This window comes from Buttiauxella gaviniae ATCC 51604, from assembly GCF_001654835.1.
Lineage (GTDB): Bacteria > Pseudomonadota > Gammaproteobacteria > Enterobacterales > Enterobacteriaceae > Buttiauxella > Buttiauxella gaviniae.
This window is the reverse complement of the sequence record NZ_LXEP01000029.1, coordinates 1-115,343: the sequence shown is the minus strand read 5'-3', so window position 1 is coordinate 115,343 and position 115,343 is coordinate 1. Positions and strand designations below refer to the sequence as shown.

Sequence of the window (115,343 nt, the reverse complement as noted above, 5' to 3'; positions counted from 1 at the left end):
GTCGCAAAAACCGCTTCATAAAAAGCTGTTGCTCGTTCCAGATCCTGTACCGGAATTTCAAACCAGTTGATGATGGTGTCCATGTGTTTGCTCCTCATTGATAGGGTTCATCGAAGAGTCTAACGAGCCCCTCCTGACAGCATACTGTCAGGAGACTTTTATCCAGGCGAAAAAAAACCGCAGCACAATGGCTGCGGTTTTAGCTTTCAGCGAAACCTTAAAGATTAAGGCAGAATCGACGGTTGATCCGCGCCTTCTTTCTCTACTTTCTGCTGCAACATGTGCTCACGCTTCATGCCCAGTTTCAACGCCAGTGCAGACGCCACGTAGATAGAAGAAACAGTACCGATAGAAACACCGATAAGCATGGTCAGTGAGAAGCCTTTCAGCATCGCCCCACCGAACAGATACAGCATCAGAATCACAACCAACGTAGTACCGGATGTAATCAACGTACGATGCAGAGTCTGCGTCAAAGAAACGTTGAAGATTTCGTAAGGCGTTCCGCGACGAATCTTACGGAAGTTTTCACGAATACGGTCAGATACTACGATACTGTCATTCAGTGAGTAGCCGATAACCGACATCAACGACGCGACGATGGTTAAGTCTATCTCAATATGGAATAGCGACAGTACGCCCAAAGTTATGATCACGTCGTGCATCAGTGCGATAACCACACCAGCCGCCAGACGCCACTCAAAGCGGAATCCAACATATACCAGGATGGAAAGCAGCGCGGCAAGCAGTGCCAGAGCACCGTTTTGAGCAAGATCAGCACCCACACTCGGGCCAACAAACTCAATACGCTTTATTCCGGCATTTTGACTGGTTGCTTCGTTAATTACGCTAACGACTTTGCTACCCAACACCTGCCCACCGGTTTCCCCTTTGGCAGGTGGCATACGTACCATAATGTCACGGCTGCTACCGAAGTTCTGCACCAGCGGATCAGCAAAGCCCGCTTTCTGCAACGCTTCACGCATTTGGTCTAAATCCGCTGGTTTTTCCAGCGAGATTTCGATAACCGTACCACCGGTGAAATCCAGACCCCAGTTAAAACCTTTCACGCCGATAATGGCGAGAGAAAGGATTAGCAGGAACCCGGAGATACCGAAAGCCCAGAAATCCCAGCGCATAAAGTCATGGACTCTACGGCCGTAATTCAATTGTTCAACAGTATATTCCTGTGCCACAACGCACTCCTCAGATAGACAGCTTGTTGATGCGTTTGCCGCCGTACAACAGGTTTACGATGGCACGGGTACCGACGATTGCGGTAAACATGGACGTCGCCACACCAATACCGGTTGTGATCGCAAAGCCTTTAATTGCCCCGGTGCCTACGGCATACAGGATGATGACCTTGATAAGCGTCGTGATATTGGCATCGAAAATAGAGCTGAACGCGCCCTGGTAGCCCTCGTGGATAGCCTGTTGTACCGAACGTCCGTTACTAAGTTCTTCCTTAATACGTTCGTTTATCAGTACGTTGGCATCGACGGCGACGGCAAGGGTTAACACGATCCCCGCAATCCCTGGCATGGTAAGCGTTGCCCCTGGCAGCAGGGACATAATCCCAACAATCATTACCAGGTTAACCAACAGTGCAGAGGTCGCAATCAGGCCAAATTTCTTATAGAAGAACAGCATAAAGAGGATTGAAACGGCCAGACCTGCCAGACACGCTTCCAGACCTTGCTTGATGTTTTCCATACCCAAAGTTGGGCCGATGGTACGCTCTTCAACAATCTGAATTGGCGCAATCAATGCACCCGCACGCAACAGCAGAGAAAGCTGGCGAGCTTCATTTGGATTGCTGATACCTGTGATACGGAAGCTGTTACCCAGACGCGACTGAATGTTCGCCACGTTAATAACTTCTTCTTGCTTCGCCAGAATCGCACGACCAGTAGCATCTTTCTTACCACTGTCTTTGTACTCCACAAAAAGAGTTGCCATCGGTTTTCCGATGTTGTCCTTAGTGAAGTTAGACATGATGTTACCGCCAGCGCTATCGAGTGAAATATTCACCTGGGCCTGGTTGTATTCATCGGTGCTGGAAGTGGAGTCGGTGATATGGTCACCGGTCAGAATCACACGTTTGTACAGGACAACCGGTTGACCTTCACGGGTATCTTTCACTTCGGAATCACCCGGTACACGGCCAGAAGCCGCAGCGGAAGCATCCACGTTAGTGTTGACCAAACGGAATTCAAGCGTTGCAGTCGCGCCAAGAATCTCTTTCGCACGCGCAGTATCTTGAATACCTGGCAGTTCAACAACAATACGATCCGCACCCTGACGCTGTACCAATGGTTCAGCAACACCCAATTGGTTTACACGGTTACGCAGAATATTGATGTTCTGTTGAACGGCATACTCACGCGCTTCACTCAGGCGAGCATCTGTCATTACAGCACGCATTGCGTTGCTGCCTTGAGCAGAAATCACCAGATCACGATGGCGTGGAGTTAAATAGGAGATAGCTTGATCACGCGTTTGGCTGTCACGGAAAACAACATTGACGCCATAGTTATCGGCTTTACGCACGTTTGTGTACGCAATGCTCTTATCGCGAAGATCGCTACGCAGGTTATCAATGGTTTGTTCCTGCAACTTGCTCAGCGCGGTATCCATGTCCACTTCCATCAGGAAGTGCACGCCACCACGTAGATCCAGACCGAGTTTCATCGGTTCTGCGGAAATAGCGGATAACCAGCGAGGAGTCGCCGCAGCTAAGTTAAGTGCCACAACGTATTTATCGCCAAGGACGCTCATCAGAGCCTCACGAGCACGAAGCTGCGTATCAGTGGTGTCAAAGCGTGCAAGAATCGCACCCTCTTCCAGGGCCACAGACTTAGCGGGGATTTTTTCTGCGTTTAAGGTGTTCTGGACCTGGATCAGCGTTTGCTCACTGGCGGCGACGCCGCGCGCGCCAGTGATCTGAACTGCCGGATCCTCACCATATAGGTTGGGAAGTGCGTATAGCAGACCGACGATAAACACGACGATCAGCATGATGTACTTCCACAAAGGATAGCGGTTTAGCACGGTAGTTCCCTTAGGGAAAAACGAATATTACAGCGCCTTCATAGTGCCTTTCGGCAGAACGGCAGCTACGAAATCACGCTTGATAACCACTTCAGTGGTGTCGTTCAACGCGATAGAGATATAGCCAGTTTCAGCTACTTTCACTACGCGACCAACCAGACCACCAGTAGTCAGTACTTCATCCCCTTTAGAGATGGAGTCCATCAGCTTTTTATGCTCTTTGGTACGTTTTTGCTGTGGGCGCAAGATCATGAAATAGAAGATCAGACCAAATACCACCAGCATAAGAATCAAAGAGTACGGGCTACCCTGCGCCGGAGCACCTGTTGCAGCAACCGCATCAGAAATGATAAAGCTCATTAAAAATCCCTCATTATTAAATTAATCAACATTCAAAGGTGGAACTGGTTTACCGATTCGCTCGTAAAAATCACTCACGAACTGCTCTAATTTACCCTCTTCAATGGCCTTGCGTAAACCTGCCATTAAACGCTGGTAATAGCGCAAGTTATGAATCGTATTGAGGCGTGCACCGAGTATTTCGTTGCAACGGTCAAGATGATACAAGTAGGCACGTGAATAATTGCGACACGTATAGCAATCACACTCAGAATCCAGCGTCGAAGTGTCATCTTTATGCTTCGCATTACGGATTTTCACCACGCCATCAGTAACGAAGAGATGACCATTACGTGCGTTACGGGTTGGCATCACGCAGTCGAACATATCAATACCGCGACGAACACCTTCAACCAAGTCTTCCGGTTTCCCTACGCCCATCAGGTAACGTGGCTTGTCAGCAGGGATTTGCGGGCAAACATGTTCCAGAATACGGTGCATGTCTTCCTTCGGTTCACCTACAGCCAGGCCGCCGACAGCGTAGCCATCAAAGCCAATCTCTACCAGACCTTTTACCGAGATATCTCGTAAATCTTCGTAAACACTGCCCTGAATAATACCGAACAGCGCATTTTTATTCTCAAGAGAATCAAAGCGATCGCGACTACGCTGTGCCCAACGCAGAGACATCTCCATTGAGCGCTTAGCGTAATCCCAGTCAGCTGGATACGGCGTACATTCATCGAAGATCATTACGATATCGGAACCGAGATCGTATTGAATTTCCATAGATTTTTCTGGATCGAGGAAAATTGCATCGCCGTTGATAGGGTTGCGGAAGTGAACACCAGCTTCGGTAATCTTACGGATGTCACCAAGGCTAAAGACCTGGAAACCGCCGGAGTCAGTCAGAATTGGGCCTTTCCACTGCATAAAGTCATGTAAGTCGCCGTGCAACTTCATGATTTCCTGGCCAGGACGCAACCACAGGTGGAAGGTGTTACCCAGAATAATTTGCGCGCCAGTGGCTTCAACTTCTTCCGGCGTCATCCCTTTTACGGTGCCGTAAGTGCCAACAGGCATGAACGCAGGCGTTTCTACAACGCCACGGTCGAACACCAGACGGCCACGACGAGCGCGTCCGTCGGTAGTATCTAATTCAAATTTCACATTTCCTCCAGCATCAGAGAAACAGTCTGATGGTTAAGACAAAACGCCGTCGGAATAACCGGCGGCGTAGAATTTAGTGATTACGCGCCTGGGCGCTCATCAATAGCCTGCGGATTGTACGTGATGAACATGGCATCCCCGTAACTAAAAAAGCGATATTCGGAACTTACGGCTTCTTTATAGGCGTTCATGGTGTTTTTATAACCAGCAAACGCAGAAACCAGCATGATCAGAGTCGATTCCGGCAGGTGGAAATTGGTCACCAGTGCATCAATCACTTTGTATTGATAACCTGGATAGATGAAAATTTGTGTGTCGCCGAAGAAAGGTTCGATAAGGTCATTTTTTGCTGCCTGAGCCGCGCTTTCTAACGAACGGACTGATGTCGTGCCAACCGCGATAACGCGATTACCACGTGCTTTACAGGCTAATACGGCATCAACGACATCTTGAGGCACTTCCGCATATTCGGAATGCATGATGTGGTCTTCGATGCTATCAACGCGCACTGGCTGGAATGTCCCGGCTCCTACGTGCAGCGTGACAAACGCCTGCTCAATACCCTTGCTGCGCAGCGCTTCCAGCAACGGCTCATCAAAGTGCAGACCCGCAGTCGGAGCCGCAACCGCACCTGGTTTCTGGCTATATACCGTCTGGTACAGCTCACGGTCAGATTCTTCATCCGGGCGGTCAATATACGGTGGCAATGGCATATGGCCGATACTGTTTAAAATATCCAGCACGCTGCGGTCGTCTTCAAACTGCACTTCGAACAGCGCATCGTGGCGCGCAACCATAGTGGCATGTACGCTTTCATCATCGCCCAACAACAACTCAGCGCCCGGTTTCGGTGCTTTAGAAGCACGGATATGCGCCAGAATACGTTTGTCATCAAGCATGCGCTCGACCAGCACTTCAATCTTACCGCCGCTCGCTTTACGGCCAAAAAGGCGCGCCGGGATTACGCGGGTATTGTTAAAGACCAGCAAATCTCCAGGGTTGAGCTTGTCGAGCAAATCGGTGAAAGTGCCATGCGTTAAATTACCCGTCGGCCCTTCCAGCGACAGCAAACGACACCCACTACGCTGTGCTTGTGGATAATGAGCAATCAAGGAATCAGGTAATTCAAAGGAAAAATCGGCAACGCGCATGGTTTAGAACTCAAGACTTAAAAAGTGGCGCTACAGTCTAGTGCCAGGGGACTTTCCCTGCAAGGAATAAGCCACCCTTACGCTATTTACGAATAAGGTTATTATGAATTTTCTCGCCCATTTACATCTCGCAAGCCTTGCTGACAGCTCACTCTTGGGTAATTTGCTGGCTGATTTCGTACGTGGCAACCCGGATGAAAGTTTTCCAGGCGATGTGGTGGCTGGCATCCGAATGCACCGCCGTGTGGATGTTCTGACCGATGGTTTACCGGAAGTGGCGATTGCACGTCAATGGTTCCGCCCTGAAACACGCCGAGTCGCACCAATTACGCTGGATGTCATGTGGGATCATTTCGTTTCACGCCATTGGCAAACGCTAAGCCCGGACATCTCGCTCCCAGAGTTTATCTCCGGCGCTCGCGCCAATATTGAACCGTTCTTATCGGATACCCCACCGCGCTTTATCAATCTTAACCAATATCTGTGGCAAGAGCGCTGGATGGAGCGTTATAGCGACATGGCATTTATTGCTAATGTTCTCAATGGCATGGCTAGCCGTAGACCAAAACTTGATGCTTTGCGAGCTTCCTGGCAAGATCTTGATGCTCACTATGATGCACTTGAAGATCTGTTCTGGCAGTTCTACCCACGCATGATGAATCTAGCCGAACAAAAGAATTTGTAAGCGATCCCAGCCTTGCGATTAAATTCTTGCCCTTTTATAAAAAAGGGCTATTTTGGATCGCTGCTGTGCGAATATTCATTTTTTGATAGGTAAATCCTATCTCATTAATTGGCGTAGCATGCTTGAGTTAGAGGGATTGCCGCCCCTATACTCCCCCCCGTTGCGTTAACACTCACTTTAACAAAATTAACAGGAGTACATATGGTCCTGGTTACTCGTCCAGCCCCTGACTTTACAGCTGCAGCCGTTCTCGGTAGTGGCGAAATCGTTGAGAACTTCAACTTCAAAGCACACACCAATGGTAAAACCACCGTTGTGTTCTTCTGGCCAATGGACTTCACTTTCGTTTGTCCGTCTGAACTGATTGCGTTCGACAAGCGTTACGAAGAATTCCAGAAACGTGGCGTAGAAGTCGTTGGTGTATCTTTTGACTCCGAATTCGTTCACAACGCATGGCGTAAAACCCCTGTTGAAAATGGCGGCATCGGCGAAGTGAAATACGCGATGGTTGCTGACATTAAGCGTGAAATTCAGAAAGCTTATGGCATCGAACATCCAGACGCAGGCGTTGCTCTGCGTGGTTCTTTCCTGATCGACAAAAACGGTATCGTGCGTCACCAGGTTGTTAACGACCTGCCGCTGGGCCGTAACGTTGATGAAATGCTGCGTATGGTTGATGCGCTGCAATTCCACGAAGAGCACGGCGAAGTGTGCCCGGCTCAGTGGGAAAAAGGTAAAGAAGGCATGAACGCGTCTCCAGACGGCGTTGCTAAATACCTGAGCGAAAACGTTTCTAGCCTGTAATCGCTAAACGTTTTTGACGATAAAGGCCGCGCAAGCGGCCTTTTTTATTGGCTTGAGTAGTTAAAACGCAAAGCAAGAACATCCCATCACACCCCAGAATGCCCCTTCATCCGCAATCGGGATTGCCGATTTACGCGCAGTGTCATGCTGGTGACCATGCACATTGCAACTACCACAACACTGATGCACCTGCGCCATCATACCCACTTTTGCGGCTTCTGGCGGTGCCGAGCGGTAATGTCCAGGAACAGTGGTAACGGGTGACCATTCAGGCACGACCGGGATTGGCGGCGGTGCTAGCGGCGTAAATGCACCTGCTGCGTAAACCACCTTGCCGTCAACGAATGTCAGCACAGACTCAATCCCTTTAATCTCATCCTCGGTTACTTTGAAGAAATCTTTCGAAAGCACAACTAAATCGGCCAGTTGCCCGGTTTTAATGCGCCCTTTTTTACCTTGTTCACTGGAAAACCACGCGCTGCCTGCCGTCCACAACTCAAGTGCCACATCGCGTGAAAGCCGGTTATTGTCGTCATACATTTGCATGCCGCCAACGGTACGCCCCGATACCAGCCAGTAAAGCGCCGTCCATGGGTTGTAGCTGGCAACTCTTGTCGCATCTGTGCCTAACCCAACAGGCAATTCAGCGGAGAGCATTTTCGCGACAGGTGGCGTCTGCTTAACCGCCTCTGCTCCGTAGCGTGCGGCATAATATTCCCCCTGAAACGCCATACGGTGCTGCACTGCAATCCCGCCGCCCAACGCTTTAACACGCTCGATATTTTTCTCAGTAATCGTTTCTGCATGGTCGAAAAACCAATGCAAACCATTAAATGGGATATCGCGATTCACTTTCTCGAATACATCCAACATGCGGCTGATGGACTCGTTATAGGTCGCGTGCAAACGGAATGGCCAACGATGCTCTACTAAATGGCGTACCACGCGTTCCAGCTCTTGCTCCATGCCTTCAGGCAAATCCGGGCGAGGCTGTAAAAAATCTTCAAAATCAGCGGCGGAAAAGACCAGCATTTCTCCGGCACCATTCGCACGATAAAAATCCGTCCCCTGCCCCGGTTTAAGCATATCGGTCCATTTTTCAAAATCTTCCAGTTCATGCTGCGGGCGCTGGGTAAACAGGTTGTAAGCGATACGCACTGTCATCTGCTTTTGAGCATGCAGCTGGTCGATTATCTGGTAATCCTCCGGGTAGTTCTGGAAACCACCACCAGCATCAATGGCGCTGGTTACACCTAAGCGGTTGAGCTCTCGCATAAACTGACGCGTCGAGTTCACCTGCATATCAAGTGGCAATTTCGGCCCTTTCGCGAGTGTTGAATAGAGGATCATTGCATTCGGTTTGGCGATTAGCATCCCGGTTGGATTACCATTGCGGTCACGCATAATTTCACCTCCCGGCGGGTTGGGCGTCTCTTTGGTGTAGCCCACCGCTCTAAGTGCCGCCTGGTTTAGCAGTGCACGGTCGTAAAGATGCAGCACAAAAACGGGCGTATCCGGTGCCGCTTCGTTGAGTTCTTCAAGCGTCGGCATGCGGCGCTCAGCAAACTGAAACTCCGTCCACCCTCCAACCACACGTACCCACTGCGGCGAAGGGGTGCGCAAAGCCTGCTCTTTTAGCATGCGCAAAGCATCCGCAAGCGAAGGGACACCTTCCCAACGCAGTTCCAGGTTGTAATTAAGCCCGCCACGAATAAGGTGCAAATGTGAGTCATTAAGGCCGGGTATTACCGTATGGCCTTTGAGATCAACTCGCTGTGTTTCCACACTCGCAAAGCTCATTACCCACGACTCATCTCCTACTGCGATAATTTTGCCATCTTTGATTGCCACCGCCTCGGCCAGCGGTGCTTCACTATCAAGGGTATGAAATTGACCGTTAGTGAGAATTAATGAAGCAGATTGCGACATAACCTGTTCTCCTCAGTGGAACGTTATTTTTTCAGCCAGCCTGCAAACAGGCGCGTCATGATTGGCATCCATAGCCACACCACCAACGCCACCACTAACGCGTCATTGATGAGATGTAACAAAAGCGAACCATGCAGCGAAGGGAAAACCATGGCAGTGATACGTGGCACCACATTAGTGCTTGGGAAAATGACGGCCAGCGTTATCAGGAATTGCTTCCACTGTGCCGGACGTTTGATCGTTGGTGTTTCCGGAGTGAACCAAAATGCGTTTTCGGTGCGCACTTCCAGATGATCGTCCTGGCTGAGGATCGGTTTGATCTCATCGACCAACGCTTCACGCTCAGCTGATTTCGTCCAGGTGGTGAGATTTTCCAGCGTATCGAAGCGGATAACGATGTTGTACACATCGTTTCCGGTCGTTGGGCGAATAACGTGCACCCCGAGATGCCCGGGATAGCGTGCCGCCGCAGGCATAATTTTCGCGAGCCAATCTTCGTATCGCGTAGCATGCCCCGGTTTCAGGGCGTGAGTAATAACCAACGTAACCGTATTGTTGTCAGCCATGAACTATTCCTTTGAATCAGGCTTTTCGCTCTGGCGCGCCATGAACCATGGTGTAGGCGTAATCAACCCCTATCCCGTACGCGCCGCTGTGCTCGCGCACCAGATCCATAACCGCGTCGTAAGTGTCACGCCGCGCCCAGTCACGTTGATACTCAAGCAGCACTTGCTGCCAGGTCACCGGAACCGCCCCTGCCTGAACCATGCGGTCAATCGAACGCTCATGCGCATCCACAGAGGTGCCGCCTGAGGTATCGGTCACTACATACACTTCAAAGCCTTCTCCCAGCGCCATTAATGTGGGGAATGTCAGGCAGACTTCCGTCCACAACGCAGAAATCACCAGCTTCTTTCGACCGGTGGCTTTCACCGCTGCAACAAAAGCAGCGTCTTCCCAGGAATTCATTGAGGATCGTTCGATTGGAGTTATTTCAGGATGAACAGCCAGCAGTTCGGGCCAGATGTAGCCACTAAAACTTTTAGTTTCCACTGAAGTAAAAATGGTAGGGACGTTAAAAATCTTGCCTGCTTTTGCGAGCGCTACCGTATTGTTTTTCAATGTTTGTCTGTCAATATTTGCGACACCAAAAGCCATCTGCGGTTGATGATCGATAAAAATCAGAGTTGAGTTAGTCGGGTCGAGAAGTTCATGTATAGACATAAAGTTTCCTTAAATTTCATCTAGATAATTATGGAGGATGCACGCAGTGCTTCCTCCCAATTGGCATGAGATCTGGAAATGTCTAACTTAAGCGGGTCTTAACTGTGGGGGGACGAAGAATAAGAATAGCACCGGTTTTCCCCTTCGCGTGGCAAAAGGGAAACCGGTTACAGAATTACAAGCAATGCCATACGGAAACCGAAACAGCAGGCAGCGCCAGTTGTTGGTTTTCAAACCTGGCTTCTCCTTCAAGCCGAGTCCAGGTTTTGTCGTTTAACAGGGGTTGCCTTGGCAGCGTAACCGCCACATTTTCTCCCCGGTTGATTGCCACCAGCACCCGCTCGCTTTGGTAAACGCGCACGAATACCACTACGTCGCCGTCAGCGTGAATGACCTGGCAACCTCCCTGGCGCAAAGCCCGGCTTTTATGTCGCAACTTTCCAAGGCGTTGGTAAAGCGCCAGCAGATCGAGATCCTGATGATCCGGGTTCCACGGGAATGGCTTACGACTGAACGGATCGTTATTACCATCCAGACCGACTTCATCGCCGTAGTAAACGCAAGGCACACCAGGCCAGCAATACAGCCACACTACCGCCAGCGGTAACCTGTCGACGTCATTACCCAGAATCGACTTGAAACGCGCAGTATCATGGCTATCAAGCTGGTTAAACATCCGCAATTGCTGCTGCTGAGAAAGCCCCGCACGATATTCATCCATCCAGGCCATACATGTTTGTGCGTCGATATGCTGCGGATCGTAGGAAATATCGGTGTTCGCAAGGAATCCCCACAGCGGGAATGTGAAGCCACGGTAGTTCATTGCCGCATCTTCAGTGTCATTCTGTAGCCACTGTCGCGCATCCCCAAAATGCTCGCCCAACACATAAGCATCGGGATTGGTCTCTTTTGCAGCTTTGGTAATGCCCGTGACATGCAGGAAGTTATTCCTCGCCCCACCAGCCTCACCGAGCATATGCACCACATCAAGCCGCCAGCCGTCGATGCCCCACGGCTCACGTAACCAATGGCGCACAATACTATCTTCCCCCTGGTAAACCTCATCGACCAACGAGGAAGACTGATAATCCAGTTTCGGCAAGCTGGAATAGCCAAGCCAGTCGAGCGCATGCCCCTCTTGGTTATAGCTGTAAAAATCACGCCATGGAGATTGTGGATTGTGGCTCGCCCCCTCTCCATGAGTTTGCTGCCTGTCAAACCACTGATGCGTATCACCACTGTGGTTAAACACGCCGTCCAGCATCAGGCGCATGCCGTATTTCTGAGTATTTTTACGCAGGCGCAAAAAGGCGTGATCGCCGCCGAACTGCACGTCTACGTGACGATAATCCTGAGTATCGTATTTATGTACGCTCGGCGCGGTGAAGATAGGATTGAGATACAGCGCGGTGACACCCAGCTTTTTCAGGTACGACAGGTTTTCGCTAATCCCATCCAGATCGCCGCCATAAAATGTCGATCCGCCGGCATCTCCACTGAGCGGTTCATCCCAATTGCGCAAAATGATGTCGCGTTTTGCCGCATGGTGATAATAAACCTGATCCTGCTCTGGCGTGCGTTGCTCACTACGCGCAAAACGATCGGGGAAAATTTGATAGAAGATCTGATCCTGTACCCATTGCGGGCCGTCATCCGGAAGATCGATCGCAAACTGCTCAAGTCTTGCAGGCGGAATTGATCTCAAACCTTGCGGTGTTAGCCAGCGCTGTTTATCCAACCACAGCAGCTTGAAGCTGTAGCGTCGGCGCGGCTGCCCTTCGGTTAGATCAATCACACCGCGCCATGCCACCACACCTTCTTCCGGAGCCACTTTTTGGCGCGTCATCTGTATTGAGGTTTCTTCATTATCCTTTTCGTAACGCAGAACTACACGTTGCGGTAAATCATCGCCAGAAACCCACAATGTGATGTACAACTTGTCTTTACGTGTTTGTATGAAAGGGGGCACCGGAAGGTGCCATGCATTCAACATAATCGTATCCCCAGAAAATTTATTGCCGCCACCTTGCCACAGCGTAGCTGGCTATCACTCATCGTTGCTATTTTTATTGGGGGATGAAAGCGGGGGATGAGAAATTGAGCCGTTTGCTTAATAAGTTAGCGCTACCTATAGTGAGAATATTCTCACCGTTCAGGAGACCGTTATGTCTATCGTCCGAAATATTACTCTGCTTCTTTGTGTGGTCTGGTCTGCCAATTCTCTGGCAAATTCGGCTTACGAATCTCTGCAGTTTGGCAAATATAAACAACAAATTATCAGCGACTTAAAGAAGGCTTGCCACCCGCAGAAGAAAACATCTGATGAGGTCTGGGCGAATAAAATCCTCTCTAATGAGGATAATAAAACCTATATCCGTGATGCGAGGATTGCTCTTGAGCGCAATAACGAGAAAAACTACTGGGATGCGATAAGCAAAGTGGAATGCCCGGAGATGTAAGCAGCAAGGTGGATTTCGCTTACGCTAGTCCACCTGACAACGGTGATTAAACTTCGTTGCTGCTTTCGCTTGCGGCGAGTATCTGGCGGCGTTTGAATAGCCAACCGATCAACAGCAAAACTATCCACACACAGCCAACATACAGCGAAATGCGGGTGTCCGGGTGCCAGCCGATAAGCGCGATAATAAACACCAGGAACACTAGCCCGACTGCTGTGGTCGCAACGCCACCCGGAACCTGGAATTTCAGCGCCTTTGTTTGTTCTGGTGAAAGTTTGCGACGGAAAGCGATCTGCGACAGCAAAATCATTATCCATACCCACACGGTGGCAAATGTTGCCAACGACGCAATCACCAGGAAGACGTTTTCCGGAATCAGATAGTTGAGCACTACCGCCAGTAGCAGCGCACAGCACATCACTAATACGGTGACCCACGGAATACCGTTACGTGAGGTTTTGGCGAACACTTTCGGCGCACTACCCTGCTCTGCCATACCATGCAGCATACGGCCTACACCAAATACGTCACTGTTAATGGCAGAAAGCGAGGCTGTGATAACAACAAAGTTCAGAATGCCTGCCGCAGCCGTTATCCCCATATGCTGGAACGTCAACACGAACGGGCTACCTTCCGTCCCTACCTGGTTCCACGGGTAAATCGACATGATGACAAACAGCGTGCCCACATAGAACACCAGAATACGTAAAGGAACAGAGTTGATCGCACGTGGAATCGACTGCTGCGGGTCTTTCGCTTCACCGGCAGTAATGCCAATGATTTCAATACCGCCGTAAGCAAACATCACCATCTGCAACGACATAATCATGCCTATCCAGCCATTGCTGAAGAAGCCGCCATTGCTCCATAAGTTATGAATACCTGTTGGCTTGCCGCCGTTACCAATACCCCATACGATGATGCCAATGCCGGCAGCAATCATGATAATGATGGTGGCAACCTTGAAGAATGAGAACCAGAACTCCAGCTCGCCGAACACCTTCACGCTCATCAGGTTAATGGCACAAATAATCAGCACCACACTCAATACCCAGACCCAATGGGGCACTGCGGGGAACCAGAGCCCCATATAGATACCGAAGGCGGTAACATCTGCAATCGCCACAATCAGGATCTCAAAACAGTAGGTCCAGCCAGTGATATATCCGGCTAATGGGCCAAGGTTGTCTTGCGCATAACGGGAGAATGAACTGGCTGAAGGGTTATGAACCGACATCTCGCCGAGTGCACGCATAATGATATATGCCGCCACCCCGCCAATGATGTAAGCCAGCAATACACTTGGGCCAGCCATTTTAATTGCGTCTGCCGAGCCATAAAACAGCCCGGTGCCAATTGCCGAACCCAACGCCATAAAGCGTATGTGCCGGGTACTCAAGCCGCGCTTGAGTTTATTAGCGTTTTCCATTGATTCCATACCTGCTTAACAATAAAAAAACCACGGAGCTAAGCCCCGTGGTTGAACATAATTTTAATTTTTAGTGGGCGGCGGATGCCACCTGTCGCCCTGCGGCGCGGTCCCAAATGATGGCAATAACCACCATGATGACCGTTGGTGCTAGCCATGCCAACCCTTGATCAGCAAGCGGCAAACGCGCCGTCCACGCTGGTAAAATATCACTGATTGCCGAAGCTTTAATCCCATCAAGGATACCGAACAAGGTACTGATGAGCATCGCCGGAGCGATAACGCGAGTTGAATTATGCCACCACGGACGGGTGAAACTCAGTACCACCAGCGCAATACACGGTGGATAAATTGCCGTCAGCACTGGAATCGAAATCTGAATCAAATGGCTCAGGCCGAGGTTAGAAACCACCATCGAGAACAGGCCAAGGATAAACACCAGCGAGCGGTAAGACAGCGGCAGATACTGGCTGAAGAACTCAGCACACGCACAAGTCAGGCCAATCGCCGTTACCATGCACGCGAGGAAAATCAGCGCGGCAAGGAAGAAGCTACCGGCACCACCGAAGGTATGAGCAACATACGCATGCAGAATTGCGGCACCGTTCGCGTTTTGATCGCTAACCAGCGATGCGCTGTCAGAACCCAGGCGGAACAGTGCTAAGTAAATAAGCGTTAAGCCGATACCTGCAATCAGGCCAGCCCAGATGGTATAGCGCGTCAGTAAGCGAGATTCAGTAACGCCACGTGAACGCGCTGCGTTAACAATGACAATCCCAAAGACCAAAGATGCCAGCGTATCCATGGTCAGATAACCATTGACGAAGCCGTTAGAAAACGCCGCATGTTGGTACGCTTCAGTCGCGGTGCTGATACCACCAGCAGGCCACAGAATCGCACCGACTGACAACGCTAACAGCGCGACAATTTTTACCGGAGCCAGCACATGACCAACGGTATCCAACAATTTGCCCGGATACAAAGAGATGGCCATAACAATGGCAAAATAAACCAGGCTGTAGATAAACAGAGCAAGTTCACTGCTGCCAACCAGCGGCGCAATCCCCACTTCGAAGGAGACAGTCGCTGTACGAGGTGTCGCAAACAGTGGTCCAACGGCCAGATAACAAACGGTGGCCAACAGCACACCGGCACGGCGGCCGATTGGCGAGCTCAGGCTATCAATACCACCACCAACACGAGCGATAGCGACAATAGTCAGAACGGGCAGGCCAACTGCGGTGACCAGGAAGCCAAGGGAGGCAATCCAGACATGCTCACCAGCCTGTAAACCCACCATTGGCGGGAAAATGATATTGCCTGCTCCGACAAACAGCGCAAAGGTCATAAAGCCCAGGGCGAGGATGTCTCGAGATTTCAAATGATGAGTCATAAAATTTATACAGCCTGTGGATGTGTGGTGTTGAAAGTTTTGAAAATATTCAAATTTTTATACGGGTTAACTCGGCATAAAAGCGGCAATTGGTAGTTACGACAGCGGAAAATCCTTTCCGGGATCGGTGGAGAAGAATAGTTGTTTGAATTACCACTCAAATCCAGTCGGTCTACCAATTACAGGGGCGCAATTAAAACGCTTATAGCGTTTGAAGGCAAGAAGGGATCCAAAAACCAGATTGATATCCTTAAATTAGCCAGAAAGCTAGAGGATAAGTTTATCCATCAGAAAATATCATGGTCGTTTGTGCGGTCAAATTATAACCGATCGAGGATTATTGATTTACATCTGAGCAAAAAAAACACAGGCCAGAAGACTGGCCTGTGGAAAGTTTTTTTGACACAGCCAGAGCAAGCTACTCTGGCTGAACCACTTTTTCGTTAACGATAAGACGCTCAGGCAGTACAAAGGAAAAGGTCGTTCCTTTACCCGGCTGGCTTTCAATATGAAGACGCGCATCATGATGGCTCAAGGCATGTTTCACTATCGCAAGCCCCAGCCCGCTGCCACCGGTTTGCCGTGAACGCGCTTTATCCACGCGGTAGAAACGCTCGGTCAGGCGTGGAATGTGTTCGGCTGAAATGCCCGGTCCCGTGTCCGCAACGCTAAAGCACGCCCCACCCGCAGCCCGTTTCCAGCTCACAGTAATATGTGTGCCATCTGGCGTATGGTTTACGGCGTTATAAACGAGGTTTGAAATCGCACTGCGCAATTGTTCTTCATTACCAAACACTTTTAAAGCCGGATCAATATCAAACTGTAACGTCTGTCTTTGCTGGCTGAGAGTTTGCGCTTCGCGCTCCACCACACGCAACATCAGTGGCACATCAATCTTTTCATTGAGCACCATCGCGGGTGCAGCTTCAATTTTTGACAACGTGAGAAGCTGCTTAACCAGCCCTTCCATACGCGAGGTTTGTTCGCGCATCGTGCCCAGCGCTTTCTCGCGCAGCGGGCCTTCAAGGGTTTGATCCTGCATCATCTCCAGATAACCTTGCAGCACCGTTAACGGTGTACGCAGTTCATGGCTGACGTTGGCAAAGAAGTTGCGACGCGCCCCTTCAAGCTGGTGCATCTGAGTCACATCACGCGCCACCAGCAGCCACTGTTCGTCGCTATAAGGCATTACGCGAAATTCCAGATGGCGGCCATTATTGAGTACCAGTGTCAGCGGGCGAGCAAAATCTTTCTGCGACAAATAGCGGGTAAATTCAGGGTAACGCAGCAAGTTAAGGATGTTCTGCCCGTTATCATCCGGCCAGCGCAGTCCCAATAATTGTTGAGCAAGTCCATTACACCAAAAAATCGTCCCTTCTTCGGTGGTCAGTACGACCGCATCGGGCAATGATTCTGCACCGCTACGAAAGCGCTTAATCAAATTGCCTAATTCTTTTCGGCGCTTTTTATTACGCAGTTGCATCTGATGCAGGCCGTACAACAGCGGGTCCCAACTCCCCCGCCCCGGCGGAGGCGTCATGCTGCGATCAACCCACAACCACCACGACAGACGCAGCAGATTCCAGAAATGCCAAACCAGCAGCCCAGTGACTGCCAGTAATAAAAACCAAGGTAAATGGCCAAAAATAAGGCCTAAAATGACGGCCGGTATACAACAGAGCACCAGCTCCAGTACCAGCCTTTTCCATGACAACCGTTCCAGCACGCGTCACTCTCCTGATAAGGAATTAAAAGCGGGTTGAGAACCGATAACCCGTACCGCGTACTGTTTGTACCATTCTGTCATGTCCACTATGTTCGAGCGCTTTGCGTAACCGACGAATATGTACGTCAACCGTTCGGTCTTCGACATAAACATTGGTGCCCCATACATGATTGAGCAATTGTTCACGGCTATACACCCGCTCCGGGTGTGTCATAAAGAAGTGCAGTAGCTTAAATTCTGTTGGCCCCATATCCAATGGGTTTTCCCCGGTCATCACGCGATGCGACGACGGGTCTAGAATCAGCCCCTGCATATCGATCACTTCTTCTACCGCCATCGGAGAGATACGGCGCATCACAGCTTTAATACGCGCCACCAATTCTTTCGGAGAAAACGGCTTAGTAATATAGTCATCGGCCCCGACTTCGAGACCTCGCACACGGTCTTCCTCTTCCCCACGCGCAGTCAGCATCATCACCGGTATATCACGCGTCATAGCTTCACGTTTCAGGTGCTTAATAAACTGAATACCGGAGCCGCCTGGCAGCATCCAGTCCAGCAGAATCAGATCGGGGAAAGGTTCGATAAGTAAGTTCACTGCACTGTCATAATCTTCCGCTTCAACTGGCTGAAAACCGTTTTGCTCAAGCACAAAACTGACCATCTCGCGGATTGGAGCTTCATCTTCTACGACCAGAATGCGTTTCGCCATGATTTGTCTTGTCCAGGGAATAATTATTGTTGTTTCAATGCGGTGCCATTATGCGTCAGATTTATGACAGATTTATGAAAAAAAATGACTGTTCAGCAACCCATCAATTTCATTTATGACACAGAGACATATGCCGTTTTCGCCTTGCCCCTGCATCTTCAAGGGCGACGTGTATATAATCGGGACTTCATTTTTAAGCCACCGGACAGGTCATGCGCATAATTCACACATCAGACTGGCATCTTGGTCAAAATTTTCATACCAAAAGTCGCGGTCCTGAGCACCAGGCTTTTCTTGAATGGCTGCTCAAAGCTGCCGTTGAAAATGATGTGGATGCCATAATCGTTGCGGGTGATATTTTTGATACCGGCTCACCGCCAAGCTATGCGCGAGAACTGTATAACCGCTTTGTGGTGCAACTCCAGGCGACGGGATGCTCGCTCGTGGTGCTGGCAGGAAACCATGATTCAGTGGCGACGCTCAACGAATCCCGCGAGCTTATGGCCTGCCTGAATACATATGTGATTGCCAGTGCCCGCCATGATGCAAGCCAGCAAGCTATCCGGCTCAATACCAAAAGCGGCCAGGCGGGTGCGATTCTCTGTCCAATCCCATTTTTGCGCCCACGCGATATTCAAAGCAGCCAGGCGGGGCTGTCCGGCCATGAAAAACAGCGTTCTTTAATGGAAGCCATTAGCGAACATTATCAGCAGTGTTATCGCGCAGCCTGCGATTTGCGCGCTGACGCGAAGCTGCCGATTATCGCCACCGGGCATTTAACGACCGTCGGCGTGACAAAAAGCGATGCAGTGCGTGACATCTATATTGGCACGCTTGATGCCTTCCCTGCGCAGCATTTCCCGAATGCCGATTACATAGCGCTTGGCCATATTCATCGTGCGCAATTAATTGGCGGCACCGAACATATCCGTTACAGCGGTTCACCTATTCCGCTAAGTTTTGACGAAACCGGCAAGACCAAGAGCGTTTATCTGGTTGAGTTTGCCGAGGGTAAACTTCATGAGGTCACCCCACTGACTATTCCTGTTAGCCAGCAGTTAGCGGTCATTAAAGGCTCGCTGTCTGAAATTGAACAGCAACTAGAACAGTGGCGCGATGCCCCCGTAGAACCCAAAGTGTGGCTGGATATCGAAATCGCCACCGATGAATACCTGCATGATATGCAACGCCATATCCAGCAAATAACCGAAACGCTGCCAGTAGAAGTGGTGTTGCTGCGCCGTAGCCGTGAGCAGCGCGAACGCGTAATCGCCCAGCAGCATAAAGAAACCCTGAGTGAACTCACCGTTGAGGAAGTTTTTGAACGCCGCCTGGTTCAGGAAGAGACCACGGAAGAGCGTGCACAGCGTTTGCGCACACTGTTTGCTCAAACTGTTGCCAGCCTGCATGACACGGAGGAACAGGCATGAAAATCCTTAGCCTGCGGTTAAAAAACCTCAACTCTCTGAAAGGGGAATGGAAAATTGATTTCACCAGCGAACCTTTTGCCAGCAACGGATTGTTTGCTATCACCGGGCCAACCGGTGCGGGGAAAACCACCTTGCTGGATGCGATTTGCCTCGCGCTTTACCACAAGACTCCGCGCCTCAATACCGTCTCGCAGTCGCAAAATGATCTGATGACACGCGATACAGCCGAATGTCTGGCAGAAGTGGAGTTTGAAGTAAAAGGTGTTGCCTACCGTGCTTTCTGGAGCCAGAACCGGGCGCGCAACGCGGTAAACGGCAATCTACAAGCCCCGCGTGTCGAGTTGGCAGAAGTGGAAAGCGGCAAGATTGTCGCCGATAAAGTGAAAGATAAGCTCGATATCACGGCAAAACTGACTGGGCTGGATTACGACCGTTTCACCCGCTCAATGATGTTGTCTCAGGGGCAGTTTGCCGCATTTTTAAATGCCGATGCCAATGACCGTGCCTCGCTGCTCGAAGAACTGACCGGCACTGAAATTTACGGTACCGTTTCTGCGGCAGTGTTCGAAAATCATAAAAATGTGCGCAGCCAACTTGAGAACCTGCAAGCCCAGGCTGCGGGTGTAGCGTTATTGAGCGAAGAGCAGCGCCAGCAGCTTGCTGAGAGTTTGCAGGCACTTACTACTGAAGAAAAAGTACAGCTTGCAGAACAACTTAAACTCCAGCAACACCAGCAGTGGCTCGGCCTGCTTTCACAGCTCACACAGAAGCATATACAGACCCAACAGGCCTTGAATGCTGCAACCCTCGCAATAACAGAGGCGGCACCGCAGTTAGAAAAACTCACCCGAGCGCAACCCGCAGAAAAACTGCGCCCGGACTGGAAACGGTTACAGGAATTACAAACCACTCTACAAGCCACGCGCATTAAAACTGAGGAAGTGAACACTCGCTTACTTCGGACAAAGGCACGCCGCCAGCAGACCCGGCTCGCAGCAGCAAGCCACGCTGCAAAACTGACTGAAGAGGATACTCAGCTTCAGGATTGGCTGAAAACCCACGGACATTTTCGCTTGTGGGGGGCAGAACTGGCAGGCTGGCGCATGGCTTTCAGCCAGCAACAGCGTGATGCCACTCAGCTACAAACTTTGCAACGAGATATCGATGCCAGCCAGAAAAAACTCGCTCTGCTGCCTGTCATTGAATTGTCTCTTAGCGCAGATGAAGTTAGTGCTCATTTACAGACGACGATTGCCGCGCGCCCTCAGCGCCAGAGGCTTGCAACGCTTCAACCGCAGCTCTCCTCATTACTCAAGCGCAAAGCTCTTCAGCAACAAGAGCTCGCCATTCTTGAGAAACAGATTACCGAGGGCGATGCGCAGCTGGTGCTTAAACGCCAGCAATATAAAGAACGCCGCCAGCATGAGAGTGATTTGGAGAAAGTTTGCGAATTGGAAAAACGCATTGTCAGTCTGGAAGCTGAACGCGCCCTTTTGCAACCTGAGCAACCTTGCCCACTGTGCGGCTCCACGCAACACCCGGCGGTCGCTGATTACCAGGCGATACAACCAGGTGAAAACCAGCAGCGCCTGGATAAATTAAAACTGGAAGTAGCAAGCCTTGCAGAAGCGGGCTTTGCGATGAAAGGCCAGCTTGATACACAGCGCAAACAACGTGAAAACCTGATTCATACCATCAAGACCCTGGATGAAGAAGAAAACGAGCTGCGCGCTCACTGGCAACAACTGTGCGCCAGCCTGCAATTGGTGCTGGCACCCGAAGATGATATTCAGCACTGGCTCGAAAGTGAGGAGCAGCGCGAACAACAGCTGCATCAGCTTAGCCAGCGCATTGTGCTGGAAGAACAGCTAACTCAGGCGAACGTCCAGCATCGTAAACTTGCCGATGAAATTGCAACCCAACGCGAAGCGCTGAACACAGCCCTGGAAAATGTTGGCCTGCAACATCCCGCTCACGGTGAAGAAAATAACTGGCTGGCGCAGCGACAGCAGGAATCGCAACTCTGGCAGCAACGCAGTGAACAGATACCGCGTTTGCAGCAACAACTGGCAAGCCTTGAGGGTGTGTTAAATGCCTTTATTGACGATGGCACCGTGCCAGCGTTGCTATCCGAAAGCGAACAAATCGCAGCATTACAAAACTGGCACCAGCTGCACAGCGATTGCATTGCCCTGGAAAGTCAATGGCAAACACTGCAACAGCAACTGCAGCAAGAGGAAACTCGTGTTGCTCAGGCAAACGCGCAACTCCTAAGTGCGCTTGCCGCAAGTCCCTTTACCGACGTGGAATCATTCCAGGCGGCGTTGCTGGATGAAAATGAACGCCAGATGCTTGAGCAGAAAAAACAGCAGCTTGAGCAACAACACCAGCAGCAAACCGTGCTCTGCCAGCAAGCTGAGAAAGCGCTAGCGGAGCATACTGCTGCTCGCCCGCAAGCACTGGCGGAAGATACACAGCTGAGCGAGCTGCAAGAACAGTTAGCCCATTGCAACCAGCAGTTGCGCGAGAACACCACTCAGCAAGGCCAGATTCAGCAGCAATTGCGCCACGATGCTGAAAACCGCCAGCGCCAACAAGGGCTGATGCAGGCCATTGTAGAGTGCCAGCAGCAAGTTGAAGACTGGGGTTATCTCAATGCGCTGATTGGCTCAAAAGAAGGCGACAAATTCCGTAAGTTTGCTCAGGGGCTGACGCTAGACAACCTGGTATGGCTTGCCAATAACCAGCTCAACCGACTACACGGGCGCTATTTGTTGCAACGCAAAGACAGCGAAGCGCTGGAATTACAAGTGGTGGATACCTGGCAGGCTGATGCGGTGCGTGACACGCGTACACTTTCTGGTGGCGAGAGCTTCCTGGTCAGCCTTGCGCTGGCACTGGCGCTCTCCGATCTGGTGAGCCATAAAACGCGTATCGACTCGCTATTCCTGGATGAAGGCTTTGGCACGCTGGACGCCGAAACGCTGGATACCGCGCTAGATGCGCTGGATACGCTTAATGCCAGTGGAAAAACCATTGGCGTCATCAGCCACGTCGAAGCGATGAAAGAGCGCATTCCAGTACAGATTAAGGTGAAGAAGATTAACGGGTTAGGCGTGAGTCGCCTGGCGAAGGAGTTTGCTGTCGGTTGATTTTTGCGGATGACGCTGCGCTTACCCGATCTCCGAGCGCAGCGTCATAGGCCCACTTTTATTTCTCTAATGGCCACAACCATGCAGCACCACGTACACCGCTGGAATCACCGTGCACCGCTTTACGAATCGGGGTTTCGCACTCGCCACCAAATACCCACGGTTTCACTAGCTGCGGCACCGTTTTGTACAAGCGTTCGTTATTGCTCATCCCACCGCCCAATACAATCACATCGGGATCAAGAATATTGACGATGTGCGCCAGTGATTTTGCGAGACGCATTTCATAACGTGCGATCGCCAGTTCAGCGACCGGATCTTGTTGATCGACTAAATGCATGATCTCATTGCCTTTGAGCTTTTTCCCGCTCAGGCGATGGTAATCGGTGCCAAAGCCGGTACCGGAAATAAAGGTTTCGATGCATCCTTGTTTGCCACAGTAGCAAGGCACTTCCTCGCGAAAACGCAGCTCGTCTTCGTCCATCCAGGGCAATGGGTTGTGCCCCCACTCGCCCGCAGTACCATTGCCACCAATCAAACTGCGGCCGTTAATGGCGATACCTGAGCCACAGCCGGTTCCGATGATCACCGCAAAGACAATCGCAGCCCCTGCCGCTGCACCATCTATGGCTTCGGAAACCGCCAGGCAGTTGGCATCGTTTGCCAAACGCACTTCACGGCTTAGCGCATTGCATAAGTCTTTGTCGAAAGGTTGGCCATTGAGCCAGGTTGAGTTGGCATTTTTTACCACTCGGGTATAGGGCGAGATTGAGCCTGGGATACCAACGCCGACCGTTCCCTTCTCACCAGTGGCCTCTTCAGCCAGGCGAACCAATTCAGCAATGGTGCCAATGGTTTGCTGATAATCATTTTTCGGTGTTGGCAGGCGATGACGGAAAAGTTGTTTACCATCATCCGCCAGTGCGATCACTTCTGTTTTTGTTCCACCTAAGTCGATACCAATGCGCACAGCGATGCCCTCATTTAATTAGTGTTATCAACAGAATAGAAGTGTGGCCCTGTAAAGGCAATGAAACACAGCGGCTGATTCGCTATCATGCCCGCTGCGTTTAACTGACAGTCCGGGAAATAATCATGCTGTGGTTCAAAAATTTAATGGTTTACCGTTTAAGCCGTGACATCACGCTTTCAGCGGATGAGATGGAAAAACAGTTGGCCGCGTTTACTTTCACCCCATGCGGTAGCCAGGATATGGCGAAGACCGGCTGGGTGTCGCCAATGGGTTCGCACAGCGATGCATTAACCCATGTAGCCAACGGGCAGATTGTGATTTGCGCCCGTAAAGAAGAAAAAATTCTCCCGGCTCCGGTGATTAAACAAGAACTGGAAGCTAAGATCAGCCGTCTTGAAGCCGAACAAGCTCGTAAGCTGAAAAAGACCGAGAAAGATTCTCTGAAAGATGAAGTGCTGCACTCTTTACTGCCACGTGCTTTCAGCCGTTTCAACCAAACCATGATGTGGATCGATACCGTCAACGGTTTGATCATGGTCGATTGTGCCAGTGCAAAAAAAGCTGAAGATACGCTGGCACTGCTGCGTAAAAGCCTCGGTTCGCTGCCTGTTGTGCCACTGGCGCTGGAAACCCCTATTGAGCTGACTCTGACTGAGTGGGTGCGTTCTGGCGACGTGCCTCCGGGCTTTGCGCTGATGGATGAAGCCGAGCTTAAAGCTATTCTTGAAGGCGGCGGCGTGATTCGCTGCAAGCAGCAGGATTTGGTTTGTGATGAGATTGCCGCCCATATCGAAGCCGACAAAGTGGTAACCAAACTGGCTCTCGACTGGCAAGAACGCATTCAGTTTTTGATTGCTGATGACGGTTCGATTAAGCGCCTGAAGTTTGCCGATACGCTGCGCGATCAAAATGAGGATATTGACCGTGAAGATTTCGGTGCTCGTTTTGATGCAGATTTTATTCTGATGACGGGTGAACTGGCGGCGTTGATTAAGAATCTGGTGGAAGCTCTGGGCGGAGAAGCTCAACGCTAATATTTTTCAGAAGATAATGTTTTACCCTAAATAATTCGAGTTGCAGGCAGGCGACACACCTGCAACTTGAAGTATGACGGGTAAATTATTTATCAGCTAAATAACGGCAAAGATACGACGTAGGTTCAGCGACTTGTAAATGGAATTCGCTGTGTCCTGGGACATGGAACACGGTGCCCGCTGCATAAGTTTTCCACTCGGTTTCACCCGGAAGTAAAACGTGTAATGCACCACTGATGACGGTCATTTCTTCTGGTTGAGCCGTGCCGAAAGTGTATTCACCTTCAACCATAACCCCAACACTCGCGCGGCCAGTGCTGCTGCTTGTAAAACCAATAGACTTCACTTTACCGGAAAAGTACTCATTACTTTGAAGCATGACCAGGCCCTTTTTAAAATAGTTGAAAAAACAATATAGAGGGGAACTTGAGAGCCTGTCACGCAAATTATTACCCGCCGTTAAGCGAGCAATTCTGACGCTAAACGCGCAATCAACACGTTCGATAACAATACCGGGACATCTAAGGATTTTTGCAACAAATCGCGATGTTTTTGATGGAATCCAAGGCAGTCCAGCACCAAAACATCTGCACCACTCTCTACCAGTTTCTTCCCTGCATCGATAAGATCTTGATCAGTTCCATGAACAGGGTTAGCCAGTTCATACAACGGCTCAATGGGTAGTAACTCCCATTTTTTGTTCTGATATTTCATCATTTCGGGAACGGGCAGAATGATACCGACCTGGTGCCCATCGACTATTGAAGCCACAAGCGGGGGGATAATTCGCTCAGGCTCCAGCAAAATACCTTTACGCACCGAGAGATTGGCTAAGCGGTGTGTGCTCATCAATAAAATGACATCGAAACCCTGGTTATCCAGCACCTCAATAACACTTTGCAACGCTCGTTCTACTTTCTGCTTCCCCACGTAAGCCAAAACGTTACCGGTTAACAGCGTCAGAAGTTGTTCTTCATCGGGTGACGGTGAAAATTCCTCCATCACTTCGTCATAAGAAAGATTACCTAACAGACTGAAAGTTTTAATTTGTTCTTCAGAAATATGGTCTGTGAGTAGCGGCAGTATTTCACTGACCGGAACGACACCGATGGTGAGAATTGCCAATGTTTGTTTCATGTTTCGTTCCGCCCTTGTCCCATATCAGTCCTTCGCTACTGCACTGGTATCTTTCCTGTGAATGATACTCTGCTGAAGGTCGCTCAATAATTAACCACAAAGCGTAGCAGCATATTTGCAGAGCATCTGCCGGAATATTCAACGAAACGTCAACGACATCTATACAACATCACGATAATGATTTGTTAACAACAAGATTGAACGAAAGGTGTGATTAATGACCAGGTCATTGAGTTAACTCGAAAAAGAGGGGGGTAATCATGGCGTCCATGCCGAGGTATTACGTTTTTTGCGGATCTTCATAACGCCGCTTCGCATCCAGCGCTTCTTTTTCTGTTTCGTGTTCACTAATCAGCGTATCAGGATGTGGATGGTCGGCACGGAGTTGATACCAGGTTACTGTTTGGTCTGTTGCACCTTTTTCAACTGCAACAACACGCGCTTCCCGAGGATATGGAGGATTGCTCGCCATCGCTCTTCCTTTGGTGATGAATGAGCGTTAAGTATAGCCAGGAATCAGCTGGCGCGAGCCGTACGCAGAGCCGTTAGTATTGCCTCGACAATTTCAGCCGGAGGGCGAGTCGCATCAACGACATGGTGTGCAGCCTGGTTGTATAACGCTTCCCGTGCGGCAAGAACTTCAACGATTTCATCGGTGATCGGCCGCCCTGTCAGGGTTGGGCGTTGGCCTTCTTCCGGGAAGGCTTCTAAACGTGAAGCCAGAATTTGCGCCGGTGCGCGCAGGTAGATAACCACGCCATGCTCGCGCATAAACTGCCGGTTACTTTCAGCAAGAACCATACCGCCACCAGTGGCGATAACCGTCCCTGGAGCCGTGACACTTTGCAGTGCGCCCGACTCGCGGCGGCGAAAACCTTCCCATCCTTCTTGCGCCACAATATCGGCAACACTCATATTGGTGCTTTCTAAAAGGTAGTGGTCGGTATCGACAAAGTTACAGCCCAATGCCTGCGCTAATGCAACACCGACGGTTGTTTTGCCACAACCTCGCGCGCCGACTAAATAAATGGGTTGAGTCATCGGTGGCTAATCCTTAGAAGTCCGCCAAAGGTTGTCATCATACCAGCAAGCTAGTACGTGGAATAGAATTACATCGGTATTAAGCGCTTTTTGAACGTCCAGCGGCAAGCAGCCATTTTTCCAGTTCATTGGCAAACATCTGGCGGTCGCGCTGATTAAGACTATCAGGCCCACCGGTTTGCACTCCACTGGCTCTTAATGTATCCATAAAATCGCGCATCGTCAGGCGCTCACGGATGGTAGCAGGTGTGTAAAGCTCACCGCGAGGATTTAACGCAATCGCCCCCTTTTCCAGCACATCCGCTGCGAGCGGTATATCAGCCGTGACCACTAAGTCACCTTTTTCACAGCGGCGCACAATTTCGTTGTCAGCCACATCAAAACCCGTCGCTACTTGCAGGGTTCGAATATAGCGTGAAGGTGGAGTTTTCAGCCCCTGATTGGCTACCAGAGTTACCACAATTTGCGCACGCTCAGCCGCACGAAACAGAACTTCTTTTATGACTTTTGGACACGCATCGGCATCCACCCAAATTTGCATGACGACTCCTGGTTGTCAGTGGGAATGGGACGATCTTGCCGTGCTTTTCCGTCAATCGCCAACTTTATCTTTGCTTGCTGTTTCGCCTGGACGTAGCGTGAGCGCCTGAAAGCACGGTAAGCTATGCTCATCACACAACTCAAAAGATGGAGTGAGACTTTGGATAAGAAAATTGGATTTATTGGTTGCGGCAACATGGGAAAAGCCATCCTGGGTGGCCTGATAGCCAGTGGACAGGTACTTCCAGGTAATATCTGGGTCTACACACCGTCGCCCGATAAAGTGGAAGCCTTGCGCGACCAGTACGGTATTAATGCGGCGCAAAGTGCACAGGAAGTGGCGCAGATCGCCGATATCGTTTTCGGCGCAGTTAAGCCCAATGTGATGCTAAAAGTTCTGGGTGAAGTTAATTCCAGCCTGAATAAAGATAGCGTGGTGATTTCAATTGCCGCAGGCGTTACGCTGGATTCGTTGGCTAAAGCATTAGGTCATGACCGCAAAATTATCCGCGCTATGCCTAACACGCCAGCATTAGTGAATGCAGGCATGACCTCAATTACGCCAAACGCTCTGGTTACTTCAGAAGATATTGCCGATGCTGTGAATATTTTCCGCAGCTTCGGGCTTGCCGAAGTCGTCTCTGAAAACATGATCCACCCAGTCGTTGGTGTCAGTGGTTCAGCACCGGCTTATGTCTTTATGTTTATCGAAGCAATGGCTGATGCCGCTGTGCTAGGTGGAATGCCGCGCAAGCAAGCGTATCAATTTGCAGCACAGGCAGTGATGGGTTCGGCCAAAATGGTTCTTGAAACAGGCCAGCATCCTGGTGAGTTGAAAGACATGGTGTGTTCACCGGGCGGTACAACGATTGAAGCGGTAAAAGTTCTGGAAGAGCAAGGGTTCAGAGCCGCAGTGATGGAAGCCGTAGTGAAATGTATGGCCAAATCCGAGCACTTAGGTAAATCATAATTTGTCTGCCCTCTCCTGTAATGGGAGAGGGTTTTAAGCCGCAATATCGGCGACCTCAGTGCGGCTACGTCCCAGATTTTTGGCTTTATATAACGCCACATCGGCCGCTTTTAACCATTCGCGATAATTAACCATACTTTTATCAAACTCCGCCACTCCGACGCTTATGCGCACCGAAATACGCGGTGCATGAGGTATGCGAAACTCTTCAAGATATTCCCGTACTCGTGCCATCGCCTGTATTGCGCTTTCTTGAGCCGTGCCGGACATAATTACGCCAAACTCGTCCCCACCAAAGCGCCCGATAACATCGGTAATACGCAGAGTCAGTTGCAGATGCTCGGTAAGCGCCAGAATAGCCTCATCCCCCACATCGTGCCCGTATGAGTCATTAATTGATTTAAAGTAATCAATATCAATGAGTAACAAAGTGGCACTACGCTGGTAACGCTGGCAGTTATCATACTCACCATGTAGCAGGTGCTCCCAATGGCGGCGGTTATATACACCCGTCATGCCATCACGAGTGCTCATGTGCATTAAACGCCGTTTATGTTCGGAGAGTTTGAGAGCAGTTCGGTAACTAACCAGGCCAAAGTAAGTCGGGTAAATCAGCAGGAGTGGCAGGCAAATCCATACTTGTGATGGCATGGTTTGCAGATTGAGCGGTATCTGAGACAAACCCAACGTCAGCAAGCAACTCAGTACAATTACCCCCAAGCCACCGAGGAACAATTTCAATCCGCCACAACCGACGTTGTTCATACACAACATTGCGAGAATTAGCGCTGATGGCAAAGCATTCAACCCCATCACCGCAATCCACACGCCACCCATCAAAGAATCGACCATTAAGTTACGGATTTCAGCTCGGGCGGGATCGGATGCACGATCTGCAGTTTGCCATGCGAAGTGGGGCCAGATAAAACTATAGGCGACCAGTAGCAACCACCACCACCCGGACACCGGTTGCATAACGAGCACCGAGGAAACACAGAAAAAACCGGTCGCTAATCCTATGATTCGAGGGATATAAAGTCGTCGGGCAAATCGTCGCGCCGAGCGATGCCGGTCTTCATCAAGGTACGTTGAGCTATCCATAAATCCCCCAGGAAGCCATCTTCCAGAACTGTATTCATCTTTCATGATAATTAGGAACATTCTGAAATATTTGCCGTAATTATAGAAAGTTTAATCCGGGGGGAAAGTATGATTTTATGAGTGAGTCAGCTAACCGACTCACCCATTTAGGCTATCAGGATTGTTTTTTCAGGCAATTACTCATAAATGTTTTTCGTGTATCGCCGGATAATGTTTTTTTGCCTGCTTCAGCATTACAGTCTTTCATTTTCTGCTGCTGCGGCGTCAGACTTTTATCTGCTGGCGCTGACTGACTATTTTTCAGGCAATTGCTCATATACGTTTTACGGACGTCCCCTTTTAGAGTTTGAGAGGTCGCTTGTTGGTTACACGACGTCATACGTTGCTGCTGCGGCGTCATCGCTTTATCTGCCGCCGCAGCCGACCCCATAACACCCGCCAGTAACACCATTATCAACACAGTTTTCATAGCACCATCCTTTTTATTGTGGTGAATTAATTTTGGTCTGTAGTTGGGAAAATGGCGAACCAGCAGGCCATGTATTGTTCAAGCGGAGCGATAAAGCGCCGCATTGGCACCAGGTTTCAGGGGGGGATTAAAATGTATCAGGTGAGGTAAGATAGCTGGATGCTGATTGACTTTAGTTATTCTAATTAATAATAAGAAAATAAATAATGTGAAACTCCCACAAGAGAAATCAAGAATAGATCAAATCAAATAGTTGGAGGAGTCAATAATCGCGATAAATATTGTTTAAGCAAAGTGGTGTCATCAGCAGTCACTGAATCATCAGGCTGAGTTTCATTTAAAGCATCTTCAATATTTGTGATTATTGCTAGTCGTTCGCTGCCCTCCATTCTTTCGAGCATGGCGAAAATCACTATTTCCAGGGCTTCTATCTGTGCAACAAACTCTTTTGACTCTTCTTCTTTTTCAGCGAGTTTAGCCAGTAACTCAGAAATAAGGTTTTTCATAGTTCTAACCGCCAGGGATTTGAAGCATGACGTTAGCATTATGATTTCAGATTTCCTAGAGGGTGCAGTGACTATTTTTATATGACTTGTTAAATATGTGCCGGAGCCCAAAAAATATCATCAGGCAACTATTCCGACACTTAAATGGATGACAACTACTATAACAATCTCATGACAGCCTATTTTTTAAGCAGGCATTAAATTAGCTTCCGGATAAATGGAATATATTATGACCCAAGCTGTTTTCTCTGGGCATCTTGTTGGTTTTTACGCCGCAACATTACCGCCAACTGCCAGACATTCAACAATACAACCAACGCGGTAGCAAGAAATACCCAACGGTAACCCGCCATCGCGGAAACACCGGCCCCCATAAGCGGACCAACAACGTTCCCAAGATACATAAAGGACTGATTATACCCAAAAATTCTCCCTGTAACTTGGTCACTGGAATACTTAACAAGCAAAGTTTGAACCGCGGGTAACATCGCGCCATCTGCAAAGCCAAGTAAAAAGCGCAATACAGCCAATTGCAGCGGTGATGTTACCCACGACATAGCAAAAAATAATATCACTGCAAAGATTAGCGTCGCCATTAATACTCTGGCGGTGCCGATTCTGTCTCCCAGCTTGCCTAATCTGGGGGCGGAAATAAGAGCTGATATCCCAGGAACTGCAGCAATAAAACCACTAATGAATGCAATATTATTGCTTTCAGGGGAAAGATGCTTGATGAAAAGGGCAAGTATTGGCCCGACGGAACCATTACAAAGTTGAATGACCATCGTGGTGACGAACAGACTTATCATTAATTTAGGATAAGGTAATGACGCAAACACGGCTTTACCCGATAGACGATCGGCCTTGCTAATATTGGGACGAGCGCCTTCTTTTATCAGAAATAACGTCACTAAAAAACTTACCATCAACAATGCAGCTGTGACGTAGAAGACCATCCGCAACCCAAGGGTATCAGCCATATATCCACCCAAAAGTGGACCAACAATAACACCACTGATTTGTGCAGTGGAAAGTGTACTTAATGCCCAGCCACTGCGTTCTCTTGGAACCTGGGAAGCCACCAGCGCCATCGCATTTGGAATATACCCAGAAGTTAACCCCATCACTGCGCGCAAAATAAAGAGTTGCCAAACATTAGTGGCAAATGCCTGTAGCAAAATAGCGACCGCCATACCCAGAGAAGCACGCAGCAGCATTAATTTTCGGCCTTTGCGGTCAGCAAGGCTTCCCCACATCGGAGACACAATGGCGGACACCAGAAACGTCACACTAAAGGTCAGACCCGACCACATAGATAACGCTTCGTGAGAAGTCACACCAAGTTGTTCTACATAAAGCGGTAAAAACGGCAGTATTTGGCTAATGGCAAGCCCGGTAAAAAAACAACCGAACCACACCGAGATAATGTTGACCTTCCAGGATTCCATACCGTGCACGCTTTATTAGTGGGATAAAAAGATCAGCTGAATAATGTGAAGTTTATCATACAAATTAATTTTATCGACAAAGCCCGTAGCCTCGCATTCCCATATGAAAATGATTGGCATGAGCAGCGTTATATTCGGGTCCCAACGTATTGCCAAAAAATGAACAACCGTTTTCGAATACCACATGAAGATATTCACGCCCCTTCCCTTTACCTCTCCAGTCTTTCAGGACACTAATTTGTTGCTGATTGGCAAAGCTAAAACCACTGATATCCAGCGCATCTGCTGTAGCATGCTCACTGCGCCGCGCACCTTCACGATTGTAGATATTTCGACAGGCAAAACTCCCCAGATGGTTAATGCGCGTAAGCTTGCTGCCCATTTCAGCTTGTGCCAGCGGAACGGCGCGTTGATGAATAAACATCGTGCTGCTTAGCGCAAGCGAGCAACTTGCCAGAAAGCTACTGCTAAGCCCTACGCTGCCAAAATCCACCACCCTAACTGCGCCAGTTAGTGGGCAATTACCTTGGGTATCCGCAGAATTGCGGAAATTTATCTGTCCACGCGCCTGCGCCTGCTGCAACAACGCAAGGCAAGCTTGCGGATCGTTTACCATCTGGCGCAATTTGTAGCGTGTAACCTGCGTTGGTGGATCATCAATTGATAGTGGCGTAAAGGGATTGTACTGCGCAGGCAGGCGCTGATAGAGCCAGAACCCCACTGCGGCCATCATGGCTATAACAATCACAATTTTCACTCCGTTCACCATCCTTTCACCTGATTTTGTTTACGGAATAATCATTATAGAAGCCGGTCGGTTTTAAGCGGCAGGAAGCACATGAATCCTCGTTATGAGCGTGGTATGTTGTCCGCCTTTGTACTGTTTAAGGATGGATTTTGGCATGGCAAAACTGCGGGTTGGTATCGTGTTTGGGGGCAAGTCAGCTGAGCACGAAGTATCATTACAGTCGGCGAAAAATATTGTCGACGCCATTGATAAATCAAAGTTTGAAGTCGTGTTATTGGGCATTGATAAACAAGGCCAGTGGCATATCAATGATGCGTCCAACTATCTGTTAAATGCAGAAAACCCGGCATTAATCGCTCTGAATCGCTCAGGGACAAATGTTGCCGTGGTGCCTGGTCAAACAGAAAACCAACTGATTGAATCCTCCTCCGCTGCGTTTTTAGCGCCTGTAGATGTCATTTTCCCGATTGTTCACGGAACGTTGGGCGAAGATGGCTCTTTGCAAGGTATGCTGCGCATGGCTAACCTACCATTCGTTGGCTCCGGTGTGTTGGGCTCAGCCGTAAGCATGGACAAAGATGTCACTAAGCGTCTGTTACGTGACGCCGGTATGAATGTTGCCCCATTTATTACCCTCACCCGTTCAAACCGAAACAAAACCAGCTTTGCCGAAGTCGAAGCAAAACTTGGCCTGCCATTGTTCATTAAACCTGCCAACCAGGGTTCCTCCGTGGGCGTCAGCAAAGTAAATAACGCTGAGCAATATGAAACGGCAGTCACGTTAGCCTTCGAGTTTGACCATAAAGTTGTGGTGGAAACCGGCATTAAAGGCCGTGAGATTGAATGTGCTGTATTGGGTAACGATGAGCCACAAGCGAGTACCTGTGGTGAAGTGGTGGTAAGCAGTGATTTCTACTCTTACGACACCAAGTACATTGATGATAAAGGCGCGCAAGTTGTTGTTCCTGCGTCAATCCCGGAAGATATTAACGACAAAATCCGTGAGATTGCAGTACGTGCTTATCAGGCACTGGAATGCAGCGGAATGGCGCGAGTTGACGTATTCCTGACAGCTGATAATGAAGTGATTATCAATGAGATCAACACACTGCCAGGTTTTACTAATATCAGTATGTATCCAAAACTGTGGCAGGCAAGCGGTTTAGATTATCAGACATTGATTACCCGTTTAATTGAACTGGCTCTTGAGCGCCACCTACAAGATTGCGCTCTGAAGAGTTCGATTACTGCCTAAGCCTTACTCTTTCGCCGTCTCCGTATCCTCGTGTTCCGGACGACGGCGAATAATAAACCCAGCCAGCCAGAAACAAATTACCCAAGTCACAAGCCCAACAGCATAATTTTGCCAGCCTTCGGTTTTAAACCCCAGCAAGCCAATCACACCATTCAAAATAAAGATCAAACCAATCGCTACAGCGTAATAGTGCCAGTCACGGCGCATTTTTAAAGAGAGTGTTTTCGCAGACATGGTGCAATCCGTCAGGGCAAAAAGAGGACTTATTGTGGCACAGGGCGTGACGATAAACCGCACGTTAATACGGGCTAAACAGAATATTGTTACGCAAATTTCACCTAAGTTACAAATATGTGATCTCAAACATATATTCACAAACCAGGAGCATTCCGCCCGTTAAATTACCAACAATCTGATATTGACAACCCATATGACCTGCCAAACTCAACGCAATTGAAGTAGCAGGCCCCAGCCTGAATCGTTTTACTGTTGCATGGGAGGTCGTGATGGCTGATATGAGTTTGTCGAAACAGGTTGTTCCTGTAATAACCACGATTTCAACAACGAAAGCAGAGGGATCTACCCAGAGTAATCTAGCTTATGCTGTGTTCATTTTGTTCTGCTTTTGGGTCGGTACGCAGATACTGGGTTTGATAGTTCACTCTCCTGGAGTGCTTGAACATCTCGCGCAGGGAAATGATGCGTCGCGTCCGCACATTGAAATGGGATTCGCAGTAAGCACTGTATTTGGTCTGGTGCCATTCCTCGCGGGATGTGCGGTAATCGGTTTGATTAGCCTTGTGCTAAAATTCTACCAACGCCACCATTTTTAAAAGTGTCTTATCCAATGCAGAGTCGAAAACTTCGTTCGTAGGGCGGGTAAGCAAAGCATTACCCGCTTAGCCGCCCTACCAGTCTGACTTACAATTTCATACACGCCGCACGCCGCTCATCAACCCGCTTTGCAAACCATGCTGTCGTCAAATTACGAGTAATTTTCGGACTCTCAAGCGTAATACCCGGCAACATTTCACGCGGCAATTTCTTGCCCGTTTTTTTCTCTGCTATCGCATAAACCTGCTGGTATAAGTCCGTTTTCTCAAAATCTATACTGTCACCTTTCTCCAGCGCACGATGAATCTGGCTTTCACTCATATCGAGTTTGCCTGCCAGTTTTCTTACAGCCAGCTCAGTGCTGCCTGCTTTATCGGTGTTGTACAGAATTAAATCTCCATCCAGCGCTAGTTTCACACCGGTAGCCTTACTGACCGCACTCTGGAATGCAGCATTACGACTGGCATACCATCCCGCATTGAAGTCGGCAAAACGATATAGCGGCTGAGTATAATTTGCCGGGTAATTCAGCAAATGATAGGTACCGAACCATAATCCACCACGCAGAGTGAACACTTCCTGGCGCACTGTGCCCTCCATCTTCCACGGGTAACCTGAAGTGTGCTGCTCAGCAAAAGCAATGCTGACTTGCATTGGCCCACCAGTGTGTACCGGGTTCAGATTGCCGAAAAGTGTCTGCCCCATTGGCACCATGTCGATAAAATCATCAAAGATCGCGCTCAGTTGTCCTTCTGTTTTCACATTATCCAGGCGCTCGCTGTAGCTCTTCCCATTTGGCGATTTAATTAATAACGCGGTGTGGACCAGAAAAACCGGGATATGCATTTTCTCAGCGCGACGGTCTATCTCCTTCCAGGCAATTTTGCTCAGATTTGGCACCGCCGGGTCAGCAACCAAATTGGATTCCTGCTGTGCCACTGCCAGTACCGAGCAAATATTCTCTTCGCTAGGTGCAATATTCTGGCTCTTGAACGTGACCGCTAAATCTTTCGCCCAACTGTTGCGGTCTTTCACGCTGGCAGGGATTTTTTGCTTCACTACACTTTCAACATCAACAGGTTTTTTGGTTTCCGAAACAGAGGGCGTGCTTTTAGTGGCACACCCCGCCAGGACAAAAATAGCACCGAGGCTGAGGGCAAAAAGCCCATGCTGTCTGCTTAAAGTGACTATGGTCATAACGTTCCGTTGTAATTGTTTTCTAAGGCAGGATGAAACAATAGCAGTTCTGCAATCTGCCGTTTATCAGAGATTGACTGATAAATACTGAGGGCCATCGGCTCGCTGACATAAAGTGCGATCTTCTTGACACAAACTTGACACTTGACTGCCTGGTCAGTAATTTCATATGTAATTACTGACCAGGCAAATATCATGAAAAACAATCCGGGTATTATCGATAACAAATTTCATCTCGGTTTGCTTATCCACCTTGCGAACCAGTTTAAAGACCAGCTTATCAGCCAATACTTCTCTGGTATGGATATTACCGCCGCACAATTTAAGGTGCTGATTAATATTTATAAAGGTGTCACAAGCCCGGTCGAAATCAGCAAAACTCTGGTGATGGATGCTGGCGCAATGAGCCGCATGGTTGATCGTATGGTCAAACGCGAACTGATCGTTCGCTCCCCAAATCCACAAGATAAGCGCCAGGTGATTCTGGCTCTGACCGACAAAGGCCTGATTATTTGCGACCATTTTCAAAACGAAGCGCTAACCTCAATTATCAGTGACCTCACCGCACGCCTGACGCAGGAAGAATCCCAACAGCTGGTAAAACTCATTACCAAAATGCTGCCGGATGAAATTACTGCGCCACATTGCTAACACCGTATAAAGGCCAAAAGATGGAAACCACCCCAGAAGTGCACGTTCAGCGCTCCAGTAAACGCAAACGTAACTTTATTATTCTTATCCTGATTCTCGTGCTGGCAGCCGCGGGCTGTCTGGCATGGTATTTCTTATATGCTCGTTATTACGAGTCTACCGATGACGCCTATGTAAACGGCAACCAGGTGGCGTTAACGCCACAGATTGGTGGCACAGTGACTCAAGTCACTGCTGACGAAGGAGACTTTGTCGAGAAAGGCCAGCCGCTCGTGTTGCTTGACCCAAGCGATACCAAAATTGCACTTCAGCAAGCAGAAGCAAACCTTGCCAATACCGTGCGCCAGGTTCGCGGTTTGTACAGCACGGCTGATAATTACCGCGCTCAGGTCGCAGCAAAACAGGTTGCTCTGCAAACTGCACAAAACGACTATGCGCGCCGCCAGAAAATTTTCTCAACCGGTGCAATTGCGGCTGAAGATCTCTCGCATTATCGCGATGCAGTATCTAGTGCACAAAGTGATTTGGCTGCCTCACAACAAGCGTTACGCACCAACCTTGCGATGGTTGATGACACGGTGATTGATAGCCACCCTGAAATCAAAACCGCAGTGGCGACACTGCGCCAGCGTTATCTTGATAATGCGCGTACCACTATTGTTGCCCCTGTCAGTGGCTATGTTGCGAAACGCGCGGTGCAGTTAGGAATGAGAGTGACCTCCGGTACAACATTACTTGCCATCGTGCCACTGAATGAGGTTTGGGTTGATGCCAACTTCAAAGAAAGCCAAATGAGCACCATGCGCCTTGGGCAAAAAGTAACGCTTAGCGCCGATCTCTACGGCGATGATGTTGAGTACCACGGAACCATTGAAAGTCTGGGAATCGGCACCGGCAGCGCGTTCTCTTTGTTGCCAGCCCAGAACGCCAGCGGTAACTGGATCAAAATCGTTCAGCGTTTACCTGTGCGCATCACGCTTGACCCGCACGATATGCAGAAGCACCCGTTGCGTGTTGGCTTATCGATGAATGCCCGTGTAGATATTCGCAACAATGAAGATGGCCATCTACTGCCACAACAAACCGTTAGCACGCCTCGCTTTACCACCGATGTTTATAGAGACTCGCTGGAAGCGGCAGATAAACTTGTGGCAAAAATCCTTCATGACAACAGCAATGCGGTAGCTTCAAGCGCCCATTAAGAGAGACGTTATGCAAGATAAAGCCGCATTTACGCCTCCCAACATGTGGCTGGCGGTGCTCGCGCTATCGCTGGCTACCTTTATGCAAGTGCTGGACTCCACCATTGCAAACGTGGCGCTGCCGACCATTGCAGGGAACCTTGGTGTAAGTGCCGATCAGGGCACATGGGTTATCACTTCGTTTGCAGTGTGTAACGCCATTGCCTTGCCCCTGACTGGCTGGTTCACACGGCGTTTCGGCCAACTTAAGCTATTTATTGGCTCAGTGGTGATGTTCACCCTCACCTCGTTCCTGTGCGGCTTTGCCCACAGCATGACCGAACTGATTTTCTTCCGCGCGCTGCAAGGTTTTTTCGCCGGGCCCATGTTCCCGATGTGCCAGACATTACTTCTGGTTATCTTCCCTTCGAGCAAACGCAGCATGGCGCTGGCGCTGCTGTCGATGGTGACGGTCGTTGCGCCAATCGTAGGGCCGATTACCGGTGGCTGGATAACGGATAACTACTCGTGGCCGTGGATCTTCTATATCAACGTACCGATCGGGATATTTGCTTCGATAGTCGTCTGGACGCAACTGCGTAGCCGTGAAGAAACCACGACTCATTCGCCCATCGACTATATCGGTATCGCTCTGCTCGTCCTCGGTGTTGGGCTATTGCAGGTAGTTCTGGACAAGGGAAACGATCTCGACTGGTTCGCCTCGTCGCACATTATTATCATGTCAACGATCTCAGCTATCTCGTTGGTGTCGTTTGTTATTTGGGAATTGGGTGAGCGCCATCCGATTGTTAACCTGCGTCTGTTCAAGGACCGCAACTTTGCCATCGGTACGATTTCGCTGACGCTGGGCTACGCCGCGTTCTTCGCCATCAACATCATTTTGCCCCAGTGGCTGCAAACGCAGATGGGCTATACGGCTATCTGGGCGGGTCTTGCTGCCGCGCCAATGGGGGTGTTGCCGTTAATGATGACACCGATTATCGGGCGCTACGCCAGCAAATTCGACTTGCGTATTCTGGCCTCGCTATCGTTCCTGACCATGGGGGCTTCGTGTCTTATCCGTGCGCAGTTCAATACCGATGTCGATTTCCGCACCATCGCAGAAGTGCAGCTGTTTATGGGGATTGGCGTAGCCTTCTTCTTTATGCCTATTACCACGATTGTGCTGTCGAACCTGAATGGCGCACAAGTGGCAGAAGGTTCCGGTCTGGCTACCTTCTTCCGCGTGCTGGGTGGTTCTTTTGCGTCATCACTCACGACGTGGATTTGGTCACGTCGTGAAGTGTTCCACCACGCCAATCTGACCGAGAGCGTGTCGATTTATAACCCTTCAGCGGTTGATTATCTGGATAAAATGGGTGGCGCGACGCAGCAGCATCTGGCGTTTGTAGATAAGACCATTGAGCAGCAAGCCTACATGATGTCGACCATCGACTACTTCTGGATTTTAGGTTGGGGGTTTATGGCGCTGATTGTAGTTATCTGGTTCGCACGGCCACCGTTTGTACGTTCGGGCGCACCAAGCGCGCCATCTGCGGGGCATTAAATCAATCTGGCGGGAATACCCGCCAGATTTCTCTTTTTAGACCGACTCACCTGCCGCTTCTACCGGAATATCCTGCAACGTGCGCTCAAAGCTGCGTAGACGTTTATAGATAGACATCAGCTCAACTAGCGTGGTCCACGAGCTAATCAAATACTGGAATGAACCACGAACCTGACCAAACACGTTGGTGATTTGCGTCATCAGGCCAAGCGTTATAGTCCCCGCCACAATCGATGGGAAGAGCAGAAACAAGCCGAACACATTATCAACCTGCAAGTAGAGAATACGGGCAATGTTGAAGTACATGTAGTGAAAATAGAGTCGGAAATAGTTTCTGCGCACGCCATCAAACAGCTCTTTTACTGTTGGTGGAGAAGCACGACTTGGGTCATCCTCGCCATAGACCAGCTCTTTACGATACGCCGCTTCAACACGCTGATTTTTGAACTCAAGCCCTGGCAGTTTAATCCCTACCACAGCCAGCAACCCTGTTCCCAGAAGTGACCAGATAATGGCAGCAATCACCAGACCGTAAGGAATATGCCCAACGATCGGTAAATCTGGAACGTGAGCTGACAGAGTGACTAACACTGGCAGGAAGGCAATTAAGGTCATAATCGCGTTAATAAAGCTGACCCCCATATCTTCGAGAGTGGAGGCAAAGCGCATGGTGTCTTCCTGCACACGCTGTGCGGCACCTTCGATATGGCGCAGCATCTGCCAGTTCTCCATGTAGTATTCGTTCATTGCGGTACGCCAGCGGAAGACATAGTGGCTGACGAAAAAGTTATTCATCACGCCAACAATCACCGCAATCAGTGCAATACCGAGAAATACGCCAACTTCATGATAGAACTGCTCAATAGTCACTTTATGGGGAGAGCTGAGCGCAGTCTGGATTAAATCGTAGAATGGGGCATACCACGCATTCACCGCCACCCCTACTTCCACCAGGAACCAGGTCACGAAAATAATCAGCGAGGAGCCGAGAATGGACCAATACTGCCAACGATGCGGGCTATAGATAAACCAGAATAGTGCAAACATACCCACGCAAAGAGCGTAATAGGCATAAAACACCAGATAGCCCATCGACCAGAAACGAGCAGCACTGATTGGCACTTCGCCACTTGCGCCAGTGATATGCTCAAGCCAGTTGCCTCCACCAGCCTGCCAGAAAATAACGGCGATCATTGCCCAGATAAAAGCCGATAGGAAAAAAGCTGTCGGGCGTGGGAAAAACGATTTAAACATTACAACACTCCTGAAAACACACTCTTATTGTTATAACTTTCCCGGAAAAATAAGGCTTACTGAATGTTGTATCAAGAGATGTAAGGGTTAGTGCAGCTCTACCACTGTTCGAGGATTTCTGCGGTAGATTTTACCCGCAGGGTATTTCCTGGAATCGTAAAGTTACGCCATACATCGTTGTAATGCTCGATCAACACTTCAGCAAGAGCCGCCGGACGATTTGCTGTGGTATGGGCATCAAAGGCAACAGTCATGGCATATCCGCGACTGGCACCGTTTTTAATAGTAGCGTCCACGCAATAATCAGTGGCACAACCACACACCACAAATTCGTTTATTTTGTGGCGTTGAAGCAGTTCATCAAGTTCCGTGCGATAAAAAGCGTCACAGGCTGTTTTGGTTACATACAGCGCATCAGTTGGCTGTATTAGCTCAGGTAACAAATCAAACGCCGCGCTCCCCTGCTCAAGACCAGGTTCTGTATGCTGGATAAAAATAACTTTTTCTGCGGCATCGATCAGTTGGTTAATACGAGTCGTGCAGGTTTCACGGTTAAAACGTGGGGCATCAAATACCCCATTTTGCATATCGATAACCATCAGTACACGTTTGGCAGGCATCATTAAGCTCTCAATGAACAAGGAAGTCATGAGCGTAGCATAAGCCTGGTTTTACTTTAAACCGTGTAAAGTTTGGGCTGACCGTCAGGCCGGGTTTTAAAGCGACGATGCAACCAAAGGTACTGTTCTGGCGCACGCATAATTTCATGCTCAATCTTACGGTTCATATACGCCGCTGCGGCTTGTTCATCATCGAGCGGGTAATCATCCATCTCTGGCCCAATAACCAACTGATAACCTGAACCATCAGATTTACGGTACAGAACAATTGTAAGAAGCACGGGCTTCGCCAGACGGGCAATAGTGTAAGTCCCGTTGGTGGTTGCTGCCTGCGGTACAGCGAAGAAGGGTGCAAATGAACTGCCTTTAGGGCCGTAATCCTGGTCAGGTGCAAACCACACCGCTTCACCGGACTTAAGCGCCTTCACCATGCCTTTTAAGTTGCGTCTGTCGATCATGGCTTTATTGGAACGGGAGCGACCGCGAGTTTGCACAAACTCCATCGCTTTATTGTTATGTGGGCGATACATCGCCATCATTGGTCGGCAAAGGCCCATGACGCGGCCACCTAATTCCAGCGACATGAAATGCACGCCAATGGCCAGAACGCCTTTCCCTTTATCACAAGCTGCGGTGATGTGTTCAAGGCCGCTAACATCAAACCATTTCCGAACCCGTGCATCAGACCAAAACCAGGCCATTCCTGTTTCAATCAACCCCATCCCCAACGAGGAGAAATTCTGCTTAACGAGTTCTTCAATTTGCACGTCGCTATAATGCGGGAAGCAAAGTTTGAGATTCTGGCGAGCAATAGAAACCCTGCGTTTAAGAAAACGCATTGATGCCCGACCAATTATGTCACCCATTTTCAGTAATACGGGATATGGCAGTTGCACCCAAAGCCACAAAATAGCCAGACCAAACCAGGTCAGCCAATAGCGGGGGTGAAGGAGATCTTTTCGGAAAAACGGTTTGCTAGACATTTTCTGCTTCTTTATGCGTAATTGGTGTGTATCGCATAAGGAGTTAAATCATTAGCGGTACAGCGAGGTGCCATCACTAAGACGCCATCTGGTAGTAATAGTTGCAGCACAATAATCAATATTCCGCTGATGATACTCATTTTCTGATCAACCTATGTATAGGAGTTGTCAGTTTTTTTGCGTATTTCCTACAATTGCATCAACACCAGGCGTTACACGCACATTTCAGCTCAAAAAACAGACAATAAAAGTCTGGTTTTGGTCTTTCTATGGTAAAACGCAACCAATCACTCAGCCATTTCTGATGAATAAATTTTAATCTTTTCACCTGTCGCAAACCGATATTTGTGCCAATACTTATTGGGATTTCCCTACATACTTCAGGAACCTGGCCCTATGAAAAAACTAACATTAGCCTTACTTTCAAGCACTCTTTTGTTCGCATCCGCAGGAGCATTTGCCGAAAACCCAGCTACCAGTACCTCAGGTATGCAGGCTGAGAAAGAACAACTCAATAACCCGGGGCATATTATTGATGACTGCCGTGCAGCTGGAAACGAATACAAAAAAGGCTGTGAATCAGGCCATGAGATGCGCAAAGAGCATAAAGGCAACGAAAAAATGCTGAAAAAAGGCGGCACAACAGACGACGTTATGCAAAAAGACGTACAAAAAACTAACTAATATCAGGTGCACCACGGCGACAAGCAATGGTGCATTACTGAGCGAAAAACTCGTTGAAATGGCGCGTTACGCTTTTTCTTATCACATTCCTCATTTTCCGCGTTTGCGCAGCGCCATAGAGTAGTATAAATACGATCAATATCGCTTCTCTTCGTTTATGGATTACCTGCGTTGAAAATTCTTCTCCCGCGTCTTGCGGCGCTCGTTATTGCTGCGCTGCCAATTTTGAGCTTTGCACAAACATCTCCCGATCCGGTTTTTGCCTCCGAGATTGCAGACCGTTATGCCAATCATATTTATTACGGCAGCGGAGCTACCGGTATGGCGATGGTAGTGATTGATGGTAATCAGCGCGTTTTCAGAAGCTTTGGTGAAACACGGCCCGGAAATAACGTCCGCCCACAGCTTGACTCTGTTATCCGCATTGCGTCGTTGACCAAGCTGATGACCAGTGAGATGTTGGTAAAAATGTTGGATCAGGGAAAAGTTCAGCTTAATGATCCATTAAGCAAATATGCCCCGCCAGGAGCCAGAGTCCCGACATACAATGGTAACCCCATCACTCTTGTTAATCTGGCTACGCATACAAGTGCCTTACCCCGTGAACAACCCGGCGGTGCGGCTCATCGAACTGTGTTTACCTGGCCGACACGCGATCAGCGCTGGAACTGGCTTGCCACTGCAAGTTTAAAGAGCTCTCCAGGCACCATCGCTGCTTATTCAAACCTTGCTTTTGACTTGCTGGCTGATGCGTTGTCTCGAGCAGCAGGAAAACCTTATCCCGCTCTGTTCGAAGAACAAATCACACGTCCACTGGGGATGAAAGACACCACGTTCACTCCTTCACCTGACCAGTGCAAACGCCTGATGGTCGCTGAAAAAGGGGCGAGCCCGTGTGATAACACACTTGCGGCAATTGGAAGCGGCGGTGTTTACTCCACGCCTGATGACATGATGCGCTGGATGCAGCAATTCCTGAGCTCTGATTTCCATCGCCGTAATACCCAAGCAGACAGAATGCAGACGCTTATATATCAACGTACCCAGCTGACTAAAGTGATCGGTATGGATGTCCCAGGAAAAGCAGATGCTTTAGGGCTTGGCTGGGTATATATGGCACCTAAAAATGGCAGACCAGGCATTGTGCAGAAAACCGGTGGTGGTGGCGGCTTTATCACTTACATGGCAATGGTCCCGGAAAGTAATGTCGGCGTGTTTGTCGTTGTTACTCGCTCGCCATTAACTCGCTTCGTGAATATGAGTAACGGTGTGAATGATTTAGTTTCAGAACTCAGTGGGTTTGCCCCACTGACTAGCCCTGCCTCTTAGGTAGTAAAGCAGGTCGGTTCACCGACCTGCTTTTTTTAATAGCTAGTCGGTAAGCGATTGACTTTTTTAAGCTTGCCTTTATCCATCTCAATATAATTACCTTTGCGTAGAGCAGATAAAATTTCCGCAATAACTGAGCGTGATATTTTAGTTCTTTTTTGTACAAACGTTATGACACCGGTACGCTCACGTAATTCAGGGCTCCATGAGTCCATAATGAGCAAGGTTGCTCGAATTTGAGAATACTTTGTTGCGCCAATGAAACGAGCATCACGGTTCTCAAGACTATGAAGAAGGAAGGTTGTCCAGTGACAAACCGGCTGCCAAAGTTTATTTTTTTCGATAATTTCAAAAGCATGTCTGATAGGAATAGTAAATCCCTGACAATCGGTTTGAGTAATTACCCGGTATTTAAACTGAGAGGGCTTCAATATATTCGCCAGGCCAATACATGTTGGTGCTGACACCAGATCCATTAATAGGTCATCCATTTCTCGATGCAGTACAATCGTCCCTTCACTAAAGAATAAAATAAGTTGCTCGTTATTTTCATTGAACATGCTTAACTCACTGTCTGCTGGCAAATTGAACTTCTTGCCCGCTTCCACCAACCTGCTGCGAATAGCTTCGAGCTGGGTTAATGGTTTCATATACATAATCGATATTCCTTTATCTTAAAGCCATAAGAAAATGCCTGTCTCTATTCGAGACAGGCATTTATTACTGTTAATTTATTCAGATTAGATATGGTTCAAATTATCCTTTGAACCATATCACTCATTATATTATTACCAGGTGTATTTAACGCCAACATTCGCTGACCAATCCTGATCCACATCGCCACCACCAAGGTAGTTAGTGTCAGCATAAGCTGCGAAGTTTTTAGTGAAGCTGAACTGAGTACCTAGCCCTACGCGTACCGCAGAACCTTCCACTCCATTGTCAATATCATCACCATTCACATCAGCGCTATTGCCGTTAGAATCGTCATAGACATACGCCAGTTTGAAGTAAGGCGTCAGAGCTTGATCACCGTAGTCGAAGGTGTATCCCGCATCCATACCCAACTCATAACGCATGCTGTCATATGACTGACTACCCACTTTCATATCATTGCTAAGCTGGTAGTTGTCGCCATCCTGGAACAGACCAGAAATAGAAGCATAAGGAGTCAGGTAACCTTCCTTGCTGAGTTGCATGTCGTAACCCAGTTTCATGCCAAAGCCCCAGGCATCGGAAGAAGCATCACCACTCACCGCAGCGCCATTGCTCATGGTTGCAGTCAGGTCATTGCTGTAATGGCTATAGCTCAGAGTTGAATCCAGGAAGATATTATTCTGGAAGCGAGCTGAAGAGTAAATGCGGGCAGACTGACTATCTTGATCAACTTGACCACTATTGTCACTGATATCGCCTTTTGCAAAGCCTGCTGCAGCACCGACAGTCCATTTAGCAGAGTTGCCGTCGATCTGCTTATCCAGACCAACCATGATGCCATTTACATCTTGATCGTAGGTCAGTGTGCCAGTATCGCCTGAGAAGCCACCGCCAATGTATGTGACCCATGCGCCACCAGTATCACCTTCGGTATGACGGCCATTTGCCAGGCGAGTTGCCAGCGCATCTTGCTCTAAGTTCCAGATATTGGTATTTGCAGAAGGAATACTTAACGCCATATTTGCGTAATCAGTCAAGCGCTCCTGCTTCAGAACAACAGTATTGCCTTTTTGCTCAGCTTCATAGGTGTAGGCACCCAAGTCGGCTTTATTAGCAGCAGAGAAGGTTGCAGTGCTGTTCTTGTCGTTAACATAGACCAGCTCATTACCTTTATAGTCAGCAACAGAACCGGTACCAGTGGCGTTGTCGATACGCACTTTATAGTTACCGGTAGCCGCTGCTACACCGTCGCCTGCATTATCAACTTCGTTTTGACCTGCTTCTGTCTGATTTGTGTCATAAGCATCGCCATTACCATTAATGGTCAGGTGACCATCAGAATTCATAGCGATAACACCGTAACCGTAGTTAGACTTAGAAGTATCGTTGGTGCGATCATTGCTCAAATCAGCATCAAGCACATAACGGTTACTGTGAATGTCGAACGTACCTGCATGGATATTGCCTGCAGTATCAGTTGTGCTGGTTACGTTCAATACATCAGTACGGAACGAACTAACATTAGACTGATCAGTTTTCACATCAAACAGACCATTGTTGGTCACAGTGATTGTGTTTGCATACAAAGCAGCGTCAGCCGCAGTCCAACCTGCAGACACATCACTAGCGAGAGATACTGTACTATTGTCGATAGTCAGAGAATCTGTTGCAACATGACCATCTTCACCAATACTCAGAGATGAACCACCAGTCAAAGCAATAGAGTCAGAAACGAGCGTTGAATCAACCACGTTTACCAAGGAACCACTGTTAATACTTAATGTATCAATCAAAGACGCTTTGGTAGTATCCCATTCTGAACCGCCATTCAGTGTTACGTTGAATAGACCGCTTTGATAAACGTCATTACCAACAACATGACTCTCATCATATGAAGTATCAGTATTATCGATACCGAAAGTTGATGATGGCCACAAGCTGTTAGCTGCAATATCGATTAATGTTGCAGTTGCATCGGTACCTGATGCGTAAGTGTCATAAACACCATCGCCATCAGTATCCACCTGATGTACGGACATTGCTGCGCCGACCCATTTGCTACCATTATTCAGGGTAACATCCATACGGTCGGTACCATCCCAGCCGTTAGTATCAACACTAGCATCTGTATCGCGATAAGAATCAGCACCATTTGGGAAGAAGTTCTCATCAAAGTTACTTGAGAAGAGAACATCACCCATCAGCGTGGAATTGCTGAGGTTAACTGTTGTCTGCATGGCATTGTCAGCGTACGGGCTGGCAATTGCAGAGATCGCAATATCATCAGGAGTAGCAGTGTTGCTATAATCACTTGCATTACCGGTATTACCAAACCAGCCAGATGTACCTTCATCTGTCCATGAACCTGAAGTCACGGTAGAATCGGTTACACTAATGGTGTTATTGAACACTTCACCGCTATTTACGCCAGTGCTAACAGTGTTGTCGTCAATATCTTCCCACTCATAACCCTGAGTCAGCGTAATACCCGCAACGTGTGAGTTATTTTTAATGTTCAGATCAACTTCCTGATCTAGAGAGATGGCTGTACCCATATTGTATACATCTACAACATGTGAATCTGCTGCATCATTATACGTACCGTTATAGGTATAGTGTTCGTAGTTGTCATCAATCGTTGAATTATCAACGGTCAGCGCCAAGCGATCGTAGACATAACCAGTAGTGCGGTCGTCAACACATTCGCTGGTCATACAATCGGAAGTTATCATACCGTGAATGGTACTATTTGCGATTGTTAAACTATTGTTATTGGTGTTAGTGGAAATACCATCATCAAGGTAATACGTGGAAATAACACCATTTACGGTAGATTTATTGATTACTGGGTAAATATCACCATTGTAAACACTGTCAGTACCATAGTTATTCCAGCCCGCATATCCCTTATAGTAAACACCATCAGCGAAAGTAGAATCATTATAGTGAACGAAAGTATTGTATGTCGTACCTGAGATATCATTACTTGCAGCATGAGCCTGAGAAGCAATTGCCAAAGTGCAGGCTAATGCAAGTTGTGATACAACGAGTTTCTTTTTCCAAGAGTGCATTTATCATCCCTCCTCAGGGACTAGATCTTATGTTGGTCCATCAATAGTCAATGCAGTAAGTAGTAAGCGGTAACCACTAATACATGTAACGTCATTAGTGGCGAAGATTATTATGTACCGATAGCAAATCGTTCAATTAATTTCTTTAGTAAGTATGAAAACAGACTTATGCCAAAAAGTATCATTTAGCACTCTAAAGAAAATGTTTCAAATATCAATAACATTCATAAAAAGAAAAACACATACAAATAATAAATAACAAATAAAGGTTCACTCAAGAATGAAATATAATTCAACACGTGAATAATAAAGAGAATATACATGCAATTAAGTAATAATTATATGTATATTCTCTTTTAATAAACCACATTAAAATTCAGAATTATGGTAAATAAAAAGGTAACACATATAAACTTATAGCTTCCATATATATGTATCACCTTTATATCAATTATTCACGAATGGTATCGTCGCCGAATCCGATCCATTTATAGGTGGTTAGTGCTTCAAGACCCATTGGACCACGGGCGTGAAGTTTTTGCGTACTTACAGCCACTTCAGCACCTAAACCAAACTGGGCGCCGTCGGTGAAACGCGTTGAAGCATTCACGTAAACAGCTGAAGAATCGACTTCATTCACAAAGCGATTCGCATGGCTTAACGTACGCGTCAGAATTGCATCTGAATGCTGTGTGCCATGCTGCCGAATGTGATCGATAGCGTCATCGATATCAGCAACAACTTTCACATTCAGATGGAGTGACAACCATTCATCGTCGTAATCTTCTGCTTTCACTAGCAGCACTTCTGCCGGGCCGTTTTGCAAAAGCAGCAACGATTTTTCATCCGCATGTAACGTAACGCCAGATTCTGCCATTTGCTTACTTAAAGCCGGAAGGAAGGTTTCGGCAATTTCCTGATGCACCAGCAAAGTTTCCACTGTGTTACAGGTACTTGGGCGTTGTGTTTTCGCGTTTACGATGATTTTCAACGCGGGAGAAAACTCCGCACTTTCATCGACAAAAATATGACAAACACCGATACCACCCGTTATCACCGGAATGGTGGATTGCTCACGGCAAAGTTTATGTAAACCAGCACCACCGCGCGGAATTAACATGTCTACGTAGCGATCCATACGCAGTAACTCGTTCACTAAGGCACGATCCGGGCTTTCAATTGCCTGAACTGCCGCCGCAGGTAAACCGCACTCCATGAGAGCTTGCTGAATAACTTTTACCGTCGCGGCGTTTGTACGCCATGTTTCTTTACCACCACGTAGAATCGCTGCATTACCTGTTTTTAGACATAATGAGGCTACATCAACCGTTACGTTAGGACGGGCCTCATAAATTACCCCTACGACACCTAATGGAACACGGCGACGTTCGAGACGCAGGCCACTATCCAGCAAGCCCCCATCAATCACCTGACCAACAGGATCGGCCAGATTGCAAACCTGGCGAACATCATCTGCGATGCTTTTCAGACGTGAAGGTGTTAGTTGTAGGCGATCGAGCATTGCTTCGCTCAAACCATTGGCTTTTGCTTCAGCTAAATCCTGCTCATTGGCCGTTAAAATACCTTCAGCCTGTTCTTCCAGATAATCTGCAATTCGTTCCAGCGCACGATTTTTTTCGCGACTGGAGAGCAGGGCCATCTGATAAGAAGCCGCTTTAGCGACTTTGCCCATTTGTTCCAGCATTGCCTGCTCCTTAATTAACAATCATATCATCACGATGAACCGCCACTGGGCCATATTCGTAGCCAAGGATTTCACCGATCTTTTGAGAGTGATGGCCCGCAATACGCCGTAAAGCATCGCTGTTATAGCGGCAAACCCCATGGGCAATATCACGCCCTTCGAGGCTACGAATGCGAATTACTTCTCCACGAGAGAAGTTGCCTGTTACATTTTTGATCCCCTTCGGCAGTAAAGAACTACCTCGTTCAAGAATCGCGGCCAGCGCGCCATCATCAACCGTAATTTCACCGGCTGGTGGTGCACCAAATATCCAGCGCTTACGATTTTCTAATGGGGACTGCTGCGCATGGAAACGTGTTCCGACAGGAGTCCCCGCCATCACATCACCAATAACGCCAGGTTTGCTTCCTGCTGCAATCACAACATCTATGCCAGCGCGGCAGGCAACATCCGCAGCTTGTAATTTAGTGCCCATACCGCCGGTCCCAAGCCCGGAAACACTATCACCGGCGATGGCGCGCAGCGCATCATCAATGCCATGGACTTCTTTAATTAATTCAGCGGCTGGATTATTACGTGGGTCAGCAGTAAATAACCCTTGTTGATCTGTCAGCAGGAGCAGCTTATCGGCCCCCGCAAGAATAGCGGCCAGCGCAGAAAGGTTATCGTTATCGCCGACTTTGATTTCTGCCGTCGCAACAGCATCGTTTTCATTGATTATAGGTACAATATTGTTGTCCAGCAGCGCTCGCAGGGTATCGCGTGCATTCAGGAAACGTTCGCGATCTTCCATATCGGCCCGCGTGAGCAGCATCTGCCCAACATGAATGCCATAGATAGAAAATAGCTGTTCCCAGAGTTGGATCAACCTGCTTTGCCCTACGGCGGCCAGTAATTGTTTCGACGCAATAGTTGCGGGGAGCTCGGGGTAGCCCAAATGCTCACGTCCTGCGGCAATCGCCCCAGACGTCACAATAACGATACGGTGCCCGGAGGCATGAAGTTGTGCACATTGGCGCACCAGCTCAACAATATGAGCCCGATTCAGGCGGCGTGAGCCACCGGTTAATACGCTCGTGCCTAGTTTTACCACCAGCGTCTGGCTGTCACTCATGATTCTCTGCCGTGTTAGCGAAATTGGAAATTTAAAATGCCAAATGACGTTGTAACAGGAGTCGTGGTGAATGCCAACTGCCCCAGCACGGAAAACGGTTAACTTCGCGTAAACGATCGATAATCCTAACGGCAAATTTTGACAATTTCATGACAAATATAAATTATTACGTTTATTTAAACTTTCTCTTACCATGTCATAAAACTTTCATCTCAAGGCGATAAAACTCTCTGCGTTTTTTAACGGGATATTTCCCGATTAAATTTTAGCGCGCATACATCATTGGGATGAGAAAATGAAAAAAAGCACACTGGCATTAATGGTATTGGGTTTTCTGGCGTCATCAACTTCTTCGCAGGCAGCGGAAATTTATAATAAAGATGGCAATAAACTCGACCTTTACGGAAAAGTAAAAGCAGAACACTATTTAAGTGATAATAATGCTGTAGATGGTGATCAATCTTATGTCCGTTTGGGGTTTAAAGGCCAGACTCAAATTAACGACCAACTAACTGGTTTCGGGCAGTGGGAATATCAAGTTGCCGCTAACAAAGCCGAAGGTGATGTTAATACAACCAAAACTCGCCTGGCATTTGCTGGTTTAAAAGCGGGTGATATTGGTTCATTTGATTATGGTCGTAACTACGGCGTGTTGTACAACATCGCTTCCTACACCGATATGATGCCAGAGTTTGGTGATGATTCTTACACCAAAACCGATAACTTTATGACTGGCCGTGCTAATGGTGTTGCGACCTACCGCAATAACACCTTCTTTGGTCTGGTTGATGGCCTGAAACTTTCCCTGCAATATCAAGGGAAAAACGAGAACGATGGCCGTGCAACCAGTAAACAAAACGGTGACGGTTTTGGTACTTCACTATCTTATGACATTGGTGATACTGGCCTGACAGTTGGTGCTGGTTACGCCAACTCCAACCGTACTTTGGCACAGAAAAACCAGGCTTACGGCAAGGGTGACAATGCCGAAGCCTGGACTACCGGCGTTAAATATGACGCGAATAAAGTGTATCTGGCTGCAATGTATGCCGAGACACGTAATATGACGCCAATTTCTGGTACAGCATCAATTAATGGAATAAATAGTAGCATTAACGGCTTTGCGAATAAAAACCAGGCATTCGAGGTTATTGCACAGTATCAATTTGACTTTGGTCTTCGCCCATCACTGGGTTATGTCCAGTCAAAAGCCAAGGATATTGAAGGGGTCGGCGATGCCGATCTGGTGAAATATATCGATGTCGCGGCTACTTATTACTTTAACAAAAACATGTCTACTTATGTTGATTACAAAATTAACCAACTCAGTGATGACAATGCATTAAATTTGAATAGTGATGATGTTGTTGCCATCGGTATTGTTTATCAATTCTAAATAGAAAAAGAAAACCCCCATCCATCATGGGTGGGGGTTTTTTATTTCAGGCCGAAAGCTTTACTGGTTTTTCTGCAAAGTTTTCTGCGGGCACCAAATCCAGACCCAGAGTGCTTAATAACTCGCGCAGACGCTCATGGAAACCACGCAGTGTTTGCTCAAGTCTTTCATCTACTTCTTTGTCTTTTGCTGCTGTTGCAGTCCACTTACCATCTTTGTCGAACAGACCAAAATGGTATGTATAGGTAAATTGCTTTTCCTGCGCTTCCAGTTCCATCCACCAGCCCCAGAATTCACGTTTTTCTGGTGCAGGCTTCACATTAACGCACACAGCCAGGCAATCGAAGAAGAAACGGTTATCTTCACATTGCTCTTCCCGGATATATGGGCCAAGCGAGGCGAATTTTTTAATCAATCTACTTTTCGGGTGTCCACTCGGTAACGTCATTGCGATCTCCTGTTGTGAAGCAACTGTTTTACCAAACCAATGAAATTTAGCAAATCATTAACGTAATCTCTGCTTGATCCATCCGGTAATTTCTTTCAGCGCTTTGTCAAAGTTGCGATACACCGGGTTAAACGGGATCGCTAGCAACTTACCATCCGCAGATGACGAAGTGATTAAACGAGAGTCTTCTTCCGGGCTGAACGGATCGTTTGCCCAATAACCAGATAACATTGGCGTTGGGCAATGGCGCCCTAGCAGTCCCTGAGTTTTTAATGAATAGCGATTCAACTCCACACGCAAGGCGCTATCTGATGCATCATTCATCCCAAGGCGACTCGCTAGTACATCAATATACATCTCCGGTACCTGTGCCTGACGTGATGCATCGCTCAGTAAGCTATGAACAACAGGCCCAAGGCATGCCACAGCTTTCAAACGTGGTGCTTCGATATAGCCTAAGCGCACTGCGACGTTCGCGCCGAAACGGAAACCAAACGCCGCTACACGAGTGTGATCGACCCACGGAATATTCGGCAACGCCTTCAGAACGTGCTGGTGTAAAAGACTGGAATCCTGAGTCAGTTTCCATTTTGAAGAGAAGCCAACCGATGGCATATCGATGGTCAACATCGCCATACCTTCAGGTGCAAAATATTTATCAAACAAGTTGTAATAATCGCTTTGCAAAGCGTCAAGGCCACCGCAAATTAACACAGTCGGGAATGGCCCCTGCCCTTCTTTTGGAAGGTGTAAGAATCCGGTTATTGTTCCGCCACCAGGAATTGGGAATTCAAGTTCGCGCAAGCCTCCAGAAAGACGTGGAGCAGCTTCTTCATACGCGCGATTTGCCAGAACTTGTGCCTGTTCTGCAAGTTGATCACCTTTCAGATGCGGGTAGGCTGCAATGCTATAAAGATTAGCGGCCTGTAACCAATACTTGCCGCTAAGCACCTTGTCTGTTTCCTGGTTAGCTCGCTGTTGCCATTGCATTGCTTGTTTTGACCATTCATAGATCCAGTTCCCACCACGATAGCCAATGACCGTATCAAATAACTCATCATTGGTACGTTCGGCCTGGCAAATGGCAATTCGCGACTGTACTTCGAGGATTTCAAGAGGATCGACACCGCGCCAAACCCAGAGCAGTCGGTTGATCATACGATACCACTGAGGGGCTGTTGCACCGTCCAGAGCAGACTGGATAACGGGGGCCGCTTGATGCTTAGCGCGCCGAACCAGAGTCGATGTTTCGGGGTGCTTAAATCTTGGTTTAAACAGGGTTTCGCTAAGATTGGCCTGTGACATCGTTTCTGCCTCCATACAAACGTCAGGAATGAGGCTATTGTACTCTGTCAGCACCCAAATAACACAAACGCCCGGCTATGCCGGGCGTAAATCAGTGCAAATTCTCAGGCTATTAACGACCAGCTAAAGGTGGCACGAACACCACGCCCATATCCCACGGCTGTTCAATCCAGGTATCTTGCGGGATATCGATAACGTAATCATCAACCAAAGGCTGGCCAGCAGGCTTGGCGAAGATAGTGACGAAATGCGCTTTTGGATACATTTCGCGGATAGCAACAGCGGTACCGCCAGTGTCAACCAGGTCATCGATAACGATGAAGCCTTCACCATCACCTTCAGCACGTTTCAGCACGGTCAGCTCACGCTGGTTGTCGTGGTCATAGCTGGAGATGCATACGGTATCAACATGACGAATCCCCAGTTCACGTGCTAGCAGTGCGCCAGGAACCAGGCCGCCACGGCTAACAGCAATAATGCCTTTCCACTGTTCAGCAGGAAGCAGACGGCTTGCCAACTTACGCGCGTGAATCTGCAACATGTCCCAGGTGACGATGTATTTTTCGCTCATGTGAAATTATCCCAGCCAGTTATTAACGGCTTAAAAATGTTCAAAGGGGTTTTGGTTGCGCGAGATTATAGAGATCTGACGCACTAAAAACCAGTACTGTAGGCCTGTCTCCCTCGTTTTTACGTGCTTTAGGTCGTCACAGCCTTAGTTATAGTGGTATTCTCAGGCCAGCGCACAATGCTTACTTGTGTTGTATTTCATTAAGATCAATCCTGCGCTCTGCGAACCAAAATTGTCAGCAGAGTCGATGTCAAGGAGACTTATCGTGTCTGAATTGTCTCAATTATCTCCGCAGCCGCTGTGGGATATTTTTGCCAAAATCTGTTCTATTCCGCACCCTTCTTATCATGAAGAACAACTCGCGGAACATATTCTGTCCTGGGCAAAAGAAAAAGGCCTGCATGTTGAGCGCGACCAGGTTGGTAATATCCTGATCCGCAAACCTGCAACAGCTGGTATGGAAAACCGTAAAGCGGTCGTCCTGCAAGCTCACCTTGATATGGTGCCGCAGAAAAATAACGACACTGTCCATGATTTCACCAAAGACCCGATTCAGCCGTATATCGATGGAGAGTGGGTTAAAGCGCGCGGCACTACGCTGGGTGCGGATAACGGTATCGGTATGGCGTCTGCATTGGCAGTGCTGGCTGATGATTCCGTGTCTCATGGCCCGTTAGAAGTCCTGCTGACCATGACCGAAGAAGCGGGTATGGATGGCGCTTTTGGCCTGCAAGCTGGCTGGTTACAAGCTGATATCCTGATCAACACCGATTCTGAAGAAGAAGGTGAGATCTATATGGGTTGTGCTGGCGGGATTGATTTTATCGCCACGCTGCCACTGCAACGTGAAGCGATTCCAGCAGGTTACGAAACCTACAAACTGACCATCAAAGGTCTGAAAGGTGGTCACTCTGGCGCTGAGATCCATTTAGGTCTGGGCAATGCAAACAAATTGCTGGCGCGTTTCCTGTTCGCTCACGCAGCAGAACTGGATGCTCGTCTGATTGATCTGAACGGCGGTACGCTGCGTAACGCAATCCCTCGTGAAGGTTCAGCTATCCTTGCTGTACCTGCCGATAAAGCTGCACAACTCAAGCAATTGGCAGCGCAGTTCTTGTCAATTCTGCAAAATGAGCTGGGTGCCGTTGAGAAAAACACCACCGTTCTGGTTGAAGCGACCAGCACAGACAAATCTGCGCTGACAGTAAAAAGCCGCGAAGCTTTCATTAACTTGCTCAACGCAATGCCGAACGGTGTTATCCGCAATTCCGACGCTGTAAAAGGCGTAGTGGAAACCTCACTGAACGTGGGTGTGGTTACAATGACTGACGAAAGCGCTGAGATCATCTGCCTGATTCGTTCGTTGATTGATAGCGGCAAAGATTATGTGGTTGGCATGCTTCACGCACTGGGTCAGCTTGCTGGCGCAAAAAGTGTTGCAAAAGGTAGCTACCCAGGCTGGCAGCCGGATGCAAAATCCCCGGTAATGGCTCTGGTTCGTGAAACTTACGAAAAGCTGTTCAACAAGACGCCAAACATCATGGTTATCCATGCTGGTCTGGAATGTGGTCTGTTCAAGAAGCCTTACCCTGAGATGGATATGGTTTCTATTGGGCCGACCATTACAGGTCCACACTCGCCTGATGAACAAGTTCATATTGCAAGCGTTGGCCAATACTGGATCCTGCTGACTGAGTTGCTAAAAGCAATTCCAGTTAAGTAAGCCAAATACGTGTAGATCAAAACCCTCTCATTGAGAGGGTTTTTTATAATCCCAGAACCAGTTGGCGCTCCAACTGCGGGTCCAGTAACGTGACATGAAGTCCCACCAGTCTTACGCCTCGCCCTCCCCTACGCTCTTCCCATGTTTTCTTCGCCGTTGCGATTAAATCGGCTTTATTTAATTGCGGCCAGACATGTTCCTGAGTGGTTTGCTGGAAATCATTAAACTTGAGTTTGACTCCCTGACGAGCAATCAATAAATCTGGTTTCACCTTTTTCAGACGTCGCTCAAGTTCAGCATAAAGCTGCTCAATAATATCCTCACACTCCTGCCAATCATGAATGTCTTCGGCCAATGTTTTCTCTACTCCAACAGATTTGCGCTGCCGTTCATTGTTTATCTCCCGCTCGTCAATGCCCTGGCTTCGCTCCCACAGTACCCGCCCAAATTTCCCAAAACGTTTGAGTAACGAGGCTAAATCAGTTTTCTGCACATCCGCACAGGTGCGTAACCCCAGACTTTCTAGCTTCCCGGCAGTGACCTTGCCAACACCTGGAATTTTACCGAGCGGTAAAGTTTGCAAAAATGCAGGAATTTGCTCAGGAGTTATCACATATTGCCCGTTCGGTTTGTTCAGATCTGAAGCGATTTTGGCAAGGAACTTTATCGGAGCTATCCCCGCGGAAGCAGTGAGATTCAGCTCGTCAGAAATCGTCTGACGAATTTCCTGCGCCATGAGCGTTGCAGAACCGTGGCAGTTCAGGCTATCGGTAACATCCAGATAAGCCTCATCAAGCGATAGCGGTTCAATAAGATTTGTGTAGCGGCTAAATATCTCACGAATATGATTTGATGCATCTTTGTACGCGTCAAAACGCCCGGGCAGAAGCGTCAGGTGTGGACATAATTTGAGAGCCATCGCAGTCGACATTGCGCTGTGCACACCAAATTTTCGTGCTGGGTAATTTGCGGTACTGATAACTCCACGTCGCTGCGCGCTGCCGCCAATAGCCAGCGGGATATCCCGCAAGTTAGGGTTATCGCGCATCTCCACGGCTGCAAAAAAGCAGTCCATATCGACATGAATGATTTTACGCATACTTTTTCACACCAGTAATTTCACTGGATAAGTATACAGTCAATTTATGAGAGGGGGAAAGTCTGTATCAAAGAAATCCTCCCGACAAAGCGGGAGGATTTAAGAGGCTTATATGATGCGGTTTTGCTGAATTTTTGCCAGTCGTTCGGCTTTCGCCATACGCTTTTTACGCGCATCGCAGGGTTCAGGACAGTTGCAAACCTTCTCCATACCGAGTGCTGCAATGCCGCCACAGCTACCCTGAAGCGCTTTGCGCTTCACGATAACTCCCAGTGACATACCAAATATCACCAGCAAAAATATAACGAAGGTGGCTAAAAATACCGTCAGCATAATAGCTCCCGTCAGCCGCCAAAGTCGTCGAGCATGATGTTGTCATCCTCTACGCCCAGGTCTTTGAGCATTTTAATCACCGCGGCGTTCATCATCGGCGGCCCACACATATAGAATTCACAATCTTCTGGGGCCGGGTGGCTGCGAAGATAGTTTTCCAGCAATACGTTATGGATGAAACCGGTGTAACCCGTCCAGTTATCTTCAGGCTGCGGATCAGAAAGCGCCACATTGAAGTTAAAGTTCGGGTTTTCTTGTGCCAGTTTTTCAAACTCTTCTTCGTAGAACATTTCACGCAACGAACGCGCACCGTACCAGAAGCTGATTTTGCGCGTGCTATGCAGGCGTTTAAGCTGATCAAAAATGTGCGAACGCATTGGCGCCATACCGGCACCACCGCCGATAAACACCATTTCTGCATCCGTATCTTTGGCAAAGAATTCACCAAACGGCCCAGAAATTGTCACTTTATCGCCTGCTTTCAGCGACCAGATATAGGAGGACATAATCCCAGGAGGTGCATCTGGCACATTTGGCGGCGGCATAGCGATACGCACGTTCAGCATGATAATGCCTTTCTCATCCGGGTAGTTCGCCATGGAATAGGCGCGAACACAGGGTTCTTTCACCACAGATTTGAAACGGAACAGGTTAAATTTATCCCAGTCACCACGGTATTCCTGCGGAACATCGAAGTCCTGGTAGTTAACTTCGTGAGGTGGGCTTTCAATCTGGATGTAACCACCCGCACGGAACGGCACCACGTCACCATCAGGAATACGTAACTTGAGTTCTTTGATGAACGTCGCTTTGTTATCGTTGGAGATAACTTCGCATTCCCATTTTTTAACACCGAAGATCTCTTCCGGCAGCTCAATTTTCATGTCCTGCTTAACGGCAACCTGACAGGCAAGACGGCAGCCCTCTTTCGCTTCACGTTTGGTGATATGCGAAAGTTCGGTAGGCAGAATATCCCCCCCACCTTCTTTAACGGTTACACGACATTGCCCGCAAGAACCACCACCACCGCAAGCCGAGGAGATGAATATCCCTTGGTTTGACAGTGTGTTGAGCAGTTTGTCACCCGCCGGAGCATGGAACTGCTTGTCTGCTTCGTTGTTAATCTCGATCAGCACATCGCCGGAGTTAACAAGCTTTGACTTGGCAAACAGAATCATCAGCGCCAGGGCCAAAACAATAAGCGTGAACATCACCACGCCAAGAATAATTTCCATACCTTTCCGCCCTTATAGCTGCACACCGGAGAATGACATGAAACCCAGTGCCATCAATCCAGTGGTGATAAAGGTGATTCCTAAGCCACGCAATCCTGCGGGCACATTGGCATATTTCATCTTCTCGCGAATACCAGCCATCGCGACGATAGCCAGCATCCAGCCCACACCGGAACCCACGCCATAAACGATGGATTCGCCGAAGCTGTAATCACGCTGCACCATAAACGATACGCCACCGAAAATGGCACAGTTAACGGTGATAAGCGGCAGGAAGATACCCAGCGCGTTATAGAGTGCCGGGAAGAAACGATCGAGGATCATTTCAAGGATTTGCACCAGCGCTGCAATCACACCAATGAAGGTAATGAAATTCAGGAAGCTGAGGTCAACACCTTCAACCAATGCACCGTCGCGAAGCACAAGGTTATAAACCAAGTTATTCGCCGGAACAGCAATCCCTAAAACAACGGTAACCGCCACACCCAAACCAAATGCCGTGGAAACCTTCTTGGAAACCGCCAGGAAGGTACACATGCCAAGGAAGAACGCGAGCGCCATGTTTTCAATAAACACGGCCCGCACAAACAGACTAATCATATGTTCCATAGTCAGTTAGTCCTTTTCCTGCTGCGCAGGCTTCAGCGTACGCAGGGCCCAAATCAACAGGCCGATAATGAAGAACGCACTTGGCGCCAGCAGGAACATCCCGTTTGGCTGATACCAGCCGCCGTTCTGAACCGTTTCAAGCACCGTGATACCAAACAGTTTGCCGCTACCTATCAGCTCACGTAGAAAACCAACCAGCAGCAGTATCACGCCATAACCCAGGCCGTTTCCGATACCATCCATGAAGCTTGCCAGCGGTGGCGACTTCATGGCGTAGGCTTCGGCACGCCCCATCACAATGCAGTTGGTGATGATCAGGCCGACGAATACAGATAACTGCTTGGAAATTTCGTAAGCATAAGCACGCAGAATCTGATCTACGACGATAACTAATGAAGCAATGATCGCCATCTGTACGATGATTCGCACACTGTTTGGGATCAGGTTACGGATCATCGAGATGAACATGCTGGAGAACGCTGTCACCACCGTTACCGCAATGGTCATTACGAATGCTGTTTCCAGCTTCGTTGTTACAGCCAGCGCCGAACAGACACCGAGTATTTGCAAGGCAATCGGGTTGTTATCCACAAGAGGACTAACCAGTACCCGTTTGACCTCTTTCATGTCTGAAATATCAGCCATTGTTGAGCGCTCCTTCACGTACTTGTTTCAGGAAGGGACCAAAACCGAGTTCACCCATCCAGAAATCAAAAGTGTGTTGTACACCGTTTGCTGTGAGCGTGGCACCGGATAAACCATCTACCCCGTACTCATCCCCCTGACGCGCACCGCCTTTCACAACACGAATTGCAGGCTTGCCATTATCATCAAGCAGTTTCTTACCAATCCACTGCGCACGCCAGTTCGGGTTTTCAACCTCACCGCCCAGGCCCGGGGTTTCACCCTGGTCGTAGTAAGTGATTCCTTTTACCGTACGGCCATCGGTTTGCAGAGAAACAAAGGCATACATCATCGACCACAGACCTTTGCCATACACAGGCAAGACAACTTCCTGGATTTTGTTTTGCTCATCCCGAACCAGGTAAATCTCAACAATATTGCTGCGATTTTTTATCCCGGCACGATCTTCGTCAGATGTGAGTGCCTTGCTCTGATTAGGGTCACGCAATGCTGCCGCCTGGTCGAATTTAGACGAGTCTTTATTCAGCAACTCACCACTTTTCAAATCCAACAAACGCGGTGTAATGCGTGATTCAAAGACTGCTTTAACATCTTCACCTGTCATTTTTGGTGTGGCTAAGCCAGCAACATCAAGTATGTTACGTTGCTTATCGAGGGCTTTTTGCTCTTGCTGACGAGCTTTAAGCCCAACAGCAGAACCCGCTACCACAACGGAGCAAACCAGGCAAAGCACCAGCACCACCAGCAGTGTTCTGCCAATGCTATCGTTACTTTTTACTTCAGCCACGCGACTTCCTCCGCTTGATATTGGCTTGCACCACCAGGTAATCGAACAACGGTGCAAAGAGGTTGGCGAACAGAATCGCCAGCATCATTCCTTCTGGATAGGCCGGGTTTACAACTCGAATTAATACACACATCACGCCGATGAGTGCCCCATACCACCATTTACCTTTGTTGGTAAACGAGGCCGAAACTGGGTCGGTCGCCATAAACATCATGCCAAAAGCAAAACCACCCAGTACCAGATGCCAATACCACGGCATGGCGAAAAGTGGGTTGGTTGCAGAACCGATGAAATTAAACAGCGTTGCTGTGGCAATCATACCGATCATAACACCCGCCACGATGCGCCATGAGGCGACACGACCAAACAGGATAATCGCCCCACCGATAAGGATCATCAGCGTTGAGACTTCACCAATCGAACCTGGAATGTTGCCAAGGAAGGCATCCATCCATGTCACAGGTTGGCCCGAAACAACATTGACTAATGCTTCACCGCCGCCATGGGACCACTGAGAAAGCGGCGTTGCGCCAGAGAAACCGTCAGCCGCTGTCCACACCAAATCACCAGAAATTTGCGCAGGATAAGCAAAGAACAGGAATGCACGGCCAGCCAGCGCGGGGTTGAGGAAGTTACGGCCTGTTCCACCGAAAATCTCTTTAGCGATAACCACACCGAAACTGATACCGAGCGCGGCTTGCCACAAAGGCATAGTGGGTGGCACCACCAGCGCAAACAGAATTGAAGTAACAAAGAAGCCTTCGTTAATTTCATGTTTGCGGATGATAGAGAACAGAACTTCCCAGAAACCACCTACCAAAAATACGGTGATGTAGATTGGCAGGAAGAAAACTGCCCCAAGCGTCATCATGCTGAGCCAACCAGCATCAGGCGTAAAGTTCACCCCCAGCCACTGCGCGATAACATAATGCCAGTCAGATGAAATCACCTGCTGGAGTTGTTCAGCACCGTACATTTTGTTCAGGGCTGGGATGGTTTGCAGCCCGACGTTGTACATGCCCCAGAACATCGCCGGGAACACCGCGAACCACACCAGGATCATCATGCGTTTCAGGTCGATAGCATCACGAACGTGGGAGGCGCCTGGCGTAACGATACCTGGCGTATAGAACAGTGTCGCCGTCGCTTCAAAGAGCGGGTAGTACTTCTCTAGCTTTCCGCCTTCCGTAAAATGCGGTTCTAGCTTTTCAAATAAATGCTTCAAGCCCATGACTTATCCTTCCTGCTCGATGCGGGTTAATACCTCGCGTAGCACCGGGCCATACTCATATTTCCCCGGGCAAACGTAGGTACAAAGCGCCAAATCTTCTTCATCCAGCTCCAGACACCCCAGCAATTGAGCGCTGTCAGTATCTCCTGCCAGTAAGTCGCGCAATAACATCGTGGCCAGAATATCCAGCGGCATGACACGTTCATAGTTGCCAATTGGCACCATTGCGCGTTCGCCACCATTGGTATCGGTTGAGAAGTTAAATAGTTTGCGCTTCAGGAAGTGGCCAACTGTGGTGCGTGTAATCGAATATTTATCGGCTCCCGGCATTACCCAGCCAAACAGTTCTTTTTCACGCCCTTCTTTCAGAACCGTGACCTGCAGGTGGAAACGACCAAGCCAGGCTCGAGGGCCTACTGCCATGGTTCCACTTAACACAGAACCGGATACGATGCGGTTTTCGCCTTCTTCCAGCTCACCGGCTGTGAGCACTTCCAGAGAGGCTCCCAGGCGAGTGCGAATCAGGCGTGGTTTTTTAACCTGTGGGCCGGCTAACGCAATAACGCGTTCGGTCCACAATTCACCTTCAATAAATAATTTGCCGATGGCAATCACATCCTGGTAGTTAAGATGCCATACCGTTTTTTGCAGGCTAACAGGTTCCAGGAAGTGAATGTGTGTGCCCACTAACCCGGCAGGGTGAGGACCGGCAAATTCATTAAACGTCACTTGTCCGGAAGCATGGCCGCCCAATTTACCGCCACCTGCCTGGCATACATGGACTTTTCCATCAGTCAGCCGTGACAACAGTGTTAAGCCCGCATCAAACATTTCGCGATGTGCGCGAATAATGGGTTGCGGATCGACTGCCAGCGGGTTGGTATCAATGGCGGTCACAAAAATGGCCGCCGGAATGCTCGCAGGTTGCGGTGCTTTACTGAATGGTCGCGTACGAAGTGCAGTCCATAGTCCAGAAGATAGCAGCTGTGCCTGAACAGTTTCACGCGGCAGTTTGCCAAGGTTTTCTGGTGCAAACCGTTCAAAAGCGACCTGTTCATCACCCTGAACCTCAATAACCAGAGATTGCAGTACGCGACGTTCACCACGATTAATCGCCTTTACAGTTCCACTCGCAGGAGCGGTAAAGAGCACGCCAGGGTTCTTTTTATCTTCGAAGAGAGGCTGGCCTTTCAATACCTTGTCACCTTCCTGCACAAGCATAGAAGGGCGCATGCCGACATACTCTTCACCGAGTAGGGCCACGAAAGGTATCGCAGGGCCGTCATGGATTTGCTGTTCCGGCAAACCGGCAATAGGCAAGTCCAGACCTTTTTTGATTTTTATCATAAGGTTATCACGTTTAAAATTGGCTTAAACATACCGACAAAAAACTGTAGCCGACAACGGATGGGTTGAATTAACGTTCAACCGATGCGACACATAAAGCGGTGAAAACAGGAAACGCATCCATTCACTATTGCGAGAGGGAGGTATAAGTCGCCCCGACAAGCGGGACAACTGACTTATGGATAGTTTCCGTTCATATCCGCAGGTCAACATTCGGTGGGGATTTTAGCATCATTAGAGGCTAGAAGGGGCACAAAACAACACACAGATATGCAGCTATGCGAGCTGTTACGCAAAAAGCGAATCCTTCCCCTTTTCAGAAGTATTGTATAAAGTCCAAATTAATAGCGTTACACCCCCTGCGTTGGGCTTGCGAAAATTCAGAACGATGCTAATGTGAGCGCTCCTGATACAGAGTATTCTGATTTTGGGTCTCTTTTTGCCGTCCTGGCATTTGGTATAAGTTTTTCAAGGAATAAAGCAGTATGCGTAAGATCGCACTCATTATTGCGATGCTTCTGATACCGTGCATGTCGTTTGCCAGCTTATTAAGCGGCAACACGTCCAACACGCCTGTCAGTAAAGAATTCAAGCAACAACTCATGGGCTCTCCTGTTTATATTCAAATATTTAAGGAAGAGCGCACGCTAGAGCTATATGTGAAGATGGGCGAGAAGTTCCAATTACTCGACAGCTATAGCATCTGTAATTATTCCGGTGGGCTAGGTCCTAAACAACGTCAGGGTGATTTTAAAAGTCCTGAAGGTTTTTATAACGTGAACCGTAGCCAGCTAAAACCTGATAGCCGCTTCTATAAAGCCATTAATATTGGCTTCCCGAACGAGTTTGATCGCCAGCATGGTTATCAGGGTCAATATCTGATGATCCACGGTGCTTGCGTCTCTATTGGCTGCTATGCCATGACCGACACCAACATTGATGAGATCTTCCAGTTTGTTACCGGGGCTTTAGTCTTTGGTCAACCAAGCGTGCAGGTGAGCATTTATCCGTTCCGCATGACAGATGCCAACATGGAACGCCACAAGTACTCTTATTACATCAACTTCTGGAAACAGCTGAAGCCGGGATATGACTACTTCACGGCGAATCACCAGCCGCCAGGCGTGTCGGTAATTAGCGGTAATTATGTGATAAGCAAACCGGTTGCGCCTACGACACAACCGCAGTTGGCATCAAACTACGCGCTCCCCGAGACAAAATAATTCCGACTCCCCTGGTGCAATCTTGTGCCAGGTTTCGTTACCTGTAAGAGGTTGAGTCGCGATCACAGTGACCACATCATTGAGTGTGGTCTCTTCCTGAAAATCGATTTCCACATCCTGATCCAACAGTTTTGCCACACCAAACGGTGCCCGTCGGGTTATCCAATATAAATTGGTGGAGCAGAACGCCATCACGTAGCGCCCATCAGACAGCAACATATTGAACACGCCCTTCTCACGCAATTGCACCGCAAGCTCTGTAATATAGCGAAACACCGCTTGCATATTGCCTGGCGTGCGTGGATAACGCTGCGTCAGCTTATGTAGCAGCCAGCAAAATGCTTGCTCGCTATCGGTTTCGCCAATCGGGCGGAACGGGCCGGTATCGAGTGAACGATGCCCTTTGAGCTGGCCATTGTGGGCATAGGTCCAGTTGCGGCCCCATAACTCGCGCGTAAAAGGGTGGGTATTTTCAAGCGCCACTTTGCCACGGTTAGCCTGACGAATGTGCGCGACCACTGAACAAGATTTGATAGGGTAATCCTGCACAAGCTTTGCGATAGGTGAGTTAAAACTCGGTTGCGGATCTTTGAACGTACGACATCCCTTACCTTCATAGAAAGTAATGCCCCAGCCGTCTTTATGCGGCCCCGTTCCTCCGCCACGCTGCACCAATCCGGTAAAGCTAAAGCAAATATCCGTAGGTACATTGGCGCTCATCCCGAGCAGTTCGCACATTTTAACCTCCCACCACTAAACTACCCTCACCCAGTCCCCCTCCCTGAGGGAGAGGGAACAGAGCTACTTAAGCTTTAACCATCTCTTTTTCAATCAACTGAATCAGGATATGAATCACTTTGATGTGTATTTCCTGAATGCGGTCAGCGTAGCCAAAGTGTGGAACACGAATTTCGACATCCGCTGTTCCATCCATTTTCCCGCCGTCTTTACCGGTCAGGGTAATGACTTTCATGCCTTTCGCACGTGCAGCTTCAATGGCTTTAATCACGTTACCGGAATTACCCGAAGTGGAGATCCCCAGCAGCACATCGCCTTCACGTCCTACCGCTTCAATGTAGCGAGAGAAGATGTACTCGTAGCCAAAATCGTTGCTCACACAAGAGATGTGGCTGACATCAGAAATCGCGATTGCCGGGTAGCCTGGGCGATTTTCACGGTAGCGACCTGTCAACTCTTCAGCAAAGTGCATGGCATCACAATGTGAGCCACCATTGCCGCATGACAGCACTTTGCCACCTGCTTTAAAGCTATCAGCTAGCAATACTGCAGCGCGCTGAATAGCATGAATGTTAGCGTCATCTTTCAGGAAGTTAGCCAGCGTTTCAGCCGCTTCATTCAATTCATTACGAATAAGATCCTGGTACATGAGGATGTCCTTCAGTATTTTTCGATTGATTAACCCCAGCAGTTTACCGGATAGCGCGAGAAGCGCCATATCCTCCTGCTTTTGCTGTTCCGTGCGGTAACAATGTGAGCTGAGTTGTAATTATTTTGTGAATATATTGCTAAAAAAAACCACATGAACTAAAACCAATACATCCAAGTGGTCAGACCTCCTACAAGCAAGGGAGTTTCCTTTATGTTGATTTTGAGTATTGTCGCAACCGTCGTTCTCCTCGGTGTGCTTTTCTATCACCAGGTCAATTTGTTGCTCAGTAGCGTAATTCTACTGGCGTGGACAGCCGCGCTTGGCTTTGCTGGTATCTGGTCTATCTGGGTACTGGTTCCACTCGCGATAATTCTGGTACCGTTCGTCTTAACCCCAATGCGTAAATCTCTGATTTCCGCTCCGGTTTTCCGTAGCTTCCGCAAAGTTATGCCGCCGATGTCGCGTACTGAGAAAGAAGCTATCGATGCCGGTACAACCTGGTGGGAAGGCGATCTGTTCCGTGGCAAGCCGGATTGGGAAAAGCTGCACAACTATCCGCAGCCTAAACTGACTGAAGAAGAACAAGCCTTTATCGACGGCCCGGTTGAGGAAGCGTGTCGCCTGGCAAATGACTTCCAAATCACACACGAAATGGCAGATTTACCGCCAGAGCTGTGGGCTTATTTAAAAGAACATCGTTTCTTCGCGATGATCATCAAGAAAGAGTACGGCGGTCTTGAGTTTTCGGCTTACGCACAATCTCGCGTACTGCAAAAACTGTCTGGGGTTTCCGGGATACTAGCGATTACAGTCGGCGTGCCTAACTCATTAGGCCCAGGCGAATTGCTGCAACATTACGGTACTGACGAGCAGAAAGATCACTACCTGCCACGCCTGGCTCGTGGGCAAGAGATCCCATGCTTTGCGCTGACCAGCCCGGAAGCTGGCTCAGATGCAGGTGCGATTCCTGATACCGGCGTTGTCTGCATGGGCGAATGGCAAGGTCAGCAAGTTCTCGGTATGCGTCTGACCTGGAACAAGCGCTACATTACGCTCGCACCAATTGCTACCGTTTTAGGCCTGGCATTTAAACTGTCTGACCCGGATCACTTGCTGGGCGAAGAAGAAGATCTCGGTATTACCTGTGCGCTAATCCCAACTCACACGCCGGGTGTGGAAATTGGTAAACGCCACTTCCCACTTAACGTGCCATTCCAGAACGGCCCGACTCGCGGTAAAGATATTTTCGTCCCGATTGATTACATCATCGGTGGCCCGAAAATGGCCGGCCAGGGCTGGCGCATGCTGGTGGAATGTCTGTCTGTTGGCCGTGGCATTACTCTGCCATCCAACTCCACAGGCGGTTTAAAATCTGTGGCGATGGCAACGGGTGCTTATGCCCATATCCGTCGTCAGTTCAGAATCTCTATCGGTAAAATGGAAGGCATTGAAGAACCACTGGCACGTATCGCGGGTAACGCATATGTGATGGATGCTGCCGCATCACTGGTGACCTACGGCATTATGCTTGGAGAGAAGCCTGCTGTTCTGTCAGCTATCGTGAAGTACCACTGCACCCACCGTGGCCAACGCGCGATTCTCGATGCAATGGATATTCTCGGCGGCAAAGGCATCATGTTGGGCAATTCCAACTTTGTGGCACGTGCCTATCAGGGTGCACCTATCGCGATTACCGTGGAAGGCGCAAACATCCTGACGCGTAGCATGATTATATTCGGCCAGGGTGCGATTCGTTGCCATCCGTATGTGCTTGAAGAGATGACTGCCGCGCAAAACAATGATGTTAACGCGTTCGATAAGCTGCTGTTTAAGCATATCGGCCACGTGGGTAGCAACAAAATGCGTAGCCTGTGGCTCGGTCTGACCAACGGCCTGACCAGCGCCACCCCGACCAAAGATTCCACCAAACGTTACTACCAGTATATGAACCGACTGAGCGCCAACCTGGCGTTGCTGTCAGACGTGTCCATGGCGGTATTGGGCGGCAGCCTTAAGCGTCGCGAGCGTATTTCTGCTCGTCTGGGCGATATTCTGAGCCAGTTGTACCTCGCTTCATCGGTGCTGAAACGCTATGACGACGAAGGTCGTAACGAAGCTGACCTGCCACTGGTTCACTGGGGCGTTCAGGATGCGTTGTATCAGGCAGAACAAGCGATTGACGATCTGCTGCGTAACTTCCCGAATGCGTTTGTGGCTGGCATGTTGCGTGTCGTTATCTTCCCGCTGGGTCGTCGTTACGATGCACCATCTGACAAGCTGGATCATAAACTGGCGAAGATCATGCAGATCCCATCGGCTACCCGCTCGCGCATTGGTCGTGGCCAGTATCTGACGCCAAGCGAGTTCAACCCGGCAGGTCTGCTGGAAGAAGCACTGATGGATGTCATGGCTGCTGAGCCAATCCACCTGCGCATCTGCAAAGAAACCGGGCGGAACCTGTCATTTACTCGTCTTGATGAACAAGCGAAACAGTGGCTGGCTGAAGGGAAGATCAACGCAGAAGAAGCGTCGATCCTCACTAAAGCTGAAGCAAGCCGCCTGCGCAGTATTAACGTCGATGAGTTTGAGCCAGAGGAGCTGGCGACCATGCCGGTTAAGGTGCCGGAAAAGCATCGTAAAATTGAAGCGGCATAAGCCCTCCACCTCTCTATACTAAACCCGCTTCGGCGGGTTTTTTATTCTTAACTCATGCTAAAGTGAATGAAACACTGCTTATCATGAGGCTTCCGATTGTGTCTGGTTTGAAAATTACCGTTCTGCAACAACCGCTGGTCTGGATGGACGGCGGGGCAAACTTGCGCCATTTCGATGTGCAGTTAGATACTATTCATGGTCGCGATCTGATTGTCTTGCCGGAAATGTTCACTACCGGTTTCGCGATGGAAGCCGCTATTCAATCGCTTGCTGAAGAGGAAGTGATTGACTGGATGCAGTTCAAAGCCCAGCAAACTCAGGCCATGATAGCCGGCAGTGCCGCGCTGCAAACCGATCGTGGGCCGGTGAACCGTTTCTTATTGGTACAGCCTGACGGCAAAGTCCATTTCTACGATAAACGCCATCTATTCCGCATGGCTGATGAGCACCACCATTACCAGGCGGGTAACGAGCGGGTCATCGTCGAGTGGCGTGGATGGCGCATTCTGCCGCAGGTTTGTTACGACTTGCGCTTCCCGGTGTTTTCTCGCAATCGCAATGATTATGACCTGGCGTTATACGTTGCTAACTGGCCTGCCCCGCGCTCCCTGCACTGGCAAAGTTTGCTTGTGGCCCGCGCCATTGAAAACCAGGCCTATGTCGCGGGTTGCAACCGCGTGGGCACCGACGGAAACGGCCATCATTACCGTGGTGACAGCAAGATCATTAACCCGCAGGGTGAAATTCTGGCGAATGGCGAAGCCCATCAAGCGATGCGCCTCGATGCCGATTTATCGTTGATTGCACTGCAAGAATACCGCGAGAAGTTCCCCGCATGGCAGGATGCCGATCCGTTTAGTCTTTAACTCCCTCGGTACGTCGACCACGACCACGGGGAAATCAAAAACGGCAGGTGATAATGCCCGCCGTTTTGCGGTATCACGAAGTCAATTTGCGCGGTAGGGTAAAGAGTTTCCCGCTGTGTCACGGCAAAGTACAAACCAATTTCCGCCGTCAGCCGATACTGCCCGCAAGCCAAATCCTCGCAGAACGCTTTTAGACGCCCATCCGCATCTGTAGCGCCCTGGGCTAACGCCTCCCAGCGGCCATCAATCAGCTGCTCAAGTCGAATCACCACATCAGCCGCCGGTTTCCCTAACGCGGTATCCAGAACATGAGTACTTAACTGGCTCATTGGGCAAAGACTCCTTCGAGACGTAGTAACGTGATTTGGCGTAATTGCTCCAGCGCTTCAACTTCTTCCTGCGCGGGGGAATTGTTCAGGCGGCGTTGGAGTTCAGCGAGAATATCTTCACCGCTGCGCCCTTTCGCACGAATAAGAAACACGCGTCCAAACCGCTCTTCATATTGAGCATTCCCCTGCGCCAGCGCGAGCGTTAACGCGCTGTTTTGGGTGTCTACAGCCGATTGCTCACCTTTAGATAAAGCCGCTTCTTTGCCGCTGCCCTGTGCTTTTTCACCAATCCGTGGATGTGCACAAAGTGCCTGTTCCAGTTCAGCACTTCCCCATTCATGAGTGAGCTGTGAAGCATAATGCTGCAATACATCGACGGTCGAATACGGACGAGCGGCAACGACATTTTCAGCCCATGCGGGTATCGCAACACAAGGGGCAACAAGGCTCAGAGCGTCCTGCACAGGCGCATCGTTAAATTCAGCTAAAACACTTTTCGACGCCAGCGCAACGACAGCCTGCGCATAGGCCTGCACGGCCTGCATAACATCGGCCTCAAGAACCAACTCCGCCGGATGGTGGCTAATGCCACGGTCGCAACGCACAAACAGCATGCCTACCGGCCACTGTTCGGCAATGGCAATTGCATCATGCCCCGCGCCACTTGGCAGTGACAAACTCAACCCCTGCACCGCAGTAATGGCGGATGTTAACTGGTGCTGCAAACGGGCGTCACAAGGTGTGGCAGGAATCGAATAATAGGTTTCAGCACTGAAGGTCATGCCACGCTCGGCTGAAATCTCATGCGCCTTGCTTAATAAGTTTTCCAGCAATGCTTCAAGACTTGAATCCACGGGGCTGCGAATATCCAGCGTGAGCTGAATTTCACCAGGAATGACATTCGCGGCACCCGGTAAACAGTGCAAGGTTCCCACGGTCGCCACGATATCCGGGGAATAAGCGCGGGTTGCGCCTTCGACATACACCATCCAGGCGGCAGCGGCGGCGAGTGCATCCTTACGAATGTTCATTGGCACCGTCCCCGCATGCCCCGCCTCACCCACAAAGCGGCATTTCAAACGGCGCGCGCCGTTGATGGCCGTCACCACACCCAGAGCAAGATCCTGCTGCTCCAGCACCGGGCCTTGTTCAATGTGCAGCTCAAGATAAGCACTGAAATCTTCCGGGTTGCGCCGGGCCGCATGAATACGCGCAGGGTCAAAGCCCGCATTCGCCAGGGCCTGAGCAACGCTAATTCCCGCAGCATCAACACATGCCAGCCAGTTGCCAGGCCAGCTTCCGGTTAGCCCCCGACTGCCTAATAATGTGATACCAAAGCGAGTGCCTTCTTCGTCGCCAAAACCGACGATTTCAATCGCTTGCTCTAATTGAAGCTGGTGTTCATGGAGAAAGGCGACAACTTCCAGTGCGGTTAATACGCCTAACATGCCATCGTAACGCCCGGCATTGCGCACCGTATCCAGATGTGACCCCAGCAAAATGGCCGGAGCGCCTTCCCTTTTCCCTTCATAGCGCCCGCAGATATTGCCCACCGCATCCTGCCAGGTGGTCATGCCAATTTGTTCCATCCAGCACGCCACCAGATGGTTAGCACGCAGATGCTCATGCGAAAGATAGACCCGGGTAAGTTGGCCTGGCGTTTCGCTAATTTGCGCCAGTTCATCCGCTCGCTGCATCACGCGCTTAGCGGCAATGCTGGCCTCGGCGGCATTCATCACAAGTTTTACCATCAGCTTTTTCCTTGTGAATAAACATCCCATGCTGCCTGCATTGCTGCACCTTGCGTCGTTTTGAAGCCCAGGCGGTTCAATACAGCTTCAAGTGCTGTCAGCGTTTGCAGCACGCAATCTTTACGCGCGTTGTAGCCCATGGTGCCGATGCGCCAGATTTTGCCTTGTAGCGGGCCAAATGAGGTGCCGATTTCGATATGGAAATCTTCCAGCAGCATTTTGCGCACTTCTTCACCGTGGACAACGGACGGGATCACCACGCCGAGTACATTATTCATTTTGTGTTGCAGGTTGCCGAACGTTTCCAGCCCCATGCCCTGAATCCCCGCCACCAGCGCACGGCCATGCAATTCATGGCGAGCGATCCCTACATCCAACCCTTCTTCCAGCATAATGCGTGCGCACTCACGGGCGGCAAACAACATGCTGGTGGCTTCAGTATGGTGGTTAAGGCGCTCTGGCCCCCAATAATCCATCACCATGCCGAGATCGAAATAATTCGAGTAGATCATTTCGTCGTCGCCATCCTGGTGCGCGGAAGTTCGGATCCCCTCCTCCACACATTTACGGCGGCGAATGACTTCTTCCATTTGCGCGCTGAGGGTTATCGGTGAGCTGCCAGACGGGCCGCCGAGGCATTTTTGCAGGCCTGCGGAAACAGCATCCAGCCCCCACGCATCCGTTTGCAACGCGTTGCCACCAAACGAGGCGGTCGCATCGGTATAAAACAGCACGCCATGGCGGCGACAAATGTCACCTAACTCAGCCAGTGGTTGCAGCATCGTGGTTGAAGTGTCGCCCTGAACGGTTAACAGCAAACGCGGTTTCACCGTTTTAATGGCATCTTCGATTTGGTCGGGCGTGAAAACCTCGCCCCACGGAACTTCAATGGTATGAACTTCAGCACGGCAACGACGTGCTATTTCACATAATAGGTGGCCGAAACGCCCAAACACCGGTACCAGAACTTTGTCACCCGGGCGAATGGCAGATAACAAAATAGCCTCAATGCCAGAACGGGAAGTCCCGTCGACCAGCATCGTCCAGCGGTTTTGCGTACGGAAAAGCTCACGATACAGCACCATCACTTCATTCATATAGCCAGTCATTACCGGGTCATACTGCCCAATCAACTGGCTCGCCATTGCCCGCAATACCCGTGGATCCGCGTTAATTGGCCCAGGCCCCATCAATAAACGGTGTGGCGGATTAATTTGCGTGAAGTGCTGAATATCGAACATGGAATTTCCTTTTATTCATTCATGAAACAAAAGATTCTTTAATAAACATGCTGCAACTAATGTGCCACTCATTTACCCCAATGGCAAAGCAAGGGATATGAATAATCTTCGGCTTCATTCTTCATTGGCAATCAGATAATACTGGCGCGGCCACAGCCCGGCAATGAACCACAATGGTTCCCACGACCTGTGCAGCCGCACCATTTCAGTGCGCTAGCGCTGTTCCAGCTCATCAAATTCGGCGTACAACTCCGCAATATGATGGATACGCTGGCGACCGGTGCTTAATGCTTCGTGCAGTACCGCGTTAGATAACAGATTGACCAGGCTCATTGCACTGCTGTAGCTGTCGAAGGCAGAAACACTGTCGAGTGGCGCGGCAAAATGCCAGCGGCAATACGGTGTCAGGCCAGAACCTTGCGCTTCACTCATCACCAGCAGCGGCACCTGGCGCTTATGCAGATTTGCCAGCAAAGGTTTGATGATGCGCGGCCGCCTGCGAAAAGCGATGGCAATAACACAATCGTGCTCGCTAATGTCCACCACCTCTTCAGCCAGCGTCTGGCCGGGCTGCGGCAGTAACCAGACATCGCTACGAATCTGTAACAGCTGTTGGCGCAAGTGCATCGCAACGGGCCATGAGTTTCTTAACCCGATGATAAAGACCCGTTTTGATGTATTAAGCGCCGTGACAACCTCGGCAAATTGTTGCGTATCCAGCAGGTTCACCCACTGTGTCAGGTTAGCCATTTCCTGCTTGTAATGCCGCGCCAGTAGCGTGTTACCTTGTACCGCATCACGGTTTTCCGTCAGCGGCATTCCGCTCTGGCGTAGCGTGCGCAGTTCTGCACGCATATCTTTATAACGATCATAGCCAAGGCGCTTAAACAGGCGGCTTACCGTGGCTTTTGATACACCCGAAAGGCGGGCAAGTTCTGCACTGTTGTAGCTAATCAGGTCATCAAAATGATCGACAATAAACGCAGCAACACGCTGTTCCTGAGGAGAAAGCTGCTCGTATGTCGCTCTTAGGCGTTCATCTAATTGTTTCATCATGACCTCTGTAACTTTTGTTTCACTCGAGCCTGGCACAGTGAAACTAACCGAGTCAACCTGGAACATCTCTTGCTTAGCTCTCTACCCAGGCTTCCATTCTGAGAGATAAAACGATGATGCAAAGCAATATGGCACCTTCCGGCATGGCGGTCACACCGCACCATTTAGCCAGTGAAACCGCATTATCCGTGTTGCGCCATGGTGGTGATGCCATCGAGGCGATGGTGGCAGCGGCGGCAACGATCGCCGTGGTTTATCCCCACATGAATGGCATTGGCGGTGATGGTTTCTGGTTGATTGTACCGCCAGAAGGCGAACCGATTGCGATTGATGCCAGTGGTGCTGCGGGCTCGCTCGCCTGTCTGGAGTTCTACGCAGGTGAAAGCGCTATCCCGCATCGTGGACCTAAATCCGCGTTAACGGTGCCTGGAACCCTCAGCGGTTGGGATGAGGCGTTAAAAATCGCAGCACAGCTTGGCGGCGGGCAACTGCCGCTCTCACGTTTACTGGCCGATGCGATTCGCTACGCGGCAGACGGTATTCCGGTCACGCAATCTCAGGCGCTGGCGACGCACAGTAAATATGATGAACTGGTCAATATTGCCGGGTTTGCCGAGACCTTTTTAGAACGCGGTGAAATTCCCCGAGCGGGTAGCCGCTTCACCCAGCCACGTCTTGCACAAACGCTGACGCGCCTGACCGCGGAAGGGCTTGATAGTTTTTATCGTGGGCCGTTAGCCGCGCTAATCGCCGAAGAGTTAGCGGATTTAGGCATGCCGATAAATTTGCAGGATCTCGCGGCACAGCGTGCTAAACGCCGTATTCCTCTGCATCTTAGCCACCAGCAGGGTGATATTTATAATATGACCCCGCCGACGCAGGGCCTGGTTTCGCTGGCGATTCTGGGGATAACCGACCATTTAGATATGGCGCAGGCCAACGAAACTCAAACCGTTCATCGCATCGTTGAGGCCACCAAAAAAGCATTCGTGCTGCGCGATAAATACATCACCGACCCACGCCATATCACCACATCAATTCAAAGCTTGCTGGAGCATGCACCGCTCACCGCTCTTGCCGCAGAAATTGATGACACCAAAGCGGCCAACTGGGGAACAGGCAAAGGCCCTGGCGACACCGTCTGGATGGGGGTAATTGATAGCACCGGGCTGGCGGTGTCGTTTATTCAAAGTATTTATCACGAGTTTGGCAGCGGCGTGGTGCTGCCTAAAAGCGGTGTACTGTGGCAAAACCGTGGGGCTGCGTTCAGCCTCAAGCCAGATAGCCTGTTAAGCCTGGCACCCGGTAAACAACCGTTCCATACACTGAACCCGGCAGCTGCACGGCTTGCCGATGGCAGAACCATGGTTTACGGCTCAATGGGTGGCGACGGGCAACCGCAAACGCAGGCGGCGATTTTTACGCGCCATGTGATTCAGGGCATGCCGTTACAAGAAGCGGTGTCCGCACCACGCTGGTTGCTGGGCAGAACATGGGGGCATGCCTCTGACAGCCTGAAATTAGAAGGCCGATTCAGCCCAGAAACTTTCGCCGCACTGCGTGAGCTGGGACATGAAGTCGAAGCGCTGCCAGATTTCAGCGAGGCAGTGGGTCACGCAGGTGCCATTGTGCGCCACACCAACGGCATGCTTGAAGGCGCATACGACCCACGCAGCAATGGCAGCGCCGCAGGATTCTAAGGAGAAAGATATGACATCACAAACCATCAACTGGCCCGCATACATTCAGATAATGGAGCAATTGCTTAACGTCCCGCTGGATGAAACTCGCCGTAAAGAACTGGAAGTGCAACTGACGCGCATGGCCGGGCTGGCTGAACCGCTGATGGATTTCCCGTTACCACAACGCCTGGAAGTCGCCGGGGTTTACAAACTATGAATCCACTTGCTATTCGCGACATTCAGCAAGGGTTAGCTGGTGGCGAATTTTCAGCTCAGGAACTGGCGCACCTGACGCTGGCCAAAATAGCGCAATCTAATCCTGAAATTAATGCGTTTACCGAAGTCACCTCAGCGCGTTTGTTGCAAGAAGCCGCAGCCATTGACCAAAAACGCTCACGTGGGGAAACGCTTCCGCCGTTGGCAGGCGTGCCCTATGCCGTAAAAAATCTCTTTGATATTAAAGATGTAACAACGCTTGCAGGTGCCGAGCTTTTTAGTACTCAGCCCGTGGCACACGATGACGCCTTCGCCATCAAACAACTTAGTGCCACCGGCGCGATGCTTTCAGGTGCACTGAATATGGATGCCTACGCATACGGGTTTACCACCGAAAACAGTCACTACGGGGCAACCCGAAACCCCCATGACCTGACGCGAATTGCAGGCGGTTCATCCGGCGGTTCAGCCGCAGCCGTCGCCGCTGGAATGGTCAACTTTAGCCTCGGCACTGATACCAATGGTTCGATTCGGGTTCCGGCTTCGCTATGTGGAGTCTTTGGCCTGAAACCTACTTTTGGCCGCCTTTCGCGTAGCGGCAGCCAGCCTTTTGTTGCCAGTCTCGATCATATCGGCCCTCTTGCACGCAGCGTGGATGATCTGGCGCGGGTTTATGATGCGCTCCAGGGAGTTGATCCTGCCGATCATTTCCAGGCAGCCCGCAACATTGAACCGGTCGCCGATAAGCTCAAGCAGACGGTGAGTTTACGCTGTGCGGTGTTGGGGGGATTTTTTGATAGCTGGTGTGATGATGACGCGAAAACGGCGGTCGCAACCGTCGCCCATCGGCTTGAAGCACTGGAATGTATTACCTTGCCAGAAGCGGAACTCGCCCGTTCGGCAGCATTTTTGCTTTCTGCTGCGGAAGGGGGAAACCATTATTTACCTGCTTTGCGCAAACATGCTGAACGCTTCGAACTCAATTCCCGCGAGCGCCTTTTAGCAGGCGCAATGACGCCATCAGCCTGGTACACTCAGGCGCAGCGCTTCCGGACATGGTTCCGCGATAATACCCTGCCGCTCTTCGAAAAGTATGATCTGCTTATCGCCCCGGCAACACCGCGTTGTGCCACACTGATTGGTCAGCAAACCATGCGTATCAACGGCGCTGATCTTCCTGTCAAAGCCAGTATGGGCATGCTGACGCAGCCTATTTCTTTCCTCGGTTTACCGGTAGTTACGGTGCCGTTAATGACTGGAAGCGGGCATCCCATTGGCGTGCAGCTGATTGCGCCGCCATGGCGGGAAGATATCTGCTTGCAAGCCGCCCATCTACTTGAAATACAGGGTATGCTGGTAGGGAAAACTCACCAGGTAAGGTAAATACTATGATGCGTGACAATATCGATCGCCCGGCAATCGTCAATGAGGTGAGTGCCGCATTTTACCGCTACGAACAGGCGTTGATCAGCAACGATGTTGCGGTCTTAGATGAATTGTTTTGGGCCGATCCCCGCACCGTTCGCTTTGGTGCGAGTGAAAACCTCTACGGTATTGATGAGATAAGAGCGTTCAGAAATGCCCGTTCGTCACAAGGGTTAGACCGGCTTTTGCAAAACACGACTATCACCACTTACGGCGATGATATGGCCGTTGCCAGCACTGAATTCACCCGTGAAGGAAGCGACAAAATTGGCCGTCAGATGCAAACCTGGGTCAAATTTCCGTATGGCTGGCGAATTGTCGCAGCACATGTCAGCGTGATGAGCTAGAGACTGTGGGCGGGAAACGAAACGTCACCCGCCGCCATATCATCTATTCACTATCTATTCACTAAACGGATGCGTCTTCGCCCAGTGCTCGGCAATTTCCTGACGACGGCAAATCCACACATCATCATGCTGCTGCACGTAATCGAGAAAACGCTGCAACGCTCTGAAACGACCCGGCCGCCCAAGTAAACGGCAGTGCATACCGATAGACATCATTTTCGGCGCCGTTTCCCCCTCTTCGTACAACACATCAAAACTGTCTTTCAGATAGGTGTAAAACTGCTCGGCGGTATTGAAACCTTGCGCAGTCGCAAAGCGCATATCGTTAGCATCCAGCGTGTAAGGCACCACCAGATGCGGTTTTATCGAGCCATCGCTACAGGTGACTTTGCTCCAGAATGGCAAGTCATCGCCGTAATAATCACTGTCATAAAGGAAGCTGCCATTTTCTGCCACCAGCCTGCGCGTGTTCGGACTATCGCGGCCGGTGTACCAACCGAGCGGTTTGCTGCCGAACAAATCTTCAAGGATTTCGATGGCCTGGTGCATATGCTGGCGCTCAGTTGCCTCATCCAGATTTTGATAGTGGATCCAGCGCCAGCCGTGGCTTACCACGTCGTAATCTGCCGCTTTTATCGCGTCAACAATTTCAGGGTTGCGCGCCAGCGCCATTGCTACGCCAAATACCGTCATGGTCAGGCCGCGTTTTTGGAACTCATTATGGATGCGCCAGAACCCGGCACGAGAACCGTATTCATAGAGCGAATCCATCGACATATGGCGATCGGGGAAACTTGCAGCACCTATGATATCGGAAAGGAATTGTTCCGAGCCACTGTCACCGTGCAGAACGTGGTTTTCACCGCCCTCTTCAAAATTGAGAACGAACTGCACAGCAACGCGGGCATTATTCGGCCACTGCGCATGGGGTGGCTTACCCGCATAACCTTTCATGTCACGCGGGTAGTTTTCAGTGAAGTGATAGTTTTTAGTTTTCGGTACTTCATTCATGGTTCGGTTCCTTATGAGCCGAGCCAGAATATCAACTCAGCATGTCAAAACAGCCGGATAACGGCTTTTTATTCGGATACGCAAGGTCGCCGTGTTTACTGGTTCCAAGCCCAAGCGCGATGAGGGACTCCACCATTTTCACCGCAGCAGTGACGCCATCAATCACGGGAATGCCGAGTTCAGCGGTCAGTTCCTGGGCTAGATTTGCCATCCCGCCACAACCGAGCACAATCGCTCCGCTGTTATCTTCTTTCATGGCTTGTATACAACGCTCGCGTACCTTCATCTGAGCAAGACCCGTGCCATCTTCCAGGGCCAGCACCGGTAAATCGATCGCATGCAGTGCGGCGCAGTGGTGCTCGAACCCATACTGGCGTAATAAATGACGCGCGATGATTACGGTGCGCGGTAACGTGGTGACGATAGAAAAGCGTGTCGCCACCAGAGTCGCGACGTGCATAGCGGCCTCTGCAATGCCAATCACCGGGCCGCTGGCGAGTTCACGCGCGGCCAGTAAACCGGGATCACCAAAACACGCGATGACATGGCCACTCACGCCCTGCTCTTTACCCAGTTTGATTTGCTCAAGCACACCTATAGCCGCGACCGCTTCATCAAAATGCCCTTCTATAGATTCCACACCCTGTGTTGGGCAAACCGCGATGATTTCGCTGGAAGGGGCAGCGACACTGCGTGCCGCTTGCGCAATGGTGTGCGTCATCGCCACGTTAGTATTGGGGTTGATAACCTGAATCAAATGTTTCGTCATGCTCATTCCTTTTAATTTACTCCCCGATGGTCAGCACCATTTCCGGGCATAAAAATGTTTTTTTGCACTATCAGTGCACAACTCATACACGATGCAATAGCGCGTAGAGCCTCAATATACGCCGATAGCGCTCTTAAACGCCTCTGTATTCTGCCTGCTTGCTGAAAAATAAAACCTGGCCCGGTTCATGCAACAAAGGTTTCATACAATCCGTCAGCATCTGTTTTTATTAGGGAGCAGATATCATGCCAAGCACTGAACACAACACGACTACGATGACCGATAGTGCCAACTCAGGGCACCCAAAGGGTTGCAGGCATCGGTTTGTTGCTGCAGTTTGTGAACCATATGCCCGTAACGTAAGGGGATTTTAGTAAATCGTTCTGAGGGTGAATAATCCTCTCCATTCCAGACTCGTCGCCCATTCACTCTGGCAAGACGGCAGATTTCCCCGACTTTCATTCCAACGAAAAGATGAGTGACCTTTTTATTTTCAGGCGACCAGGCATGGCCATTGAGTAAGATATCTGTCGCTTCTTTTTCTGGCCCCATATCGGTGTCATACAGCATTTCTTCGCTGTCTGAATACATCACGGCCCCTGTATTGATGGGCAATGACACGTCAGGAATGACTGAACCATCAGGCTTAATGGCATAGGTTGCTTTGATTGCCACCACCCAGATCTCTGCACCGTTGATATCCCTGTGCCACCCTCGCTCAGCAGCGTAAAGGGTCTCATTTTTGAGGCTCCACATGTTAACTATCCTTAGTTAATATCGACGCGTCCGCCTGATAGGCGATTAATGCCTTCCGAATCACTCAAAATATATTCACCCTTTAGCGTAATCTTTCCATTGGGATAAAGAGTGATACTCGACTTTCCACAGCGCAGCGTAATCTTCTTTTCAGATGAGAAAATAAGTTCATCAGTCGCATTCCCTTCCTCACTCTCAGCTTTCACAATCGGTTTGGTCATGGTGGTTAACATATCTATTTGTCCTTATTTATCAGCGAGCGTCGTGATGAGAACCAAAAAATGTGGGAATAAAGTCTTCATTTATTGATTCCCTGGTCAGGTGGCACAATCTTGATTTTGCCAGGGGATGTACTGCCAGGCATCCATGTTGTAGTACTTGCTGCAACCCTTGTTTAGTGGCTGGGTTGCCAGCGACATAAACCTTTGAAGCATCAAACTGATAAGAGTGGTTTTTCCACCAACACTCAAAAGCTGATTTTTCGGGCCAACTCAGTGCACCGTCTGGGTCATCGTCAGTACTCGTGATGCCTGTGAGAGGATGTTGACTCAGCCATCCTGCACTCTCTGGGCTTGCGCCTGTAATCATGACAATAGCCGTCGCGGCAAGACGTGCGTATTCCGGTTTATCCAGGAATTGCTTTAGTATTTCTATATTTGCGGCAATCCCGGAATACCCCAAAGCCGTCAGGTAAAGGCGCTGGTCGGCGACATTCTCTCCGGGGTTGATAATACGATCCGGTGATGCGGAGTCGGTGTGACAGAGATAAAGTCGCATTGCCTTATTGCGAACAATTTCATTATCACGGGCTAGCAGATCTAATAAATGCTTCTCGGGTGCTAAATCTCTGTAGGGCAGATGATGAGTGAGAATGGCAGTGATAACCCCCAGTCGAGTCTGCGGGTTATCAGTCGAAATCAAATTCGTAATAATTGAAAAGTAATCAGGATGTTGCTGTTGGTGGAGCATTTTAACCAACCCTGGGATGGCAGCAGGAGAAGCCATTAATCGACTGATTTCGTCATCTTTTAAATGCGAGATATGCGGTAGATCATTCCTGATATATGCCGCCATGACGCGGATCGTCGGGCTTGAAAATGCTGTTTCCCACAACATTGATTTGGCTGGGGCCCATGCGATGACAGACTCGGCGACTTGAATTAAATGTGGCATCGCTAATATGAGACTTAAACTGTTTTCCAATAATCGGGCGTCATCTGTGTGAAAAGCAAAGCTGCCCATGGCAAAAACGTCTCCCCGAGTTAGCAAAGAATTTGACCAGCCGTCAAAATAAATACGAGCATCCTTTCTGAGGTATTTCAAACCTTCGATATACGTCTGCAGACGTTTATCCCAGAGCAAAAGATCATTAGCGAAATGGTTCCAGGAATTAAGCAGGGTATGACGACGGCGAAAGTCCAAAGACAACATATCGGCATATTGTTCTGCTAGCTTGGGGGCGATTTCTGTTACAAGGTTCATTAATTAATATTCACCTTGTTCGACACCTGTTTAATATCTTGATCGGCATCGACTAATATTTTTACCCCTTTCAGCGTGATCGTTCCGTCCTTAGTCATTTTCAGCATACTTTCACCCACAGTAATGGTCAGATTATCTGTCACCGTGAGTGTGTAATCTTTACCGATGTTGATATCCTGCGATTTTCCAACCTTTTCATGATCATCGCCTGTGACTTCATTGTGCTGATTCTGGCCAATCTTTTTATGCCGATCTTTTGTGATATCCAGATGCTGATTGTTCTCGATAGTAGTTTTATCGTCGTTGGAAATCGTGTGCTTTTGATCGTTAGCGACTGTCACTTCACGGTCATTCGCCACCGACACTTTCTGGTCATGACCCGCTTCTTTGTTCTTGCCCACCGTGACGGTCTGCCCTTTACCCACGGTTTCCGTATGGTCCACTTTGACATTAGTGTCACGGTTATTGAGCACCACTGTCTTCATGTCCTTCTGGGCATGCATCGACAGCAATTCCTGTCCTGTCTGGTCCTCAAACATTAATTCGTTGTAGCCGTTGCCTTTATAGGTCTGCGAGCGGATTGCCATCTGGGTTTTGGTGCCCGGCAGGTCGCCCGGTGAGCGGTTGGCGGTGTGATAGGTGCGTCCGGTGATAATCGGCTGGTCCGGGTCGCCGTTCAGGAAATCGACAATCACTTCCTGGCCGACGCGCGGGATGGCGATGTTACCAAAACCGGTTCCCGCCCACGCCTGCGAGACGCGCACCCAGCACGAGCTTTCCTCGTTGGTTTTGTTGTAGCGGTCCCAGGCAAATTTCACCGTCACGCGCCCGTGTTCGTCGCAGTAGATTTCTTCCCCGGCAGGGCCGGTGACAATCCCGATTTGCGGGCCGTCCACCAGCGGTTTCGGCAACGGCGACGGGCGCCAGGTCTGGGTGGCCGGGATCACATGAAAGCGATTAGTGAGCGTGGTGCCCTGGCCTGAACTCCCGATATGCGCCTGCGGCTGGTTGCCGGTCATCTCGCACGACACCACCTGCCACGGGCTGTTTAAATCTTCACGCGGATGGTCGGTGAGAGTGAACCAGCGCCCCGGCTGGAGCTGTGGAGAGTTGCTGGTGCCGCTGGCAAAATCCACATCATTGCGCCAGCCCTCGACCTGATATTTGGCAAAATCGGCACCGTGTTGTTCGTCTTTAAAACGCCCCGGATAGTCGAAAACTTCATAGTCCGGGCGCTGATACGACAGGTCTGCGCCTTCTTCCTTGTACTGGGCCTGCCAGTTCGGCGCGGTGAAGGTGTAATCCTGGGTGGTGACTTTTGCCGGGCGGATTTGCGCGCTGCGGCGGAAAGTGTTGATGCATTCGGTGGACGATTCAGAGGCGGCATTCGGGTTATACGGAAATGCCCCGAGGCCGCGCAGGTTGGTGCGGTCATCGGTGAAGGTCAGTTTCTGGTCACTTTCATCGAGATATTCATCCTCGAAGAAAGAAATACCTTCTTCGGCGGCGAGGCGGGCGATGAAGTCGTAGTCCGATTCCATAAATTGCACGCAGAATTCACGCGGCGGATGCGGACGACGGAACAGGGCGTCATGGGTGCGGATACGCATCTCTTTCAGCAACTTGTCAAAAATGTAGCGAATATCGTAGTTCTGAAAACTGCGGCAGTTCTGCCGCTGCGAACTGCGCCAGAACTCCGGGCGTACCGTCATCGAGTAAAGCGTCTGGTGCTTGCCGCTGTCACCCTGTTCGCAGAAGGTGACCAGGCCGCGCACCCGGCGTTTAATCACCTCGCCCTGCCAGATGGTGAGAACCCCGTATTCATCGAGGAGTTTTTGAAAACCAATCGCCGGGTCGTTACAGGCGACGGTGATATCCAGACTGAACAGGGAGGAAAGGGACTGCTGAAGCTTAAAGTTCACCACCGCAAAGGTGTCCGCCGGAGTACGCCCGGCGATGAAGGTAAAGCGGGTGGCGTCTGAGGCCATAAAATACTCCTTCAGTAAGACGGAAAAATAACGTCCTGCATGCAGGACGTTATTACTTTTACCCCGGAATTAAGATTCCAGTGGAGCACGCCAGTCATCAGCACCAGAAGTACCAGCTGAGGTGTGTTCCCACTCAATTTTGCGATAAGCCAGAGAAACCTGGATTAATTGCGTGAACTCACGTTTGGTAGAGTCCTGGCAATGCGGCATATGGCAATTGATATCCACAATCGTTGAATCTGTCAGACGGGTAGTAAAGAAATGCTCCTGCTTGCCCTCTACAGAAGTACGGAACCATTTCAGTTCTGTTGTTGGCAACATTTCGCCAGACGCCAGTGCGTTATAAAGCAGGGGTACGGCTTTATTAAGCGCAACGGTGAAAATAAAAGGCTTATGAGCACGTTGCCCGGCAGGCTGACCTGATTGTGGGTCGGTAGGTACGGTAACGATATGCTGGAACTCTTGCACCAGCATTTCATTTTCATGCCCTTGAACATAAATGTTGCCGACTGATTCTGCGGTGAAAGCACCAGCAGTAATATTGCCCTGAGTCTGACCATTCATGGATATATAACATGGGGTTGGCATTGAAAAACTCCTGTAAGTAATAAACATCACTATTAATCAACGATGATTTCTTAACATTCATTTGGTTTGCCAACTACGTCATACACATCAGTAATATGAATGAACTAGAGTGATTTACATCATTTAAAATTTTAAACTGGCAAACAAAACAAAACGAAACCAGCGATAAAATAACACCAGCAAAAAGACGAAAGAACAAAAATACAGAGCAATGTCCGTATCCCTACCTTCATGAATTATAAAACTATGAGTACCCTCTCAAGTATACGAAAAAACAATACAGTGACGAATAAAGGAACGTTCTCTCATTACATTCCAGCTGCAAACATAAAATCACAACAAAAAAACATAATTAAAAGTCGTTTTCTGTACTTTTGTATCTGTACAAAATAGTGACTTATAGTGATAACGTAGCCGCCATTCAGTGTTAACCATTCTGAAATATCAGTCAAACAAACAACAAATTAGCCCTATCTATTTATTAACTAACGCCAGTCAACCAATGCCAGGCATGCCAATAAGTGCGTAACACAAGGGTAAGTAAATATGAGTAACAATAAAGACGGCAGCATCGCGCCTAAAGAGCGAATTAACATCCGTTATGTTCCCAAAGCTGATGGATTAAATTCAGAAGTTGAATTACCGTTAAATTTATTAGTCGTCGGCGATATGAAAGGCCGTGAAGAAGATTCACAGCTGGATGAACGCAATACAGTTTCTATCAATAAAAATAATTTTAACGCAGTAATGAGTGAGACAGGGATCAACCTGAACTTTAGCGTAGGCAACGCCCTAAGCAAGAAGAAAGGTGAAGAACTTCAGATCGAGCTTGACGTGAAATCACTCGAAGATTTCTCCCCGGATAATATCGCCAGACAAGTTCCTGAACTCAGAAAGTTGCTGGAGTTACGTGAGGCTTTGGTCGCGTTAAAAGGGCCAATGGGGAATGTTCCTGCTTTCCGTACCCAGTTACAGGCATTGCTGGATCAGGAAGAATCGCGTGCCCAACTCCTTAAAGAGCTAGATATCGTCAATAAGGCATAATTTTTAGAAGGATTTTGAACATGTCGTTACAGGAAGAACTTTCCGCGCCCTTAGCGGAAGCTGCTGCTAAATCAACATCACTTCTGGATGAGATTATGGCGCAAACCCGTATTCAGCCAGAGTCTGACGGTTATGATGTTGCACGCCAGGGTATTGCCGCTTTCGTAACCAGTATTCTGCAAACGGGTAATCACCAGGATCCTGTGAATAAGCTTGCAGTTGACCGCATGATTGCTGAACTGGATAGCAAAATAAGTAAGCAAATGAACAATATTTTGCATGCTGAGCCATTCCAGCAAGTTGAGTCATTCTGGCGTTCTATGAAGTTGCTGGTTGACCGGACAGATTTCAAAGAAAATATAAAAATCAATATCCTGCATGCGACTAAAGAAGAGCTGTTGGAAGATTTCGAATTCGCTCCTGAGATTGTTCAATCCGGATTTTATAAGCACGTTTATTCATCAGGTTATGGTCAGTTCGGCGGTGAACCCATTGCTTCCATTATAGGTAGTTACGCGTTTAACAATAACGCTCAAGATATGAAGCTACTGAACTATGTCAGCGCAGTTGGAGCTATGGCTCACGCCCCGTTCCTGACATCCGTGTCACCTGATTTCTTTGGTCTAAAATCCTTTACTGAACTGCCAACAATCAAAGATGTTTCCTCCATTTTTGAAGGCCCATCTTATACAAAATGGCGTGCCTTACGGGAATCTGAAGATGCCCGATATCTGGGACTAACAGCACCCCGTTTCTTGTTGAGACTGCCTTACTCTCCAATCGAAAACCCTGTTAAAAACTTTAATTTTCAAGAAGATGTCAGTCATCGCCATGAAGATTACTTATGGGGTAATACTGCCTTCTTGCTGGCAAGTAGTCTGACAGATAGTTTCGCTAAATACCGTTGGTGTCCAAATATCATTGGCCCTCAAAGTGGCGGCGCAGTGAATGATTTACCCGTACACTTGTTTGACGCACTGGGTCAGACTCAGGCAAAAATCCCTACCGAAATTCTTGTCACCGACCGCCGTGAATTTGAACTTGCCGAAGAAGGTTTTATTACGTTAACCATGCGTAAAGGCAGTAATAATGCTGCATTCTTCTCAGCAAACTCGGTTCAAAAACCAAGGAAATTCCCAGGCACCCCGGAAGGCAAAATTGCGCAAACCAACTATAAGCTGGGTACGCAATTACCCTATATGTTCATCATCAACCGTCTGGCTCACTACATTAAAGTGCTACAGCGCGAGCAAATTGGTTCCTGGAAGGTTCGTAATGATCTGGAACGCGAACTGAATAACTGGATAAAACAGTACATTGCCGATCAGGAGAATCCACCAGCAGATGTGCGCAGTCGCAAACCTCTACGCGCAGCCAAAATTGATGTATTGGATGTTGACGGTGAGCCGGGCTGGTATCAGGTCGCCATTTCAGTGCGCCCTCACTTTAAATATATGGGCGCCAACTTTGAATTATCTCTTGTTGGTAGGCTTGACAAGGAATAATTATGATAACGCCAGGTCGGAAAAGAGAAGCATCAGCCAGCTTATTTGAGCGTATTGAAAATGGTTCGTCAGGTCATTCACGTTCAATGCAAATCGAGAATTTACAATTATCGATTAAACGTAACTTGCGCAGCATTCTTAATTCCAGACCTGGCAGTTCTCAAAGCACATTGCAATTAGGTGTCATCGATTTAAACGACGCAACGGCTTCAACAGCAGATTTTCGAAAAACGGTCGAGGAAGCCATCAAGAAATGTATTGAAAATTACGAACCGCGTATAAGGCAAGCTGATGTCCATGCTGTAAGCAGTGATGGATATAACCCCATGGATCTTAATTTTCATATTGTGGCGCATTTAGATTTTAATGGCCGCAAGGATGTCGTGGAATTTAATATGCAATTAGATAACCAATATCACTACCATCTGGATTAAGTTATATGTCATTTGAGGAAAGGTATTTTCGAGAAGAGCTGGATTATCTTCGCCAGTTAGGAAAGCTACTGGCCAAAGAAAAACCCCATTTAGCTCCCTTTCTGGCAGAGAAAGAAGCTGACCCTGACGTTGAACGTTTGTTAGAAGGGTTTGCTTTTTTATCTGGTAATTTACGATCCAGAATTGAAGATGAATTTCCTGAATTGACTCATAGTCTGCTCAATTTATTGTGGCCAAATTACCTGCGCCCAACACCGAGCATGACAATCATTGAATACATACCCAATCCAAAAACTGTTACCACTGCATTTTTAGTGAACGCTGATTCACAGGTCATGAGTGCATCAAATGAATCCACAGGAATAAGTACCGATCAACACCCTGAAGAATCATTACCCGAATGCGTGTTCACGCTAAGTCGTGACGTGTGGTTATTACCCATCAGCATTGATGATGTCACAACCAGTAGCAGTCACAAGCATGGCATGATTGATATAACATTTGCTCTGGGTAAAGCACAGGATATCAGTACGCTGGATTTCGACAAAATACGTGTCTGGTTAGGTAATGATGATAATTATACTCGCTATCAACTCTATCTATGGTTCTGCGAGTACATGACAGAAGCAGAATTAGTCTTAGGTGAAGAGATCATTCGTCTGCCTGATTTCAAACTGACTCCGGTAGGTTTTGAAAAACAGGATGCAATACTCCCGTATCCGAAGAATGTTTATAGCGGATATCGCATATTACAAGAATATCTATGTTATTTAGATAGCTTTTTCTTTTTCGATGTTCGCGGTATTCATTCATTACCGTCAGAGACGATCGCAGACAAATTTACTCTCCGATTGCATTTTTCAAAACCTTTGCCTCCCGACTTAAAGTTACGGCAGGATTCAGTCCGGTTATATTGCGCACCTGCAGTGAATCTTTTTTCACAAAGTGCAGAGGCTATTGAATTGAATAATACCACAACTGATTATTTACTCAGAGCACACCATCGGCTATCTGAGTGCTACGACATATTCTCAGTTAATAGGGTCGAGAGTGGTTGGTGTTATGATAATAATCATAGAGGAAAAGTAGTCGAATCGACAATACGCACCTATTCTTCTTTTGAAAGTTTTCAGCATCAGGTGGAATATTCTCAGCAACGAGAAGCATTATACTATCGGGTAAAATCCAAAACATCGCTTTCCAATCAAGGCCTTGAGCATTTTATTTCCTTTGTTCATGGTGATGGTACCTTATCTGAAAGGGAATATAGCGGTGACGGATATGAAGTCGTTTCTGCCGAATTAACGTGTACGAACAGAGATATACCGGCTCAGCTAAAAGCAGGTGATATTAATCGTGCCTTAGGGAAAAACCCTGCCGTTTCCTCCTTCCGAAATGTCACTCGCCCGTCACTGCCTTTATACCCTGTTCTCGATGGAAGCCTGCATTGGTCTTTGTTATCGAATATGAGTCTTAACTACCTTTCATTACTAGACCTTGATGCGTTGAAGCAGGTGCTTCGAACGTATGATTTGCCAGGTATTCAGCACCCGCAGGCAGCACGATTATCTCAACAAAAATTGGATGCAATTGAGCAAATTGAGACCAAACCTGTGGATCACCTTTTTAAAGGTGTTCCAATCCGAGGACTAGCTTCGACGATCTATATTCGCCAAACACCATTCGTTTGCGAAGGTGAGCTTTATTTATTGGGCACTGTGCTGTCTCACTTTTTTTCACTTTATGCCAGCGTAAATAGCTTCCACGAATTAAAAGTTTTCAATATCGATAATCAGGAGTGTTACGAATGGCCGGAAAGAATAGGTCAGCACGCGCTGATTTAACGGTAAATAATCCTTTTCACGATGTCTGTCGCTATAATTTTTATGCACTCGTTGAATCGATTTATAAACAGACCGAAAACTATCAAGATATCTCACTTCAAACTGAACCTAAGGATGAAGTGTTACGATTTGAAGCGGATGCCAGCATTGCTTTTCCTAAAAGCGATGTGCAAGCCCTTACCCGCAATATAGCCGGTCAGTTTGTTATGACCACGACGTTTCTGGGTTTGCATGGTAGTCAGTCTCCGTTACCAGGATATTATCTGGACAATCTTGCCTGGAGTTCTGCGCAAGGCGAAAAAAAACTCGGTGATTTTCTCGATATGTTTTCCCACCGATGGACTCAATTCGTCTACCACATTTGGCGTAAATATCGTTATTACGCCTGCTTTCGTAATGGCGGTGTAGATGCCTTTTCTCAACGTATGTATTCACTTGTTGGATTGGGTAGCGAAAGCATTCGCAATCGCCTTGCCATCAATCACAGCAAAATGCTGGCCTATGCTGGGGCGATGGCTAATCCAGGCCGCTCACCCGAAGTTATTTGTAGCCTTATTTCTCACTGCTTTGATCACGAAGAAGTGACATTACACGGCTGGCAATTACGCAAAGTGAATATTGCTCCCGACCAACAAAATAGATTGGGAAGCCGTGTCATGCGCGGTAGCAATAAATATCAGGAAAAATCGGTGCTGGGTAAGAATTTCTCCATCGGTGGTCATATTCCAGATCGCGGCGGTAAGTTTTTGTTATGTCTTAATAACCTCACTCGAGAACAATTTCTTTCTTTTTTACCGAACGGTGAAAACTTCCTGCCATTAACACTATTCGTTGCCTTTGTATTACGTGACCAATTTGCCTGGGATCTACGACTAGGGATTGCCCCGCAGCAAGTGGGCGGCATGACGCTTGGCAATGAACAAAATTCACTTCTGGGATGGACGAGTTTTCTCGGTCAACCCAATCAGTATCCTCACGTGACAATCACAGTGAGAACGTAACCAGAGCCTTATAAACGGAGCGCAGTATGGCAGAGGATAAAAAGCAGCCGTCACTTTCATTACAGATTATGAATGGTAATGAACTGGAAAGTGGCCGGGCAGCAAAATGCCTGTTTACGACAGAAGGCGGTGATATTGGCCATGCCGAAATGTGTTACTGGGCTGTACAGGACAACAAGCAAAGTATTAATGAAAAAGCCTGTTCCGTTGTTTGGCGAGACGGTATTTTTTGTTTGCAAGTTCATACGCGAAATTTACAGCTAAATCAGGCACCAGTAACTCAGAGTACTGGTTTAATTCGTTTGCGCCAGGGAGATGAAATTAGCATCGGTGCCCTGCGTATAAAAGCGCAGTTTCATCTGGGCGAAGGCGCCGATTTTGATCTGCAAAATACGACGCCAGAAACCATTGTGATGAACCAGGATCGGTTAACCGAAACGTTACTGACCACAGAAGGGCAACCAAGCTACCAAAGCACCCTGCCTTACCGGGAAATCGCACCTTCGGTTGTGAATGGTTTTTCATCGGACCCTCTGGCAGCCCTACAGAAAGAGAGTCTGACAACTCAACACGCAGCGTTCTCTGCTTTTGATGAACCTGCTCTTATGCAGTATAGCCATCAAGTCCCGCTTACCGCGCCGGCGTCAGATGCTCCCCGTAAAGGTGGTATCGATAACCATTTCATGGATTTGCCTGATATCCATAATTTACGTAGTAAAGAGAACGAAGAGATATACCACAACGATAGTATAGATCTGACTTACCACCATGTTGCCGTCTCACCGCTAATGCGTGGCTTAGGACATGCACTTCCACTGCACAATTCGCAAAATGCTGATGATTTTCTGGAAGAGATTGGACGCACGTTGCAAGCGGCGGTTAAAGGGTTGTTAGATCTGCAACACCAGCAAAATAGCCTTTCTGATAAACATTTACGACCGCTTGAAGATAATCCGTTACGCCTGAATTTGAGCTATGAGAGTGCGCTGAACGTGCTCTTCGCCGATGGGAAAAGCCCGGTGCATCTGTCTGCTCCAGCCGCAGTCGCTGAAAGCCTGCGCAACATGAAACTGCACAACCAGGCGAATCAAACTGCCATCGTTGAGGCGCTTCGCATGATGCTTGAAGCCTTTTCTCCTAATCAATTAATGACGCGCTTTGCACAGTACCGCCGCAGCCACGAACAACGTCTGGAGATGAACGATGCCTGGGCATGGGGCATGTACTGCAACTATTACGATGAGCTGGCTTCAAGCCGGCAGCTTGGTTTTGAAAGGTTATTCAATGAGGTTTACGCACAAGTCTATGACCGAGTGTTGCGTCAGTCAGACCGGGAGTCGGATGCACTATGAAGTGGAGATGGCCCCTGGCGATGGCAATTCTGTGTCTCATCACAGGAATACTTAGCGGATGCGAAACGGCAAAAAAGTTAGGCCAGGTGATCGCCGATCCAAATATTAAAGTGGGTGAAGCCGCCGAGCAGCCTTCTGAACTAGTCGTCACACTTCTGACCGAGCCGAACGCTAATTCCAACGAAAGTGGCGAGGGTTTGCCGGTAAGTGTTCAGCTTATTTATATGAGTGAAGATTCGAAGCTGCAAGAAGCTGATTTTGATCTCATTGCTGGTGCCAAGCTTGATGAGGTTTTGGGGAAAAATTATATCGATAACCAGGATTTCAGCTTACTGCCCGACACTATTAAAACGCTGCCGCAGATAAAAATGAATCCGGCAACGCGCTATATCGGCGTTGTGGCCTATTTCGCGGATGATCAAATTACCGAATGGAAGCAAATAACATCTGTTGAAGGTATCGGACATACCTATCACCTGCTGGTACATGTGCGCGACAGCAGTATCGAATTAAAAAAAGAGGAATAACGATCGTGGCAACCATGAAAAATAAAGTCATCTGGCAGGAAGGTTTATTTGTTAAACCTCAGCATTTTCAGCAACAGCAACGACATAACGATTATGTTCTACAGAATCATCTGCTGGCTCTGAGTAATATCAACTGGGGTTTTACCGATCTGGATATTGATGAAACCCAACTCAAGCATGGCAAAATCAGCATTAATAAAGCGATTGGATGTCTGTCCGATGGAACAGTTTTTAGCATTCCGGATCAGGATATTATTCCCGCTCCCCTGCTAATTAATGAGTTGAAGACTTCGGCTAGCCGTGAAATTTATCTGGCTCTGCCAATCATTAGCGATGTGATTAATGAAGTTGAAGGAATGCATAGCGCAGGGCAATCTTCGGGACGTTATCGTATTAACTACAGCGATGTTCGCGATCTTCATACTAATGAAGGAGATGCCAGCGCTCTCGCTCTGGGGCAATTAGTTCCTTGTCTGATGAGCGGAGCCGAAGATTTAAGTTCCTGGGTGACGATCCCTTTATGTCGCATTAAAGAACGCCATCCCAATGGGATGTTAGAATTAGATCCCGAATTTATTCCCAGCGTCATGACGACTCATTCGAGCACCGCCTTGACGCGTTATCTTGGGGAAGTGACCGCCTCTGTCACTAACCGCGCCGAAGAACTGGCAAAACGTATTGGCGCGCCTTCGCAACAAGGTATTGCCGATGTTGCCGAATTTATGATGCTGCAGATGTTTAACCGAAACCAGACAAAATTCGCTCATCGCTCTGCGCTGGCTCGGCTACATCCTGAGATTTTTTATCTCGATTTGATTTCATTATATGGCGAGCTTGTGACCTTCACAGAAGAAAGCCGACTGTCCGAAAAGCTTGGTTTTTATCAGCAGGAAAATCTGACCGAAACGTTTCATCAGATAATGCCTCGATTGCGCAAAGCGCTAAGTACGGTATTAGCACCACGCGCTATGAATCTGCCACTTACTTATATGGATGGCATTTATGCCGCCGTCGTCAATGATTCAACCCTGCTGCAATCCGCGACCTTTGTGCTGGCGGTGAAAGCGCAGATGCCACACGAAACATTACATCGCCAATTTGTGCAGCAATCCAAAATCAGCTCGGTGGAAAAAATCCGCAATGTGGTGAGCGTTCAAGTCCCGGGGGTTCAACTGGTGCCGCTTTCCACCGCACCTCGCCAGATCCCTTATCACGCCAATTATGTCTACTTCACTCTGGATAAAAACAGCCTCGCCTGGGCGGAAATTGTGCGTCACAACGGAATCGCTTTGCACGTCTCCGGGAATTTCCCGGAACTGGATCTGCAGCTTTGGGCAATAAGAGGATAACGCCGTGAGCGAACTCTCTGAAGCATCGATTTTCATTGATGAAACCAATGAAGATAGCCAACGCCATTATCGACTGGCGCTTCGCGGCAACAGTCTGAATCCCATGATTGATGGAGCAACCCCTCTTCTTGGCATGGTGTTACGGCTAAAAACCATGAGCAGTCGTGGATTACCGGACCATCTTTTTGGTCAGGTTGTTACCGATATTCGTGCGATTGAGCAACTACTCCAGAACCATGGCTACGAGCCGGGAACCATCATTTCGTTTCGTTACGTTCTTTGTACTTTCATTGATGAAGCGGCATTGGGGCAGGGCTGGTCAAGCCAGAACGAATGGGTAAAACAATCACTGCTGGTGCATTTTCATAATGAAACCTGGGGCGGTGAGAAGATTTATATTCTACTTGAAAGGCTGATTGGCGAACCGAAACGATATCGCGATCTCCTTGAGTTTCTGTACTTATGTTTTTCGCTCGGATTTCGTGGTCGCTATAAAGTCAGTATGCAAAACAACGACGAATTCGAACATATATTTCGTCGCTTACACCACGTACTCCACCAGTTGCGTGGGGATGGTCCCTTCCCGCTATTGCATCTGGATAAAAGAAACCAGCATTCGCCTTACCGCTTAGTAAAACGCCTGGGCATTAAGCATTTGCTCGTAGGCGGTATCACCCTACTACTTGCGACCTGGTTATTTTATCTGCTGCGCTTGAACGCGCAGACCCAGGACATTTTGCAGCAGCTGAGTGGCTTACTGAGATAATAAGGATATTGAGATGATCCAGATTGATTTACCTACGCTGGTTAACCGGCTGAATATTTTGTCAAAACAGGCGCTGGAGATGGCAGCGGCTGAATGCGTCAATCAGCAAGCATCAGAAATTACCGTCGCGCAAGTCCTGGTACAAATGCTGGCGACTCCGCGTAGCGATGTTCGTATTATTGCCGAACAATCCGGGATTGACCTCGGGGAGCTGCGCGACGCATTGACCCTCGTCGGTGAATATAAAGGTCAATCCGTTGATAGCTACCCAAGCTTTTCACCCTTGCTGGTGGAATGGCTAAAAGATGCATGGCTGTTGGCCTCTGCAGAGATGCAGCTTGGACAATTACGCGGTGGAATCTTACTGCTTGCCCTGCTTCATACGCCTCTGCGTTATGTACCGCCTGCCGCAGCACAATTACTGGCGCAGATAAACCGCGACCTGCTCCGACTGAATTTTGCCTCTTGCACCAAAGACTCAGCCGAATCCGTCATTCTTGATGACAATGGCAAAACACAGGCACTCACACACAGCGAAGAGAGTATGCTCGCCCGTTACTCCACCAATGTGACGAATGATGCACGCAACGGCAAACTCGACCCGGTTTTGTGTCGCGATGCCGAAATTGATCTGATGATCGATATTCTATGTCGCCGACGGAAAAACAATCCCATTGTTGTTGGCGAGGCGGGTGTAGGTAAAAGTGCATTAATTGAAGGACTTGCTCTTCGTATCATCCATGGTCAGGTCCCGGAAAAGCTGCTGAATACAGAACTCGTGACCCTCGATTTAGGTGCGCTTCAGGCAGGAGCATCCGTTAAAGGCGAGTTTGAAAAACGTTTCAAGGGGATCATGACGGAAGTCCGTGAAGCCACAACCCCGGTGATTTTATTTATCGATGAAGCGCATACGCTTATTGGTGCAGGTAATCAACAGGGCGGGCTGGATATTTCCAACCTACTTAAACCCGCGCTGGCTCGTGGTGAACTGAAAACCATCGCGGCGACGACCTGGAGTGAATACAAAAAATATTTTGAAAAAGATGCTGCACTTTCGCGGCGTTTTCAGCCCGTTAAGGTCAACGAGCCAACCGCAGCTGAAGCGACCATTATTTTGCGCGGACTGGCGTCTGTCTACGAGCAGGCGCACGGCGTATTAATTGATGATGAAGCATTACAGGCCGCCGCTACACTTAGCGAACGTTATCTTTCTGGCCGTCAGCTTCCCGATAAAGCGATTGATGTCCTGGATACCGCCTGCGCCCGCGTGGCGATAAATATCTCATCCCCGCCACGCCAAATCTCGGCTCTCACCACGCAGAGCCATCAGTACCAGGCAGAAATCCGTCAGTTGGAGCGCGAGCAGAAAATAGGTTTGCCACAAAACGATGCTCGCCTGCTTGAATTACATCAGCTTCATGAACAGGCGAATGCACAGCTCGGCGTACTGGATGAAAGCTGGCACCATCAGCAAGATTTAGTGCGGCACATTGTGGCGCTGCGTCATGAGCTACTGATGAACAGTGAAGAGAGTGATGCAACAACGTTGCCCGAGAAACGCGAAAAACTTCAGTCGCTAATGATGGAGCTGGATACGTTGCATCAGCAGCAGTTGCTGGTATCCCCACATGTCGATAAGCGCCAGATTGCCTCGGTTATTGCAGAGTGGACAGGCGTGCCGCTTAACCGCTTGTCGCAAAGCGAAATGACGCTAATTACTGAGTTGCCAACATGGCTCGGTGACAAAATTAAAGGCCAAACGCTTGCCATTGCACAGTTACATAAACATCTTCTGACGGCGAGAGCTGACCTGCGCCGCCCGGGACGCCCGTTGGGTGCGTTTTTGCTGGCAGGCCCAAGCGGCGTCGGCAAAACAGAGACAGTTTTGCAACTTGCTGAGTTGTTATTCGGCGGCCGCCAGTACCTCACCACGATCAATATGTCTGAATTCCAGGAAAAACATACCGTTTCACGCTTGATTGGCTCGCCGCCAGGTTATGTCGGTTACGGCGAAGGCGGAGTGCTGACAGAAGCAATTCGTCAGAAACCCTATTCCGTCGTTTTGCTTGATGAAGTTGAAAAAGCGCATCCGGATGTGCTGAATCTCTTCTATCAGGCTTTCGATAAAGGCGAAATGGCCGATGGCGAAGGCCGCCTAATCGATTGCAAAAATGTGGTCTTCTTCCTGACCTCCAACCTGGGTTACCAGGTCATCGTCGAACATGCGCAAAATCCAGATCAGCTCCAGGAAGAACTTTATCCGGTACTGGCTGATTTCTTCAAGCCGGCTCTGTTGGCACGCATGGAAATTATTCCTTTCCTGCCCCTCTCAGATGAGACCTTAAAAACCATTATCGCCTCGAAGCTGGAAAGGCTCGTGACTCTGCTAAAACAGCGATTCAATGCTGAAACGATAATTTCAGCGCAAGTCAGTGAAGAAATTATGCTTCGCGTCACGCGGTCCGAAAACGGTGCTCGCATGCTCGAATCCGTCATTGATGGTGAAGTTTTACCGCCGCTTTCGTTACTGCTGCTGCAAAAAATGGCAGCGGGTTCAGCCATCCAGCGTGTGCACATCGCTGTTGAGGAACACCGTTTCACCGCAGAGATTGAAGATGCGGCAGCTGAGGCGCAAGGGATCTGATGAAGGGATCGACATTAGCCAGCATATTGCTGGCTTTAATACCGCTACAAGCCAGTTGTATCGCGCCCCAGTTGGAAAATCTCCCCACAGAAGCCACGCTAAAAGCGATGCTAACTTGTCGGGCCGAACCGGCTTCACTGGTGCGCCTGGACTGTTACGACCATGTTCTGGCACCACAATATCCTGGATTTGCTGGCGCGCTAAAAAAAGCCCAGCAGCAGGGCGAAGCCTGGATGCGAGCCTATAACCAGGAGTTGGAGCGTGACGATCACTCCACCACTTTTATAACCCGGCAAACGGAAGGTGAGCGCCCTTCTGTGGTAATTACCACTCCAGCACTGGGAAGCGTGCCCCCTCGCCCAGTTTTGATGTTCAGTTGCATTGATAACATCACTCGAATGCAAATTGCTTTACCTGAACCACTTAAAAGTGCACCAAATCTGTCGATTACTACGGAAAAAACTCACTTTAACGTCCATTGGTTTTTACGTGAAAGCGATTCACTTCTTGAGTCCAGCCGAGGCCTGGCCGGGATCGATGAAATCAAAAAACTATTCGCTGCACAGACGCTGACTGTAGACATTGACGGCCAGTCGCAACCTTCCCTGCATGCGATGACATTTGCCATTACCGATCTGGAAAAGACACTTGAACCAATGCGGGCTGCCTGCCATTGGGCAAGCTAGTTTTACAAGGAAGCTAATATGGATATTTCAACATCGCAGACATGGGTTGAACACGTTGTCGCTTCTCTATCAGAAGAACAAATCAGTTCCGTGCTCAGCGAAAGTAATGCCGACTGGGAATATATTGACCGGGAAATGGTTAAGCTGGGGTCACTTAATCACTCACAGCTTGATATTGCTGAAATACAGCAGCGTTCCCTGAAATTACTGGCGAACGAAAGCAAAGATTTTCGCGTAATAGTCCATTTGCTGCGAACACTGCAACATTCAGGGAAAGCGGTTGAGTTGATACTTTCCGTTCAACTGCTGAATCAGTATCTACAGCAATTCTGGAAGCAATCATGGCCACATAAAGAGGCTCATAAAAACCGCTTCGCACAGCAGATACTCTCTCGTTTTGAGGCAGCTGCGGCAAACTTTGCCAGTGACTCAAACGAAACCCAGCATACAACTATGTTCGGTGAATTTGCTCAACTCACAACGTTCTGGCAAGAAACTGGCTGCGAGCAACTTGCCGCGACTGCGCATGAGTTAACGGCGCTTTATCAGCGTCATATTCAGGAACATGCTTCTGCGCCAGTGGATAATGTATTAGCTACCAGCCCCAATTTATCGACGGCTATCAGTACACCTCTCCCCACTATTCCCATTGAAAATCATGACGATAAAGCCTGGCGACAAACGCTTTTAAAAGTTGCGGATTTGCTCTGCGAGCACAATCCACAATGCCCGGTAGGATATCGTCTGCGTCGCTATGCTATCTGGCAAACCATTACCAGTGCCCCACAGGCTGAAGTTGATGGAAGAACACCGCTGGCTGCATTCTCTGTCGATTTAATGGCGGACTACCAGGCTCGTGTGACAGCAGCAAATAGTGAACTCTGGGAACAGGTTGAGAAGAGCCTTCTGCTGACGCCTTACTGGTTCGACGGACACTGTCTGTCAGCCCATATTGCAATGCAGCTAGGGTATTCAGATACCGCAAATGCGATACGTGAGGAGCTTAATCATTTCTTAAACCGAATTCCTGCGCTAAAAACATTACTGTTTAACGATCATTCCCCTTATTTGTCACAAGCGACACAGCGTTGGCTTGATACGCATGCAGCGAAAGCGGCTTCTACTTCTTCTCTGAGCAGTAATGGCGATACAGAAAATCTTTGGCAGTGCTTTTCGGAGCAAGGTCTTACCCCTGCATTGCAATTACTCGATCAATACCAACAACAAGCTCACGAACCACGAGATCAATTTTACCGACAATTTTTTGGCGCCCAGCTTTTTGAACAAGCCGGATTGGTCACTACTGCACGTCAGCAATACAAAATGCTGCATCAAACAGCATGCCAGATGACGTTACCTCAGTGGGAACCCGTCTTACTTAAACAATTAGAAGAAAAAATCACGATGGACAGTGATGTTTAAACAGGAGTTTATATTGTGTTCAAAGTATCTAAACCCAGCTTTCTAAGAGCGCTAAGACCGACACTGAAACCAGCAATGCCGAGGTTAAAAATCTCCGCAATGATTTTGCTGATTGTGGGCTGGGTATTATCACTGATCTGGATTTGGTGGAAAGGGCCAACCTGGATGCTGGGGGACCAACATCCACTCGCTCCGCAGGCTAACCGCTGGCTGGCAACGGCCGTCTGGGTACTGATTGCACTGACATGGATAACATTGCGTATCGTTAAACGATTGCAGTTTCTCGAAACTCTGCAACAGCAGCAACGTCAGCATGAAAAGGATCCGATAAGCCTGGAGATCCACCAGCAACAGCGCCATCTCGATCATTGGTTGTTACGCCTGCAACGCCATCTGGCGCGACGTAATTACCTCTACCATTTACCCTGGTATATGATCATTGGTACTTCTGGAAGCGGGAAAAGCACGCTTTTAGGAGAAGGCTATTCTGCCGATACCATTTACGCGCCGGAAAAAGCCCGCGGCGAAAATACCTCAACCTGGCATATCGCACCTCGTGTCGGCGCTCATGCAGTTATTTTCGATATCGACGGGGCACTTATCGAACAGCCCGTTAGTGACCAGGAAGAAACGAATTCTAACGCTAGATTATGGGTACATTGGCTGGACTGGCTAAACCAGAAGCGTCATCGCCAACCCCTCAACGGCATTATTCTAACGGTGGATTTGCCCGAGCTATTAACAGCAAATAAAAATCAACGTGAACGTCAACTCACGATATTGCGCCAGCGTCTTCAGGATATCCGCCTGCAGCTTCATTGCGAACTGCCGGTCTATATCACTTTAACAAAACTTGATCTGCTTTATGGATTCGCCCCACTTTTCCAACCGCTTGATAAGCAAGAGCGAGATGCAACGTTGGGTATCACTTTTACCGCAGGTGCTCACGAAAATGAGCGCTGGCGTGAGGAGTTACACGCCTTCTGGCAAGAGTGGATGGAGCGTTTTAATCAGGCGCTACCGAATTTGTCACTCAATCATGTGGAAAGCAGCCAGCGAAGTACGTTATTTAGCTTTAGTCGTCAGGTTCAGGGAATTATTGAGCATCTGGAAGCCCTTATTTCTGGTTTGCTGGCAGGCGACAATATGTCAGTGATGCTGCGCGGGGTTTATCTCACTTCATCACTGCAACGTGGCCAGGTTGACGACATGTTTATTCAGTCAGCCGCAGCACAATACCGACTGGGGCAAAATGCGTTGACCTCCTGGCCAATGGTCGAAACACAGCCTTATTTTACCCGCAAACTGTTCCCCCAAACGTTGCTGGCAGAACCTAATCTGGCAAGCGAAAACAGCGTGTGGCTTGGGAAAAATAGACGTCAACTCACTGTTTTTTCCGCTGTTGGAGCCGTTGCGGCAATCGCGTGTATTGCTGGCTGGCATCACTATTACAAATCGAATTACCGTTCGGGTGTCACCGTTCTTGCACAGGCAAAATCCTTTATGGATATCCCGCCGCCACAGGGAATTGATGAGCTTGGTAATCTGCAATTACCCTTACTCAACCCCATTCGAGACGCCACTCTTGCTTACGGTGATTATCGTGAACATAACGCCCTCACCGATATGGCTCTTTATCAAGGAAGAAGAATTGGCCCGTATGTCGAGAGAACTTACTTGCAACTGCTCGAGCAGCGCTATTTACCGGCATTGCTAAACGGATTGATTCGCGACCTGAACAATGCGGAGCCAGGAAGTGAGAAAAAACTCGCGGTACTCAGGGTTATCCGCATGCTCGAAGATAAAAGCGGCCGCGATAATAAAGTGGTGGAACAATATATGAGTCAACGCTGGAGCGATAACTTCCATGGTCAGCGAGGGTTGCAGGGGCAACTTATGGCACATCTGGATTATGCCCTTGAACATACAGACTGGCAGGCGCAACGCATGTCCGGTGACAGCGATTCAATTAATCGTTTTATACCGTATACGAAACCCATTGCAACAGCACAGAAAGAGCTCAGTAAGCTTTCAATTTATCAGCGCGTTTACCAGAGTTTGCGCACCAGAGCATTAGGCGTGTTGCCTGCAGACCTGAACCTGCGCGATCAAATTGGGCCAAGCTTTGACAAAGTGTTTATTGCCAATAAAGAAGAAGATCTCTCTGTTCCTCAATTCCTGACGCGCTACGGGTTGCAAAGCTATTTCGTTAAGCAGCGCGACAGCCTGGTTGAACTTACCGCGCTGGATAGCTGGGTTCTGAATATCACCAAAGATGTGACCTACAGTGCCGCCGATCGTGAAGAGATTCAGCGGCATATTACTGAGCAATATATCAGCGACTATACCGCGACATGGCAGGCAGCACTGAACAATCTCGATCTGCGGGAATATGAGGATATGCAACAGGTGATTGATGCACTCGAGCAGATAATTAGTGGCGATCAGCCTTTTTACCGTGCTCTGCAAACGCTCCGCGATAATACTCAATCACCACCTCCCCCAGCCAACCTGCCGGATAAAACTCGTGAAGCGATGATGTCTGCACTGGACTTCCAATTGCTTACTCGTCTTGGGCGCGAATTTGCTCCAGAAAACAGTGTGCTGACCGAGCGAAAAGACAAAGACAGCACCTTGCAGACGGTGTATCAGCAATTAACCGAGTTGCATCGCTATCTGCTAGCCATCCAAAACTCACCGGTACCGGGTAAATCTGCACTTAAAGCTGTGCAGCTTCGCCTTGATCAAAACAGTAGTGATCCAATCTTTGCGACACGCCAGTTGGCAAAAACTCTCCCAGCCCCATTGAACAGATGGGTGGGCAAACTTGCCGATCAAGCCTGGCATGTTGTGATGATAGAAGCGGTTCATTACATGGAGGTCGAGTGGAACGAAAAAGTGGTGAAAACCTGGCAGCAGACTTTAGCCAATCGCTATCCATTTGATCCACAAGCCGAACAAAATGCATCGCTGGATGCTTTCGATCGTTTCTTCAAACCAGCCGGGATCCTCGATAGTTTCTACCAGGAAAACCTCAAACTGTTTATTGAAAACAAACTTACGTTGGGTGAAGACGGGCAGGTCCTGATCCGCCAGGACGTACAGCAACAACTTGAGACAGCGCAAAAAATTCGCGACACCTTCTTCACACAACAAAGTGGCTTAGGGACGCAATACGCCGCAGAAACCGTTGAGTTATCCGCCAATAAACGCCGCAGCGTTCTGAATATGGATGGTCAGTTACTGGACTACAGCCACGGGCGCAATTTCACGGCTCATCTGGTGTGGCCAAATACAATGCGAGAAGGGTCAGAAAGTAAGCTCACGCTCATTGGAACTGGGGGGGGAGCACCTCGAAGCATCAGCTTTAGCGGACCATGGGCGCAGTTCCGCCTGATAGACGCAGGCCAACTGACCAATGTTGAAGATGGCTCGTTTGATGTTCGGTTTAATGTCGATGGCGGCCATATGATCTATCGCATTCACGTAGATACTCAGGACAACCCATTCACCGGCGGGCTTTTTAGCGATTTCACCCTTCCGGATACATTGTATTAAGGGCTATTCCCCGGTGTCAGCGCCGGGGATATTCAGGGAATGACAGTATGAACGACACAAAATTGATCATCAAATTGGGCGAAGATCCACGCAGCTTGCCCGAGTTCAGTGCTATTCGTGAAGAGGTGAATAAAGCTAATCATCCCACTCACCCAGAAGTGAACTGGCGGCTCGTCGAATCTCTCGCCCTGACACTCTTTAAAAGCAATGGAGTTGACCTACACAGCGCCACCTATTACACCCTGGCACGCACGAGGCTTAACGGGCTGGGGGGGTTTTGCGAAGGATGCGAATTACTGGCAGGGTTAATTACCGCGGAATGGGAACACTTTTGGCCTCAGAACTATCAGGCTCGCTCAGACATGCTGGAATGGTTTAATAGCCGTGTCGGTAGTATCTTGCGCCAGAACCCTTCCCTTCTCACCGCCGATACCAACCTCTTGCTGCGTACGGAAAGAACTCTGCAACTGATCTGCGATAAGCTTCAGCAAGTAGAATTAAAACGTATTCCTCGCGTTGAGAACCTGCTTTATTTCGTGCAGAACATCCGTAAGCGTGTGGAGAGTGAACAACTTGCACTGTCTACACCTGCATACTCATCACCTACATTGGTTTATATGCCCGCGCAGCCGGACTTTACGGATGCGATGAATTACGCACCACCAATGACAGATTCAAATCCTCAGTCGCCGAAAATTGAAGTGCATTTTCCCGGTTCAGATAATACACCGCGCTCCTGTCCACCATTAACTTTGCGCGGTTTTCTGTCAGGAGCAATCTGTAGCGCAATTATTGCGACTGGGCTTTGGTGGTGGCACGTGCTTCCTATGCAGCAACAGATAAGACAGGTGAATGACACTCCGCAGGGTAGCGCTACACTGTGGCTGGCTTCGCCAACCCTGGAAGATTATTCCAATCGACTGAATCAGTTGCTGGCTATTCCCCCTCTACAGCCACTCGAAACCGGTGAACACCTTATTCGGACCGCTCAAGCTACCTGGCCAGAAAGTACTCAACAACAGTTAGCCAGTGCTAAATGGCAAACAACTTTAAATGCACGTGCAGAAAATAGTCCATCTCTAAGGAGCTATATGCAGGCACAACAGGATGTACATGCATTTGCAGTCCTGCTCGTGGAGCGAGAAAAAAATAAAGAAGGTATGACACTTTCGTATCTCAAAACAGTGGCTTATCAGGTTGAGACTTTATTGAAGCAGGAAACACCACTAGAGGTTTTAATCACCCAATTAGAGGATGCGAAGAGACAACACCAGGACACACAAACACTAGAAAAGCAGATCGATGAACGAATAATTTCCTTGTCGAGCCGTTATCTATTAGTCAGTAATTTCAATGTAGGAAATGAACCTACATTGCCTGTTGATAATAAACACCAGTAAGGGAAAACTACAATGGCAAATTTAATCTATTTAAGTCTGACCGGACAAAAACAGGGAAACATCTCCGCAGGCTGCTGCTCTCTGGATTCAATCGGGAATAGGGCACAGATTGCGCATCTGGATCAGATAATGGTATATGAGCTTTCACATGCTATTACACGACAACAGAATGCAAACCATAACCCGGTAATAATCACAAAACCTATCGACAAATCATCACCTTTATTGGGGAAGGCCATCTCAGAGAATGAAATTTTGACTTGTGACTTTGATATTCACCAGACTAACAGATTTGGGATAAATGAGCTTTACTATAAAATAAAACTAACCCAAGCAAGGCTGGTTGATATCCATCTAATGTTGCCTCATTCGGTGAACAACAATAAAGGCCAGCCGCAAGAAAAGCTATCTTTAATATATGAAACCATCACATGGGAACATACTACAGCAGGAACGAGTGCTTATAGTCTATGGACTGATCGAGTTTACTAACTCACCATTAAATCAGATCGTTAAAATGCTGATTAATATTTATCAATTAATCAGCATTAACCACTTCAGATAGGAAATTATATCCGTTAATTATCGGTTATAATATTTCGACTGAGCTATATAAAAAGGTATGGCATAAGAATATGCACATGCAAAAGGAATTAATACATATCTCATACTACCATCCCCACTAATATCAACATCAAACAGAGGGATTATACCCGTTCGAAAAACCACAAAGTGAAATAGCGCACATAAAACTAATATAATAACCGCAAGGAAATTAATATAAACACTTATGGAGTACAAAAGATGACTAATAATGTAGTAAAAAGGAATCAATGTAAGCATTGTACATAATACATACAAAGTAATTACTGTTATTAAACTCATCTAGTATGCCCTATATTGTCCAAAGACTGTGTTTGCATCACCTAACACTTCTAATACCAGTTCCTTTTTGGACATCATTTTCATACCCATTTGTTTCATTCCCCAAAGCAAGTCAGCATTTATATAGCGATATAGCCGTGTTGCTTCCTCTGTAAGTTTGTATGCAAGTAATCCATTCAAGGAAATACCAACATCAACAAATGTATAAATAACATCAGATTCTTGTTTATTCAGACCAATTATATCCCCAATGCCTTCGTAAACAAACCTGACAGGTCCTATACAACTCTCGCGAAAAAGTAAAAAATAACCACTCTCTATGACATTATTGATCCCATGAGCAACTAATAATGTACCAGGAATTATGCCAACACCACTGCCAATCAATGCTGCACCAGATGCTATTTGCAAGCCACCCGCAACAAAACCGACACCAACCACCACTAAATCAATGTTTTCTTGCTGTCGCCTCTGTTTCGCATCATCTAAACCGAGCTTAACAATGATGACTTGCCTGCGATTATTTCTGCTCAGTTCTTCACTTTGTTTCTTCAGCGATAATATTTCATTATTAATAGCATTTATCGCTTCAGTGACCGTCATTTCACCATTATTAATTTTCGAATTTATCTCTGATGAGTAAGCAATAATTTCACTTATAAAGTGATCTTTTGCCATACTCCATTGTATAAATTTACGAGCAACTTCATTCATCACCTGAATGAGTTCATTTTGTTTATTTAAAAATGTTTCTATACTTACACGTTCAGCATCAGAATCCATATCAAGATGGTTTTTGATATCAGGATTACTCTCTAAATATTCTTTCCATGCATCCATGAGAGACTCGATATTTTTAAGAAACTGTTTGTTGATTATAAAACAGAGTTAATCAATTTTGTTCTTTTTTATTTGCCATATTGATCATGACTAAAATTACAAAAACTTTTTAGATATAAATAATACATTCATATATTAAAATTATAAATACCGGCTTGGTATTGTACTTTTTTATATGCCAATAATAATACGAGTTGCGTCGCAGTGGCAGGAGAGCGGGTCTTTGGACGCTTAGTAAACTAACTAAGCTGGGCGAGTGAGTGCGGCCAACAAAGACGCAGCTTGAAGTATAACGGGTATATGCTTTTAAAAATATTGGCTTTGTACTATCAAAAGAAAGCGTGGCAGAAACAGTTTTGATGATTCGGGAAATTTTATTACCCCCCGAAAACGACGAAAGCCTGAATCATTTCTGATTCAGGCTTTCTGATTGTGGCGGAACGGACGGGACTCGAACCCGCGACCCCCTGCGTGACAGGCAGGTATTCTAACCGACTGAACTACCGCTCCGCGTTTGTTCCCCGTCGGGAACGAGGCAGATAATACGTATAGGGCTCATGAGCGTCAACGTTTTTTCTTATTAAACTAATCGTTTGCCGTTAATTTCACCCAAACGGTGATTTTTAATGCATTTACGCTGTTTTTATAAACGCCACAGGCAACTTCCGCCCTTTTTTTCCACCAGGTCGAGCCGCGATTCATGCGCTTCAAGTTCTGCATCACTGGCACGAATAACTCGTATACCGGAGCTACGGCGCACAACACGCTGAATCCCATTGTCTCCGTTACGCTGCTGCACATCCCCTTCCATCGCAAACTTCAGAGAAGTTTGCCCGCCCGTCATCATTAAATAGACGTCGGCAAGGATTTGGGCATCGAGCAATGCGCCGTGCAACGTTCGTTTGCTGTTATCTATTTCATAGCGAGAGCAAAGCGCATCAAGGCTGTTACGCTTGCCCGGGAACATTTTACGCGCGAGTGCGAGGCTGTCGGTAACTTTACAGAAGGTATTGGTTTTGGGGATATCGCGTTTGAGTTTGCCGAACTCATAATCCATAAACCCGATATCAAACGATGCGTTATGGATGACGAGCTCTGCACCGCGAATATAGTCCATAAACGAATCAGCAACCTGGTCGAAGGTTGGTTTGTCTGCCAGAAACTCATCGGCAATTCCATGCACACCAAAGGCTTCCGGGTCTACCAGACGATCAGGTTTCAGGTATACGTGGAAATTATTACCCGTCAGGCGGCGGTTGATGACTTCAACCGCACCGATTTCTATAATGCGGTGCCCTTCATAGTGCGCACCGATTTGGTTCATACCGGTGGTTTCTGTATCGAGGACGATCTGTCGTGTAATTGCTGTGCTCATAGCGCTCGTTTATGTCAGACTTGGTTTTTTAATCACAGGAAGTCTACCAGAGATGCGCAAACAGGTAGAAATTTTCACCGATGGCTCTTGCCTTGGTAACCCGGGTCCGGGTGGATATGGTGCTATTTTACGCTATAAACAGCACGAAAAAATTTTTAGCGTCGGCTTTCGCCTGACCACAAACAATCGCATGGAAATGATGGCGGCAATCGTTGCACTTGAGGCATTGGTCGAACCTTGTGACGTTGTGCTCAGCACCGACAGCCAATATGTTCGTCAGGGTATAACCCAATGGATTCATAACTGGAAAAAACGTGGCTGGAAAACGGCCGATAAAAAACCAGTCAAAAATGTCGATTTATGGAAGCGACTGGATGCGGCCTTAAGCGAGCACAAAATTAGTTGGGAATGGGTGAAAGGCCATGCCGGTCACCCTGAAAACGAACGTTGTGATGAACTCGCCCGTGAAGCAGCTTCTAATCCAACTCTCGAGGATGTGGGTTATCAGCCAGAGACGGCGAAGCCTTAGTTGTTTCACTAAATTGCCGTGTCGCCCCCACAGCTGAGCGGATTTGCGTTTTTGCTTTCCGGCTTTTCATTGGATTGAGCGTAAGGGGCAATGTCCGCTTACGCGCCACAATGACATGCATGCATCCCAACGCAGGAAGATGGGTACTGAGCATTTTCCCACCTTGTTTACTCCAGGGTAAAACCTGGAAACTGCGTTGGTGCATCACTTCAAAATTCAGCAATGCCAGCCAATCGAACATCCTCATTGGCGTAAACATTCGGCAGCGATATGGCGCACGTTTGCGGATAAATGGCACGACTTTGCCTAAACCTAATAAACTCACCGGGTTGAAACTGCTGATAATTAGCCAGCCATCATCAATGAGTACCCGGTCAGCTTCACGCAATAACCCGTGCGGATCCTGGCACCACGGCAATGTATGAGCCAACATACATGCATCGACTGATTTACCCGCAAAAGGTAAATACAGCGGATCGGCATTCACCTGGAGCCGTTCACCTTGTAAGGCAACATTCACCTGGTGTGAAATAGCACAAGCTTCAGTATTAATTTCAGTGCTTAAGTTCCCTATCTTCAGCAGATGGAAACCAAACATTTTGGCGAGCCATGGCTGGAGTTGGCTTTCCAGAGCCTCACGGTAGTACTCGCCCCAGGGCAGTTCTCCCCAATGATGAGGCGAAATGAAATTTTCAGGTATCCTTGCCGGTTTCATCACTACCTACTTAGCGCAATTCAGAGAGGTTGAATTATGAATCTTAACAGTATTTCTGCGTTCCAGGATAACTACATCTGGGTTCTGAATGATGAGCAAGGCAGATGTATCATCGTCGACCCGGGCGATGCTCATCCAGTATTAAAAACCATTGAGGATAACCACTGGCAACCAGAAGCTATTTTACTGACCCACCATCACAACGACCACGTTGGCGGCGTAAAAGAACTTCTCAAAAAGTACCCAGGCCTTGTGGTATACGGCCCCGAGGAGACACAAGATAAGGGAACGAACCGGGTAGTTAAAGACGGCGATCTGGTCAATATTTTGGAGTATGAATTTACTGTAATTGCCACACCAGGTCACACTTTAGGACATATCTGTTTCTATAGCGCACCTTATCTTTTTTGCGGCGACACGATGTTTTCTGGCGGCTGCGGCAGGCTTTTTGAAGGCACTTCAAATGATATGTTTGATTCTTTTCAAAAGCTTAACAAGCTACCCGGTGACACGTTAATTTGTTGTGCTCATGAGTACACTCTTTCAAACATGAAGTTTTCCTTATCTATCCTTCCAGACGATGAGAAGTTAAACCGATACTGTCGAAAAGTTAATGAGTTACGCGCAAAAAACCAATCAACATTGCCGAGTTCTTTGGCAAATGAGCGCGAAATAAATTTATTCCTTAGAACGGATGATATTGATTTAATAGATAAAATTAACAAAGAAACAAACTTGCAACAACCACGGCAAATTTTCGCCTGGTTACGGACAAAGAAGGATAGTTTCTAAATTTTTGGTTGTGTTGTTTTAAAGTGGAAGGTATTCTTGCTCGTCTTTTAAGCAACCATTTGACACACACATGAAGGCAAAAGCGATATTACTCGCCTCTGTTTTGCTTGTGGGGTGCCAGGCGTCAAGGCATGACGGCAACATCCAACAGCACGCACAGAGTCTGTCTGCAGCTGGTCAAGGTGAAGCAGGAAAGTACACAGGTTCGCGATGGATGGACGATGGGACATACCTCGCGGATAACCAAAACTTGTGGAACTTCATTGGCGACGAGCTAAAGATGGGGGTACCGGAGAATATCCGGATCCGCGAACAGAAACAGAAGTACCTGAAGAATAAGAGCTATCTCCACGATGTAACATTACGGGCAGAGCCGTATATGTACTGGATTGCCGGGCAAGTTAAGAAACGTAACATGCCAATGGAACTAGTACTGCTACCCATAGTGGAGAGCGCTTTTGACCCCCACGCTACATCTTCTGCAAATGCCGCTGGCATCTGGCAGATTGTACCGAGTACGGGTCGAAATTATGGTTTAAAACAGACCAAAGCATACGATGCACGTCGTGATGTAGTGGCTTCGACCACTGCCGCACTCGATATGATGCAGCGTCTGAACAAGATGTTTGACGGCGACTGGTTATTAACCGTGGCGGCGTACAACAGCGGCGAAGGTCGTGTACTGAAGGCAATGAAAGCGAATAAAGCTCGTGGCTTACCTACGGATTTTTGGTCGCTTTCACTGCCACGGGAAACCAAAATTTACGTACCAAAAATGTTGGCTTTGAGTGATATTCTCAAAAACAGCAAAAAGTACGGTGTACGCTTACCAACTACTGACGAAAGCCGTGCATTAGCACGTGTAGAAGTCAGCGATCCGGTTGAGCTTACGCAGGTTGCCGAAATGGCTGGTATATCATTAAGCACGCTGAAGACATTCAACGCCGGGGTGAAAACCTCGACCGTTGGCAAGAATCAACGTTATGTAATGGTACCTAAAAAGCATGCCGATCAGCTAAAAGCCTCTTTGGCTTCTGGTGAAATTGCAGCAGTGCAGCCTCGGCTATTTGCTGATAACCGCAGTACTGCAGGTGGCAGCAAATCTTACCGTGTTCGTTCAGGTGATACCTTATCGAGCATTGCTTCACGCTTAGGCGTGAGTGCAAAAGATTTGCAAAGCTGGAACGGCATACGCGGCGCACACATTAAAGTCGGCCAAACACTCAGCGTCAAAAATGACGCACAGAGTTTAGCTAAGAACGATAGCATCACTTATAAGGTGCGTAAGGGTGACTCGTTGTCGAGTATCGCGAAACGTCACGGTGTGAACATCAAGGATGTTCTGCGCTGGAACGACGATACAGACGATCTGAAACCTGGAGATCAGTTGACGCTATTCGTTAGCAACAACTCTACACCTGATACTTGATTGTTAATCAAAGAAAAAGGCACCTTTTAGGTGCCTTTTTTATGTCTGATGCCCGCACTGAACTACACTCGCTTTGCTTCCAGCATAATAATGTCACTGGTGAATGAACCATCGGCCTGCAATTCAAAATAATGCTGCACTTCATCCGATGCGCTCTTTTGATAGATGCGAATAGCTTCAGCCAGCGCGACTGGTGTTCTCATTCGGGCAATCCAGGTCGAGAACTCCAGATTCAACCGATCACATAACAGGTTTTGCGAGATCAAACCTGCATCATTGAAAAGGCTCAACCACTCACCGCTTGAATAATTGCGAACGTGCGAGGTATCACGCAGGGCTTCGACGGTTTGCAGCCAAATGTCCAGGACAGGATGCCCAGGGGACATCACATCCATAAAGATAACCACACCACCCGGTTTCAATACGCGTTTGACTTCACGCAGCGCCTTGCCAACGTCATGCCAGTGGTGCGCTGAATAGCGGCTAATCACAATATCAAATGAGCAGTCATCAAAGGGTAATGCCTCAGCATAACCACACTGAGTCGTGACATTGTTAATCCCGCGCGTTTGAGCCGCATCATTCACCACGGCCAGCATCTGTTCAGAGAGATCATAAGCCACAACCTCCTTCACTTTCGCAGAAGCAACAAAGCTTGCATGCCCTGCCCCGCATCCCATATCAAGCAGGCGGGCATGAGGGAATGCTGCCAGACGCTCGCTCAGGCGCTCTAAATCACGCCCTGCTGCATGCACAGCACTGGTCAGATAAGCGCTGGCTTGTGAGCCAAATTGTTGATCGACTTTGTCATGGTGAGATTGTGTTGTCATTGTATTGTCCTTGCAGATGATGATAAGTAAGGGCAGCACGTAGTCTGCCCAGTGGCAGACCTGACTAACCTTACAGCTCAGGTTTGCCGGGACGGAATTCGACTAGTAGAGGGTTATGATCGGACGCACGAGTCACTAAAACAGAGGCTTCTGTAACGTTTAAACCACGATAAAACACGAAATCGAGTGGGCGACCAAAAGCACGACGCCGATGATCATCGGTAAAACGGACTTCGCGCAGAGTCATCTCGCGAGCGAAGCGGTAAAGCGCGTTCATTCGTGAGCGGCTCCAGGCATTAAAATCCCCGGCCATGATAACTGGCCCGTTATGGTGACCAATTTGATCGCCAATCGGCCCAAGCTGCTTGCTGTAGACATCGACACCGAGACTGAAATTGACCGCGTGGATATTCACAACCATCAACAGCCGACCATCAGGCAGTGGATATACGGTCACTAATGCGGATTTAGACAAGCGTAAAATCGGCTCACGTTCACGTAGTGGGCAACAATAAACAGGATGAGCAGCGGAAAGTGTCATAACACCCGATGGGTGTTGAGGCAGGACAAATGCCGGAACCTGGTCGGCAGCCAGATAATTACTGGTGGCAAACTTTACCAGCTCAGGGGTAGTCTGAGCCTCCTGCAATAAAACAAGATGAGCATCTTTACCGAAGTTTTGCAGTACAGAAAGCCATTCTGCACGCTGCTGTTTGAAGATATTCCACACCAATACTTTTAGTGAGCCTTCACTTGGTAAAGGTTCCCCGGGCGGCAATGCCTGACCAATAGTTGCAAACGAGCCAGGAGGCAGAATGCGTTCCGCTGGCTGACCGGCAACATATCTCATGGCATAAGTATTTTTGCGCACGTTTTTACTAATGACCTCTGTAACCAAAGAAGCCTCCAAATCGAAGGCTGTCTTTCAGTTATAGGGACTTTAGTGTCGAGTTTCAACGACCAATTCAAACCATTGACGAACAAGACCGTAAGTAATTGCTAACAGCCTTGTTCTGAGTGACTAACTGATAGCAACTTCACGACGTGTATCTAGTCGACCACTGATGGTAATTAAGAACAGTGCACCAACAACAATTACGGCCCCAATCCACGGAGTCTGAGCTAAACCAAAACTTTGAACTGTTTGACCACCAATAACAGATCCTAATGCAATCCCGACGTTAAAAGCGGCAATATTCAGTCCAGAGGCAACATCCACTGCGTTTGGCGCATATAACTCTGCTTTCTGCACAACGTACACCTGCAATCCCGGTACATTACCGAATGCAAAGACGCCCATAATTAACACCGTCACTAAAGCGCCAATATGTGAACTCGCAGTAAATTGGAAGACCAGTAGTAATGCGGCAAGTGCTGCAAAGATGAATTTTAACGCGGGTACTGCTCCATGACGGTCGGCAAGTTTCCCGCCCCAGATATTACCGATAGCCACAGAGACACCGTAGCCCAGCAAAATCCAGCTCACTGCCGCTGGTGAGTAACCCGCAAGGTTTTGCATCATCGGAGCCAGGAAGGTAAATGCGGTAAACACACCGCCGTAGCCCAAAGCTGTTATCGCGTAAATGATCAATAGGCGGGGATGAGTCATCACTTTCAGTTGATCTTTTAAGCTGGCAACTGCACGTGTTGGAATATTTTTTGGAATCAGAATCGTGCTACTGATCAAGGCAATAACACCAATAGCTGAAACGGCGAGGAATGTTTCACGCCATCCGAAATGCTGGCCGATAAATGTTCCGAGGGGCACACCTGTAACCAATGCAACGGTTAAACCACCAAACATAATGGCGATTGCGGTAGCAGCCTTTTCTTTAGGTACCAGACTGGTTGCAATAGTTGAACCAATTGAGAAGAAAACACCGTGTGCAAGGCCGGTTAACAAGCGAGCCACAACCAGCGTTTCGTAGTTTGGCGAAAGCCACGCTAACAAATTCCCCGCGGTGAATAGCGCCATCAAACCAATCAGCAACTGTTTACGAGGAAGTTTCCCTGTCAGAGCCGTCAAGACAGGGGCGCCAACAGCCACGCCCAACGCATAAATTGAAACCAGCAGCCCAGCAGAAGGGAGCGAAATTGAAAGTTGATCAGCAATTGTTGGCACTAATCCAACAATGACAAACTCAGTAGTACCGATTGCGAATGCACTGATAGTCAGTGCCCAAAGCGCCAGAGGCATGATTTACTCCATAACGGGTGTCTTTTGATGACACGCAGTATGGCGTGATGGTTAAATAACAAAAACATGCAAAATCTCAATAGAATATTGTCTCAGGAGCAATAATGAAGGCCACCTCAGAAGAACTGTCGATTTTTGTCGCTGTCGTAGAAAGCGGGAGTTTTAGTCGCGCAGCAGATCAACTCGAGTTGGCGAATTCAGCAGTGAGCCGCTCGGTAAAGAAATTAGAGATGAAATTAGGTGTAACCCTGCTTAATCGTACTACGCGCCAATTGAGTCTCACAGAGGAAGGCGAGCGTTACTTCCGCCGTGTTCAACAGATTTTGCAGGAAATGGCTGCTGCAGAAAATGAGCTGATGGAAACCCGACAAAGCCCGCGTGGTTTACTACGCATCGACGCTGCAACGCCTGTCATGCTTCATCTTTTAATGCCGCTGATTAAGCCCTTTCGTGAGCGCTATCCGGAGGTGACACTTTCCCTCATCTCATCTGAGACATTTATTAATTTGATTGAGCGAAAAGTCGATGTAGCGATACGAGCAGGCACTTTGACAGACTCAACGTTACGGGCGCGGCCTCTTTTTTACAGCCGTCGTAAAATCATTGCCTCACCGGAATATTTAGCGCAGTTCGGTATGCCACAATGTGCTGAGGATCTTCAGGATCATATTTGTCTTGGTTTCTCCGAAACGGAGAGCCTGAATAAGTGGCCAGTTGCACAGGCCGATGGGCTGCGTTATGACATCATACCGGGAATAACATCGAACAGTGGAGAAACACTCAAACAGCTTTGCCTCACCGGAAATGGTATCGCCTGTCTTTCTGACTATATGATTAATAAAGAAATTGCTGAAGGGACATTCGTAGAGTTACTGGCAGACAAACTATTGCCTGTAGAAATGCCATTTAGTGCAGTGTATTACAGCGATCGCGCCGTTAGCAGCCGCATTCGGGCGTTTATCGATTTTCTAAGTGAGCACGTTCAACAGCCCCCGCAGGGGCTGTGATGGAAAATTAATCCCAGTCTGGAGCCAAACCTTCTGGGCTAACCAATCGATCGTTACAGTCCAGTTCACTTATAGCAATCATATCTTCCTCATCTAGCGTGAGAGTCTGCGCCTGGAGATTACTTTGCAGATTCTCACGTTTTGTAGATGAAGGAATCACCGCATAACCCAACTTCATTGCCCATGCCAGGATGACCTGCGCAGGAGTTGCATTGTGCTTTTGAGCAATGCGGCAAATCAGTTCATCTTCCAGAGCTTTACCATAAGCCAACGTCATGTAAGAGGTGATATGGATGTTATGTTCATGTGCCCAATCAACGACTTTACGGTTGTGCAAATACGGTGAAAGCTCAATCTGGTTGGTCGCTATATTTTCAGCCCCCACCGCATCAACAGCCTGCTGCATCAGGTCTATAGTGAAGTTAGAAACACCTATATTGCGCGTCAGCCCTTCTTTTTTTGCTTCCAGTAAAGCCTGCATAAATTCAGCTACCGGCACAGCATCGTTTGGTGATGGCCAGTGAATTAGAGTCAAATCGATATAATCTGTACGCAATTTGCGCAGACTTTCTTTCAAGCTTGGGATTAATTTCTCTTTATTAAGATTCTCGATCCAGATTTTGGTGGTGATAAACAGCTCACTACGTGCAACACCACTTTCCTCAATCGCCTGTCCCACAGCAGTTTCATTATCATAAATTTGTGCTGTATCGACCGCGCGGTAACCTAATTCAAGCGCTGTTTTTACTGATGCGATAACTACGTCATCTTTTAAACGGAAAGTACCTAAACCAAATGCAGGAATTGTCATTATTAACCTCGTTGGGAGATATATCTTTGTCTTTCGAGGATTATGAAGGGTTTAACTTTGGTGAAAAAGATGGATAAATGCAGAAGATAATTGCGTAAAAAGCAATAATAGAGAAAATTTCATGAGTTTTAGGTACGAAAAAGCCCTGAGTCTAGAAGACTCAGGGCTTAA

General features: G+C 48.5%; 106 protein-coding genes, 1 tRNA gene and 1 pseudogene (1 of these 108 running past the window's edge). 42 read left to right on the top strand and 66 right to left on the bottom strand.

Features of this window, described 5'->3' with window-relative positions:
- The 6 genes from M977_RS15415 to queA all read right to left on the bottom strand — a co-directional run.
- A protein-coding gene (locus M977_RS15415) for a VOC family protein (protein ID WP_064516591.1) crosses the window boundary here: on the bottom strand, positions 1–83 show its beginning. It extends 283 nt beyond the left edge of the window; the window shows 83 of its 366 coding nt (coding positions 1–83); its start codon is at positions 81–83; its stop codon lies beyond the left edge, outside the window.
- 141 nt (positions 84–224) lie between these two features.
- Entirely contained in the window at positions 225–1,196 is a 972-nt protein-coding gene (gene secF / locus M977_RS15410; protein ID WP_064516589.1) for a protein translocase subunit SecF, read from the bottom strand.
- Positions 1,197–1,206: 10 nt separating this feature from the next.
- Positions 1,207–3,054, bottom strand: a complete 1,848-nt coding sequence (gene secD / locus M977_RS15405) for a protein translocase subunit SecD (RefSeq protein WP_074392041.1) — start codon at positions 3,052–3,054, stop codon at positions 1,207–1,209.
- A gap of 27 nt (positions 3,055–3,081) precedes the next feature.
- A complete protein-coding gene (yajC, locus tag M977_RS15400; protein WP_034457929.1) occupies positions 3,082–3,414 on the bottom strand; it encodes a preprotein translocase subunit YajC in 333 nt (110 codons plus the stop codon).
- Positions 3,415–3,435: 21 nt separating this feature from the next.
- On the bottom strand, positions 3,436–4,563 hold the full coding sequence (gene tgt / locus M977_RS15395) for a tRNA guanosine(34) transglycosylase Tgt (RefSeq protein ID WP_064516584.1): 1,128 nt from the start codon (positions 4,561–4,563) through the stop codon (positions 3,436–3,438).
- An 80-nt stretch (positions 4,564–4,643) separates the two neighbouring features.
- The gene (queA, locus tag M977_RS15390; RefSeq protein ID WP_064516582.1) at positions 4,644–5,714 is read right to left on the bottom strand and encodes a tRNA preQ1(34) S-adenosylmethionine ribosyltransferase-isomerase QueA; all 1,071 of its coding nucleotides are present in this window, start codon (positions 5,712–5,714) and stop codon (positions 4,644–4,646) included.
- A gap of 103 nt (positions 5,715–5,817) precedes the next feature.
- Between queA and acpH the strand changes: the two genes are divergently transcribed.
- Entirely contained in the window at positions 5,818–6,399 is a 582-nt protein-coding gene (gene acpH, locus M977_RS15385) for an ACP phosphodiesterase (protein WP_064516580.1), read from the top strand.
- A 201-nt stretch (positions 6,400–6,600) separates the two neighbouring features.
- A complete protein-coding gene (locus M977_RS15380; protein WP_034457921.1) occupies positions 6,601–7,203 on the top strand; it encodes a peroxiredoxin C in 603 nt (200 codons plus the stop codon).
- Positions 7,204–7,263: 60 nt separating this feature from the next.
- Here the strand turns inward: M977_RS15380 and M977_RS15375 are convergent, their stop codons facing one another.
- The 4 genes from M977_RS15375 to malZ all read right to left on the bottom strand — a co-directional run bounded on the left by M977_RS15375 (position 7,264) and on the right by malZ (position 12,349).
- Positions 7,264–9,132 (bottom strand): amidohydrolase, encoded by a 1,869-nt coding sequence (locus tag M977_RS15375; protein WP_064516578.1) that lies wholly within the window; start codon positions 9,130–9,132, stop codon positions 7,264–7,266.
- A 23-nt stretch (positions 9,133–9,155) separates the two neighbouring features.
- On the bottom strand, positions 9,156–9,698 hold the full coding sequence (locus M977_RS15370) for an antibiotic biosynthesis monooxygenase (protein WP_064516576.1): 543 nt from the start codon (positions 9,696–9,698) through the stop codon (positions 9,156–9,158).
- A 16-nt stretch (positions 9,699–9,714) separates the two neighbouring features.
- A complete protein-coding gene (locus M977_RS15365; RefSeq protein WP_064516574.1) occupies positions 9,715–10,356 on the bottom strand; it encodes a hydrolase in 642 nt (213 codons plus the stop codon).
- Positions 10,357–10,531: 175 nt separating this feature from the next.
- Positions 10,532–12,349, bottom strand: coding sequence for a maltodextrin glucosidase (gene malZ, locus M977_RS15360; RefSeq protein WP_064516572.1), 1,818 nt, complete (start codon positions 12,347–12,349; stop codon positions 10,532–10,534).
- Positions 12,350–12,521: 172 nt separating this feature from the next.
- Here malZ and M977_RS15355 point away from each other — a divergent pair, with 172 nt between their 5' ends.
- Positions 12,522–12,815, top strand: a complete 294-nt coding sequence (locus tag M977_RS15355; RefSeq protein WP_064516570.1) for a YicS family protein — start codon at positions 12,522–12,524, stop codon at positions 12,813–12,815.
- 46 nt (positions 12,816–12,861) lie between these two features.
- Here M977_RS15355 and proY read toward each other — a convergent pair whose 3' ends face one another.
- The 4 genes from proY to phoB form a co-directional block, all read right to left on the bottom strand.
- Complete coding sequence (gene proY / locus M977_RS15350; RefSeq protein ID WP_064516568.1) at positions 12,862–14,244, bottom strand: proline-specific permease ProY; 1,383 nt, start codon at positions 14,242–14,244, stop codon at positions 12,862–12,864.
- A 70-nt stretch (positions 14,245–14,314) separates the two neighbouring features.
- Positions 14,315–15,637 carry a branched-chain amino acid transporter carrier protein BrnQ gene (gene brnQ / locus M977_RS15345; RefSeq protein ID WP_064516566.1) on the bottom strand — a complete coding sequence of 441 codons (1,323 nt, stop codon included), beginning with the start codon at positions 15,635–15,637 and terminating at the stop codon, positions 14,315–14,317.
- A gap of 418 nt (positions 15,638–16,055) precedes the next feature.
- Positions 16,056–17,363: a phosphate regulon sensor histidine kinase PhoR gene (phoR, locus tag M977_RS15335; RefSeq protein WP_064516561.1), complete on the bottom strand. Its 1,308-nt coding sequence runs from the start codon at positions 17,361–17,363 to the stop codon at positions 16,056–16,058.
- A gap of 22 nt (positions 17,364–17,385) precedes the next feature.
- On the bottom strand, positions 17,386–18,075 hold the full coding sequence (gene phoB, locus M977_RS15330) for a phosphate response regulator transcription factor PhoB (RefSeq protein ID WP_064516559.1): 690 nt from the start codon (positions 18,073–18,075) through the stop codon (positions 17,386–17,388).
- 212 nt (positions 18,076–18,287) lie between these two features.
- Between phoB and sbcD the strand changes: the two genes are divergently transcribed.
- Both sbcD and sbcC read left to right on the top strand, forming a co-directional pair.
- Positions 18,288–19,505 (top strand): exonuclease subunit SbcD, encoded by a 1,218-nt coding sequence (gene sbcD / locus M977_RS15325; protein ID WP_064516557.1) that lies wholly within the window; start codon positions 18,288–18,290, stop codon positions 19,503–19,505.
- Positions 19,502–22,657 carry an exonuclease subunit SbcC gene (gene sbcC / locus M977_RS15320; protein WP_064516555.1) on the top strand — a complete coding sequence of 1,052 codons (3,156 nt, stop codon included), beginning with the start codon at positions 19,502–19,504 and terminating at the stop codon, positions 22,655–22,657. The genes sbcD and sbcC overlap by 4 nt, the downstream gene beginning before the upstream one ends.
- A gap of 58 nt (positions 22,658–22,715) precedes the next feature.
- Here the strand turns inward: sbcC and mak are convergent, their stop codons facing one another.
- A complete protein-coding gene (gene mak, locus M977_RS15315) occupies positions 22,716–23,627 on the bottom strand; it encodes a fructokinase (protein WP_064516553.1) in 912 nt (303 codons plus the stop codon).
- A gap of 125 nt (positions 23,628–23,752) precedes the next feature.
- Here mak and rdgC point away from each other — a divergent pair, with 125 nt between their 5' ends.
- Positions 23,753–24,664, top strand: a complete 912-nt coding sequence (gene rdgC, locus M977_RS15310; RefSeq protein WP_064516551.1) for a recombination-associated protein RdgC — start codon at positions 23,753–23,755, stop codon at positions 24,662–24,664.
- An 85-nt stretch (positions 24,665–24,749) separates the two neighbouring features.
- On the opposite strand, the gene ppnP is transcribed toward rdgC, so the two are convergent.
- From ppnP to M977_RS15285, 5 genes are all read right to left on the bottom strand, one after another.
- Entirely contained in the window at positions 24,750–25,043 is a 294-nt protein-coding gene (gene ppnP, locus M977_RS15305) for a pyrimidine/purine nucleoside phosphorylase (protein ID WP_034457894.1), read from the bottom strand.
- 80 nt (positions 25,044–25,123) lie between these two features.
- The gene (locus M977_RS15300; RefSeq protein ID WP_064516549.1) at positions 25,124–25,801 is read right to left on the bottom strand and encodes an AroM family protein; all 678 of its coding nucleotides are present in this window, start codon (positions 25,799–25,801) and stop codon (positions 25,124–25,126) included.
- Between the two features lie 280 nt (positions 25,802–26,081).
- Complete coding sequence (locus M977_RS15295; RefSeq protein WP_064516547.1) at positions 26,082–26,273, bottom strand: YaiA family protein; 192 nt, start codon at positions 26,271–26,273, stop codon at positions 26,082–26,084.
- Positions 26,274–26,317: 44 nt separating this feature from the next.
- Positions 26,318–26,842 carry a shikimate kinase AroL gene (gene aroL / locus M977_RS15290; protein WP_064516545.1) on the bottom strand — a complete coding sequence of 175 codons (525 nt, stop codon included), beginning with the start codon at positions 26,840–26,842 and terminating at the stop codon, positions 26,318–26,320.
- 79 nt (positions 26,843–26,921) lie between these two features.
- The gene (locus M977_RS15285; protein WP_064516543.1) at positions 26,922–27,383 is read right to left on the bottom strand and encodes a YaiI/YqxD family protein; all 462 of its coding nucleotides are present in this window, start codon (positions 27,381–27,383) and stop codon (positions 26,922–26,924) included.
- A gap of 159 nt (positions 27,384–27,542) precedes the next feature.
- Between M977_RS15285 and proC the strand changes: the two genes are divergently transcribed.
- Positions 27,543–28,352 carry a pyrroline-5-carboxylate reductase gene (gene proC, locus M977_RS15280; protein WP_064516541.1) on the top strand — a complete coding sequence of 270 codons (810 nt, stop codon included), beginning with the start codon at positions 27,543–27,545 and terminating at the stop codon, positions 28,350–28,352.
- Between the two features lie 33 nt (positions 28,353–28,385).
- On the opposite strand, the gene adrA is transcribed toward proC, so the two are convergent.
- The 5 genes from adrA to M977_RS15255 all read right to left on the bottom strand — a co-directional run bounded on the left by adrA (position 28,386) and on the right by M977_RS15255 (position 32,645).
- Positions 28,386–29,513: a diguanylate cyclase AdrA gene (gene adrA, locus M977_RS15275; protein WP_157092081.1), complete on the bottom strand. Its 1,128-nt coding sequence runs from the start codon at positions 29,511–29,513 to the stop codon at positions 28,386–28,388.
- A gap of 94 nt (positions 29,514–29,607) precedes the next feature.
- Positions 29,608–29,922 (bottom strand): PsiF family protein, encoded by a 315-nt coding sequence (locus M977_RS15270; RefSeq protein ID WP_064516537.1) that lies wholly within the window; start codon positions 29,920–29,922, stop codon positions 29,608–29,610.
- 245 nt (positions 29,923–30,167) lie between these two features.
- Positions 30,168–30,428 (bottom strand): anti-adapter protein IraP, encoded by a 261-nt coding sequence (gene iraP, locus M977_RS15265; protein WP_064516535.1) that lies wholly within the window; start codon positions 30,426–30,428, stop codon positions 30,168–30,170.
- Between the two features lie 227 nt (positions 30,429–30,655).
- Complete coding sequence (locus tag M977_RS15260; RefSeq protein ID WP_064516533.1) at positions 30,656–31,876, bottom strand: multidrug efflux MFS transporter; 1,221 nt, start codon at positions 31,874–31,876, stop codon at positions 30,656–30,658.
- A gap of 70 nt (positions 31,877–31,946) precedes the next feature.
- The gene (locus tag M977_RS15255) at positions 31,947–32,645 is read right to left on the bottom strand and encodes an extensin-like domain-containing protein (RefSeq protein ID WP_064516531.1); all 699 of its coding nucleotides are present in this window, start codon (positions 32,643–32,645) and stop codon (positions 31,947–31,949) included.
- Between the two features lie 133 nt (positions 32,646–32,778).
- Between M977_RS15255 and ddlA the strand changes: the two genes are divergently transcribed.
- Positions 32,779–33,879, top strand: a complete 1,101-nt coding sequence (ddlA, locus tag M977_RS15250; protein ID WP_064516529.1) for a D-alanine--D-alanine ligase — start codon at positions 32,779–32,781, stop codon at positions 33,877–33,879.
- Positions 33,880–33,882: 3 nt separating this feature from the next.
- On the opposite strand, the gene M977_RS15245 is transcribed toward ddlA, so the two are convergent.
- Entirely contained in the window at positions 33,883–34,113 is a 231-nt protein-coding gene (locus M977_RS15245) for a DUF2754 family protein (protein ID WP_064516527.1), read from the bottom strand.
- 272 nt (positions 34,114–34,385) lie between these two features.
- On the opposite strand from M977_RS15245, the gene M977_RS15240 reads away from it, so the two are divergent.
- The gene (locus M977_RS15240) at positions 34,386–34,712 is read left to right on the top strand and encodes a DUF2755 family protein (RefSeq protein WP_064516525.1); all 327 of its coding nucleotides are present in this window, start codon (positions 34,386–34,388) and stop codon (positions 34,710–34,712) included.
- An 88-nt stretch (positions 34,713–34,800) separates the two neighbouring features.
- Here the strand turns inward: M977_RS15240 and M977_RS15235 are convergent, their stop codons facing one another.
- Entirely contained in the window at positions 34,801–35,910 is a 1,110-nt protein-coding gene (locus M977_RS15235) for a DUF1615 domain-containing protein (protein WP_064516523.1), read from the bottom strand.
- Between the two features lie 195 nt (positions 35,911–36,105).
- Here M977_RS15235 and M977_RS15225 point away from each other — a divergent pair, with 195 nt between their 5' ends.
- From M977_RS15225 to M977_RS15215, 3 genes are read left to right on the top strand one after another with little or no spacing between them, the layout of a single operon-like run.
- The gene (locus M977_RS15225) at positions 36,106–36,561 is read left to right on the top strand and encodes a MarR family transcriptional regulator (RefSeq protein WP_064516519.1); all 456 of its coding nucleotides are present in this window, start codon (positions 36,106–36,108) and stop codon (positions 36,559–36,561) included.
- 20 nt (positions 36,562–36,581) lie between these two features.
- Positions 36,582–37,763: an HlyD/EmrA/EmrK family protein gene (locus tag M977_RS15220; RefSeq protein ID WP_064516517.1), complete on the top strand. Its 1,182-nt coding sequence runs from the start codon at positions 36,582–36,584 to the stop codon at positions 37,761–37,763.
- 10 nt (positions 37,764–37,773) lie between these two features.
- The gene (locus M977_RS15215; protein ID WP_064516515.1) at positions 37,774–39,309 is read left to right on the top strand and encodes a DHA2 family efflux MFS transporter permease subunit; all 1,536 of its coding nucleotides are present in this window, start codon (positions 37,774–37,776) and stop codon (positions 39,307–39,309) included.
- A 36-nt stretch (positions 39,310–39,345) separates the two neighbouring features.
- Here the strand turns inward: M977_RS15215 and sbmA are convergent, their stop codons facing one another.
- The 3 genes from sbmA to lpxP all read right to left on the bottom strand — a co-directional run bounded on the left by sbmA (position 39,346) and on the right by lpxP (position 42,166).
- Positions 39,346–40,563, bottom strand: a complete 1,218-nt coding sequence (gene sbmA, locus M977_RS15210) for a peptide antibiotic transporter SbmA (RefSeq protein WP_064516513.1) — start codon at positions 40,561–40,563, stop codon at positions 39,346–39,348.
- A gap of 98 nt (positions 40,564–40,661) precedes the next feature.
- Positions 40,662–41,183, bottom strand: coding sequence for an isochorismatase family protein (locus M977_RS15205; protein ID WP_064516756.1), 522 nt, complete (start codon positions 41,181–41,183; stop codon positions 40,662–40,664).
- 56 nt (positions 41,184–41,239) lie between these two features.
- Entirely contained in the window at positions 41,240–42,166 is a 927-nt protein-coding gene (lpxP, locus tag M977_RS15200; protein ID WP_064516511.1) for a kdo(2)-lipid IV(A) palmitoleoyltransferase, read from the bottom strand.
- Between the two features lie 396 nt (positions 42,167–42,562).
- Between lpxP and M977_RS15195 the strand changes: the two genes are divergently transcribed.
- Positions 42,563–42,850, top strand: a complete 288-nt coding sequence (locus tag M977_RS15195) for a hypothetical protein (protein ID WP_064516509.1) — start codon at positions 42,563–42,565, stop codon at positions 42,848–42,850.
- 171 nt (positions 42,851–43,021) lie between these two features.
- Complete coding sequence (ampH, locus tag M977_RS15190; protein ID WP_083962951.1) at positions 43,022–44,179, top strand: D-alanyl-D-alanine-carboxypeptidase/endopeptidase AmpH; 1,158 nt, start codon at positions 43,022–43,024, stop codon at positions 44,177–44,179.
- A 35-nt stretch (positions 44,180–44,214) separates the two neighbouring features.
- On the opposite strand, the gene M977_RS15185 is transcribed toward ampH, so the two are convergent.
- The 4 genes from M977_RS15185 to proB form a co-directional block, all read right to left on the bottom strand.
- The gene (locus tag M977_RS15185) at positions 44,215–44,835 is read right to left on the bottom strand and encodes a helix-turn-helix domain-containing protein (protein WP_064516507.1); all 621 of its coding nucleotides are present in this window, start codon (positions 44,833–44,835) and stop codon (positions 44,215–44,217) included.
- Positions 44,836–44,967: 132 nt separating this feature from the next.
- Positions 44,968–47,907, bottom strand: coding sequence for an autotransporter adhesin EhaB (gene ehaB, locus M977_RS15180; protein WP_064516505.1), 2,940 nt, complete (start codon positions 47,905–47,907; stop codon positions 44,968–44,970).
- Positions 47,908–48,358: 451 nt separating this feature from the next.
- Entirely contained in the window at positions 48,359–49,612 is a 1,254-nt protein-coding gene (gene proA, locus M977_RS15175; RefSeq protein WP_064516503.1) for a glutamate-5-semialdehyde dehydrogenase, read from the bottom strand.
- 10 nt (positions 49,613–49,622) lie between these two features.
- Complete coding sequence (gene proB, locus M977_RS15170) at positions 49,623–50,726, bottom strand: glutamate 5-kinase (RefSeq protein WP_064516501.1); 1,104 nt, start codon at positions 50,724–50,726, stop codon at positions 49,623–49,625.
- A 295-nt stretch (positions 50,727–51,021) separates the two neighbouring features.
- On the opposite strand from proB, the gene M977_RS15165 reads away from it, so the two are divergent.
- Positions 51,022–52,122, top strand: a complete 1,101-nt coding sequence (locus M977_RS15165) for a porin (RefSeq protein WP_064516499.1) — start codon at positions 51,022–51,024, stop codon at positions 52,120–52,122.
- Positions 52,123–52,168: 46 nt separating this feature from the next.
- On the opposite strand, the gene crl is transcribed toward M977_RS15165, so the two are convergent.
- From crl to gpt, 3 genes are all read right to left on the bottom strand, one after another.
- Entirely contained in the window at positions 52,169–52,570 is a 402-nt protein-coding gene (gene crl, locus M977_RS15160) for a sigma factor-binding protein Crl (RefSeq protein WP_064516497.1), read from the bottom strand.
- 57 nt (positions 52,571–52,627) lie between these two features.
- On the bottom strand, positions 52,628–53,875 hold the full coding sequence (frsA, locus tag M977_RS15155) for an esterase FrsA (protein WP_064516494.1): 1,248 nt from the start codon (positions 53,873–53,875) through the stop codon (positions 52,628–52,630).
- Positions 53,876–53,987: 112 nt separating this feature from the next.
- The gene (gpt, locus tag M977_RS15150; protein WP_034457839.1) at positions 53,988–54,446 is read right to left on the bottom strand and encodes a xanthine phosphoribosyltransferase; all 459 of its coding nucleotides are present in this window, start codon (positions 54,444–54,446) and stop codon (positions 53,988–53,990) included.
- Positions 54,447–54,711: 265 nt separating this feature from the next.
- On the opposite strand from gpt, the gene pepD reads away from it, so the two are divergent.
- On the top strand, positions 54,712–56,169 hold the full coding sequence (gene pepD / locus M977_RS15145) for a beta-Ala-His dipeptidase (RefSeq protein WP_064516492.1): 1,458 nt from the start codon (positions 54,712–54,714) through the stop codon (positions 56,167–56,169).
- A gap of 43 nt (positions 56,170–56,212) precedes the next feature.
- Here pepD and dinB read toward each other — a convergent pair whose 3' ends face one another.
- The 8 genes from dinB to M977_RS15105 all read right to left on the bottom strand — a co-directional run bounded on the left by dinB (position 56,213) and on the right by M977_RS15105 (position 63,455).
- The gene (dinB, locus tag M977_RS15140) at positions 56,213–57,268 is read right to left on the bottom strand and encodes a DNA polymerase IV (RefSeq protein ID WP_064516490.1); all 1,056 of its coding nucleotides are present in this window, start codon (positions 57,266–57,268) and stop codon (positions 56,213–56,215) included.
- Between the two features lie 108 nt (positions 57,269–57,376).
- Entirely contained in the window at positions 57,377–57,601 is a 225-nt protein-coding gene (nqrM, locus tag M977_RS15135; RefSeq protein ID WP_034461602.1) for a (Na+)-NQR maturation NqrM, read from the bottom strand.
- An 11-nt stretch (positions 57,602–57,612) separates the two neighbouring features.
- Positions 57,613–58,836: an NADH:ubiquinone reductase (Na(+)-transporting) subunit F gene (gene nqrF / locus M977_RS15130; RefSeq protein ID WP_064516488.1), complete on the bottom strand. Its 1,224-nt coding sequence runs from the start codon at positions 58,834–58,836 to the stop codon at positions 57,613–57,615.
- A gap of 12 nt (positions 58,837–58,848) precedes the next feature.
- Complete coding sequence (nqrE, locus tag M977_RS15125) at positions 58,849–59,445, bottom strand: NADH:ubiquinone reductase (Na(+)-transporting) subunit E (protein WP_034461600.1); 597 nt, start codon at positions 59,443–59,445, stop codon at positions 58,849–58,851.
- A gap of 6 nt (positions 59,446–59,451) precedes the next feature.
- Positions 59,452–60,090: an NADH:ubiquinone reductase (Na(+)-transporting) subunit D gene (locus M977_RS15120; RefSeq protein ID WP_081908371.1), complete on the bottom strand. Its 639-nt coding sequence runs from the start codon at positions 60,088–60,090 to the stop codon at positions 59,452–59,454.
- Positions 60,083–60,877, bottom strand: a complete 795-nt coding sequence (locus M977_RS15115; RefSeq protein ID WP_064516486.1) for a Na(+)-translocating NADH-quinone reductase subunit C — start codon at positions 60,875–60,877, stop codon at positions 60,083–60,085. The genes M977_RS15120 and M977_RS15115 overlap by 8 nt, the downstream gene beginning before the upstream one ends.
- Positions 60,870–62,108 (bottom strand): NADH:ubiquinone reductase (Na(+)-transporting) subunit B, encoded by a 1,239-nt coding sequence (locus tag M977_RS15110; protein WP_064516484.1) that lies wholly within the window; start codon positions 62,106–62,108, stop codon positions 60,870–60,872. The genes M977_RS15115 and M977_RS15110 overlap by 8 nt, the downstream gene beginning before the upstream one ends.
- Before the next feature lie 3 nt (positions 62,109–62,111).
- Positions 62,112–63,455: a Na(+)-translocating NADH-quinone reductase subunit A gene (locus tag M977_RS15105; protein WP_064516481.1), complete on the bottom strand. Its 1,344-nt coding sequence runs from the start codon at positions 63,453–63,455 to the stop codon at positions 62,112–62,114.
- A gap of 485 nt (positions 63,456–63,940) precedes the next feature.
- On the opposite strand from M977_RS15105, the gene dpaA reads away from it, so the two are divergent.
- Entirely contained in the window at positions 63,941–64,678 is a 738-nt protein-coding gene (gene dpaA / locus M977_RS15100) for a peptidoglycan meso-diaminopimelic acid protein amidase (RefSeq protein ID WP_064516479.1), read from the top strand.
- On the opposite strand, the gene M977_RS15095 is transcribed toward dpaA, so the two are convergent.
- A complete protein-coding gene (locus M977_RS15095) occupies positions 64,649–65,416 on the bottom strand; it encodes a class II glutamine amidotransferase (RefSeq protein ID WP_034493585.1) in 768 nt (255 codons plus the stop codon). The genes dpaA and M977_RS15095 overlap by 30 nt on opposite strands.
- A gap of 67 nt (positions 65,417–65,483) precedes the next feature.
- Positions 65,484–66,065 carry a D-sedoheptulose 7-phosphate isomerase gene (lpcA, locus tag M977_RS15090; RefSeq protein WP_064516752.1) on the bottom strand — a complete coding sequence of 194 codons (582 nt, stop codon included), beginning with the start codon at positions 66,063–66,065 and terminating at the stop codon, positions 65,484–65,486.
- Between the two features lie 213 nt (positions 66,066–66,278).
- On the opposite strand from lpcA, the gene fadE reads away from it, so the two are divergent.
- Positions 66,279–68,723 (top strand): acyl-CoA dehydrogenase FadE, encoded by a 2,445-nt coding sequence (gene fadE, locus M977_RS15085; protein ID WP_064516477.1) that lies wholly within the window; start codon positions 66,279–66,281, stop codon positions 68,721–68,723.
- 98 nt (positions 68,724–68,821) lie between these two features.
- Complete coding sequence (locus M977_RS15080) at positions 68,822–69,589, top strand: amidohydrolase (RefSeq protein ID WP_064516475.1); 768 nt, start codon at positions 68,822–68,824, stop codon at positions 69,587–69,589.
- Here the strand turns inward: M977_RS15080 and uraH are convergent.
- The 4 genes from uraH to M977_RS15060 all read right to left on the bottom strand — a co-directional run bounded on the left by uraH (position 69,586) and on the right by M977_RS15060 (position 73,963).
- Positions 69,586–69,918 carry a hydroxyisourate hydrolase gene (gene uraH, locus M977_RS15075; protein ID WP_064516473.1) on the bottom strand — a complete coding sequence of 111 codons (333 nt, stop codon included), beginning with the start codon at positions 69,916–69,918 and terminating at the stop codon, positions 69,586–69,588. The genes M977_RS15080 and uraH overlap by 4 nt on opposite strands.
- A complete protein-coding gene (hpxK, locus tag M977_RS15070; protein WP_074392040.1) occupies positions 69,915–71,669 on the bottom strand; it encodes an allantoate amidohydrolase in 1,755 nt (584 codons plus the stop codon). Before hpxK ends, uraH begins: the two co-directional genes overlap by 4 nt.
- The gene (locus M977_RS15065; RefSeq protein ID WP_064516472.1) at positions 71,669–72,910 is read right to left on the bottom strand and encodes a pyridoxal-phosphate-dependent aminotransferase family protein; all 1,242 of its coding nucleotides are present in this window, start codon (positions 72,908–72,910) and stop codon (positions 71,669–71,671) included. The genes hpxK and M977_RS15065 overlap by 1 nt, the downstream gene beginning before the upstream one ends.
- A 213-nt stretch (positions 72,911–73,123) precedes the next feature.
- Positions 73,124–73,963, bottom strand: coding sequence for a MurR/RpiR family transcriptional regulator (locus tag M977_RS15060; RefSeq protein ID WP_064516749.1), 840 nt, complete (start codon positions 73,961–73,963; stop codon positions 73,124–73,126).
- A 116-nt stretch (positions 73,964–74,079) separates the two neighbouring features.
- On the opposite strand from M977_RS15060, the gene M977_RS15055 reads away from it, so the two are divergent.
- From M977_RS15055 to hpxZ, 4 genes are read left to right on the top strand one after another with little or no spacing between them, the layout of a single operon-like run.
- On the top strand, positions 74,080–75,666 hold the full coding sequence (locus tag M977_RS15055; protein WP_064516470.1) for a gamma-glutamyltransferase family protein: 1,587 nt from the start codon (positions 74,080–74,082) through the stop codon (positions 75,664–75,666).
- 52 nt (positions 75,667–75,718) lie between these two features.
- A complete protein-coding gene (hpxX, locus tag M977_RS15050; RefSeq protein WP_374941760.1) occupies positions 75,719–75,865 on the top strand; it encodes an oxalurate catabolism protein HpxX in 147 nt (48 codons plus the stop codon).
- Positions 75,862–77,247 carry an AtzE family amidohydrolase gene (locus M977_RS15045; RefSeq protein WP_064516466.1) on the top strand — a complete coding sequence of 462 codons (1,386 nt, stop codon included), beginning with the start codon at positions 75,862–75,864 and terminating at the stop codon, positions 77,245–77,247. The genes hpxX and M977_RS15045 overlap by 4 nt, the downstream gene beginning before the upstream one ends.
- Before the next feature lie 5 nt (positions 77,248–77,252).
- The gene (gene hpxZ, locus M977_RS15040) at positions 77,253–77,636 is read left to right on the top strand and encodes an oxalurate catabolism protein HpxZ (RefSeq protein WP_034461580.1); all 384 of its coding nucleotides are present in this window, start codon (positions 77,253–77,255) and stop codon (positions 77,634–77,636) included.
- A gap of 54 nt (positions 77,637–77,690) precedes the next feature.
- Here hpxZ and puuE read toward each other — a convergent pair whose 3' ends face one another.
- The 7 genes from puuE to M977_RS15005 all read right to left on the bottom strand — a co-directional run bounded on the left by puuE (position 77,691) and on the right by M977_RS15005 (position 84,230).
- Positions 77,691–78,647 (bottom strand): allantoinase PuuE, encoded by a 957-nt coding sequence (puuE, locus tag M977_RS15035; protein ID WP_064516464.1) that lies wholly within the window; start codon positions 78,645–78,647, stop codon positions 77,691–77,693.
- A 31-nt stretch (positions 78,648–78,678) separates the two neighbouring features.
- On the bottom strand, positions 78,679–79,416 hold the full coding sequence (gene hpxA / locus M977_RS15030; protein ID WP_064516461.1) for an allantoin racemase: 738 nt from the start codon (positions 79,414–79,416) through the stop codon (positions 78,679–78,681).
- Between the two features lie 270 nt (positions 79,417–79,686).
- Positions 79,687–80,172 (bottom strand): DUF2169 domain-containing protein, encoded by a 486-nt coding sequence (locus M977_RS15025; RefSeq protein WP_064516458.1) that lies wholly within the window; start codon positions 80,170–80,172, stop codon positions 79,687–79,689.
- 11 nt (positions 80,173–80,183) lie between these two features.
- A complete protein-coding gene (locus tag M977_RS15020; RefSeq protein ID WP_064516456.1) occupies positions 80,184–80,405 on the bottom strand; it encodes a hypothetical protein in 222 nt (73 codons plus the stop codon).
- 19 nt (positions 80,406–80,424) lie between these two features.
- Positions 80,425–81,654 carry a hypothetical protein gene (locus tag M977_RS15015; protein WP_064516454.1) on the bottom strand — a complete coding sequence of 410 codons (1,230 nt, stop codon included), beginning with the start codon at positions 81,652–81,654 and terminating at the stop codon, positions 80,425–80,427.
- Positions 81,654–83,642 carry a type VI secretion system tip protein TssI/VgrG gene (gene tssI / locus M977_RS15010; protein ID WP_064516452.1) on the bottom strand — a complete coding sequence of 663 codons (1,989 nt, stop codon included), beginning with the start codon at positions 83,640–83,642 and terminating at the stop codon, positions 81,654–81,656. The genes M977_RS15015 and tssI overlap by 1 nt, the downstream gene beginning before the upstream one ends.
- Positions 83,643–83,711: 69 nt before the next feature.
- A complete protein-coding gene (locus M977_RS15005) occupies positions 83,712–84,230 on the bottom strand; it encodes an Hcp family type VI secretion system effector (RefSeq protein ID WP_064516449.1) in 519 nt (172 codons plus the stop codon).
- Positions 84,231–84,776: 546 nt separating this feature from the next.
- Here M977_RS15005 and tssB point away from each other — a divergent pair.
- The 15 genes from tssB to M977_RS14930 are packed head-to-tail and all read left to right on the top strand — an operon-like array spanning position 84,777 to position 104,254.
- A complete protein-coding gene (gene tssB, locus M977_RS15000) occupies positions 84,777–85,274 on the top strand; it encodes a type VI secretion system contractile sheath small subunit (RefSeq protein ID WP_064516447.1) in 498 nt (165 codons plus the stop codon).
- A gap of 20 nt (positions 85,275–85,294) precedes the next feature.
- Positions 85,295–86,779: a type VI secretion system contractile sheath large subunit gene (tssC, locus tag M977_RS14995; RefSeq protein WP_064516445.1), complete on the top strand. Its 1,485-nt coding sequence runs from the start codon at positions 85,295–85,297 to the stop codon at positions 86,777–86,779.
- A gap of 2 nt (positions 86,780–86,781) precedes the next feature.
- The gene (gene tssE / locus M977_RS14990) at positions 86,782–87,213 is read left to right on the top strand and encodes a type VI secretion system baseplate subunit TssE (protein ID WP_064516443.1); all 432 of its coding nucleotides are present in this window, start codon (positions 86,782–86,784) and stop codon (positions 87,211–87,213) included.
- Between the two features lie 5 nt (positions 87,214–87,218).
- Positions 87,219–89,057, top strand: coding sequence for a type VI secretion system baseplate subunit TssF (tssF, locus tag M977_RS14985; RefSeq protein WP_064516441.1), 1,839 nt, complete (start codon positions 87,219–87,221; stop codon positions 89,055–89,057).
- Positions 89,021–90,058, top strand: coding sequence for a type VI secretion system baseplate subunit TssG (gene tssG, locus M977_RS14980; protein ID WP_064516439.1), 1,038 nt, complete (start codon positions 89,021–89,023; stop codon positions 90,056–90,058). The genes tssF and tssG overlap by 37 nt, the downstream gene beginning before the upstream one ends.
- Before the next feature lie 26 nt (positions 90,059–90,084).
- A complete protein-coding gene (gene tagH, locus M977_RS14975) occupies positions 90,085–91,410 on the top strand; it encodes a type VI secretion system-associated FHA domain protein TagH (RefSeq protein ID WP_064516436.1) in 1,326 nt (441 codons plus the stop codon).
- Positions 91,407–91,937, top strand: coding sequence for a type VI secretion system lipoprotein TssJ (tssJ, locus tag M977_RS14970; RefSeq protein WP_064516431.1), 531 nt, complete (start codon positions 91,407–91,409; stop codon positions 91,935–91,937). The genes tagH and tssJ overlap by 4 nt, the downstream gene beginning before the upstream one ends.
- Positions 91,938–91,942: 5 nt before the next feature.
- Positions 91,943–93,286 carry a type VI secretion system baseplate subunit TssK gene (gene tssK / locus M977_RS14965; protein WP_064516429.1) on the top strand — a complete coding sequence of 448 codons (1,344 nt, stop codon included), beginning with the start codon at positions 91,943–91,945 and terminating at the stop codon, positions 93,284–93,286.
- A 4-nt stretch (positions 93,287–93,290) separates the two neighbouring features.
- Positions 93,291–94,052 carry a type IVB secretion system protein IcmH/DotU gene (gene icmH, locus M977_RS14960; RefSeq protein ID WP_064516427.1) on the top strand — a complete coding sequence of 254 codons (762 nt, stop codon included), beginning with the start codon at positions 93,291–93,293 and terminating at the stop codon, positions 94,050–94,052.
- A 13-nt stretch (positions 94,053–94,065) separates the two neighbouring features.
- Positions 94,066–96,696, top strand: coding sequence for a type VI secretion system ATPase TssH (gene tssH, locus M977_RS14955; protein ID WP_064516426.1), 2,631 nt, complete (start codon positions 94,066–94,068; stop codon positions 96,694–96,696).
- On the top strand, positions 96,696–97,382 hold the full coding sequence (vasI, locus tag M977_RS14950) for a type VI secretion system-associated protein VasI (protein WP_064516423.1): 687 nt from the start codon (positions 96,696–96,698) through the stop codon (positions 97,380–97,382). The genes tssH and vasI overlap by 1 nt, the downstream gene beginning before the upstream one ends.
- A gap of 18 nt (positions 97,383–97,400) precedes the next feature.
- Entirely contained in the window at positions 97,401–98,804 is a 1,404-nt protein-coding gene (gene tssA, locus M977_RS14945; protein ID WP_064516419.1) for a type VI secretion system protein TssA, read from the top strand.
- 15 nt (positions 98,805–98,819) lie between these two features.
- Complete coding sequence (gene tssM / locus M977_RS14940; RefSeq protein ID WP_064516416.1) at positions 98,820–102,362, top strand: type VI secretion system membrane subunit TssM; 3,543 nt, start codon at positions 98,820–98,822, stop codon at positions 102,360–102,362.
- Between the two features lie 47 nt (positions 102,363–102,409).
- A complete protein-coding gene (locus M977_RS14935) occupies positions 102,410–103,762 on the top strand; it encodes a VasL domain-containing protein (RefSeq protein ID WP_064516414.1) in 1,353 nt (450 codons plus the stop codon).
- Positions 103,763–103,774: 12 nt separating this feature from the next.
- Complete coding sequence (locus M977_RS14930) at positions 103,775–104,254, top strand: Hcp family type VI secretion system effector (RefSeq protein ID WP_064516412.1); 480 nt, start codon at positions 103,775–103,777, stop codon at positions 104,252–104,254.
- A 393-nt stretch (positions 104,255–104,647) separates the two neighbouring features.
- On the opposite strand, the gene M977_RS14925 is transcribed toward M977_RS14930, so the two are convergent.
- The 3 genes from M977_RS14925 to dnaQ form a co-directional block, all read right to left on the bottom strand.
- Entirely contained in the window at positions 104,648–105,487 is an 840-nt protein-coding gene (locus M977_RS14925; RefSeq protein ID WP_064516411.1) for a DUF4225 domain-containing protein, read from the bottom strand.
- A gap of 433 nt (positions 105,488–105,920) precedes the next feature.
- A tRNA-Asp gene (locus M977_RS14920) sits at positions 105,921–105,997 on the bottom strand.
- Between the two features lie 133 nt (positions 105,998–106,130).
- Entirely contained in the window at positions 106,131–106,862 is a 732-nt protein-coding gene (gene dnaQ, locus M977_RS14915; protein WP_064516410.1) for a DNA polymerase III subunit epsilon, read from the bottom strand.
- Between dnaQ and rnhA the strand changes: the two genes are divergently transcribed.
- Positions 106,816–107,391: a ribonuclease HI gene (gene rnhA / locus M977_RS14910; protein ID WP_166671959.1), complete on the top strand. Its 576-nt coding sequence runs from the start codon at positions 106,816–106,818 to the stop codon at positions 107,389–107,391. The genes dnaQ and rnhA overlap by 47 nt on opposite strands.
- Here the strand turns inward: rnhA and M977_RS14905 are convergent.
- The gene (locus M977_RS14905) at positions 107,339–108,106 is read right to left on the bottom strand and encodes a methyltransferase domain-containing protein (RefSeq protein WP_064516407.1); all 768 of its coding nucleotides are present in this window, start codon (positions 108,104–108,106) and stop codon (positions 107,339–107,341) included. The genes rnhA and M977_RS14905 overlap by 53 nt on opposite strands.
- A gap of 36 nt (positions 108,107–108,142) precedes the next feature.
- Between M977_RS14905 and gloB the strand changes: the two genes are divergently transcribed.
- Both gloB and mltD read left to right on the top strand, forming a co-directional pair.
- Entirely contained in the window at positions 108,143–108,898 is a 756-nt protein-coding gene (gene gloB / locus M977_RS14900) for a hydroxyacylglutathione hydrolase (RefSeq protein WP_064516405.1), read from the top strand.
- Positions 108,899–108,968: 70 nt separating this feature from the next.
- A complete protein-coding gene (mltD, locus tag M977_RS14895) occupies positions 108,969–110,327 on the top strand; it encodes a murein transglycosylase D (protein ID WP_064516404.1) in 1,359 nt (452 codons plus the stop codon).
- Positions 110,328–110,389: 62 nt separating this feature from the next.
- Here the strand turns inward: mltD and M977_RS14890 are convergent, their stop codons facing one another.
- The 3 genes from M977_RS14890 to M977_RS14880 form a co-directional block, all read right to left on the bottom strand.
- Positions 110,390–111,157, bottom strand: a complete 768-nt coding sequence (locus M977_RS14890) for a class I SAM-dependent methyltransferase (protein WP_064516403.1) — start codon at positions 111,155–111,157, stop codon at positions 110,390–110,392.
- A gap of 70 nt (positions 111,158–111,227) precedes the next feature.
- A complete protein-coding gene (locus M977_RS14885; protein WP_064516748.1) occupies positions 111,228–112,028 on the bottom strand; it encodes an endonuclease/exonuclease/phosphatase family protein in 801 nt (266 codons plus the stop codon).
- A 150-nt stretch (positions 112,029–112,178) separates the two neighbouring features.
- Positions 112,179–113,354, bottom strand: coding sequence for an MFS transporter (locus M977_RS14880; RefSeq protein ID WP_064516401.1), 1,176 nt, complete (start codon positions 113,352–113,354; stop codon positions 112,179–112,181).
- A gap of 104 nt (positions 113,355–113,458) precedes the next feature.
- Between M977_RS14880 and yafC the strand changes: the two are divergent.
- Positions 113,459–114,372 (top strand): annotated as a pseudogene (gene yafC / locus M977_RS14875) (DNA-binding transcriptional regulator YafC).
- Here yafC and dkgB read toward each other — a convergent pair.
- Positions 114,369–115,172 carry a 2,5-didehydrogluconate reductase DkgB gene (gene dkgB / locus M977_RS14870; protein ID WP_064516396.1) on the bottom strand — a complete coding sequence of 268 codons (804 nt, stop codon included), beginning with the start codon at positions 115,170–115,172 and terminating at the stop codon, positions 114,369–114,371. The pseudogene yafC and the gene dkgB overlap by 4 nt on opposite strands.
- Positions 115,173–115,343 lie beyond the last annotated feature (171 nt).

Excerpts from the sequence above, each read along its gene's own strand:
- yajC (WP_034457929.1), bottom strand. The coding sequence starts at position 3,414 with ATGAGCTTTATCATTTCTGATGCGGTTGCTGCAACAGGTGCTCCGGCG.
- queA (WP_064516582.1), bottom strand. The coding sequence starts at position 5,714 with ATGCGCGTTGCCGATTTTTCCTTTGAATTACCTGATTCCTTGATTGCT.
- acpH (WP_064516580.1), top strand. The coding sequence starts at position 5,818 with ATGAATTTTCTCGCCCATTTACATCTCGCAAGCCTTGCTGACAGCTCA.
- M977_RS15380 (WP_034457921.1), top strand. The coding sequence starts at position 6,601 with ATGGTCCTGGTTACTCGTCCAGCCCCTGACTTTACAGCTGCAGCCGTT.
- M977_RS15375 (WP_064516578.1), bottom strand. The coding sequence starts at position 9,132 with ATGTCGCAATCTGCTTCATTAATTCTCACTAACGGTCAATTTCATACC.
- M977_RS15370 (WP_064516576.1), bottom strand. The coding sequence starts at position 9,698 with ATGGCTGACAACAATACGGTTACGTTGGTTATTACTCACGCCCTGAAA.
- M977_RS15365 (WP_064516574.1), bottom strand. The coding sequence starts at position 10,356 with ATGTCTATACATGAACTTCTCGACCCGACTAACTCAACTCTGATTTTT.
- malZ (WP_064516572.1), bottom strand. The coding sequence starts at position 12,349 with ATGTTGAATGCATGGCACCTTCCGGTGCCCCCTTTCATACAAACACGT.
- M977_RS15355 (WP_064516570.1), top strand. The coding sequence starts at position 12,522 with ATGTCTATCGTCCGAAATATTACTCTGCTTCTTTGTGTGGTCTGGTCT.
- proY (WP_064516568.1), bottom strand. The coding sequence starts at position 14,244 with ATGGAAAACGCTAATAAACTCAAGCGCGGCTTGAGTACCCGGCACATA.
- brnQ (WP_064516566.1), bottom strand. The coding sequence starts at position 15,637 with ATGACTCATCATTTGAAATCTCGAGACATCCTCGCCCTGGGCTTTATG.
- phoB (WP_064516559.1), bottom strand. The coding sequence starts at position 18,075 with ATGGCGAAACGCATTCTGGTCGTAGAAGATGAAGCTCCAATCCGCGAG.
- sbcD (WP_064516557.1), top strand. The coding sequence starts at position 18,288 with ATGCGCATAATTCACACATCAGACTGGCATCTTGGTCAAAATTTTCAT.
- sbcC (WP_064516555.1), top strand. The coding sequence starts at position 19,502 with ATGAAAATCCTTAGCCTGCGGTTAAAAAACCTCAACTCTCTGAAAGGG.
- rdgC (WP_064516551.1), top strand. The coding sequence starts at position 23,753 with ATGCTGTGGTTCAAAAATTTAATGGTTTACCGTTTAAGCCGTGACATC.
- ppnP (WP_034457894.1), bottom strand. The coding sequence starts at position 25,043 with ATGCTTCAAAGTAATGAGTACTTTTCCGGTAAAGTGAAGTCTATTGGT.
- M977_RS15300 (WP_064516549.1), bottom strand. The coding sequence starts at position 25,801 with ATGAAACAAACATTGGCAATTCTCACCATCGGTGTCGTTCCGGTCAGT.
- M977_RS15295 (WP_064516547.1), bottom strand. The coding sequence starts at position 26,273 with ATGGCGAGCAATCCTCCATATCCTCGGGAAGCGCGTGTTGTTGCAGTT.
- aroL (WP_064516545.1), bottom strand. The coding sequence starts at position 26,842 with ATGACTCAACCCATTTATTTAGTCGGCGCGCGAGGTTGTGGCAAAACA.
- M977_RS15285 (WP_064516543.1), bottom strand. The coding sequence starts at position 27,383 with ATGCAAATTTGGGTGGATGCCGATGCGTGTCCAAAAGTCATAAAAGAA.
- adrA (WP_157092081.1), bottom strand. The coding sequence starts at position 29,513 with ATGTTCCTAATTATCATGAAAGATGAATACAGTTCTGGAAGATGGCTT.
- M977_RS15270 (WP_064516537.1), bottom strand. The coding sequence starts at position 29,922 with ATGAAAACTGTGTTGATAATGGTGTTACTGGCGGGTGTTATGGGGTCG.
- iraP (WP_064516535.1), bottom strand. The coding sequence starts at position 30,428 with ATGAAAAACCTTATTTCTGAGTTACTGGCTAAACTCGCTGAAAAAGAA.
- M977_RS15260 (WP_064516533.1), bottom strand. The coding sequence starts at position 31,876 with ATGGAATCCTGGAAGGTCAACATTATCTCGGTGTGGTTCGGTTGTTTT.
- M977_RS15255 (WP_064516531.1), bottom strand. The coding sequence starts at position 32,645 with ATGGTGAACGGAGTGAAAATTGTGATTGTTATAGCCATGATGGCCGCA.
- ddlA (WP_064516529.1), top strand. The coding sequence starts at position 32,779 with ATGGCAAAACTGCGGGTTGGTATCGTGTTTGGGGGCAAGTCAGCTGAG.
- M977_RS15245 (WP_064516527.1), bottom strand. The coding sequence starts at position 34,113 with ATGTCTGCGAAAACACTCTCTTTAAAAATGCGCCGTGACTGGCACTAT.
- M977_RS15240 (WP_064516525.1), top strand. The coding sequence starts at position 34,386 with ATGGCTGATATGAGTTTGTCGAAACAGGTTGTTCCTGTAATAACCACG.
- M977_RS15235 (WP_064516523.1), bottom strand. The coding sequence starts at position 35,910 with ATGACCATAGTCACTTTAAGCAGACAGCATGGGCTTTTTGCCCTCAGC.
- M977_RS15225 (WP_064516519.1), top strand. The coding sequence starts at position 36,106 with ATGAAAAACAATCCGGGTATTATCGATAACAAATTTCATCTCGGTTTG.
- M977_RS15220 (WP_064516517.1), top strand. The coding sequence starts at position 36,582 with ATGGAAACCACCCCAGAAGTGCACGTTCAGCGCTCCAGTAAACGCAAA.
- M977_RS15215 (WP_064516515.1), top strand. The coding sequence starts at position 37,774 with ATGCAAGATAAAGCCGCATTTACGCCTCCCAACATGTGGCTGGCGGTG.
- sbmA (WP_064516513.1), bottom strand. The coding sequence starts at position 40,563 with ATGTTTAAATCGTTTTTCCCACGCCCGACAGCTTTTTTCCTATCGGCT.
- M977_RS15205 (WP_064516756.1), bottom strand. The coding sequence starts at position 41,183 with ATGCCTGCCAAACGTGTACTGATGGTTATCGATATGCAAAATGGGGTA.
- lpxP (WP_064516511.1), bottom strand. The coding sequence starts at position 42,166 with ATGTCTAGCAAACCGTTTTTCCGAAAAGATCTCCTTCACCCCCGCTAT.
- M977_RS15195 (WP_064516509.1), top strand. The coding sequence starts at position 42,563 with ATGAAAAAACTAACATTAGCCTTACTTTCAAGCACTCTTTTGTTCGCA.
- M977_RS15185 (WP_064516507.1), bottom strand. The coding sequence starts at position 44,835 with ATGTATATGAAACCATTAACCCAGCTCGAAGCTATTCGCAGCAGGTTG.
- ehaB (WP_064516505.1), bottom strand. The coding sequence starts at position 47,907 with ATGCACTCTTGGAAAAAGAAACTCGTTGTATCACAACTTGCATTAGCC.
- proA (WP_064516503.1), bottom strand. The coding sequence starts at position 49,612 with ATGCTGGAACAAATGGGCAAAGTCGCTAAAGCGGCTTCTTATCAGATG.
- proB (WP_064516501.1), bottom strand. The coding sequence starts at position 50,726 with ATGAGTGACAGCCAGACGCTGGTGGTAAAACTAGGCACGAGCGTATTA.
- M977_RS15165 (WP_064516499.1), top strand. The coding sequence starts at position 51,022 with ATGAAAAAAAGCACACTGGCATTAATGGTATTGGGTTTTCTGGCGTCA.
- crl (WP_064516497.1), bottom strand. The coding sequence starts at position 52,570 with ATGACGTTACCGAGTGGACACCCGAAAAGTAGATTGATTAAAAAATTC.
- frsA (WP_064516494.1), bottom strand. The coding sequence starts at position 53,875 with ATGTCACAGGCCAATCTTAGCGAAACCCTGTTTAAACCAAGATTTAAG.
- gpt (WP_034457839.1), bottom strand. The coding sequence starts at position 54,446 with ATGAGCGAAAAATACATCGTCACCTGGGACATGTTGCAGATTCACGCG.
- dinB (WP_064516490.1), bottom strand. The coding sequence starts at position 57,268 with ATGCGTAAAATCATTCATGTCGATATGGACTGCTTTTTTGCAGCCGTG.
- nqrM (WP_034461602.1), bottom strand. The coding sequence starts at position 57,601 with ATGCTGACGGTATTTTTAGCCACCTTCGTTATATTTTTGCTGGTGATA.
- nqrF (WP_064516488.1), bottom strand. The coding sequence starts at position 58,836 with ATGGAAATTATTCTTGGCGTGGTGATGTTCACGCTTATTGTTTTGGCC.
- nqrE (WP_034461600.1), bottom strand. The coding sequence starts at position 59,445 with ATGGAACATATGATTAGTCTGTTTGTGCGGGCCGTGTTTATTGAAAAC.
- M977_RS15120 (WP_081908371.1), bottom strand. The coding sequence starts at position 60,090 with ATGGCTGATATTTCAGACATGAAAGAGGTCAAACGGGTACTGGTTAGT.
- M977_RS15110 (WP_064516484.1), bottom strand. The coding sequence starts at position 62,108 with ATGGGCTTGAAGCATTTATTTGAAAAGCTAGAACCGCATTTTACGGAA.
- M977_RS15105 (WP_064516481.1), bottom strand. The coding sequence starts at position 63,455 with ATGATAAAAATCAAAAAAGGTCTGGACTTGCCTATTGCCGGTTTGCCG.
- dpaA (WP_064516479.1), top strand. The coding sequence starts at position 63,941 with ATGCGTAAGATCGCACTCATTATTGCGATGCTTCTGATACCGTGCATG.
- M977_RS15095 (WP_034493585.1), bottom strand. The coding sequence starts at position 65,416 with ATGTGCGAACTGCTCGGGATGAGCGCCAATGTACCTACGGATATTTGC.
- lpcA (WP_064516752.1), bottom strand. The coding sequence starts at position 66,065 with ATGTACCAGGATCTTATTCGTAATGAATTGAATGAAGCGGCTGAAACG.
- fadE (WP_064516477.1), top strand. The coding sequence starts at position 66,279 with ATGTTGATTTTGAGTATTGTCGCAACCGTCGTTCTCCTCGGTGTGCTT.
- uraH (WP_064516473.1), bottom strand. The coding sequence starts at position 69,918 with ATGAGCCAGTTAAGTACTCATGTTCTGGATACCGCGTTAGGGAAACCG.
- hpxK (WP_074392040.1), bottom strand. The coding sequence starts at position 71,669 with ATGGTAAAACTTGTGATGAATGCCGCCGAGGCCAGCATTGCCGCTAAG.
- M977_RS15065 (WP_064516472.1), bottom strand. The coding sequence starts at position 72,910 with ATGTTCGATATTCAGCACTTCACGCAAATTAATCCGCCACACCGTTTA.
- M977_RS15060 (WP_064516749.1), bottom strand. The coding sequence starts at position 73,963 with ATGAAACAATTAGATGAACGCCTAAGAGCGACATACGAGCAGCTTTCT.
- M977_RS15055 (WP_064516470.1), top strand. The coding sequence starts at position 74,080 with ATGATGCAAAGCAATATGGCACCTTCCGGCATGGCGGTCACACCGCAC.
- hpxX (WP_374941760.1), top strand. The coding sequence starts at position 75,719 with ATGGAGCAATTGCTTAACGTCCCGCTGGATGAAACTCGCCGTAAAGAA.
- M977_RS15045 (WP_064516466.1), top strand. The coding sequence starts at position 75,862 with ATGAATCCACTTGCTATTCGCGACATTCAGCAAGGGTTAGCTGGTGGC.
- hpxZ (WP_034461580.1), top strand. The coding sequence starts at position 77,253 with ATGATGCGTGACAATATCGATCGCCCGGCAATCGTCAATGAGGTGAGT.
- puuE (WP_064516464.1), bottom strand. The coding sequence starts at position 78,647 with ATGAATGAAGTACCGAAAACTAAAAACTATCACTTCACTGAAAACTAC.
- hpxA (WP_064516461.1), bottom strand. The coding sequence starts at position 79,416 with ATGACGAAACATTTGATTCAGGTTATCAACCCCAATACTAACGTGGCG.
- M977_RS15025 (WP_064516458.1), bottom strand. The coding sequence starts at position 80,172 with ATGTGGAGCCTCAAAAATGAGACCCTTTACGCTGCTGAGCGAGGGTGG.
- M977_RS15020 (WP_064516456.1), bottom strand. The coding sequence starts at position 80,405 with ATGTTAACCACCATGACCAAACCGATTGTGAAAGCTGAGAGTGAGGAA.
- M977_RS15015 (WP_064516454.1), bottom strand. The coding sequence starts at position 81,654 with ATGAACCTTGTAACAGAAATCGCCCCCAAGCTAGCAGAACAATATGCC.
- tssI (WP_064516452.1), bottom strand. The coding sequence starts at position 83,642 with ATGGCCTCAGACGCCACCCGCTTTACCTTCATCGCCGGGCGTACTCCG.
- M977_RS15005 (WP_064516449.1), bottom strand. The coding sequence starts at position 84,230 with ATGCCAACCCCATGTTATATATCCATGAATGGTCAGACTCAGGGCAAT.
- tssB (WP_064516447.1), top strand. The coding sequence starts at position 84,777 with ATGAGTAACAATAAAGACGGCAGCATCGCGCCTAAAGAGCGAATTAAC.
- tssC (WP_064516445.1), top strand. The coding sequence starts at position 85,295 with ATGTCGTTACAGGAAGAACTTTCCGCGCCCTTAGCGGAAGCTGCTGCT.
- tssE (WP_064516443.1), top strand. The coding sequence starts at position 86,782 with ATGATAACGCCAGGTCGGAAAAGAGAAGCATCAGCCAGCTTATTTGAG.
- tssF (WP_064516441.1), top strand. The coding sequence starts at position 87,219 with ATGTCATTTGAGGAAAGGTATTTTCGAGAAGAGCTGGATTATCTTCGC.
- tssG (WP_064516439.1), top strand. The coding sequence starts at position 89,021 with ATGGCCGGAAAGAATAGGTCAGCACGCGCTGATTTAACGGTAAATAAT.
- tagH (WP_064516436.1), top strand. The coding sequence starts at position 90,085 with ATGGCAGAGGATAAAAAGCAGCCGTCACTTTCATTACAGATTATGAAT.
- tssJ (WP_064516431.1), top strand. The coding sequence starts at position 91,407 with ATGAAGTGGAGATGGCCCCTGGCGATGGCAATTCTGTGTCTCATCACA.
- tssH (WP_064516426.1), top strand. The coding sequence starts at position 94,066 with ATGATCCAGATTGATTTACCTACGCTGGTTAACCGGCTGAATATTTTG.
- vasI (WP_064516423.1), top strand. The coding sequence starts at position 96,696 with ATGAAGGGATCGACATTAGCCAGCATATTGCTGGCTTTAATACCGCTA.
- tssA (WP_064516419.1), top strand. The coding sequence starts at position 97,401 with ATGGATATTTCAACATCGCAGACATGGGTTGAACACGTTGTCGCTTCT.
- M977_RS14935 (WP_064516414.1), top strand. The coding sequence starts at position 102,410 with ATGAACGACACAAAATTGATCATCAAATTGGGCGAAGATCCACGCAGC.
- M977_RS14930 (WP_064516412.1), top strand. The coding sequence starts at position 103,775 with ATGGCAAATTTAATCTATTTAAGTCTGACCGGACAAAAACAGGGAAAC.
- M977_RS14925 (WP_064516411.1), bottom strand. The coding sequence starts at position 105,487 with ATGGATGCATGGAAAGAATATTTAGAGAGTAATCCTGATATCAAAAAC.
- dnaQ (WP_064516410.1), bottom strand. The coding sequence starts at position 106,862 with ATGAGCACAGCAATTACACGACAGATCGTCCTCGATACAGAAACCACC.
- M977_RS14905 (WP_064516407.1), bottom strand. The coding sequence starts at position 108,106 with ATGAAACCGGCAAGGATACCTGAAAATTTCATTTCGCCTCATCATTGG.
- gloB (WP_064516405.1), top strand. The coding sequence starts at position 108,143 with ATGAATCTTAACAGTATTTCTGCGTTCCAGGATAACTACATCTGGGTT.
- mltD (WP_064516404.1), top strand. The coding sequence starts at position 108,969 with ATGAAGGCAAAAGCGATATTACTCGCCTCTGTTTTGCTTGTGGGGTGC.
- M977_RS14890 (WP_064516403.1), bottom strand. The coding sequence starts at position 111,157 with ATGACAACACAATCTCACCATGACAAAGTCGATCAACAATTTGGCTCA.
- M977_RS14880 (WP_064516401.1), bottom strand. The coding sequence starts at position 113,354 with ATGCCTCTGGCGCTTTGGGCACTGACTATCAGTGCATTCGCAATCGGT.
- dkgB (WP_064516396.1), bottom strand. The coding sequence starts at position 115,172 with ATGACAATTCCTGCATTTGGTTTAGGTACTTTCCGTTTAAAAGATGAC.